The following is a 115,343-nucleotide window of genomic DNA, read 5'->3' on the forward strand; positions in this document are numbered from 1 at the left end:
GCGGGAGGCCGGGCGGGCCCTCGCGGTGGTCAAGAAGCAGCTTCGCGGCTCCGTGCCGGCCGACTCGAACAGCCACAACCTGGTCATCGCCTATGAGCCCGTCTGGGCCATCGGTACGGGCCTCACGCCCACCCCTGCGGATGTCGCGGAGGTCCATGCCCTGATCCGCGAGGAACTGCGGAAGCTGGTCGGCAAGGGTGAGCACGCCAAGGTCCGTATCCTCTATGGCGGGTCCGTGAAGCCCTCCAACGCGGCCGAGCTGATGGCCGTCGAGAACGTCGACGGCGCCCTTGTGGGCGGCGCCAGCCTCGTGGCCGCCGACTTCCTGGCCATTGCCGGAGCCTATCTGGGCTGACCGGTCTTCGGCTGTCATTCCGAGCCCCTCGGTGGGAACCGGAATGACAGATCCCTTTTCAAATTCCTTCCGTCGCGGCAAAAGGGGGGCTTGCGGGTCTTTGATCCCGTGCTCACCTATGCTACAGCCCGCGCCAACGAAGAGATACACACGAGCGGCTGACGCCTTTCGGCGCGGCCGCTTGAGGTTTTTGGAACGATGCAAACGGTTCTCATCATTGTTCACCTGATCATAGTCCTCGCCCTGATCGGCGTGGTTCTGCTGCAGCGCTCCGAGGGCGGCGGCATGGGCCTCGGCGGCGGAGGAGGAGGCGGTGTTTCGGGATTCATGACCGGACGCGGGCAGGCCAACGCCCTGACCCGGACGACGGCGATCCTCGGCGCCCTGTTCTTCCTGACGAGCCTCGCCCTGACCATCATGGCAGGCCAGAGCGGCGCGCCCCGTTCGATCATCGACGGCGTCGCCCCGGCGGCTCCGGCCGGACAGGCCCCCGCGGGCGGGCAGGGCGGCAACGTCCTCGAGCAGCTCCAGCGCATGCAGGGAGACCAGCCGGCCAGCCCGGCCCCGGCACCCGCCGCTCCGGCCCCCGCGCCGGCGACACCGCAGGTGCCTCAGTCGCAGTGACGATCAGGGCCGGAGCTTCCGGCCCTCTCTTTTTGTGGATGGCAATCGAGCGGCCGGGTTCGCCCTTGCGAATCGGCGCTCTTTATTGATGGATAGGGGTCCATGACGCGGTACGTATTCATCACCGGCGGCGTGGTGTCTTCGCTCGGCAAGGGCCTGGCTTCAGCCGCCCTCGGGGCGCTTCTCCAGGCTCGTGGTTACAAGGTTCGGCTTCGCAAGCTCGACCCTTATCTCAATGTGGATCCGGGGACGATGAGTCCCTACCAGCACGGCGAGGTCTTCGTCACGGACGACGGCGCCGAGACGGATCTCGACCTGGGCCATTATGAGCGCTTTACCGGGGTGCCGGCCACGAAGGCCGACAACATCACCACGGGCCGAATCTATCTCGACATCATCACCAAGGAACGGCGGGGCGATTATCTCGGCGCCACGATCCAGGTGATTCCCCATGTCACGAACGCCATCAAGGACTTCGTGCTGACCGGCAACGAGGGCTTCGACTTCGTGCTCGTGGAGATCGGCGGCACGGTGGGCGACATCGAGGGCCTTCCGTTCTTCGAGGCGATCCGCCAGCTCGGCAATGACCTCGATCGCGGCCAGGCGATCTATACCCACCTGACCCTGCTGCCCTTCATTCCGTCAGCCGGCGAACTCAAGACCAAGCCGACTCAGCACTCGGTCGCGGAGCTGCGCTCCATCGGCATCCAGCCCGATATCCTGCTCTGCCGTACAGACCGGGAAATTCCGAAGGACGAGCGGCGCAAGCTCGCTTTGTTCTGCAATGTCCGCGAAACGGCCGTGATCGAGGCGCGGGATGCGCCCTCCATCTACGACGTACCGCTCGCCTATCATGAGGCGGGCCTCGACAGCGAGGTGCTCGCGGCCTTCGGGATCGAGAATGCGCCTGCGCCCGATCTCAGCCGCTGGACGCGCATCTCCGGCCGAGTTCACAACCCGGAAGGCGAGGTGAACATTGCGGTCGTCGGCAAGTACACGGGGCTGAAGGACGCCTACAAGTCGCTCATCGAGGCTCTGCACCACGGCGGCATCGCCAACCAGGTGAAGGTGAACCTCAACTGGATCGAGAGCGAGATCTTCGAGCGAGAGGATCCGGCTCCCTTCCTGGAAGGAATCCATGGAATCATGGTGCCGGGCGGCTTCGGCCAGCGCGGGGCGGAGGGCAAGATCCGCGCCGCCCGCTTCGCCCGCGAGCGCAAGGTGCCGTATTTCGGCATCTGCTTCGGCATGCAGATGGCCGTGATCGAAGCGGCCCGGTCGCTGGCCGGCATCGAGAATGCCAGCTCCACCGAATTCGGCCCGACCCCGGAGCCCGTGGTCGGCCTCCTGACAGAGTGGCTGCGCGGCAACGAGCTGGAGAAGCGCGCCGCCGGGGGCGACCTGGGCGGCACCATGCGGCTCGGCGCCTATCAGGCGAGCCTGAAGCCCGGCAGCAAGGTGGCCGAGATCTACGGCGGTACCGAAATCTCCGAACGCCACCGCCACCGCTACGAAGTCAATATGGGCTATCGCGAGCGTCTGGAGTCGAAGGGCCTGCGCTTCTCGGGCGTCTCGCCGGACGGGATTCTGCCGGAGATCGTCGAATACGAGGACCATCCCTGGTTCATCGGCGTCCAGTATCATCCGGAGCTGAAGTCACGTCCTTTCGAGCCGCATCCGCTCTTCAAGAGCTTCATTCACGCGGCCGTGGAGCAGAGCCGGCTGGTGTGATCAAATAATCGCTTGAATCCCGCCGGGCCGGAACGGCTCGGCCCCTCCATCTCGGGAATGCCGAACATGAGCCGCCGTATCGACCATCTCGTGGTTGCCGTCCGCGATCTCGATCAGGCGGCAGCCTTCTACAAACGTCTCGGCTTCCAAGTCGGGGCGCGGAACCGCCATCCCTGGGGCACGGAGAATCGGATCGTCCAGTTCCGGTCGTCCTTCATCGAGCTGATCACGGTCGGGGAGGGGGCGGAGATTGCCCCTCACACGGAGCGCCAGTTCAGCTTCGGTGCCTTCGTGCGCGATTACCTGAAGAGTCGCGAAGGTCTCGCGATGCTGGTCCTCGACAGCCAGGACGCCGAGGCGGACGCGGCGGGCTTCGCCAAGGCGGGAAACGGCGCTTTCGAGCCTTTCCATTTCGAGCGTAAAGGTGCCCGGCCGGACGGCTCTGAGGTGAAAGTGGCCTTCAGCCTCGCATTCGCGTCCATGCCGGATGCAGGCCGGGCCGGCTTTTTCGTCTGCCAGCAGCATTATCCTGAAAATTTCTGGAATCCCGCCTTCCAGGCCCATGACAACCGGGCAGAAGATGTCATCGCCGTTGCCCTGTCAATTCCCGATCCCGATCGGCACAAGGCCTTCCTGTCGGCATTTACGGGCGAGGTGCCGACCCAACCGTCCCTCCATGATCTGTCCTATCGCCTGGCCGGTGGCGGGCATCTGGACGTGATGACGCCGGACGACGCCGGTGAAACCTATGGCTCCGTCGAGGCCGAGATGGACCAACCATCCTTCGTGGCCTTCGCGGTGCGGGTCGACGACGTCTCGCGCCAGGCAAAATGGCTCGATGCGGCCGGGATACCCTTCGCGCATATCGGCACGCGGCTCGTCGTCCCGGCGAGCGCCGGGATGGGCGCCGCCATCGCGTTCGAGGCAACGTAATATAAACCCCGGCCTGTTAGAGGTCCCCCTCAGCCGATACGGATCCAAGGGGGACAGATCGTGGCTTCTTCTCTGGCGGGCTTGCCCGACTTCCTGATTTTCTTCGTCATCGCGACCATCCTGGTCGCGCTCTACCTCGCCATCTACACCCTGGCGACCATGCACAACGAGTTCGCGCTCATCCGGCAGAACGTGATCTCGGCCGCGACCTCCCTAGGCTTCAGCCTCGTTGGATTCGCCCTGCCGCTCGCCAGCGCCATCGTCCATGCCCAGACCATCGTCGATTGCCTGATCTGGGGCCTCGTGGCGCTTGCCGTTCAGATCGTCGTGTACTGGCTCGTGCGCATCGTCATGCCGAACCTGTCCCAGCGGATCGCCTCGGGCGAGATGGCCGCTGCACTGTTCCTGGGCGCTGCTTCGCTCTCTGCCGGCATTATCAACGCGGCCGCGATGACGTTTTGAGCCGCGCCGTCATTCGGGGGCCGCACAACGGAGCCCAGAATGACCCGGGAAGCACCAACATACTCTCCTCCCCCACGGATCTCGGGAACACTCGAGATCCGCTCCCATCAGACGCAAGTCGGGAACACCCGACTTGCGTTGGGGAGGAGTTGGAGGTGGGGGTGCGAGCGCCAACTTGGATTCAGTCCTGCACCGCCACCCCCACCCTTAGTCCCTCCTCACAAGGGGGAGGGAAACAGGTCGCGCCTTGTCTCTGTCTTCTCTTTGCCTCCAGACCCAAAACAGGATAGGGGGACGCGCATGAACAGCACGCCACAAAGCCCCGCAATCGTCGAGGTCGGCTCCGTCCGCTTCGGCAACCATCTCCCGCTCAGCATCATCGCCGGGCCCTGCGCCATGGAGAGCCGCGAGCACGCGCTCGAGATGGCCTCGGCCCTCAAGGAGATTACGACGAAGCTCGGGATCGGCCTCGTCTACAAGTCGTCCTTCGACAAGGCGAACCGGACGTCGATGACGAGCCGCCGGGGCATCGGGCTCGACAAGGCCCTTGCGATCTTCGCCGACGTGAAGGAGGCGCTGGGAATTCCCGTGGTCACGGATGTGCATGAAATCGAGCAATGCGCTCCGGTGGGCGAAGTGGTGGACGTGCTCCAGATCCCGGCCTTCCTCTGCCGGCAGACCGACCTGGTGGTCGCCGCGGCGAAGACCGGCCGGGCCGTCAACGTGAAGAAGGGGCAGTTCCTCGCGCCCTGGGACATGGCGCACGTGGCCGCCAAGGTGACGGGCGCCGGCAACCCGAACGTGATGCTGACCGAACGCGGCGTCTCCTTCGGTTACAATACTCTCGTGTCCGATATGCGCGCCCTGCCGATCATGGCCGAGACAGGCGCGCCGGTGATTTTCGACGCCACCCACTCGGTGCAGCAGCCCGGCGGCAAGGGGGCAACTTCCGGCGGCCAGCGGGAATTCGTGCCGGTCCTCGCCCGGGCGGCGGTCGCGGTCGGCGTCGCGGGTGTCTTTATCGAGACCCATCAGGATCCGGACAAGGCGCCCTCAGACGGCCCCAATATGGTCCCCCTGAAGGAGATGGAAGCGCTTCTCTCCCGCCTGAAGGCCTACGACGCCCTGGCGAAATCCGCCTGAGAGCGAGCTTCGCTCATGCTTTTTGACGAGGGCAGGTGCGCGTTGCCGGCCCTCGGCTCCGGCTTTCGGCCGTGCTAAGGGGACAATCCCTCCTCACGCCGCCCCTCCGAGAGCCATGTCGTCGCGCAACTTGATCCGGATTCTCGCCGTCAGCGGCTTTGCAGGCACATTCTCGTCCCGGGCCGTGGAGCCGATGGTGGGGATCATCGCGCGGGACTTCGCCACCAGCCCGCAGACGATTGCGCTCCTGTCCGCAGCCTTTGCGCTGCCCTACGCCTTCATCCAGCCGATCCTCGGTCCCGTCGGGGACGCGCTTGGCAAGGAGCGGGTGATGAAGGTCGCGCTGGCGCTGCTGTTCCTGGCGCTCGCCGGATCTGTCATGGCCCCCGATGTGACGAGCCTCTTTGGCCTGCGCATCCTGGCAGGTGCGGCCGCAGGGGGCGCCGTTCCCCTCTCCATCGCGCTCATCGGCGACCGGGTCGAGATGGCACAGCGCCAGGTGGCACTCAGCCGCTATCTCGTGGCCATCATCATAGGCCAGCTTGCCGGGTCATCCTTTGCAGGCCTGATCGCCGAGTTCATCGGCTGGCGCGGCGTCTTCTCGCTCTCCACGGGGCTCATGGCGGCCGCGCTTGCGGCCACGATCGTCGGATTTCGGGATGCGCCCGCGGGCGGCCGGTTCGACATGGGCGCCGCGATTTTGCGCTACCGGGACATCCTGTCCAATCCCCGGGCGCTCGCCCTGTTCGGCTTCGTGTTCGTGGAAGCCGTCGCGATCTTCGGGATCTTCCCCTACGTCGCGCCGCTCCTGGAGCAGAGCGGCGGAGGAGGCGCTGCCCAGGCAGGCTTCGCCATCGGCGGTTTCGCCGTGGGTGGCCTCGTCTATTCGCTTTTAGTGACCTGGCTCCTCAGGACGCTCGGCATTCCGCGGCTCCTGGTGGCAGGCGGCATCTGCGCCTGTCTCGCCTTAGTGGCCCTCGGCCACACGGCCGACTGGAAGTTCTATGGCGCCGCCATGATCCTCCTGGGACTTGGCTTCTATATGCTCCACAACACCTTCCAGGCCCAGGTCACCGAGGTGGCGCCCAAGGCCCGGGCCTCGGCGGTGGCGCTCCACGCCTTCTCGTTCTTCGTGGGCCAGGCGATTGGTGTCGTGTTCATGGGCTTCGGCCTGCGCCATGCAGGCCTTGCGGCTTCGACCGGGACGGCCGCCGCGGTGATCCTCGGCGTCGGCGTCACGGCCTCGGTGGTGCTGATGCTGCCCCGGTTTCAGACCCGGGGACGGTAGGGCGCGACGCCCTGATCGGGCAGCCAGAGGTTCTTGGGCATTTCGCCCGTCTGCCAGAAAACGTCGATCGGGATGCCGCCGCGGGGATACCAGTAGCCGCCGATGCGCAGGAAGCGCGGCTCCAGCAGCCCGGCCAGCCGCTTGCCGATCGCAACCGTGCAATCCTCGTGGAAGGCGCCATGGTTGCGGAAGCTGTGCATGTAGAGCTTGAGCGACTTCGATTCGACGAGCCAGGGGCCTGGCACGTAGTCGATCACCAGGATGGCGAAATCGGGCTGGCCGGTCACCGGGCACAAGGAGGTGAACTCCGGCACCGTGAAACGGGCCAGATAATCCGTGTCCTGATGGGGATTCGGAACCCGGTCGAGCTTCGCCTCATCGGGATTGCCGGGGAGGGCGGTTGCATGACCGAGCTGGAGGGTGGGATCCGTCACGGTGTCTGTCCTTGAATGCTGTGTTGAACCGTTGCGCCGTCCTTGCCCACCTGCGCGTTTCGGTCAATAAGCCCAGAGAACGACGTGAGGCCGCACCTTCCGCCTTCTGAGGAGCTTGTTCATGACCGCAATCATCGACGTCCACGCCCGCGAAATCCTCGACAGCCGAGGCAATCCCACCATCGAGGTGGATGTAACCCTCGAAGACGGCTCCATGGGCCGGGCCGCCGTTCCGTCTGGAGCCTCCACGGGCGCGCATGAGGCGGTCGAACTGCGGGATGGCGACAAGAAGCGCTATCTGGGCAAAGGCGTCACGAAAGCTGTCGACGCGGTGAACAACGAGATCCTGGATGCCATCGGCGGTCTCGATGCGGAGGAGCAGGTCCTCATCGACGAGACCATGATCGAGCTCGACGGCACGCCCAACAAGGCGCGCCTTGGCGCCAACGCGATCCTCGGCGTCTCCCTCGCGGTCGCAAAGGCAGCCGCCGACGCCGTGACCCTGCCGCTTTACCGCTATGTGGGCGGCACCCAGGCCCGGGTCCTGCCGGTCCCGATGATGAACATCATCAATGGCGGGGCACATGCGGACAATCCCATCGACTTTCAGGAATTCATGATCCTGCCCGTGGGCGCCCCGACCCTGTCTGAGGCGGTGCGCATGGGTGCCGAGGTGTTCCACACCCTCAAGAAGGCCCTCAAGGACGCCGGCCACAACACCAATGTGGGCGACGAGGGTGGCTTCGCGCCGAACCTTCCGAGCGCCGAGGCGGCCCTGGACTTCGTCATGGCGTCCATCGAGAAGGCCGGCTACAAGCCCGGCAAGGACATGGTCATCGGCCTCGACTGCGCTTCGACCGAATTCTTCAAGAACGGCGCCTATGTCTATGAAGGCGAAGGAAAAAAGCGCTCTCCCCAGGAGCAGGCCGAGTATCTCGCGAAACTCGTGAAGGATTATCCCATCGCGTCCATCGAGGACGGGATGTCCGAGGACGACTGGGAAGGCTGGAAGATCCTGACCGACCTCGTAGGCGCCAAGTGCCAGCTCGTCGGCGACGATCTCTTCGTCACCAACGTGACACGCCTCTCGGACGGCATTCGCAAGGGCGTCGGCAATTCGCTGCTCGTGAAGGTGAACCAGATCGGCACCCTGACCGAGACCCTCGCGGCCGTCGATATGGCCCAGCGCGCCGGCTACACGGCCGTGATGTCTCACCGCTCGGGCGAGACCGAGGACTCGACCATTGCGGATCTCGCCGTCGCGACCAATTGCGGGCAGATCAAGACCGGCTCGCTCGCCCGTTCCGACCGGCTCGCCAAGTACAACCAGCTCATCCGTATCGAGGAGGAGCTCGGCGAGCAGGCACGCTATGCAGGCCGCGCGGCCCTGAAGGCTCTCATGTAAGATAACGGCATTTTGGTAGAAAAGGGCCGCCTCAAGCGGCCCTTTTCTTTTTGGTGCGAACAGTTATATAATGTAACGATAATCCGTGGCATTTTCTATGGGCTGGATATCATCAACAAGCGGGAAGCGTCGTTTGATCCACTCATTGATGAAGATGAACGCTGGCGTATTGCTCGGCGCAAGCCTCTTCCTCTCTCACCCCGCTGAAGCCTGCAACACGGGCTGCAAGGCGCCGGAACTTATCATCGAGCCAGGCAGGCGGGCCGGGCCGATTACAAAAGACACCAGCGAAGCTCAGCTTAAGGCTTCCTTGCGGCCGGGCGAGGTCGTCCGCCTCATGGTTCATATTGAGGAGGACGTCTATCAATGCGGGTCGGCTATCTTTCCAGGATCGCTCGAAATGGCCTTCATTACATGGGGCTCCATGGACAAGGTCTATCGGGGCATGACTCAGGAAGACGTTAAGGAATGTCTGGGCATGCCCAATCCGACCGGACCGCAAAACGTGATTATTCAGCGCGATTTCAGGAAGGAGCCCAACCAGCCGACAGCGTGGCGGTCAACAAAGGGCATTCGACTGGGGATGGACCTGAAGGGGCTTGAGGCGGCCGCAGGAAAGCCGTTCGAATTTTCCGTGTGTCCCTGTGACGCCGCTGGCTTCGTCTTTGGAATGCCCCGGCAGGACATATTCAAAGGCCTCGACCTTTGGCTCGACATCCCCGACTCGCTCGAACATGTCGAAAAGAACATCAAGGCAGTTGAAGATTACGCTCTGAGTTCGTCCAACGTGCCGCCCGACCTAGCGCGGAAAATTCGCTTGAGGAAAATCGTCGTGCATCTGAACGATTGAGTCCTCTCAACCGCTCCTTAACCATGACCGTGTAAGGATAAGCCATGGTCATTCGCAGGCGCGCACGAAGAATTCTGATTCCGCTGGTGCTCTACAGCATCTCGGCGGCGGTCGCGGCTTATTTCGTGCATCATGCCCATAGCGGTGCCCGCGGTTTCGAGGCGCGGGAGCATTATGAGGCTCAGGCGGACGAGCTGACCAAGGAGCTCAACGTCCTCAAGACCGAGAGGACGGATTGGGAGCGGCGCATCGCTTTGCTCCGGAGCGACCAGATCGACCGCGACCTGTTGGACGAACGCGCCAGGATCATCCTTGGACGTGTGCACCGCAACGATCTCGTGATTATGCTCGGAAACGCGGAGTCAAAGCCGTAATTTCCATTTAACTGAATTCAAGTTAATCGAGAATAATTTAACTGTGACAGTAATTTAACCTGTTCACCGTAGTATTGAAACGCGTTTTAGGCCCTCTCGCTTTCCGATACCGTCTGCGCTAGAACTTTCGTCGAGGAAACCCTTCGGAGGACCCGATGGCTGTTGCTGCCCGCAAGGCAGGCCGCGCCGCATCCGGCACGGCCAACAAGTCCACTCCCAAGAGCTCAGCGAAACAGGCTCTTAACTCCCCACAATTCGAAAAGGACCAGGACCTCCTCGCCTATCGCGAGATGCTCCTGATCCGCCGCTTCGAGGAGAAGTCCGGCCAGATGTATGGCATGGGCCTCATCGGCGGCTTCTGCCATCTCTATATCGGCCAGGAAGCTGTCGTCGTCGGCATGCAGATGGCGACGAAGGATGGCGACCAGGTCATCACCGGCTACCGGGACCACGGCCATATGCTGGCCTGCGGCATGGATGCGAAGGGCGTGATGGCCGAACTCACGGGCCGCCGCGGCGGGCTGTCCAAGGGCAAGGGCGGCTCCATGCACATGTTCTCGAAGGAGAAGCACTTCTACGGCGGCCATGGCATCGTCGGTGCTCAGGTGTCCCTCGGGACCGGCATCGCGTTCGCCAACCGCTACCGGGAGAACGACAGCGTCTGCCTCACCTATTTCGGCGACGGTGCCGCCAACCAGGGCCAGGTCTACGAGAGCTTCAACATGGCGGAGCTGTGGAAGCTACCTGTCGTGTACGTGATCGAGAACAACCGCTACGCCATGGGTACGTCCGTGAACCGTGCCTCCGCGCAGACGGATTTCTCCAAGCGCGGCGTGTCCTTCAACATCCCCGGTGAGCAGGTGGATGGGATGGACGTGCGTGCCGTCTATGCGGCCGGCCAGCGTGCGATCGAATACGCCCGCTCGGGCAAGGGCCCCTATATCCTCGAGATGCAGACCTATCGCTATCGCGGCCACTCCATGTCCGATCCGGCGAAGTACCGCACGAAGGACGAGGTGACCCGCATGCGCGAGGAACACGATCCCATCGAGCAGGTGCGCCGCCGTCTCCTGGAGAGCTGGAAGCTGTCCGAGGACGAGCTCAAGTCCATCGACAGCAAGGTGCGCGAGATCGTGAACGAGGCCGCCGAGTTCGCCACGCACGATCCCGAACCCGATCCGTCGGAGCTCTATACCGACATCGTTCTCGAGCCGGCGCGTTAAAGCGCCGGAGCGCTTCGCCTCAGCGACAATCACACAAGAGTCTTCCATGGCGATCGACATTCTCATGCCCGCCCTTTCTCCCACCATGGAGCAGGGCAAGCTGGCCAAGTGGCTGAAAAAAGAGGGCGATTCGGTAAAACCGGGTGACGTTCTCGCGGAAATCGAAACCGACAAGGCGACCATGGAGGTCGAGGCGGTGGACGAAGGTGTCCTGGCCAAGATCCTGGTCTCGGACGGCACCGACAACGTGGCCGTCAACACTCCCATCGCCATTCTGGCGGGCGAGGGTGAGGACGTGTCGGCAGCGGCCGCCAAGGCGCCCGCCCAGCCGAACGGCCCCGCTCCGGCAGGGCAGCAGCCCGCTCCGGTTCCGGACATGCAGGCGGAAGGCATGACCGACCGGCCGGCCCCTGCGGAGCGTCCCCAGCAGGCGCCCCTGTCGACCCCGGCCGCTCCGGCGGTCGTGGCGAACCGTGGCGGCTATGACGCGTCGGCCGAGGTCCCCGAGGGCACCGAGATGGTCACCATGACGGTGCGCGAGGCCTTGCGGGACGCCATGGCCGAAGAGATGCGCCGGGATGGCAACGTCTTCGTCATGGGCGAGGAAGTGGCCGAGTACCAGGGCGCCTATAAGGTCACCCAGGGGCTGCTGCAGGAATTCAGTGCCCGCCGGGTTATCGACACGCCCATCACGGAGCACGGTTTTGCTGGCGTCGGGGTCGGCGCGGCCTTCACGGGTCTGCGTCCGATCGTCGAGTTCATGACCTTCAACTTCGCCATGCAGGCCATCGACCAGATCGTCAACTCGGCGGCCAAGACCCTCTACATGTCGGGCGGACAGCTCGGCTGTCCCATCGTGTTCCGCGGCCCCAACGGCGCAGCGGCTCGCGTCGCGGCCCAACACAGCCAGGACTACGCGGCGTGGTATTCGGCGATCCCCGGCCTCAAGGTCGTGGTGCCCTATACGGCCGCCGACGCCAAGGGTCTCCTCAAGAGCGCGATCCGCGATCCGAACCCGGTGATCTTCCTGGAGAACGAGATTCTCTACGGGCAGTCCTTCCCGGTGCCGAAGCTGGACGACTTCACGGTCCCGATCGGCAAGGCGCGCATCCATCGCGAGGGCAAGGACGTGACCATCGTGTCCTTCGGGATCGGTATGACCTACGCGCTCAAGGCTGCTCAGGAGCTGGAAGCGGAAGGCATCCAGGCCGAGGTGGTGGACCTGCGCACCATCCGTCCCATGGACACCGAGACCATCGTGGCTTCCGTGATGAAGACCGGCCGCTGCGTGACGGTGGAAGAGGGCTATCCGCAATCCGGCGTCGGCGCCGAAATCGCCGCGCGGATCATGGAGCAGGCCTTCGACTATCTCGATGCTCCGGTCGTGCGCATCACCGGCAAGGACGTGCCGATGCCTTACGCGGCCAACCTCGAGAAGCTGGCGCTCCCGTCGGTGGCCGAGGTCGTCCAGGCCGTGAAGGCCGTCTGCTACAGGTGATGTCATGGCTGAACGGAAGTTCGAAGCTCTCAACGTTCCGCCCGATGTCCTCGAAAAGGGCGGCGTCGAAATCCTGAGGGCTTCGGTGTCGGAGGGGGCGGTCAGCATTGCGCTGCGCCGCGCCTTCGACGATCCGTTCACCTGGGGCGTGCTCCTCGTGGACCTCGCCCGCCATGCGGCCCGGATCTACGCCATGGAAACCGACCTCTCGGAGGACGAGGCCATGCGGGAGATCGTCGCCGGCATCCAGGCCGAGCTGGAGGATCCTTCGGATCCCGGCTCGTCCCAGGCCATCAACTAACCGGTGCCGGAGGCGAATACCCGCTCTCCGGCACGACAACGTGGTTCAACGACCCTCTTTTCGATCAGGATCCTCAAACGCCATGCCCATCAATGTCCTGATGCCTGCGCTTTCGCCCACCATGGAAAAGGGCAACCTTGCCAAGTGGCTGAAGAAGGAAGGCGACACGGTGAAGTCCGGCGACGTGATCGCCGAAATCGAGACCGACAAGGCCACCATGGAAGTGGAGGCAGTGGACGAGGGCGTTCTCGCCCGGATCCTGGTGCCCGAGGGCACGGCCGATGTGCCGGTGAACCAGCCCATCGCGCTCATCGCCGGCGAGGGCGAGGACCCGAAGAGCGTCACGGCCCCGGCCGCGAATGCGCCAGCACCCGCCGCAAAGGCAGAGGCCGCCCCGGCGCCTCAACCTGCACCCGCACCCGCACCGCAGCCTGCTCCAGCCGCTCCGCCGGCCCAGATGGCGGATGCCCGCGTGAATCAGGCACCTGCGGGTCCGGCGCGGCCTGACGGGGCCGCGGAGGGCGGCCGCGTTTTCGCGTCTCCGCTCGCCCGGCGGATCGCCAAGGAGGCTGGCCTCGACATCGCGTCGGTCCAGGGCTCCGGCCCGCATGGCCGTGTCGTCGAGAAAGACGTGCGCGCAGCGATCTCCGGCGGCACCGCGAAACCGGCCGCAGCTCCCGCGCAAGCGCCTGCAGAAAAGCCCGCCGCGCCGCAACTCGCACCGAGCATGGGCGCCGACCAAGTGAAGGCGATGTTCGAGGCCGGCACCTATGAGGAGGTGCCCCTCGACGGAATGCGCAAGACCATCGCCAAGCGTCTCGTCGAGTCGAAGCAGACGGTGCCGCATTTCTACCTGTCGCTCGATTGCGAGCTCGATGCGCTCATGGCGCTGCGCGAGCAGATCAACGCCGCCGCGACCAAGGACAAGGACGGCAAGCCCGCCTACAAGCTCTCGGTGAACGACTTCGTCATCAAGGCGCTCGCCATCGCGCTCCAGCGTGTGCCGAACGCCAATGCCGTTTGGGCGGAAGACCGTATCCTGAAGATGAAGCACTCGGATGTGGGTGTCGCGGTTGCCATCGAGGGCGGCCTGTTCACACCCGTCATCCGCAAGGCCGAACAGAAGACGCTCACGGCCATCTCGGCCGAGATGAAAGACCTCGCGGGGCGTGCCCGCACACGGCGGCTGAAGCCGGAAGAGTATTCCGGCGGCTCTACGGCGGTGTCCAACCTCGGCATGTTCGGCATCAAGAACTTCCAGGCCGTCATCAACCCGCCGCAGGGCACGATCCTCGCCGTTGGCGCGGGCGAGCAGCGGGTCGTTGTGAAGAACGGCGCGCCGGCTGTGGTGCAGGCCATGACCGTGACGCTCTCCTGCGACCACCGCGTCGTGGACGGTGCGCTCGGCGCAGAACTGCTCGCGGCCTTCAAGGTGCTCATCGAGAACCCGATGGGGATGCTGGTTTAAGAAGAGGTTATCCCGGTCGAAGCGTCAGCGCAGAGCCGGGATCGCGCGACGAGATTAGCGCCTTTTCCTGACAAAGATCCCGGCTATCGCTGCGCGAAGCCGGGATAACGACTGGGGACATCATGGCAAATCAATACGACATCATCGTCATCGGCGGCGGGCCGGGCGGCTATGTGGCGGCAATCCGGGCGGCGCAGCTCGGGTTCAAAACGGCCGTCGTGGAGCGCGAGCATCTCGGCGGCATCTGCCTCAACTGGGGCTGCATCCCGACAAAGGCGCTGCTGCGCTCGGCCGAGATCTATCACTATTTCCAGCATGCCAAGGATTACGGTCTTTCGGCCGAGAAGATCGGTTTCGACGCGGGAGCTGTGGTGCAGCGCTCCCGCGGCGTTTCGGGTCGCCTCAACGGCGGCGTCGGCATGCTGCTCAAGAAGAACAAGGTCGACGTGATCTGGGGCGAGGCCTCGATCTCCAAGCCCGGCGAGGTCGTCGTGACGGCGCCGAAGAAGCCCGCCATGCAGCCGCAGACTCCGGCTCCGAAGGGTATTCTCGAGCCCGGCACCTATCAGGCCAAGCATATCATCGTGGCCACCGGCGCACGCCCGCGCGTACTGCCCGGCATCGAGCCGGACGGCAAGCTGATCTGGACCTATTTCGAGGCCATGGTGCCGAAGGAGATGCCGAAATCGCTCCTCGTCATGGGCTCGGGAGCCATCGGCATCGAATTCGCCTCCTTCTACCGCACCATGGGCGTCGAGGTGACCGTGGTCGAGGTCATGCCGCAGATCCTGCCCGTAGAGGATGCGGAGATCGCGGCGCTCGCCCGTAAGCGCTTCGAGAAGCAGGGCATCAAGATACTTGTCGGCGCCAAGGTCGCCAAGGTCGAGAAGGGCGCCAATTCCGTCACGGCTACCATCGAGGACGGCAAGGGCACACAGACCATCACGGCCGAGCGGATGATCTCAGCCGTCGGGGTCGTCGGCAATATCGAGAATCTCGGCCTCGAGAAGATCGGCGTGAAGATCGAGCGCGGCACCGTGGTGACCGACGGGCTCGGCCGCACTAACGTGCCCGGCATCTATGCCATCGGTGATGTCGCCGGCCCGCCCATGCTCGCCCATAAGGCGGAGCACGAGGGTGTGATATGCGTCGAGACGATCAAGGGCCTCCACACTCATCCCATGGACAAGGGCAAGATCCCAGGCTGCACCTATTGCAACCCGCAGATCGCCTCCGTTGGGCTCACGGAAGCCAAGGCGAAGGAGCAGGGCTACGACATCCGCGTGGGCCGCTTCCCCTTCGTAGGCAACGGCAAGGCCATTGCGCTCGGCGAGCCGGACGGTCTCGTGAAGACGATCTTCGACAAGAAGACCGGCCAGCTTCTCGGCGCCCATATGGTTGGCGCGGAGGTGACCGAGCTGATCCAGGGCTTCGTGATTGCCATGAACCTGGAGACCACCGAGGAAGAACTGATCCACGCGGTCTTCCCGCATCCGACCCTCTCCGAGACCATGCACGAGAGCGTTCTGGACGCTTATGGTCGCGTGATCCACGTGTAAGGGGAGGCCTCGCGCCTCACCGCATTCCTGCGGAGGCGAGGGGCGGCCGCTCAACATCCTGCAGAGCTTCAGGGCCGGACATTGTCCGGCCCTCGCCGTTTCCGGTCGGGAATGCGGTGTTCAGACCGCCGTGCCGTGCAGGTCGTACTCGTCAGAGCGCTCGATCTTGACGGTCACGATATCTCCGGCCCGCAGGGGGCGGCGGGAGGCGACATAGACATTGCCGTCGATCTCGGGCGCGTCGTATTTCGTGCGCCCCTTGGCGACGGTGGCGCCGGGCTCATCGATGATGACCGGCAGGCGCTTGCCCACCTTGGCCTTCTGCAGGCGGGCACTGACCTCGCGCTGAGTCTTCATGAACCGATGCCAGCGCTCGTCCTTCACCTCTTGGGGGACAGCTCCGGCCAGTTCGTTCGCCGGTGCGCCCTGGACGGGCTCGTAGCGGAAGCAGCCGACCCGGTCGAGCTTGGCCTCCTTCAGCCAGTCGAGCACAAAATCCACGTCCTCATCCGTCTCGCCGGGGAAACCGACGATGAAGGTGGAGCGGATGGCGAGATCCGGGCAGATTTCCCGCCACTTGCGGATCCGGTCGAGGGTCTTCTCCTGGTGGGCCGGGCGGCGCATGGCCTTCAGGACCGTCGGCGAGGCGTGCTGGAAAGGGATGTCGAGGTAAGGAAGGATCTTGCCTTCCGCCATGAGCGGAATGACCTCGTCCACGTGCGGATAGGGATAGACGTAGTGCATCCGCGTCCACAGGCCCATTTCGCCGAGTTCCCGGGCGAGGTCGTAGAAGCGCGTGCGCACCTCTCGGTCCTGCCAAAGGCTGGGCTGGTACTTGATGTCGAGGCCGTAGGCGCTCGTATCCTGGGAGATGACGAGGATCTCCTTGACGCCGGCCTTGGCCAGCTTCTCGGCCTCGCGCAGCACGTCCCCGATGGGGCGGCTGACCAGGTCGCCGCGCAGCTTCGGGATGATGCAGAAGGAGCAGCGGTTGTTGCAGCCCTCGGAAATCTTCAGATAGGCGTAGTGCCGCGGCGTCAGCTTGACGCCCTGGGGCGGCACCAGATCCACGAAGGGATCGTGGGCCGGAGGCGCGGCCTGATGCACGGCGCCGACGACGCTCTCGTATTGCTGTGGTCCCGTGATGGCGAGGACGTTCGGGAAGCGGTCCCGGATCTGCTCCGGCTCGGCGCCCATGCAGCCGGTGACGATCACCTTGCCATTCTCGGCCATGGCCGAGCCGATGGCCTCGAGGGATTCCGCCTTTGCGCTGTCGAGGAAGCCGCAGGTGTTGACGATCACCACGTCCGCACCGTCATGACGCTTGGTCAGCTCGTAGCCCTGGGCCCGGAGCTGCGTGATGATCCGTTCCGAATCGACAAGCGCCTTCGGGCAGCCGAGGGATACAAACGAGACTTTAGGTGCGGGAGCATTCATCCGCGGAAATCCATTTTCGAGGCTTTGGAGGCCGGAGACGCCCGCCTAGGACCGCATCGGTGCGAAAACATGGCAGGGCTGTCTGAAGAGCCGGGGCGGTGGATACCACGACAACGGGTCGGAGCGCCAGCGCGGCCGAAGCGCCCAGGGGAGTGCCCGAAATCCCGCGTCCTTCCGGGTGAGTATCCTTCCGGGTGCTGGCGCGGGAACGGGAATGCGGCCAAATAGTTAGCGTTGCGTTAACCATTTGTTCCGGGCACCCTCATGGCATTTGTCGGACCGACGACATCCAGTCCCAAGCGTACCGAGCTTCGTAGCGCCAAGCGTCGCCGTGTCCGCCAACCGGCCAAGATCGTCATCGGCTCCGAGACCATGATCCATTGTGAGGTCCACGAGATCTCGGAGGCCGGCGCCCGCATTGCCGTTCGCGAGCATTGGGACCTGCCCGACACATTCCAGCTCTACGTGATTGCCCATGTTCTTCAGGTCTTCACGGCGCGCCTGTGCTGGCGGCGGGGCAATTTTGCCGGTGTATCCTTCCGGGACGAAGAGATAGACGCGGAGTATCCTGCGCTGCCCAGCTCCGAGGCGCCGGGGATCGGACCTGTGGGAGATGTCCCGCTTGACGGACAGCCGAGCCTGCAACCCCGCCCTGCTGCCGCAACGGTCCGGCTTGGCCGCTTCGGCTCAGCCCGACGACGTCGGGCCGTGCGCTGACCTAGCGGGCCCATCGCCGGATGCAATGAAGGCAGGCATTTCTTGAAAAGCGATATTGAAACGAGCCTGGGCTGAGGCCTGTCAGGCGTGCCCGCAATGGCGGAGGGGGTGGGATTCGAACCCACGGTACGGTTGCCCGCACGGCGGTTTTCAAGACCGCTGCCTTAAACCACTCGGCCACCCCTCCACAGGTCAGAGCCGGCAGCGGAGCCGGATCCTTTCTGGGATATTGGCTGTCTAAGGCGGCAGCCCTGCCGACGTCAACTCACGCCGCTGGAAAACGATAAGAGGCGAAAAGAATCCGCCATGTGCAACGATGATCTCTTTCGTTAGGGGAGTGCCGATTCAGGCTTTCCTGAAGCGGTGGAGTTGTTTACGAAATGTGGCCGAAGGTTGAAGATTGTTTGAAGGTAATTTTGCAAGCCCTTGAATAGATTGAATATTTTGTAATCTTAACAATGTTCCCATTATGGCGACTTGGCCATTGACAAGCGCGTCGTTTAACCTTTTTTTAGCAGGTCAAAATGCACTTACTAAGGTTCGGGCAACCGGACCGCCGCACAAGCGGACAAGGGGATGCGAGGCGATATGGATTGTGATCGCGCTGAAAAGGCTGCCGCGCAAGGCTACGCAGTTGCCTTCAATCATCGGACTGTCCTCCGCATTGCAGGCGTTGCGGCAATTGCTCTGACCGCCGCCAATTGCTCCAACCGGAGCGGCATCGACCCCAAATATGGCGTAGCTCCGAGCCCACGCGTCGTAGCCGATGGCCAGCCCGTTCCAAAGGGCGGGGGACAGAAGATGGTCGGCAAGCCCTATGTGGTGGCCGGCCGCACCTATGTGCCGCGCGAAAATCCGAATTATTCCGGCGTCGGTCTCGCATCCTGGTACGGGTCGAATTTCCATGGAAGGAAAACGGCAAACGGCGAGGTCTTCGACCGGGTGTCGGTGGCCGCTGCCCACACGACCATGCCTCTTCCGAGCTATGCGCGGGTGACGAATCTCCAGAACGGGCATTCCATGATCGTCCGCGTGAACGATCGCGGACCGTTCCACGGCAACCGCATTATCGACGTGTCTGAGCGTGCCGCTCTCGCCCTCGGGTTCAAGCGGGCCGGCACCGCCCGGGTTCAGGTCGATTATGTCGGCCCTGCCTCCACCAATGGCAGCGACGACCGGATTCTCCTGGCGAGCCTGCGGACCGACGGGATTCCTGCCTCCCTGAACCGCGCCGGCCCGACGATGATTGCATCGGCAACGCCGCGTCCGGCCGCTCCTGTCGAGCCCGTGGCACTGCGTAATCCTGCGCCGTCCGACGGTGTCGCAACGGCCTTCGCATCCGCGACCGAGGAGCCGGTGGCCGTGGCCTCCGCCGGCATGCCGGCTCGTGGCATCCCGCTCCCGCCCGAGCGGCCGTTCGACCTCGGAACCATTCCGGGCGCTGCAACTCCGATTGCGGTCAGCTCGCTCTCGTCGAAGGTCCTCCCGCCGACGAGGCCGGTGGTGGCCGGGCTTTATTATGCGCCGGAGAACAATCGCTCCTCCGGCTTCCAGAAGAGCGAAGGCTTCCGGCCGCTCGATCAGAGCCGTTTCCTCCGCTGACGGGCCAGGACCGGCCCGGAATTGGGGCGGTGCTGAGGATCGGTCCTCGAGGTCGTTTCGGAGCACGAGCGTACCGCTCAGCTAGCCTGAGCGTTCTCGCTTTGCCTTATGCGGCCTAGGTGTGACTGTCAGAAATAGGGCTCTGGGCCGAGGGGATGTACCCTTGCGGTGGCTTTTCGCCGCCAAGCCTTGCCATTGATTTGGCGAAACCGTGCTACAAATTCAGCTCTCCTAAAGGAAGAGTTGAATCATGGCCTTCGCTGCGCGCGCGGTTTTCGGAATGCGCTTCTATCTCCTTGCGATCCTGGGCTTTTTGCCGTTGCTCTGCAGTTTCGGCCCAGGCGCGTCGGCGGCTCCCTTCCAGACCACTGCACCTACGGCGATTCTCCTGGACGCGGATTCCGAGGCAGTCCTTTTCGAAAAGAACGCCGACGATCCGGTCGCGCCCGCCAGCATGGCAAAGATCATGACCGCCGAAATCGTCTTCAATGAGTTGAAGAACGGCCGCCTGACCATGGATTCCGAGTTCGGGATTTCCGAACATGCCTGGCGGACCGGGGGCGCACGTTCGGGTGGCTCATCCATGTTCGCGAAGGTCAACTCGAGCGTCCGTGTTGAGGACCTCCTGCGTGGACTGATCGTCCAGTCCGGTAACGATGCCGCCATAGCAATCGCCGAGGGCATCTCAGGCACCGAGGAGAACTTTGCGCGGCGCATGAACCAGCGGGCGAAGGACCTCGGTCTTACGAAATCCACCTTCCGCAACCCTACCGGCTACCCCGACCCGGAGCAGAAGGTGACCGTCCGTGAGCTGGCGAAGCTCGCTCTCCATATCATCCGGACCTATCCGGACCTCTACAAGATGTTCGGGGAGCAGGAGTTCACCTGGAACAAGATCCGGCAGCGCAACCGGAACCCACTATTCGCCTTCAACATGGGAGCCGATGGGCTCAAGACCGGCTACATCGAAGAATCGGGCTATGGTCTCGTAGGGTCCGCCGTTCAGAACGACCAGAGGCTTATCGTGGTGGTGAACGGCCTCAAGACCGCGAAGGATCGGGCCGGCGAATCCCGCAAGCTCCTGGATTGGGGCTTCCGGGCGTTCGAGCCTCGCCAGCTCTTCCAGGAGGGGCAGGTGGTGGGCGAGGCTCAGGTGTTCGGCGGGGATCAGCGCTCTCTGCCGCTTGTATCCAAGCGCCCCGTTCGTGTACTCGTGCCTCGTGGCGAGGCGGAACGGGTGACTGCCCGTATCGTCTATACCGGTCCGCTCCGGGCCCCGGTGGCAAAGGGGGCGGAAGTGGCCAAGCTTGAAATCAGCCGGGGCGACATGAAGGCCGTCGAGGTCCCGCTCTATGCCAATGAGGACGTCCAGGTGGGTACGTTGAGCCAGCGCGCGCTGGACGGATTGATGGAATTCAGCACGGGCTGGGCGCGCCGCGCCTTCTCGAGCCTTCTCGAACGCATTTAATGACGGGCCGTTTCATCACTTTCGAGGGAGGCGAGGGCGCAGGGAAATCGACCCAGATCGGCCGCCTCCGACAGCGTCTCGAGGCAGTTCCGCTGGAAGTTCTCGCCACCCGTGAGCCTGGAGGCTCGGTTCGAGCCGAAAAGATTCGTGCGTTCATCCTTGAAGGCAAGGCGAAGCATCTGGGGCCGTTCGCAGAGGCCGTGCTGTTTACGGCCGCCCGCATCGATCATGTCGACAGGACCATTTTGCCGGCGCTCCAAAGGGGCGTTCACGTGCTCTGCGACCGTTTCGCGGATTCCACCAGGGCCTATCAGGGCGCTTCAGGTCAGGTGGATCCAGAACTGATCGGAAGCCTGGAGCGGATCGCCCTCAAGGGGCTGCGCCCGGATGTCACCTTCATACTCGATCTTCCAGCGGAGGTCGGTCTCTCCCGCGTCGGGCGCCGCCAGGCGGACCTTGGAGAGGGCACGGACAGGTTCGAGCAGGAAGGGATCGGCTTCCACCAGGCCTTGCGCGAAGCGTTTCTGGCCATCGCGGAAGCCGATCCTGAGCGGTGCGTTGTCATTGATGCGGATCGCGATCCAGATGCGATCGAGGAGGCGATCTGGTCCGCCCTGCGGGAACGGTTGCCCGAACTGACCGGCGAGACGAGGGCCGCCCATGTCGCGTGAGCGCCAGGCTCAGGGGCAGTCCGAGACGGACGAGCCCGACCGCTTCGAAGGTGCTCCGCATCCCCGGGAGCAGTTCGCCTTCTTCGGCCATGAGGGAGGGGAGGCGGCCTTTCTGGAGGGGCTTCGCAACGGGCGCCTGCATCATGCCTGGCTGATCGGTGGGCCACAGGGGATTGGCAAGGCGACCTTGGCCTATCGGGTGGCCAGAACCATCCTCGATCCGACCCGCTCCGGCGGTGCGGAAAGCCTCGACGTCGCCCCTCAGGCTAACGTCGCCCGGCAAATCATCGCCCTCTCACATCCCAATCTGGCTGTCCTGCGGCGTGCGCCCTCTACGGACAAGAAGGCTGCGTCCGCGACGATTCCCGTGGATGCCGTCAGGCGCGCTCTGGCCACCTTCGCGTCGACCGCGGCCGATGGCGGCTATCGCGTCTGCATCGTCGACAGCGCCGAAGACCTGACCATCGCGAGCGCCAATGCGCTCCTGAAGGTCATCGAGGAGCCGCCGCCCCGCTCGCTGTTTCTCATCGTCAGCCATGCGCCGCAGCGGGTTCTTCCGACGATCCGCTCGCGCTGTCGGCGCCTACTGCTGCGTCCCCTCGAAGATGCTGCCGTGAAAGCGGCCATTGCTTCCCTGGGCGCTCCCTGGGCCGATATGCCGGCGGATGTCGTCGACCAGGCGCTGCGACTGGGAGAGGGATCGGTGCGACGGACCCTCGAACTCCTCGATGCCGATAAGGTCGCCTTCATCGGGCAGGTCACGAGCCTTCTTGACCGACTGCCCCGGGCCGAGACGCGGCAGGTGCTCTCGCTCGCCGAGGCCCTTGCCCGGAAGGACGCGGATGAGAGCTATGATCTCATGCTCGAGACCGTGCAGCGCTGGGTCACGGCACAGCTGCATGCGAAGGCGAGCCTTGGGCCGCAGCGCCTTGCGCCTTTGGTGGAGGTATGTGAGAAGATCGCCCGCTCGGCGCGAGAGATCGATGTCTTCAACCTTGACCGCCGGCCCTTCATCCTGATGCTGTTCGATGACCTTGCCGATGCGGTTCGGCGGGCGGCCTAGAACGTCGTCGGGACGCATCGTTCGAGCAAGGATCTGCCATGGCCGAGAAAGAAAAATTCTACATCACGACGGCCATCTCGTACCCGAATGGGGCTCCCCATATCGGTCATGCCTACGAGATCGTCGCCTCCGACGCGATTGCGCGGTTCAAGCGCATCGACGGCTTCGACGTGTTCTTCATGACGGGCACGGACGAGCACGGGCTCAAGATCCAGCAGACCGCGGACCGCAACGGCACCACGCCGAAGGCCTTCGTCGACGAGATGGCCGGCAAGTTCCGAGCGATGGCCGATCGCTTGAACTGCTCCTACGACCGATTCATCCGCACCACTGATGCCGACCACCTGCCGTCGACGCACGAACTCTGGCGCCGGATGCAGGAGAATAGCGACATCTATCTCTCCAAATATGCCGGCTGGTACTCGGTGCGCGACGAGGCCTATTACGACGAAAGCGAGCTGACGAAACAGCCCGACGGGAGCTGGCGCGCGCCCACGGGGACGCCCGTAGAGTGGATCGAGGAGGAGAGCTATTTCTTCCGCCTCTCTGCTTACCAGGATCGGCTCCTGGCGTTTTACGAGGCGAATCCCGACTTCGTCAGCCCCGAGACGCGTCGGAACGAGATCGTCAGCTTCGTCCGGGCAGGCCTGCAGGACCTTTCGATCAGCCGTACGACGTTCAAATGGGGGCTGCCGGTTCAGGGAGATCCGAAGCACGTCATGTATGTGTGGGTTGATGCCCTCAACAACTACCTGACGGGCTGCGGCTTCCCGGACGAAAACAATCCCCGCTGGCACTACTGGCCCGCCGATGTCCATATCATCGGCAAGGACATCGTCCGGTTCCATACGGTCTATTGGCCGGCCTTCCTGATGTCCGCGGGCATTCCGTTGCCCAAGCGCGTCTTCGGCCACGGCTTCCTGTTCAATCGCGGCGAGAAGATGTCGAAGTCGGTCGGCAATGTGATCGACCCCTTCGAACTGGCCGACACATATGGTGTGGACCAGCTGCGGTACTTCTTCCTAAGGGAAGTGCCATTCGGACAGGACGGCAATTATTCCCATGAAGCCATCGTCAACCGCATCAATGCGGACTTGGCGAACGATCTCGGAAACCTTGCCCAGCGCTCCCTGTCGATGATCGCCAAGAATTGCGGGGCGGCCGTTCCGGAGCCAGGAGCCTTCACCCAGGCAGATCAGGACATGCTCTGGCAGGCAGACGCTCTACCGGGCAAGGCACGGGCGGCACTGAAGGACTTTGCGCTTCACACGGCCTTGAGCGAGATCTGGGCGGTCGTGGCGGAGGCGAACCGCTACTTTGCCTCCCAGGAGCCCTGGGTGCTTCGTAAGCAGGACCCGGCGCGTATGGCGACCGTGCTGTACGTGACCGCGGAAGTTCTGCGAGCGGTTGGTATCCTGGCCCAGCCTTTCGTGCCTGTAGCAGCGAGCAAGCTCTTGAATCTCCTGGCGATTCCGGAATCGGACCGTGGCTTGGCGCAGATCGACCCCTCCCATCGCTTGAAGCCTGGGACTGCCCTTCCGCAACCTGAGCCGATCTTCCCGCGTTATGTGGAGGCGGAGGCCGTCTGACGCTTCCGCTTCAGATGGCCTCCTGGGCCTCAGCGGAAGTCTCGATGTACACGACCTTCATGTTTGCCACCGGGATCGAAAACAGCATCCCGACCATCAACAATGGCCGCACCCGCATCGACGAGATGGAGAAATGCGGCCATTACGAGCACTGGAGGACGGATTTCGATCTGCTCCGGGAGCTCGAGATCGACGTCCTGCGCTATGGACCGCCGCTTCATCTGACCTTTTTGGGGCCAGGACGGTACGATTGGTCCTTTGCGGATATGACCTTCGGAGAAATCGAGCGGCGGGACCTGATCCCGATCGTCGATCTATGCCACTTCGGCGTACCGGACTGGATCGGGAACTTCCAGAACCCGGACTTTCCTGAGCTTTTCTCCATTTATGCCCGTGATTTTGCCAGGCGCTATCCGTGGGTGCAGCTCTATACCCCCATCAACGAGATGTTTATCTGCGCCCTGTTCTCGGCGGCCTACGGCTGGTGGAATGAGCAGTTGACCTCCGATGAGGGCTTCGTGACGGCTCTCAAACACATCGTGAAGGCGAATGTCCTCGCCATGGAGCAGATCCTGAAGGTCCGGCCCGACGCGATCTTCATTCAGAGCGAGTCGACGGAATATTTCCATGCGGAGAATCCCGCGGCCATCAAGCCGGCCGAGGTCATGAACTCCAAGAGGTTCCTGTCGCTCGACCTCAATTATGGAAGGCGTGTCGACTCCGAGATGTACGAATACCTGATGGATAGCGGCATGACGCGGGAGGAATACCATTTCTTCCTCAATCGCTCGGCCCTTCGCCATCACTGCATCATGGGCAATGATTATTACATCACCAACGAGCATCGGGTTCAGGAAAACGGCCACACCCGCTCTGCCGGAGATGTGTTCGGATATGACGAGATCACCCGGCAGTACTATGACCGCTACAAGCTGCCGGTTATGCATACCGAGACGAACATCATGGAGGGCCCGTGCGGCGACGAGGCCGTCAACTGGCTGTGGAAGCAATGGGCCAACGTCCTGCGCATCCGCAACACGGGCGTGCCGATCGTAGGCTTCACCTGGTATTCCCTGACGGACCAGATGGACTGGGACGTGGCCCTCCGCAAGGAGAACAATCGGCCTACGCCGGTCGGGCTTTATGATCTCGACCGAAATATCCGGCCTGTAGGGCGCGCCTACCGGCAGTTGATCCGCGACTGGCGCGACGTGCTGCCGGCCCAAAGCGTCTGCCTCAAGGTCCCGGTTTCCCTTCCGAGCGAATACGACGAGGGTCCGGTGCGGCGGCACCGGGAGGTCACGCGGGTCATGCGCCAGAACGAGGAGGAGGAAGAGGCTCTCCAGCAGGCCGCCCAGTGAGCCGCCGCCGTCTTCCTGCATAGGCGGTCTGGACGAACGTCACCCTATCCGCTTTATGGGAGCCTTACGGGACCGCCGGAAGAGGAGGGGCCTTTCCGCATGTTGATCGATAGCCACTGCCATCTGGACTTTCCGGATCTACGGGACCGTTTGCCGGACGTTCTGGCTGCTGCCGACGCGGCGGGCGTCAAGCGCATGGTCACGATCTCCACCCTTGTCGGCCGCTACGAGACCTACCGTGGCTTGGCGGAGGCGCACGAGGCCGTCTTCTTCTCTGTGGGAACCCATCCGCACAATGCCGCAACAGAGCCGGACGTGCCCGTGGAGCGGATCGTCGAGCTTTCCCGGCATCCCCGCTGCATTGCCATCGGTGAGGCAGGCCTCGATTACTTCTATGACAAGAGCCCCCGCGACGTGCAGCAGCAGGTGTTCCGAACCCACATCGCGGCCGCCCGCGGGACGGGCCTGCCCCTCGTTATCCATGCCCGTGACGCTGACGAGGACATGATCGCCATCCTGACCGACGAGATGGAACGAGGGCCGTTCAAGGCTGTTCTCCACTGCTTCTCCTCAGGCGAGAAGCTGGCGTCCGTAGGTGTGGAACTGGGTCTCTATGTATCCTTTTCGGGTATCCTGACCTTCAGAAACTCGGAGGAGATCCGCCGGATCGCCGGCCTCGTTCCCCGTGACAGGCTCCTGGTCGAGACGGACGCTCCCTACCTGGCGCCCATTCCCTACAGGGGAAAGACGAACGAGCCCGCCTATGTGGCCCATACGGCCCGCGTCCTGGCGGACGTCATCGGCGTTCCGGAGGCCGAGGTTGCCGCGATCACGACGGCGAACTTCTACCGGCTTTTCTCCAAGGCTGCGGAGGCGAATGGGCGGTGACATGAGTTTCGTCCTGACGATCCTCGGCTGCGGGTCCTCCGGCGGTGTTCCGCGCGTGGCGGTCGGGTGGGGCGCCTGCAACCCCGAGAATCCGCGCAATCGGCGGCGGCGCTGCTCCGTCCTAGTGGAGAAGAGAGGGTCTGCCGGCACCACGAGCGTGCTTGTGGACACCTCGCCTGACCTCCGGGAGCAACTCCTGAGCGCCGGCGTCACGCGCCTCGACGCAGTGCTGATCACTCATGAGCATGCGGACCACACCCACGGCATCGACGACCTTCGTCCTATCGTGATCGCCATGCGCCGCCGAATTCCGACTTACGCGGGCCGGGTCACGGGCGAATTGCTGATGAGCCGCTTCGGTTATTGCTTCGAGACACCGCCCGGGAGCGGATACCCACCGATCCTGGAGGCGAGACGGCTCCAGGATGGGCGTCCGGTGGTCATCGGTGGGCCGGGCGGCGAGATCGAAGCTTTGCCGTTCCGGATGGTCCACGGTGATATCGATGCGCTCGGTTTCCGCTTCGGCGACATTGCCTATGCGCCGGACGTCAGCATGATGCCCGAGGCGGCCGTGGAGCGTCTCTACGATCTCGACGTGCTGATCCTTGATGCCTTGCGCTATACACCGCACCCGACCCATTTCTCGGTGCCCGAAGCGCTCGAGTTCATCGAACGCGTCCGCCCGAAACGGGCCATTCTGACCAATCTTCATACGGATCTGGACTACGACGACTTGCACCGCATGCTGCCCCCGCATGTGGAGCCAGCCTATGACGGCCTTCGGATCGAGGCTGCCTGAAGCGTCGGATGGGAAAGATATCAGTTGGGAAAAGCCGGGGAGCTCGGGTCCCCGGTGGAAGTCGCCCCGACTCACGCTAGTTTAGCCGGGTTCCTATCTTCCTCCCTCCCGCAGGAGCCGTAAGGTCGCCCTTATGAGCGTCGCAGACACCGAAACATCGTCAAGCCGTGCATCGCCTCTGGCGCCGTTTCGCCATAAGGTCTTCCGCGCGGTCTGGATCGCGAGCCTCGCGTCGAATTTCGGGGGCCTTATCCAATCCGTGGGTGCGGCCTGGCTGATGACATCCATCGGCGGCTCCGCGGCCCTCGTCGCCATGGTGCAGGCCTCGACCACGCTCCCGGTTATGCTGTTCTCTCTCGCGGCGGGCGCGATTGCCGACAATTCGGACCGGCGGAATTTGATGCTGATCTCGCAGCTCTTCCTGTTCTCGGTGTCGATTGCTCTGACGATTTTCAGCTATTTGGGTCTCATGACTCCCTGGCTGCTGCTGGGTTTCACGTTTCTCGTCGGCTGCGGTACGGCCTTCAACGGCCCGGCCTGGCAATCGCTCGTGGGCGAAATGGTGCCGCGCTCGGATCTGCCCTCCGCCATCGCGCTGAACAGCATGGGGTTCAATATCGCGCGGAGCGTGGGGCCGGCCATCGGCGGGATGATCGTCGCGGCTGCCGGTGCCTTCGCGGCCTTCGCGGTCAATGCGGTGAGCTATATCGGCCTGCTCCTGGTCTTGTTCCGATGGCATCCCCCAATGCCTCGCCGCACCTTGCCTCCCGAGAGCCTGGGGGCGGCCATGGCGGCCGGGATCCGGTATGTAGCCATGTCGCCGCATATCGGATCCGTCCTGTTGCGTGGAGCCGTATTCGGGCTGGCGGCCATTGCTATTCAAGCGTTGATGCCTCTCATCGCGCGCGACCTGGTTCAGGGTGGGCCTCTCACATACGGACTTCTGCTTGGCGCCTTCGGTGCCGGTGCCGTGGCCGGAGCGGCCATAAGCGCGCGCATGCGCCAGGTGATGTCCATGGAGGCGCTCGTGCGGATGTCCTTCATCGGGTTTGCAGGAGGGGCGGCCATCGCCGGGCTGAGCTCCAACACGGTCCTGACCATGGCGGGAACGGCTGTCGCCGGCGCCTGCTGGGTGCTGGCTCTGTCGAGCTTTAATGCAACCGTCCAGCTCTCATCGCCTCGGTGGGTCGTCGGGCGAGCCCTGGCGCTCTACCAGATGGCGACCTTTGGAGGCATGGCGCTCGGGAGCTGGGTCTGGGGTGCGCTGGCTGAGAGCTTCGGCACAGGGGAAGCGCTCTTGATCTCGGCGGCCGTTCTGGTTGCCGGGGCGGGGCTGGGCCTGCGTTTCGCCCTACCGGAATCGAAGTCGCTCAACCTCGATCCCCTGGACCGCTGGACGGAGCCCAAGATTGCGCTCAACATCCTCCCACGTAGCGGTCCTATCGTCATTACCATCGAGTGGATCATCCACGAGAAGGACGTGATGACCTTCCTGTCGACCATGGCGGAGCGGAAGCGGATCCGCCGCCGGGACGGGGCGCGCCACTGGACCCTTCTGCGCGATCTGGAAAATCCGGACATTTGGGTTGAGCGCTATCATAGCCCGACCTGGCTGGACTACATCAGGCAGAACCAGCGGATGACTCAGGCAGATGTCGAAGTGCTGGAGCGCCTGAGAGCGCTCCACCAGGGGCCAGAGCGGCCACGCGTACATCGCATGATCGAACGGCAGACGGGAGGCGTACCGCCCGATGCCACGCATCGTGGCACCACATTTTAGAAGGGCGGAGGGGCGCGGGAGGTTGCGTCGCCCCCCTTTCTTCCTCAGAGAGCTGCAGTGACGGATTCTACAGCCGACTTCGTGGCAGATACGATCTTGTCGGCCTCTTCCTTCGTCAGGCAGAGGGGAGGCGCGAAGCCCAGGATGTCACCCTGCGGCATGGCGCGCCCGATCACGCCTCTTTCAAGAAGCGCTGCCGTGATGCGCGGCCCGACTTTCTCCGAGGCCTCGAAGAAGACCCGATCGTCGCGGTCGCGCACGAATTCGACGGCAGCCATCAGACCCTCGCCGCGGACCTCGCCGACGAAGCGATGGTCGCCGACAGCGTCCACAAGGGACTTCTTGAAATAGGCTCCCATCTCGCGGGCATTGGCCACAAGATCGAGTTCGTCCAGCACCTCCAGGTTGGCGACGCCAGCGGCGGCGCAGAGCGGGTGGGACGAATAGGTCCAACCGTGGCCGATGGGACCGAAAGTATCCGAACCCTGCTCGAGAATGCGCCAGAGCTTCTCGGACACGATGACGCCGGAGAGCGGCGCATAGGCCGAAGTGAGTCCCTTGGCGATGGTGATGAGGTCCGGCTTCATGCCGTAATGGTCCGAGCCGAACATCGTGCCGAGGCGGCCGAAGCCTGTAATCACCTCGTCGGCGATAAGCAGGATGTCGTATTTAGCCAGCACCGCCTGGATTTTGTCCCAATATCCTTTCGGCGGCGGAACAATGCCGCCCGTTCCCAGCACCGGCTCACCGATGAAGGCCGCAACGGTCTCCGGCCCCTCGGCCAGGATCATCTCCTCGAGCTTGTCGGCGCAATATTGCGAGAACTGCTCCTCATCCATGGAGCGGTCGGGGCGACGGAAATAATAGGGCGCTTCCGTGTGCAGGATCGGCGGCCTGGGCAGGTCGAAGAGGTTGTGGAAGGCTGCGAGCCCTGTGAGGCTGCCGCTCATCAGGCCGGAGCCATGATAGCCGCGCCACCGCGAGATGACCTTCTTCTTCTCCGGGCGACCCAGGACGTTGCTGATGTACCAGACGAGCTTGAGATTGGTCTCGTTGGCGTCGGACCCCGAGAGGCCGAAGAACACCCGGCTCATGTTTTTCGGGGCACGGTCGATGATCATCTTGGCAAGGCGGATCGAAGGCTCGGAACCATGGCCCACATAGGCATGGTAATAGGGCAGGGCTGCCGCCTGGGCCGCAATGGCATCGGTGATCTTGGTGCGGCCGTAGCCGACATTCACGCAATAAAGGCCCGCAAACGCATCCAGGCTGCGCTTGCCCTGCCGGTCAACAATGTAGACGCCCTCGCCGCCGGCGATGATGCGGTTCGGGGTTTCGCCGCGCGCGTGCTGGGCCATGTGTGTGGAGGGATGGAAGAAATGGTCCCGGTCCCAGGCATTGAGTTCGTTGTCGAGAGTGTCGGTTTCGTTCAGCATGGCTGGCTCCGGATCAGTTAAGGTCGAGACAAATGTATTTCAGGTCCGTGAAGGCCTCGAGGCCGTGACGTGAGCCTTCACGCCCGAGACCGGACTGCTTCATGCCGCCGAACGGAATGGGAGCACCGGTAATCTTCACACGGTTCACGGCAACCATTCCGTATTCGAGCGCCCGGCCGAGCCGCAGTGCCCTTGCGCCATTCTCGGTCACCACATAGGCGACGAGGCCGTATTCAGTTGCATTGGCCCGGGCGACGACTTCGTCCTCGGTGTCGAAGGCCGTGACGGCCGCAACGGGAGCGAAGGTTTCCTCGCTCATAATCAGCGCATCGTCGGGGACATCTGCGAGCAAGGTCGGCGTGATGTAGAGCGGGCCCGCAGCTGGCCGATCTCCGGTTAGCATCCGTGCCCCGTGGACAAGAGCGTCGTCAATCTGAGCCTGGGCTTTCGACACGGCATTGGCGTGCATCAGCGGTCCGATCTCGGTATCAGGCTCCAGGCCGGGGCCGACCTTCAGTCCTTCGATGCGCCGTGCAAACTCTTTGCAAAAAGCCTCATATACCGAGCGCTGGACGTAGATGCGGTTCGCCGCAAGGCAATCCTGGCCCGACGTGGCGAACTTCGCCCCCATGGCAATCGTGACGGCCTTGTCCAGGTCGGCGTCCTCGAACACAATCAACGGCGCATGGCCGCCGAGTTCCATCACGAGGCGCTTCATGGTGCCGGCGCAGCGGGCCGCAATCTTGCGACCGATCTCCGTCGACCCCGTAAAGCTCACCACACGGACACGCGCATCGTCGCAGAAGCGGTTGGCGATGGGCTCCGCGTCACCCGTCACGATGTTGAAAACACCCGCCGGAAAGCCGGCGCGCTCAGCCAGTTCCGCCAGGGCCAGGGCCGAAAGAGGCGTGTAGGAGGAAGAATGCGCCACCACGGTGCAGCCCGCTGCCAGAGCTGCGGCGGCTTTACGCGTCAGCATGGCAGAGGGAAAGTTCCATGGGGTCAGAAGGGCTGCGACGCCAAGAGCTTCCCGCCGAACCACCATCTCGGCTCCAGGCAGGTGGCTCGTGACGCCCTCCACGTTCAGGCGCTTCGCCTCCTCGGCGAACCACTCCACGAAGGAGGCAGCATAATCGATCTCGCCGAGGGACTCGGAGAGCGGCTTACCCTGCTCCAGGGTCATGATGAGGGCCAGGTCCCCGCGAGCCTCGATGATGAGTTCGTACCAGGCTCGCAGAAGTGCGGCGCGCTTCTGTGGCAAAAGGTTCTTCCAGTCCGGCAGCGCGTCGGCGGCGGCGGCAACGGCTTGTGCAGCGTCGTTCGCACCAAGACGGGACACGCGGGCCACGGTCAGTCCCGAGGCCGGGTCGCGGACCTCGAAGCGCGCATCCGATTGCGCCCCGGTCCAGCGTCCACCGATATAGGCCATCTCGCGCAAGAGACGGGGGTCTTTCAGTCGGGATAATGCGGGATGAGTGTCCATTGTCGCCGGGATGGATGCGGTCGGGTGTGTCATCGCGTTCATGCGGTGCTCTCCTGGAAACCGATGCCTCGCATTCTACTGGGTGTCGGAGCGAGACAGTTTCGGTTTTCCGCCGAGGCGGCAGAGAGACTCTCGGTTTTCGTTACGCGGTACCGAGACTCTGCCGGAGATCAGCCGGCGAGAATGGAGCTTAGGAACTCCCTCGTGCGCGGCTGCTCAGGATTGCTGAAGAAGCGGTCAGGTTCGCCTTGCTCGACGATCCGCCCCTTGTCGAAGAAGCAGACGCGATCCGACACCTCCCGGGCAAAGCGCATCTCATGGGTGACGAGAAGCATGGTGAGGTCATGTTCGTGAGCAAGCCCACGAATGACCGCGAGGACCTCGCCGACGAGCTGAGGATCGAGCGCCGAGGTTGGCTCATCGAACAGGAGAACACGTGGGCGCATGGCGAGCGCCCGCGCGATGGCGACACGCTGCTGCTGTCCGCCCGACAGTTGGCTCGGGTACTGATCCTTCTTGTCGAGAAGTCCCACCATGCGCAGGAGCTCGATCGCCCGGGCTTCCGCCTCGTCGCGACGCATCTTCAAGACGGCGACCGGTGCCTCGACGATGTTCCGCAGGACGGTCATATGCGGAAACAGGTTGAAACTCTGAAACACCATGCCGACATTGCTGCGGATCTTATGGAGATGCTTGTCGCTGGCTTTGAACGGACCGCGTCCGTTGAGCTCATGATAGCTGATCCCGGCCAGTTCCAGCTTCCCTTCCTGGAAAGGCTCCAGCGTCATCAGAATGCGCAGGACCGTAGATTTTCCGGAGCCCGATGGGCCGATCAGGGTAACCTTCTCCCCCTGGCGGACATCGAAGTTGAAGTTATCCAGGACCGTCAGGGCCCCGAAGCGCTTGGTCACATTCTGGAAACGGATGATGGATGTCATCGTAGGGGAATCCCGGCCTTAGGCAGAATTCTCTCAATGAAATGTATGAGAGCCGAGCAGGTGAGGGTGAGGGGGAGAAAAATCAGGCCGACCATGGAGAGCGGCACGAGATAGTCGAAGGTCCGCTCGCCGATCATGTTGGCGAGACCGAGCATGTCGAGTACCGTGACGACCGAGAGGACTGGCGTCTCTTTCAGCATCGATACCAGGTAATTGCCCAATGAAGGGACGATGCGAGGGATCATCTGAGGAATGACGATATCCCGATAGAGTTGGAGCCGCGTCAGGTTGAGGGCGGTCGCCGCCTCCCACTGACCGCGCGGGATCGCATTGATGCCGCCCCGATAAACTTCCGACGTATAGGCCGAGTATTGCAGGCCGAGAGCCAGGGCACCCGTCATGAAGGCAGGCAGGACGATGCCGAAATCCGGCAGGACGTAATAGAGAAAGAAGAGCTGGACGAGGAGTGGCGTGTCGCGCACGAATTCGGTGAAACAGGCCACCGCCCATGAAACGGCCTTGACCCGACTGCGGCGCAGGAGCGCCAGGACAAGTCCGAGCACGAGCGCGATGGCATAGCCTACGGCGGCCGCCTTCAGCGTGACGATAAGGCCGATCCCAAGGATTGGTAGGATCGACGTCGCGAAGGCGAGGGTCGAGGAGGTGTCCCATTCATAGCCGTACATCATGAGTGGGCATCCCTGGGAAAGGCAGCGCCGCGCCGCAGTTTCATCTCGATGAAGCGCATGATGAACATCAGGAACAGCGCGATGATGAAATAACCCAGCAGCGTGAGAGTATAGACCGTTGCGCTGTCGAGAGTGATGTTGCGCAGGGACTGGGCCTGGAAGGTAAGATCCGCAATCGAGATGAGCGAGACGAGGGCCGTGTCCTTGAGGTTCTGGATCGCCAGATTGCCGAAGGCCGGCATCATCTCGATGATCGCCTGCGGCATACTGATGTGCCACAAAGTATAGGATTTGCTGAAGTTCAGCGCTCTCGCGGCCTCATGTTGGGCCGGCGGGACGGCAAGGAGGGCCCCGCGCACCACCTCGGCCCCGAAGGCTCCGGTCAGGAGGGAGAGTGTCATGATGCCGGTAGTGATCGGATCGAACGATATCCCAATCAGGGGAAGCGCATAATAGAACCAGAAGAGCTGCACGAGCAGTGGCGTTCCGCGAAAGAGCGCGATGTAAGTAAACGCAATTCCGGAGAGGATCGGGTTGCTCGAAATCCTTGCAATGCCAGCAACGAAGGCGATGATCCCGCCTAGTGCAATCGACGCCAGCGAGATCACGATGGTGATCTGTGCCCCTTTCATTAGAGGTGCCAGGTATTGTATCCACGTCATCGTCGAGATCTCCTCACGAGCGTGTCCCCCGGCCAAGGCTCGACGGCCATAGCCGGAGGAACTGGATCTTGTCGGCGCAGGACTACTTGCCGGCGCAGAGATCGGCGACGTTCTTGGCCGCAGCGGCCTTGATGCTCTCCTCGCTCAGGCCGTAGGATGTGAGGATCTTCTTGTAGTCGTCCGTTTTCCGGAACTCGACGAGGGCTTTGTTGAAGGCATCATAAAGATCCTTGTCCTCCGGGCGGAACGCGAACCCACCATAATTACGAACCGGCTTTCCATTGACGACCGGATCCGTGAAGGGCTTCACCTGCTCCACATCCTTGCCACCTTCGGCAAGCTTGGAGACGGTCAGCTCCGTTGCCGCGTAGGCATCAGCCCGCGTCTGAACCGTCGAAAGGGCATCGGCATTGGCCTGAATGATGATGATCTGATTGTCCTTCACGCCAACGGCGCGCAGGAAGTCGATGTTGTTCGCGCCTGAGACGACGGCCACCTTCAGGGACGGGTCCTTCGCGATGTCGGCGTAAGTGGTCAGTTTCTTCGGGTTCCCTTTCTTTACGAGAAGGCCTTCGCCGTAGCTGGAATTCGGCTCCGTAAAGGTGACCTGCTTGCACCGCTCCGGCGAAATGTTCTGTTCGGCCGCCGCAAAGGCGAAGCGACGGGCCTTCAGGCCAGGAATAAGGGTGCCGAATGGGGTCACTGTCCAGTTGACCTCGTTGATGCCCATTCGCTTGAAGACCGCGATGGCGACATCCGGCCCGATGCCAGCCGCCGTACCGTCCTCTTTCATATAGCCGTAGGGCACTTCGTTGGCTGTCGCGCCCTGAACATATCCCGCGCTCTTGACCTCATCGAGCGTCAGGGCACTGGCTCCTCCCATGCCGACCGCAAGGGCGAGAGCAGCGATACCGTAACAAAGGGTCTTATGCATGTAGTCTTCTCCTCTGGTATAAGGGTCCGCGTGCCGGTTAGCCCGGCTTGCAGCGTCGATGCTGGCGGGTTGGGTTCAGATTGCGTCCTCCATGGTTGCGACGACCGCCAGGCAGTCGCCCATCTTGACGAGGCCGGGGAAGTGACGGGCGGCGAGCACACCGTCGAGTTTCGCCTGGTATTCGGCCGGAGCTTGTCCCGTGCGTCCAATAGGATGGACACGGGCGATGACATCGCCAGCCCGGATTGGGTCACCGAGGTCGACATAGGGCTCGAGGAGACCATCGTCCTGTGCGAAGACGAAGCAGTCGTCCGACGGCATGTCGAGCCAGCGAGTTCGACTGCGATCAGGCGCGCCCGAAACGATCCCTGCGTGTTTGAGGACGTTCATGACGCCACGCTTGGCAATCCCGGCGGTCTTCGCCGACGCCGTGCCGCCGCCCGACAACTCGGTGGTGACGAAGACCTTGCCCATCTCCTCGGCCGCTGTGTCGTACATGCCGACAGCGTCAATCTCGACCATTCTCATGGAGTAGGGAGCCGCAAAGGCCGCAACTGCTTCGAAGCAACGGCGCTCCTGCTCCTTGTCGGGCAACGCGTGGGCGGCCGCATAGGGGAGAAAATCGAGGGTCCGCCCGCCTGAATGGAAGTCTAGAACGATATCCGCCATTGGCAGCAGAATGCGCTGAAAATAATCCGCAATCTTCTCGGTGACCGTCCCGTCCGGGCGACCCGGGAAGCTGCGATTCATGTTCCCGCGATCGATCGGGGAGGTCCGGGTGCCCGCCCGAAAGGCAGGGTAGTTCATCGCAGGCACGATGATGACGCGACCCTGGATGTCTTCCGCCTTAAGCGTTCGCGCGAGGTCGAACAGGGCGATGGGGCCTTCATATTCGTCCCCGTGATTGCCGCCAGTCAGCAAAGCCGTCGGCCCGTCGCCCCGCTTGACGACAGTGATCGGAACCATCACCGAGCCCCATGCGGAATCATCCCGGCTATAAGGGAGCCGGAGATGACCATGCTGCACGCCGTCGACCTCAAAGCTGACATTCGCCGCAATCGGGGAGGGGCGCTGGACGAGCTTCATGATCTCAGGCTTTCACGAAAAGCTGGCGGGGTACATTCGAAAGGCATTCGACCCCGGTGTCGGTGATGACGATGCTCTCGGTGATCTCCAGGCCCATGTTCTCCAGCCATAGGCCGGTCATGAAATGGAAGGTCATGCCAGGCTCGAGTACCGTTCGGTCGCCGGGGCGCAGGCTCATGGTACGCTCGCCCCAGTCCGGCGGGTAGCTCAGCCCGATCGGGTATCCGGTCCGATTGTCTTTAACGATGCCGTAACGGGCCAGAACGGCGAAGAATGCATTGGCGATATCCTCGCACACATTCCCGGGTTTGGCGGCTGCGAGACCAGCTTCCATGCCCTCCAGCACGGCCTTCTCGGCATCGATAAAGGCTTGCGTGGGCTTTCCGAGAAAAACCGTGCGCGACAGAGGGCAATGGTAGCGCTTGTAGCAGCCCGCAATTTCGAAGAACGTGCCTTCGCCGTTCCGCATGGGGCGGTCGTCCCAGGTCAGGTGCGGGGCAGAGGCTTCTTCGCCTGAGGGAAGCAGCGGAACGATGGCCGCGTAATCACCACCATATCCATCCACACCTCGCAGGCCCGCGTCGTAGATTTCAGCCACAAGGTCGTTCTTGCGTAGCCCCGGTTCGACCTTCTCGAGGATACGTCGATGCATGGCCTCGACGATGCGTCCCGCCTTCTTCATATAGGCGATTTCCGTTGGACTCTTGACGGCACGCTGCCAGTTCACAAGCGACAGGGCATCCTTGAAGCGGGCATTCGGCAGGTGCTTGGTGAGCGAGAGATAGGCTGCAGCCGAGAAATAGTAATTGTCCATCTCGACCGCGATGGTGCCCTTGTCCCATCCGCGATCCGTGATGATGCTGGACAGGAAGTCCATGGGATGGCGCTCGGTCGACTGAACGTAGTGATCCGGGTAGCCGATGATGTTGTCGTGCTTCAGATAGGCGGTCCGCTTCGCGCCATTGGCATCCTGGCCGCGTCCGTACCAGATCGGCTCTCCATCCGGCGGTACGAGCACGCATTGATGCACGTAAAAGGACCAGCCATCATAACCTGTCAGCCAGTGCATGTTGGACGGATCGGTGACGATCAGGAGGTCGATCCCGGCCTTCTCCATGGCCCTACGGGTTTTTGCGAGCCGCTCGGCATATTCCTCTCGGCTGAAATTGAGATTAGGCGCGCTCACAGGCTTCCTCCGGTTGGTTCTTGTGTGTCGATCGGGCGGCCCGCCCCGGCTTCGGCGGCGCGGCTGCGGGCGAGGGTCGCGATGGCAGTGTCCTGCACGCCCGTTCCGGTCAGGTCGCACAGAGTGATGGCATCCCTGTCCTCGCGCCCGGGAACTTGTCCCGCAATGACCTTGCCCAACTCGGGGAAGGTCCGGTCCTCCGCGATCAGGCCAGCACGAATTGCGTGGTGCAACTCGCCGAGCCGCCGCGTTTGAGCAACGCTGTCGGCAAAATAAGACACGCGGAGGAGGATTTCGGGCGCGACCTCGTTCTTGTGCTCGGAATCCGAGCCCATCGCGGTGATGTGCTGCCCGGGTCGAAGCCATTCGGCCTTCAGGATCGGATGTTCGGCAGGAGTCGTCGTGACGATGATATCGGCTTGATTGCAGGCTTGTTCGGGGGTCGAGCCAGCTTCGACCGGGATACCGAGCTGCCTTGCCATGTCCCGCGCGGTCGAGGCAGCCTTGTCTGGATCCCGGGCCCAGATCGAGGCCCTTTCGATTGGACGGACGAGCATGAGAGCCTGCAGTTGCAGGCGAGCCTGCAGCCCTGCTCCGAAGATGGCGGCGCTCCGCGCGTCGGGCCGTGCCAAGTGCTTGGCCGCGACAGCACCGGCGGCAGCCGTGCGGATGTCCGTAAGATATCCATTGTCCAGCAGAAGCGCCTCCACGAGGCCAGTCTTCGTGCTGAGGAGGATCATGAGGCCGTTGAGGCTGGGTAAGCCAAGCTTGGGATTATCGAAGAATCCAGGGCTGACCTTAATTGCAAAGCCGTCCAGCCCCGGCACGTAGGCGGTCTTCACGTCGACTTCGCCGCGGTGTTCCGCGATGTCGAGCCGGAGAATAGGAGGCATGACGACCGGTTTGGTCGCCAAAGACCTGAAAGCATCTTCAATGCAGGACACGGCGCTGGCATCGAGCTGAACGACCCGGCGCAGATCGGGTTCCGTAAGAACCAGCATACGGGCCATCAGATCCGCCCTCCCGACAGAGACACCTTGCCGAAGCCCGCATCGATAATCTGGCGATGTCGCGCCTCGTCGATATTGCGCCCTGAAACGACGATGGCCGTAGGACCGGATGGCGTGACCTTGCCGGCGAGCAGCGCCGCAATGCCGACCGCTCCAGCTCCCTCCACGACCTCGCCCTCGTGCGCAAAAGCGTGGCGAATACCTTCGGCAATTTCATCCTCTGTCAGCAGGATGACATCGTCGAGCAGGTCGCGGCACATCGCGAAGGTGTAGCGGTTATCAAGTCCGATCCCCCCGCCGAGGGAGTCGGCCAGGGTATCCAGCTCCTCAACCGGAACAGGCTGCCCAGCACGCAGGCTCTCATACATGGCGGCGCCGCGGGCCATTGAGACACCGACGACGTGGACATTTGGCAGGGCGCCTTTAAGCGCCGCGGCGACGCCTGCGGCCAGGCCGCCGCCGGAGAGTGGCACAAGGACGAGCTCGACCTCAGGCCTGTCCTCGGCGATTTCGAGGCCAATCGTTCCCTGTCCGGCAATGATAGCAGCGTGATCGAAAGGAGGAACCGCCGTGAGGCCTTGCTCTCGCACGAGACGATCTACCTCCTTCTGGGCGTCGTCTTGCGAGCGGCCGACGATCCGGACATCGGCTCCGAGCGCACGAACGGCCTCGACCTTGTTACCAGGCACCAGGGCGGACATGCATACGACAGCACGCGTGCCGGCGGCCTGTGCGGCGGTGGCCAGTGCACGGCCATGATTTCCGGTTGAAGCTGTGACGAGGCCGCGTTTCCTAGCCTCGTCATCCAGAGAAAGCACGGCATTTGTCGCACCGCGCAGCTTGAAGCTGCCTGTCGACTGCCGAGTCTCGAGTTTGAGATGGATCGGAACGCCGCAGCGGGCCGAGAGACTTGAGGAGGAGACAAGGGGCGTGCGCAGGACACGGCTCTCAATCCTCTTCCTTGCCTCTCTGATTTGTTCGAGCGCAATCGCTGTCATGCGCTGCAATCCGATGAGCCGCCAAGACAGCGAGACGAGAAAGCTATGGAAAGCCGCCGCCCATGTTTGGACAGGACGGCCCAAGGTGTTTCAAAGCAAAACGTGGCGGCAGGCATTGATTGCATCCGTCATCTCTCGCCAGGACAAAGCGATGGTGTGATGCGCTCAAGTTCATGTCAATCCTTACATTGTCATGAAACAATTTCTCTTGAGATCTAGGCAATAGAGCTGACGTCGAAGACGGGTGGCAATTGGTCGAAGGTACGCCTGATCGTTTGAAGCGCATCTGCCAGTGCCCCATGAGACAGGCGCCCGCCGAGGCATATCCGGATACCACCCATGGCTCCGCCTCCGGCCATGAATGGATCGGACGGCGTCACTGCCACACGATTCTGGGTCAAAGCACGAACCAACCCCTCCTCGGTCCAGCGAGGCGGCACCTTGAGCCATGCGCAGAGAGAGATCGGATGCGTCTGGGCAATATGGTTGCCGAGGATCTCGCTCACGATGGTTTGGCGGGCTTGGGCCTCGTGTCGCTGAATCTTTACCAGTTCCTCTGCTGTCCCGTCCGCAATCCACTGCGCTGCAATTTCGGCCGGAAGGTTGGTCGCGCTCCAGGTTGTCACACGCATGATGCTGGCCACCCGGATGCTGTATTGAGGTGGAACGACCAGGTATCCGACCCGCAATCCCGTCAGCACCGACTTGGTAAAGCTGGTAACGAAGAAGCCGAGCTCAGGGAGAAGTTCGGTTATCGCCGGGAGTGGCTCCTCAAGGAGCGGCTTATAGACCTCATCCTCCACGACGAATACGCCGTAACGGCGCGCCACGTCGGCGACAGCCTGCCTCCGCTGAGCGCTCATGACGTGGCTCGTCGGGTTCCCCAGGGTTGGCACAAGCACGAGGGCCGCGACCCCGCCGGCCGCGCAGGCTTCCTCAAATGCCTCGACGAGGATGCCCTCGCGGTCGGTGGGAAGACCGCGGAGGGTAAATCCCAGCACGTTAGCCAAGCCGATAATTCCGTGGTCGGTCAGGCACTCGGTCAATACGACCTCGCCGGGCTGGACGACAGCCGCAACAGCCAGAAACAGCCCGTGAGCCGCCCCGTTTGTGATGAGAATTCGGTCCTTATCCGCCTCGACGCCAAGTCTTCTTAGCCAAATCTGCGCGGCTTCCCTATGCTGATCCAGTCCCGCAATCGGGCGGCAGGGCCGCATGAATGTGCTGTTGTCGAGCCCTGCGAGCTTCTGCATAACGGCGCGGGAGGCATGCTCATGAGCCTCCGTATAGACCGCACGGACGATGGAAAGGTCCATCGTCTCGCTCACATTACGGTCAAGCATGAAGCGGTCGGCCTTCTCGGTCACGCGGCTGCGGACGAAGGTTCCCCGGCCGACCTCTCCACGCAAATAACCCCGCCGTTCCGCCTCCTTGTAACTGAGGCTGACGGTCTGCACGGATACGCCGAGTTGGCGCGCAAGATCGCGATGCGTTGGCATGCGCGCATGGGGCAGCAAAATCTCCGCGTCGATGTCGGCGATGATCCGCTCAGTCAGAAGCTTATGCTTGGTGGCGCCTTTTCTCTTGACCAAGGTCGGGCGCCAATCCGCCGGAAAGGCTGCCTCTTGGCCCGGGAGTGGGAGGGAGTTCAACGCGGGGGAGGGGGCGCGCATGGGATTGTCTCGAAAAATTGATATGCAATAATCATTACATTGGCCTGGAAATCTGGATAGCCATGAAACTCGATAAAATCGACATGAAAATCTTAGCGGCTCTTCAGGAAGATGGCCGAATGACCAAGCTCCGGCTCGCTGAAGCAGTCAATCTTTCCCCTACGGCGTGCTGGGAGCGCCTGAGTAGACTGGAGAAGGGGGGCGTCATTGCCGGTTACACGGCACGCATCAATACCGACCGTTTCATGCGCCTGACAACCGTCCTGGTAGAAATCACCTTAAGAAGCCATCAACAGAGCGATTTCCAGCGCTTCGAAGCTGCCATCCTCAAGGAGCCGATGGTGGTTGCCTGCGACGCGACCGGTGGCGGAATAGATTATATTCTTAAGGTTGTTTCAGTCGATATCGATGCTTACCAAAGGCTGATAGACAGGCTTTTGAAGCTCGACCTCGGGATTGAGCGCTACTTCACCTATGTCGTCACCAAGAACGTCAAGAACTCCGATCCGGCTCGCAGCCTACTTTCACTCGAATTATCGGATTGATGTCCAACGTCCCACGTCACTGACGGCCGCTTAAGGGCGGCCGCATGCTTTATGCCTGAGCCGTGAGCGTACCCGCTTCGGCAATTTCGAGCAGGCGGCGCATGAATGCCTCGCCTTTGGCGACCTCACTGAGTTCAATGTACTCATTGGGATTGTGAGCCTGATCGATGTTGCCGGGGCCGCAGACGACGGAGGGAATGCCGCCCGATTTCTGGAACAGGCTCGCCTCTGTCGCAAAGGCAACCTTGGAGTGACCATTTTGCCCGGCAAGCGCCTTGGCCAAGGTGACTACCTCGTCATCCGGCGCCGTATCGAGGCCCGGCGTCGAGGAAAGCTCGTGCCATGAGAATCCGGCCTCCGGAGCGACGGCCTTCATCTCCGGCTCTAACGTTTCATGAGCATATCGCTGCACTTGGGCAAGGAGTGCCGCAGGATCCTCTTCCGGAAGGTAGCGGAACTCGAAATCGAATTCACAAACGGACGGGACAATGTTCAGCGCGGTGCCCCCACGGAACACCCCCGTGTGAACGGTCGTGTGAGGAATATCAAAACCGGGGTCGAACGGCCCCTCAGAAGCAAAGCGGCGTGCCATCCCGCGCAGGTGGGCGACCACCTCCGCCGCATACTCAACGGCGTTGACGCCACGTGGCGCAAGGGAAGAGTGGCAGGATCTGCCCTCGACCCGGCAGCGCATTCCGAGCTTCCCCTTGTGAGCGCAGATAATCTGCATCTCGGTCGGCTCGCCTATGATGGCCATACGAGGTTGAACAGCCAGCGCCCCGATGTGGGCAATCAGCGGGCGAACCCCGATGCAGCCGACCTCTTCGTCGTATGAGAAGGCGTAATGGATCGGTGTCTTCAGATCTGCCGCCGCGAATGCGGGTGCATAGGAGAGCGCAATGGCCACAAAGCTCTTCATGTCGGCTGTGCCGCGGCCATAGAGGCGGCCCTCCCGCTCCGTCAGCGTGAATGGGTCGCTGCTCCAGATTTGATTGTCCACCGGCACGGTGTCTGTATGGCCGGATAGAAGGATGCCGCCACGATCCTGTGGCCCGATCGTAGCGTAGAGACTGGCCTTCTGGCCCGTTGCATCCGGGACGAGCGTGCTCTCGATTCCCAGTCGCGCCAGGTAGTCGCGGATATAGCCAATCAGCTCCAGGTTGGAGTGCCTGCTCGTCGTATCGAAGCCGACCAGATCCCGGATCAGGTCAAGGCTGACGAGGTCGCCGGTATTCATAATTTCTCCAGTTCTCATTCTTGTCGCAACGGGCTGTGGTCAAAATATGCACATCTGCAAATGAGGCGTCAGATCCACGGGGTCGTCGGCCCTGCCGTGTTCGACCCTATGCAATGTCGTTCAGATGACATGCCGATATTCTTCCTGGGGCAATCTCACGAAGTACGGGCCGTTCCTCTTTGCAGCGCGCGAAGGCATGGGGACAACGTGGGTGGAAGGCGCAGCCGCTGGGCGGGTTGAGCGGCGAGGGAATCTCGCCCTTGATTGGCGCAAAAGTCCGCTTGCGGGTATCGACCCGCGGCGCCTCGTTAAGAAGCGCTCGGCTATAGGGGTGGTTCGGCTGGGCAAAAAGCTCGTCGCTCGGCGCACTTTCCACCACCCGGCCGAGATACATGATGACCGTGCGGTCAGCGATATGTTCGACGACGCCGAGATCGTGACTGATGAACAGATAGGTCAGGCCGAGATCACGACGCAGCTCCATGAACAAGTTAATGATCTGCGCCTGAATGGAGACATCGAGTGCAGCGACGGATTCATCGCATACAAGAAACTCAGGCTGAACCGCGAGGGCGCGCGCGATACCGATGCGCTGCCGTTGCCCGCCCGAGAACTGATGCGGAAAACGCGCTGCATAGGCCGGATCGAGTCCGACCTTGCGCATGATCGTTGCGACATACTCGGCCTTCTCGCTTCGTGAAACCAGGCCGTGCACACGCGGCGCTTCCCCGATGATCTCGCTGACCCGCAGGCGAGGATTGAGGGACGCCATAGGATCCTGAAAGACCATCTGAATTTTCAGCTTGGCCTTACGCGCCTCTTCCGAAGACAATTCCCCAATTGGTCGGCCGCGATACAGCAGTCGGCCGGAACTCGGCGGCGTGATACCGGCGACCATACGGCCGAGAGTGGTCTTGCCGCAACCCGACTCGCCGACGAGGCCGACCACCTCGCCAGGAGCGATGGCGAGACTGACATCATCAACCGCGTGGACATCATATTCCTGGACGTTGGCGCCAAGCCGCTTGGCCAGGCGTTCGGCAAAGTCGAGCCTTGTCGAAAATCGTTTCGTCAGTCGATCCAGCTCGATCATCGGCGCAGAGCTTGCCGGCTGCCGCTCCTGAGAAGGGGCAGAGCCCACCGGGAGGGTGATAGCGGTCATGCGGCGACCCCTTCTTGAGGGTGGAAGCAGCGCCAGCCATGATCTTCGCCTCCGGACAGGGATGGCAGCACAAGGCAGGCATCGGATGCGTGACGGCAACGCGGACGGAAGCTACAGCCTTCGGGCAGGCTCAGCAGGGAAGGCGTCATTCCAGGGATCTGCGCCAGAGGCTGGCCGCGCTGGTTGCGGCTCGGCACCGAGCCGAGCAGGCCGTGCGTGTAGGGATGGCGTGCGCGGTTGATGACTTCCTCGGTCACTCCGGTCTCAACGATGCGTCCGGCATACATGACGGCGATCCGGTCTGCGAGGCCTGAAACCACAGCCAGATCATGGGTGATCCAGACCAGGGCCGTTCCGGTCTCCCGGCACAATTTCTGGACCTCGAATAGGATCTGTGCCTGGATCGTCACGTCCAGTGCCGTGGTCGGCTCGTCCGCTATGATCACATCGGGCCGGTGGAGAAGGGCGATCGCGATGGCGACGCGCTGGCGCATGCCGCCGGAGAACTGGTGCGGATAGGCTGCAAGCCTCTCGTCCGGCGACGGAATACCGACCCGGACCAGAGCCTCCCGGGCTCGTTCGCGGGCTTGCTGGCGGGAGACTTTCTCGTGGGCCAGAACGGTTTCGACCATCTGAGTTTCGACGCTGAGCACCGGGTTCAGTGTCATCATCGGGTCCTGAAAGATCATGGCGATCCGGTCGCCCCGAAGCTGGCGCAGGCGCCGCTCGCTGGCGGTTGCAAGATTCTCGCCCCGATAGCGGACAGTGCCTCCGACGATCCGGCCAGGTGGATCGATGAGTCCGAGGATCGACATCCCGGTCACCGACTTGCCAGAACCGGATTCGCCAACCAGTCCCAGGATTTCCCCACGATGAAGTGCAAAGCTCACGCCATCGACCGCTTTGGCGATGCCCGCACGGGTGAAGAAATGGGTCCGCAGATCCTCGACTTCGAGCACAGGGTCGTGTTGCGTCAATGCCGCCTCCTCAATGCTGCAGGCGGGGGTTAAGGACATCGCGCATTTGATCGCCAACCAAATTGATGCTGACGATGGTGATCAGCAAGGCAAGGCCAGGAAATACGCTGAGCCAGAATTCCCCGCTCAGCATGAAGCCGAAGCCGGACGCGATCAGCATGCCCAGCGAGGGCTGGGTTACCGGGACACCGACACCGAGGAAGGAGAGCGTCGCTTCCAGCGTAATCGCGTGAGCAACCTGCACAGTTGCAACGACAATCAGGGGCGGCAGACAGTTTGGAAGCAGGTGGCGCATCACCACACGGCTTTTAGGGAGAGCCAGGCACTGTGCGGCCTCGACATATTCCTTGCGTCGCTCAACCAAGGCGGCACTACGTACCGTGCGGGCGTAATAGGCCCACTGCACGGCCGTGAGTGCTACGATCACCTTGTCCACGCCCTTGCCGAGAACGGCCAGCAGGATCAACGCAATCAGGATCGCCGGGAAGGACAGCTGGATATCGACAAGTCGCATGATGGCCGCGTCGATCGTCCCGCCCGCGTACGCAGCGACCATGCCGACCACCAGCCCGATGGCGAGTGCTATGGCGGTTGATGAAAAACCGACCAACAGACTCGTCCGCAGGCCGTAAAGAATTGCACTCAGGATGTCCCGGCCCTGCTCGTCCGAGCCGAGCCAGAAGATGTTGCCGTCAAGGTCGGCGCCTCCTGGAGGCAACATACCGCTCATGATGTCGAGTTTGCTCAGGTCGTAAGGATCCTGTGGAGCAACCCAGGGGGCAAAGAGCGCCGCCGAGACGACCAGCACCAACAGGATCAAGCCGAAGACGGCGACCGGATTGCCAACGAACTCGGCAAGGAAGCGCCTCAGGGGCGTCTGCACTTTTGGTGCAGCGGCGGGAGTTACAATGGTCATGCCTTGGCACCCCCCAGGCGAATGCGTGGATCGAGCAGGGAATAAAGGACGTCGACCACGAGGTTGATGATGATGAAGAGGAGCACGGTGACCAGCAGGTATGCCACCACCACGGGCCGGTCGAGGAGCAGAATGCTGTCGATCAGAAGTTTGCCCATCCCCGGCCAGGAGAACACCGATTCCGTAACAACCGAAAAAGCGATCACGGACCCGAATTCGAGACCGAGAACGGTCACAACCGGAATCATGATATTTTTCAGGATATGAACACCTACAATTCTGACCGGCGACAGTCCTTTGGCCCGGGCGAAGCGAACGTAATCCTGCAGGGCTACTTCCCGGGTCCCGGCACGGGCCAGACGGATCACCAGGGATTTCTTGAACAATGCGAGGTTCATGGCAGGCAGGATCATGTGCTTAAGACCGTCGGCAGTTAGAAAACTGAACGGGATACCGAACAGGTCTACCGTTTGGCCGCGGCCACTGGCGGGCAGCCAGCCAAGCCAGACCGCAAAGGTCATGATCAGGAGCATGCCGACCCAGAAGGTCGGGAGGCTGAACCCCAAGATCGATCCTGCCATAATCGTACGGCCAGCCGCGGAGCCGGGTCGCAGGCCTGCCCAGATCCCGAGCGGGATCCCAAACAGCACGGCGATGAGCATGGCGAAGAGCGCCAGTTCGAGCGTGGCCGGGAAGCGCTCGAGAACCAAACGGACGGCCGGCGTGCCATGAACGAAGGATGTCCCGAGATCACCCGAGATTGCATTGCCTGCAAATGAAAGGAACTGCTCGTACATCGGACGATCGAGGCCCAGCCGCGCGATAGCCGCAGTGCGCTCGATCTCATCAGCTTCAGGGCTGATCAGCACGTCGATGGGGTTGCCGATCGCGAAGATGCCGGCGAACACAAGGACGGACATGATTGCGACGACGATCGCGCTTTGGGCAATGCGTCGGATCAGGAAAACCAGCATGTCAAATCCCCGGTGGGAGAGGGCCCGGGACGACAATCGTCGCCCCGGGACACGGTCTTATTTGGCCGTGCGAACGGCTGCCGCGAGCGTGTACTGGTCGGCGCGCGGCTCGTAGGTCAGCCCCTTACGCATGCCCCACGAGGCAGCCTCGTAATGCAGAGGCAGGATGGCCACGTCATCACTGACGACCTTCATGGCCTCTGCCAGGAGCTTCTCGCGGGCAGTATCATCAACTGTGGCAAGAGCCTGCGTCAGGAGATCGTCGAGCTTTGGATTGGAATATCCGGTGTAGTTCGTCGGACCGAAGCCCTTCTCCTTGATGCGCGTTGCGACGAGTGACTTGAGCGGCGAGGAAGCTTCACCCGTCGCCGCACTCCAACCGGCCAGGAAGACACTGAACTCACCTTTGTTGCGACGTGAGAAGAAGACGTTGACCGTGGCGGCATCGACCTGGGTCTTGATGCCGATGCGGCTGAACATCTGAGCCGCCGCTTGGGCGATCTTCTCGTCGTTGATGTAGCGATCGTTCGGCGTGCCGATGGTCAGCTCGAAACCATTCGGGTAGCCGGCATCTGCCAGCAGCTTCTTTGCCCTTTCGGCGTCATAGGCCACCTTCAGGTCCGGGTTTGTGCCGAACAGGCCGGGAGCCAGGAGCTGGGCCGCGGGCTCGGCGGTGTTGTTCATAATGCGCTTTACAATGGCGGCGCGGTCGATCGCCAGCGATAGCGCCTGACGGACACGAATGTCTCGCAGGGGGTTCTTGCCGTCGGTACCCTTAATGGTCGGCGTCTTCTCGGCCTGATCCAGAGCGAGGTAAACGACCCGGTTCGACATAGTCTCTACGACCGACACCTTCGGATCCTTGCGCAGTCGCTCGAGATCCTGCAGCGGCGGCTCGTCGACCATGTCGACATCGCCCGCAAGCAGTGCCGCGACACGGGGTCCTTCGCTGGTGATCGGCCGGAAAGTTACCTTATCCCACTCGGGCTTCGTACCCCAGTAATTGTCGTTGCGGGCGAGCACAATCCGTTCGCCCTTGCGGTATTCAACAAGCTTGAAGGGGCCGGTGCCGATGGTCAGCGTGCCGTCGTTGAAGGCCTGCGTGGAGGGCCAGCTGTCCGCCTTGCAGCCTGCCTTATCGAACTTTACCGCTTCGCCTCCGGCCGCTTTGGCCGAGATGATGCCGAAGGTCGTCATTTCGACGGGCAGCAGCGGGTAAGGCGAGGCCGTCTTGATGATGATGGTGTAGGGATCCGGCACTTCGATGGTGTCGATACCCTTTGTGTAGAGCGTGAATGACGACGGGCTGTTGGCGACGTTCGGAATGCGGCAGACCGTATAGACGAAATCCTGCGCGGTGAATTCGGTCCCATCGTGGAATTTCACGCCTTTGCGCAGCTTGAATTCCCAGGTCTTGTCATCAAGGGTCCGCCACGATTCCGCCAGTGCCGGGATCAGACGCTGCTTCGCATCCTGATCGACCAGCGATTCAAAGATGTGCCGGCGCACCGTGTTGTTTGGAGTAAGGTTATGATAGTGCGGATCGAGCGAGCTGGGCTCGGAAGCGGTACCGATCCGAAGATCTGCGGCCGAGGCGTGGCCTGCGAGAAATATGGCGGCAAGGACGCCGGCTAAGACTGGGAGTTGCTGTTTCATGACCTCTCTCTGGTACTTGGCTTCTGGGTTTGAAAACGCCGAGATATGTTATTATGTGGAAATTGTTTATCGCATTGCGATAAGAATGTAGCGCAACGCGATTATCTCAGATATTATCGCTGAGCTTGTCAAGGCAGCCTTAGGTGCAAGGCGGGGCGAGTCCGCAGGAGGTAGGTCGGTTATGGATTCGCAGGGGGAGGCGGCTGCGCCGGATCCGATGGAAGAGGATATGGTTGTTATGAAGAAGGGCGCGGGCGCAGCTGCGCGTGAGGATGCCCTGTTCATCAACTCGCTCGCGAAAGGCCTCAGCGTTCTCAAGGCATTTGACGGTGACTGGGATGCACTCGGCCTAAGCGAAATCGCTGGGCGCTCGGGCATCAGCATGGGTGCCGCCCAGCGGATTACGCATACGTTGGTCCGCCTTGGATACCTCCGCAAGGACGACAGGACGCGCCGTTACCGGCTCAGCGCTCGCACCCTCGACTTTGCCTATCACTACCTTCACGCAAGTCCGCTTTACGAAGTATCGATTCCCTTCGTTGCGTCGGCGCGAGACGAGTGCCGGGAAACCGTCAATGTTGCCGAGCTCGATGGCCCAGAGGTCGTGGCTGTCATTCGCATGCCGAGCCAACGCTACATGAATCCAACGTCGACGATCGGCCGCAGATTGCCGGCCTTTTGCACGGCGGGCGGTCGGGCCCAGCTCGCCTGGTTGCCGCCCGCAGAAGCCGCAAACATCCTCGATCGCACGGAGTTCCTGCCACGGACACCGCATACGTTGACCGATCGAGCAGATGTGGAGAAGCGTCTGGAACTGGCCCAGCGCGAGGGCTATGCGATGGTGGTCGAGGAGGTGAATCAGGGCGAAATCGCACTCGCAGCCCCTATTCTGGATGGCAATGGCCGTCCCTTGGCGGCTGTTGGCGTCTCTACGTCGACGGCCGACTGGACTGCCGATAGTGCGCGCGAGCGCCTTGCCCCGGTAGTGATGCAGACGGCGCGCCTGATCTCGCGTTCTCTGAAAGGCTGGAAGCCATTCTAGATCGCTTATGAAATTGATCCGTATCCTACGAGCCGTTTCGTCAGACCCGACATTCGCTTAGAGTCCTCAGGCCTGCGGTAATTTCACCAAGGATTCTCTATGACGACCGCCGATATTCGTTTCGCCACGCTTGAGGATGCTGAGACCGTGGCAAAGCTGATCCGCCATATGGATCGACACTATCGACCTGACGAGGAGCTTCGGCCGGAGGCGGACTATCGGCAGATGACGGAGCAAACTATCGCAAACCGTGAGGGAACCCGCTTTGTGATCGCTCGAGACGAGGAGGGGCGGGGAGTTGGTCTCGCCTGCGTCGCAGTTCTACGTCCCGGCCGTGATCTGCAAGGACTGATTTATCTTAAAGATCTCTATGTGTCCGAACCGGCACGGGGGTGCGGCCTTGGCACTCAGATCATCAGCTTCCTGTCTGCCTACGCAGTCGAGAATTATATCGGGCGCATGGACTTTACGACCGATACCGACAATGTCGGAGCGCAGCGTCTCTACGATTCACTTGGCGGCATCAGAAAGGAGAAGGTATATTACACGCTTCCCATCGAGGCCCTCAAGGCCGTTGCGGCACGCGCGAACCGGGCTGTTGAGCGGACCTATTCCGTTCAGGACTAGGAAAGAGGAAATCTATTCCATTGCAAATTGACGACAGGCTGGCAGCATCGGCCCCACGCAAGGAGAAACTCGTCCATGCCGACCGATTCCGCGCCCCGGCCTGCCAACCTCGCTCCTCCGGCACCTGAATTTCCATGGCCAGGCGGTAAGAAATGCGTCCTTTTCCCTGGCTTTGATGTCGACGCGGAATCCGTCTGGCTTGGCATGGATCGTCGCAATGTAGATCGCCTGGTCACCATGTCCTATGGGGGCTATGAAGCCCGCGTGGGAATTCCCAAGCTGTTGGAGTTACTGGCCCGCTACGATGTTAAAGCGACGTTCTTCATCACGGGCTGGACAGTGGAGGCTCATCCCGCCTCTTGCGAGGCCATCCTAAAGGCAGGGCACGAAATCGGCCATCATGGCTACTGGCACCTGAGGCCCGAGCCTGGCGACCTCGCCACAATGGTCGAGGAGGTTGATCGCGGCTTTGACGCTCTCAAGAGAGTTCTTGGCGTGACGCCAGTCGGGTATCGGGCGCCGTCGGGCGAGAACTTCACCGAGCTGCTTGCTTTGCTGCGCGATCGGGGAATCCGCTATTCGAGTTCCTGGCGTGACGATATCCGTCCCTATCGCCATGTGCTTCCGGACGGACCCGGCCCTGTCGAGATTCCAGTCAACTACAGTTTCGACGACTGGAACTACGGGATTACCCATCGGATGAGCGCCCGCTCCCTCTTCGGTCGCGAGGAGGTACTTTCAATCTGGCGAGACGAGTTCGACCAGACGCGAGAATGGGGTGGGGTTGCCACCATGATCATGCATCCGCAGGTGTCAGGTCGACCGATGCGCTACCGCATCCTTGAGGATTTTCTGCAGTACGTCCGGCGTTATGACGACGTATGGTGGGCAACGGGTCGTGAGATCGTAGATCATTATGAGGCTTGTGAGGCCAGCACGAAGTGAGTCCCTAAACCGCAGCGGGTTGTTTCAAAGAGCTGGCGTCGGCTCGGAGCGGGCGGCTTCCCGCAGCACCCATTCCCGCAGAGTCGCGAGCTCACGAGTGAGGGGGCGGTCCTTCGGTGTCGTGAACCAGTAGCAATTGCGGCTTTCGAAGCCAAGTCCGAGAGGGTTGGCCAGTTGTCCGTTGGCAAGTTCGTCGGAAATCAGGCTGCGCGGGACAAGTGCAAGCCCCTGGCCACCTATGGCGGCGCGAATGACGAGAGAGTAATATCCAAAGCGGATATGGCGTGTAGGGGTAAAATCCACAAGATCCCAGGCCTGCACGAAGTCGTTCCAGCGGAGTGGCGTCTGGCTATGCTCCAGCGCCGGGAAATGGCGGATATCCTCTATAGAAGAAATCCCCCCGGCGCGTGCAATCATCTGAGGCGCTCCGACAAGGACCACATCGCGCCCGAGAACATAATCCGCGTTCCAGCCGGGCCATTCACCTTCACCAAAGCGGAAGACCGCGTCTGCCTTCTCGAGAGTGTCGCTGGGGGCAAAAGTAGTGAACTGTACATCGATGTCCGGATGGAGTTCCGCAAAGCGCGAGTAGCGCGGCATGAACCATCGATCGCCAAGAATCGGGAGAACGTGTAGACGGATCGCCGGTGGGGAGGTGCATAATGCCGCCACACGCACTGCTGCCGTCTCGAGCGCTCCAAGAGCGATCCGGGCCTGTTCGATGTAGATCAATCCGGCCTCGGTCGGCGAAAGCCCACGACTCGTCCGATGAAAAAGGGGAGTGCCAGCCAGCTCCTCGATGCTCTTGAGCTGCTTGCTGACGGCACTTTGCGTCAGATGCAGCGCCTGCGCGGCCGAGGAAACCGTTCCGTATTGCGCGAGTGCTGCGACGACGCGCAATGCGACAGTATTCGGTAAGTGGCTTCTGGTCATTCCTGCGTGCTTCCCACGGACTGCCGGAGCAGCTATTCCATTTTGGACTACCCTCGCGGAAATCATTTCAATTGTCTACTTTTAGGGTGGGTGCAAGCATCCCCTCGATCAGGAGGGATGCCAATGACCGAACCCGTTCGACTTTGGGGAGCAAGGTTCCGGACGCCGCCATCTGCGGCTCTGATGCGCCTCTCACGCGCGCCTGAGAATTACTTCCGGCTCGTGCCAGAGGATTTAAGATCCTCTATTGCCCATGCACGCGAACTTGTGCGGGCTGGTATTCTCACTCAGGACGAGGGCGACAGGATCAGTGTCACTCTGTCGGAAATTGGCAGGGATTTCGCGGCCGGAAAAGTTACACCATCTCACGCCGACGAGGACGTCCACACTTTCCTTGAGCGTCTCCTGGTGGAGCGACTCGGGCCTGTGGGCGGCAAGCTACGGGCTGGCCGTTCACGCAACGACCAGGCGGCCAACGATCTCAAGCTCCATCTGCGCAGTGCCGCAAAGCGGATTGCGAGCGAATTGCTGGCGCTTCAGGACGCCTTAGTTGGGCAGGCGAACGAGCACCAGTCCACTCTCGCACCCGGCTTCACTCATCTGCAACCGGCCCAGCCGGTCACTTTCGCGCACCAGCTCCTTGCTCATGCCCAAGGCTTCTCGCGGGATATCGAACGCTTGCAGGACTGGGACCGCAGGTCGTCTCGTTCACCGCTCGGCGCCGCGGCACTCGCCGGCTCCGCCATTGCGCTCCATCCGGAGCTCTCGGCAACGGAGCTGGGCTACGATGCCCCCTGCGAAAACTCCATCGATGCGGTCGGCAGTCGCGATCATGTGGCCGAATTCCTATTCGTCTCCGCAATGATCGGCGTCAACCTTTCACGCCTTGCGGAAGAGGTTTTCCTGTGGTCGTCGCGCCAGTTCCGCTGGGTCGTTCTGGATGATGGCTACGCCACCGGTTCCTCAATTATGCCGCAGAAGAAGAATGCGGACATTGCCGAACTTACACGTGGCCGTGCCGCACGGTTGATCGGTGCGCTGAACACGATGCTCACGGCACTGAAGGGCCTGCCCTTCGCCTATAACCGTGACTTGTCAGAGGATAAATGGGCGGCCTTTGAGGCTATTGATACGCTCGAAGTCGTTCTTCCTGCTATGGCCGGCATGATCGCAACAATGCGGGTCGATACCGCCCGTCTGAGGGCACAATCGACCGAGGGATTCACGCTCGCGACGGAGGTCGCCGATTGGCTAGCCCGTAGCGGCGTACCATTTAGCGAGGCGCATGAGATCACCGGTGCTCTCGTGCGCTATTGCGAAGAGAAGAATCTTGAACTCTCTGACCTGTCACCCGCAGATCTCGGTGCTGTCGACCAGCGCCTCGGAGCAGAGCTTCTTAAAGCTCTGACACCGGATGCCGCAGTGGCTGCACGCGCCGGCTATGGTGGGACCGCTCCGGCCCGTGTCGCCGAGCAGATTCAGCGCCTGAAGGAGGTGATCACACGTCAGCGCCACTGGGCAGAAGCTTAATCGAGGCCGGCGTGGAGGAAGCGCGCCGGCTTTGAGATCTCTTGAACAAGAGCAACGAGCCGCGGAGCTAACTGCGGCCTTGATCCAACCAAGGGAACATAGAGCAATGAGCACACTTAAACCGGCGATCCGGATCCTACACGCTGTCGCGTTCGGTACGGCATTGGCAATTCTGCTGCCGATGGGAGCCTCTGCACAGAACATCACCCTCCCAGAAAAGCTCAAGTCCGCAGGTACCATTGTGGTGGGCATCGAATCGACCTACCCGCCGATGGCCTATAAGGATCCGAAAACCAACGAACGCATCGGCGTGAATATCGACCTTGTCGAGAGCATCGCGAGGGAGCTTAGTGTAAAAGTGAAATGGGAGGAGATGAGCTTCGAACAGCTCATGACCTCTCTTACGACTGGTCGCATCGACATGATCGGGACCGCTATCAGCGACCTGCCTTCACGCCGTGAGAAGCTGACCTTCGTCGACTATCTTGTCACCGGAGCCCAGCCTTTCACGACTGTCGCCAAGAAGGACACGATCAAGTCCGAGGCCGACCTCTGCGGCAAGACCATCGGCGCGCCGCGCACCACTAATTACTACCCCATCGCACAGGCCTGGAGCGAGAAGAACTGTGTCGCGGCGGGAAAGCCCGCTGCGACGATCAACGGCACTGCGGGTGCGACGGCGACGCGCCTCGATCTCAAACAGGGGCGCCTTGATGCGGCGGTCCTAGGTCCGGAATTCGTCGCGCATCTTATGGCCGATGAGCCCAATACCTATGCGCTTGCCGGCGAACCTCTGACCAGGACACTCTTCGGTTTTGCTTTTAATAAGGGCGAGACAGGCCTGCGTGATGCCGTTGCTGCAGCCCTCACCGCGATCATAAAGAGTGGAGCTTACGGGAAGACGCTTCAGAAGTTCGGTCTTGAGCGTCAGGCGATGAACGACGTGAAGATCGACGCCGGGACCTGATCGGGGCCGCTGCGGGGACAATCATGCGCGCTGTCATTCTGCCTCATACAGGTGGTCCGGAAGCTTTGGTCCTGGCCGAAGTTCCAGATCCGAGCCCTGCCGCAGGTGAAGTTATCGTCGACGTTCATGCAACAGCCTTGAACTTCGCCGATCTTCTCCAACGGAGAGGGACCTACGGAACACCTGCAGCCTTGCCCGGCATTCTCGGAATCGAGTGTTCGGGCCTGGTTGCGTCCCTCGGCGACGGTGTCGAGGGCTGGGCCGTAGGTGATGAGGTCTGTGCGCTGGTGTCCGGCGGAGCCTATGCGGAGCGGGTGGCGGTTCCCGCCACCCAGCTCCTTAGGCGCCCGCTCAATGTCGACCTCACCATAGCTGCCGCTTTGCCTGAGGCAGCCTGCACCGTTTGGTCCAATCTCATCGACATATCGGGGCTCGCTGCCGACGATGTCCTTCTTGTCCATGGCGGCGGAGGAGGGATAGGAACCTTCGCTATCCAGACAGGCCGCTCGATCGGATCTCGAGTCTTCGCGACGGCGGGCAGTGCTGAGAAGCTGCAACGTTGCGTCGAACTGGGCTCAGAGCGGGCAATTTCCTATCGGCATGAGGACTTCGTCGCCGTCGTCAAGGATGAAACCGGGGGATACGGTGCGGACGTCATCCTCGACAATATGGGCGCCGCCTATCTTGGCCGGAACATCGACGCCCTCGCGCCTGATGGCAGAATTGCGATGATTGGTCTCCAGAGTGGGCGTGACGCGGAAATTCCGCTTGGCCGCATGATGGCTAAGCGCAGTTCTCTCTTCACCACATCCTTGCGGGACCGCCCGCTTGCAGCGAAGGCCAGGATTGTAGAAGGGGTAAGACGTGATCTATGGCCTCGTATAGAAGGCGGCGATATTCTGCCGGTTGTTGACCGGATTTTCCCATTTGCCGGAATGGCAGCGGCGCATCGGTATATGGAAGATGGAAAACATGTCGGAAAAATCGTCGTCAGCATAAGAGAGAGCTAGGTGTGAATAAAAGCACAGAAGAAAGAACCACCTCATGACCGATACAGTCTATCAAGTCAGCCACCTAACGCTTGTTCCTCGCCGCCATTACGGGCGAATGGTAGCCGCAGTACTGGTTATCGCGGTGCTGGCGGTCATCGCCCACGCGTTTGCGGTAGGGCAGATCGAATGGAGCTACGTAGGTGAGTTCCTGACCGTGCCGGTGATCATGATGGGGCTCGTGAACACTATAGTCATGGCCATTCTAGCCATGGTGGTCGGCATCGTTTTCGGTGTGGTCTTTGCGATCATGCGCCTTTCGGAAAATCCGGTCCTTTCAAAGACTGCACTGGCCTACGTCTGGTTTTTCCGGGCCATCCCGGCGCTGCTGCAATTATTGCTTTGGTTCAATCTTGCGCTGGTCTTTCCGACCATTGGCATCCCGGGCATGTTTTCAGTCAATACCGTCGACGTGATGACGCCTTTTGTGGCGGCGCTTCTTGGGCTCGGTATTCAGCAAGGCGCGTTCACGGCTGAAGTTGTCCGAGCTGGGCTCCTCTCCGTTGATCGTGGCCAATATGAAGCGGCTCAGACCATTGGCATGACACGGCTCCAAATGCTGCGGCGGATCGTCATGCCTCAGGCCATGCGTGTGATCGTGCCACCTGTCGGGAATGAATTCATCGGCATGGTGAAGCTGACATCTCTCGCCAGCGTGATCCAGTATGCGGAAATTCTCCACAGTGCCCAGAATATCTACTATGCCAATTCCCGCGTGATCGAGCTCCTGATCGTGGCCGCAATCTGGTATCTCGTGGTTGTCACGATCCTCAGTCTCATTCAGGGGCGGATCGAGAAGTACTTCTCGCGAGGCGTCATGTCCTCCAACGGCGTGAAGTAGGAAGAACGGATATGGATATACAAAATCTCTCTTCCGACGCTCCGCTCGTGGTCGCAGCCGATGTTCGGAAGCATTTCGGGCCTCTCGAAGTCCTGAAAGGCATCGACGTCAAAGTTCAAAAGGGCGAGGTTCTCTGTATTATCGGCCCATCTGGGTCGGGCAAGAGTACCTTTCTGCGCTGTATCAACCAGCTTGAGCGCATCGACGGCGGCGCCATCTGGGTCGGCGGAGAACTAGTTGGCTACAGGCGCGAAGGAAACAATCTCTATGAGCTCGACGACGTGCAAATTGCGCGGCAGCGTCGTTCCATTGGGATGGTATTCCAGCGGTTCAATCTGTTTCCGCACCTTACGGTGACCGAAAACATTATCGAAGGACCAGTTCAGGTCCTGCGCGAGAAACCGAGCGAGGCAAGGGAGCGCGCCCACGCGTTGCTTGAGCGTGTCGGTTTGATTGACAAGAAGGACGTCTACCCGGCGCACCTTTCCGGCGGACAGCAGCAGCGGGTTGCGATTGCCCGTGCGCTCGCCATGCGTCCGCAGCTGCTGCTCTTCGATGAGCCAACCTCTGCGCTCGATCCGGAACTCGTAGGTGACGTCCTGAACGTGATGCGGGATCTGGCCAGAACGGGGATGACCATGATTGTCGTGACGCACGAACTCGGCTTCGCGCGCGAAGTCAGTCATCGCACAGCCTTTATGGACCAAGGTCAGCTCGTAGAAATCGGGGATTCGCGGTCCATACTGTCGAGTCCGCAGCAGGCGCGCACCCGGGAGTTCATCTCGGCCGTGCATAAATAAGACGGGCATCAGCCCTCCCAACCAAAAGGAAACTCACCCATGAAAGCAAAAACGCTTCTCTGTTCGTTCGCGGCCCTGCTGGCGGCGGGCGGTATCGCAATGGCGCAGCAGCTGCCGGAGCGTATCGCCTCGAAGAAGGTGATCGTCGTCGCAAACGTGCCGAACTATCCGCCGCTCGAGTTCAAGGATCCAAAGACCAACACGCTGACGGGCCTCGACATCGATCTTGGTAACGCCCTTGCCAAAAAGCTCGGCGTCGAGATTAAGTGGGAGGAGATCAGCTTCGAGCAGATGGTTAGCGCACTGACCACCGGCCGGGCCGACATGATCCTCTCGGGCATGAGCGACCTTCCAACCCGCCGTGATACGCTCGACTTCGTCGATTACCTGGATTCCGGCGCACAGTTCTACACAACTGCCGACCGCAAGGACGAGTTCAAGACTCTGACCGACTTGTGCGGAAAGACTGTGGGCGCCAGCCGCCGCACGTCCTTCCCCAAAGAAATGGAAACCTGGAGCAAGACTGCTTGCGAGGGCGCCGGTAAGCCCGCGTTGAAGATCGTCGGAACGGAAGGTTCCGCGGATGCGCGGACGCAGCTGCGCCAGAAGCGCCTTGATGCCGCCGTGCAGGGCTCCGAGACTCTGCCTTACCTTCTGAACCTCGAGCCCAACACCTACACGATCGTCGGTGAGCCGTTCACCTCGGTCTATCAGGGCATGGGCTTTTCGAAAAAGGACACGGAGCTCCGCGACGCGGTTGCGAAGGCTTTTGCCGAAATGATGAAGGACGGCACCTATGAGGCGGTGCTCAAGAAGTGGGAGCTGACCTCCGCGAAGGTGGACAAGCTCATGATCAACGGCGAGCCGGCCAAGACCCAGTAATACGGCCGCGAGCGCCGCGAACGTCCTGAGACGTTCGCGGCGCTGTACAAAAATTCTCCCCCTCATACTCCTAACAGGATTGTTCTCGCCCATGAGCATTCAGGCCGGGGCATCGCGCGTCGCTGCGCTCGCCCAGTTCGTCGCTTCAGCGACGCCGTCGGACCTCCCTCCGGCAATCCGCACAAAGGCAGCACGCCATACCCTCGATACCCTGGCCTGCGGAATAGCAGGAGCTGCCTCGCAGGAAGCGCAGGCCGCGCTTGACTTGCTTCTCGCTACCGAGCACCGGGGCGATGTGGCTGTGTGGGGCACCAATGAGGCGCTTTCAGCCCGGTCTGCAACGCTCGTCAACGGCATTGCCTGCCATGCGTTCGAGTTGGATGACACTGGCGGCTGTGACCATTCGGGGGCCGTTGTTCTCCCCGCGGCCTTGGCGGCGGTCGCCATGGCAGGGTGGCCGGTCAGCGGCAAGGAATTCCTGCTTGCGGTGACACTCGGCTATGACATTGGGCGTCGTGTTCTCGAAGCCTGTGGAGGTTATGAGCCTCATAACGAAGCGGGCTGGCACTCCACGGCCACATGCGGAACCTTTGGCGCCGCAGCCGCAGCGGCACGGCTCCTGAAACTTGATTCGACAGGCATTGCCCATGCGCTTGGCCATGCGGCAAGTTTCAGCGGAGGATTGTGGGCCTTCATCCACGACGGCAGCCAGACCAAGCGCATCCATGCAGGCAGAGCAGCCGAAGGGGGCCTCCTGGCTGCACTCCTGGCACGCTCCGGCATCAGCGGCCCATTCAATATCTTTGAGAATGTGTGGGGCGGTTTTCTTGCGACCTTTGCGGCGGAAACCGCGCAACCGGACGCATTGACTAAAGGGCTCGGCGAAGGCTGGCGCCTCGAACGAGTGTCTTTGAAACCCTATGCCTCCTGTCGGGGTACCCACTCGTCAGTCGACGCCCTGGGAGTGCTTCTCGATCGTCATAATCTCGCGAGAGAGGACGTGGAAGGGATTGAGGTCAGGCTCAGCCCGTTCCTGTCCGACATGTGCGGCGGACGGGACGTCGCAACCCTTCCGTTCGCGCAAATGAGTCTGCCTTATGCGCTTGCAGCACGGCTTGCCCTCGGACATGCCGGTCTTTCGGCCTATTCAGAAAAAGAGCGCAACAATCCAAGCCTGATATCCGCGATGCAGCGTGTGTCCCTGATTGTCGACCCGTCCATCGGTGCTGATGAAGAGCCTTTTGTGCGTGTCCTGGCGCGGGATGGCCGCGCGGACGAAATGCGCGTGGAGAGGGCACTTGGCTCGCCGGCGAATCCTGTCACTGACGAGGCTTATTTCGCCAAGATCAGGAGCCTCGGAACGATGGCTATCGACGGATCCGGCGTTCGACACCTGATCGAAGGTGTCCTTGGAATGTGGGAGCAGGACGACATGCGCTGGTTGAACGATACTTTGCAAGCCACAACCCGTCCGGCTCTCTTCCGCTAAGCGTGCGACATCTCGGAGACCCTTGATATGGACCGGAATAAACTTGAAGCCTTACGCACTCGCTACCTCGGGGCGACCGGAGGCGATATCGACGATCCGGATTTTCGCAAAGCTGCAAGCCTGCAGTTTTCAGAAAGCGACCGTCGCAAGTGGCCCTTTGCCGATCCAGCAACTTTTCTCGATGCTCCGTTCCGACCGGATGTGATCGACATGCCTGATTTCGGCAAGCTCGATATTGCACTGATCGGCGTGCCGATGGATCTGGGCGTCACCAATAGGGCAGGGGCCCGCCTTGGGCCCCGCGCGGTTCGGGCGATCGAGCGCATCGGCCCTTATGAGCATGTCCTGCGTATGACGCCTATGGCCGACGCGAAGGTAGCCGATATCGGCGACGTGCCTTTCCGGAGCCGCTTCAGCCTTGAATCCTGTCACGCCGATATCGAGGACTTCTTTAGAAAAGTTGTCGGCGCGGGTGTTCTTCCGCTAGCCGTGGGAGGCGACCACTCGATCACACGAGCCATTCTCGCGGCCGTCGGAAAGGATCGGCCTGTGGGTATGATCCATATCGATGCGCATTGCGATACCGGTGGTGCTTATGAAGGATCAAAATTCCACCATGGCGGGCCATTCCGGCAGGCTGTTTTGGAGGGAACGCTTGACCCTGAGCGCGTCATCCAGATCGGCATTCGCGGCGGCGCTGAGTATCTGTGGGAATTCTCCTACGTTTCAGGCATGACCGTCATCCATGCGGAGGAAGTTCCGCGTATGGGCGTTGCGGCAATCATCGAGAAGGCCCGCGCTGTCGTCGGCGACGGGCCGACTTATGTCTCCTTCGACATTGACAGCCTTGACCCAGGCTTTGCCCCAGGGACCGGGACACCCGAAGTGGGAGGCCTTCAGCCGCGTGAGGTACTGGAGATTCTGCGTGGTCTTATGGGTATAGATATTGTGGGCGGCGATGTCGTAGAGGTCGCGCCTCAATATGATGCAACGAGCAATACGGCCCAGGCCGGAGCTCAGGTGCTTTTCGAGCTTCTCTGCCTCGCAGCCAGGAAAATTGACCTTCTGAAAAAGTGAAGCTCAGGTGTATCCGGCTGGTGTCTCAAGCTTAGATGGGGATGTTAAGTTAACTTCACATTCCCTTAAATCGTGAGGATGTAATAAAGCAGATAATCGTGAATTTTTAGTGAGAAGATTTATGGCGCGATTTTGGCAGGTGCATTCGCCAACCGCATAAGTCTCATGCTGCGTAGCAATAGATTTTTGAGTCGCACTAAAGAACTTTGTCGCCACGGGATCGTTGATCAGGCTCCCGAGAGGGATAGTGAGAGGAGATTTCGACGATGGCTAACAACAACGGCTCTTCCAATCGCGGTTTCGCTTCCATGGATAAGGACAAGCAGCACGAGATTGCCAAGAAGGGCGGCGAGGCCAGTGGCGGCAACTTCAAGAACAATCCTCAACGGGCTTCGGAGGCTGGTCGCAAAGGTGGCGAGCAGTCCCACGGTGGTGGAAACGACCGCTAATCCGTAGAGCTGATGAATTCCACCTGGTGAGTAGTCATCGGCTTCTCACCAGGTGGCCCTTTCCTTCGCGCAGACAGTTCAGCTGTCGCGCGAAAATTTATAACTCGTTAAAGCAAGGTTCCTCGAAGGATGATAGAGGCAACCCCGAAGTAGATAACGAGCCCTGTTACGTCCACCAGAGTGGCCACGAAAGGCGCCGACGCACTTGCCGGGTCGAAGCCGATCCCGCGCAGGATGAAGGGAAGCAAGGATCCCGCCATAGAGCCAAACGTAACGATACCGACCAGCGCTGCCGCGACCGTCAAGCCGATGAGCATCCAGTGCTCACCATAATCATAGAAGCCGAGTTGCTGCCAAAGCGTAATCCGTAGGAAGCCGATGGCCCCCAACGTCGTTCCGAGTACGAGACCTGTCGGAAGCTCCCGAACAGCAACGCGCCACCAATCACGGAGACGCAGCTCACCGAGCGCCAAGGCGCGAATAAGCAGAGATGTCGCCTGAGAGCCGGAATTACCGCCTGAACTCATAATCAGCGGAATAAAGAGCGTGAGAACGATGGCCTTCTCCAGCTCTGCCTCAAAAGTCTGCATCGCCGAAGCAGTCAGCATTTCGGATAAAAAGAGGACGCAAAGCCATCCCGCGCGTTTGCGGATCATCTCCCAAAAACGAATACGAAGATAAGGTTCCTCGAGCGCTTCAACGCCGCCGAACCTCTGCACTTCCTCGGTCGAACGGCGCACAATCGTGTCGATCACGTCGTCTACCGTCACAATCCCAAGAACATGGCCTTTCGGATCCACGACAGGGACGGCCAAGAGATTGTATTTCGCAATCAGACGCGTGGCCTCGTCACGGCTCGCTAGGGGAGAGATCGCGACTGGCTTGCGTTTGGGCGCGACAGTCAGGACATTCGCATGAGGGTCGCCAGCGATCAGGCGCCGGAGGGAGACTGCATCAATGAGCGTGTGCCGGATTGGGTCGAGCACGTACACGGCATAGACGGTCTCTCGTGTCCGCTCGACCATGCGGATATGATGGAGAACCTCGGCGATGGTCCACGTTGCCGGGACGCTGACAAATTCGGTCGTCATGATGGCGCCGGCAGTGTCTTCTGGGTAAGCCAGAAGGCGGCGCAGCATATCGCGTGCCTCCGGCTCAAGAACCGCGAGCAGGTTGGATCGATCAGGTTCTTCGAGTTCCCGCAATGCGTCCGCTGCACGATCTGCGGACATGCCGGTCAGAAGGGCTGCCGTGCTGTCAGGCTTAACAGCGGCCAGGATCTCGGGAGCGTTGTCGAGCTCCGGCTGGTCTAGGATCTCAATGGCCCGGTCGAGAGGGAGATGCTCGAGAACCCGTGCGGCGAAAGCGGGATCCTGTCCTTTGAGAATTTCGGCGATGTCCGGTGCACGCTCGTTCAGCAGGCTGTCGGCGGCCGCCGCAGGATCGAGGGATGCCACGATGTTTGGGGCGATGTCAGTATCGTTCATGGCTCACCTTTCAGGTCGATCCGCCGTCAGCGGACGAACCGGATGAGCCGATCCCTAAGCGATCAGGTCCGGAGCGCCGATGACGGCCTCGAAGATCGACTGTGACTGTCGCTGGGCATGGGGTCCAAATTCCTATGAGCCGCGCTGCTGCTGAAAGCCTTGAGCGCGGGGACTATGGCAATGCGCCCGTCCGTAATTGGCGTCAAGGGAAATGTCTTATGAGCGATGGATTGCCAATCGATCTGCATTCCCCACCCATAGCAGGCTGATAACCGGCAATGTTTCTTTGTTTGAAGAGCCGGACGAGCGGCAAAGGTTTATCGTTACAGGCGTGACGGTGCGCCACCCGCCGATTGGACCGATAGAGCGCCCGCCTCAACGCCTGCTGTCAGGCTTTTCTCCAAATTGCGGGTTTCGAGCCAGGAATGCAGGAAGCCCGCGTTGAACGCGTCGCCCGCACCTGTCGTATCAATGACGTTAACTGGAAGCGCCTCGGCCGAGACACAGGTCTGTCCGTTTGATGCCATTGCGCCATGTTCGCCTCGCTTCAATACTACGATAGGAAACTGCCCCTTCAGTTGGCGCAGAATATCTTCCGGCGACTCGTTGCCCGTCAGGGCCCTGCCTTCCTCGGCATTCGGCAGAAAAACATCGATTCCCGCGCAGATTTCGAAGAAGTTGGTGTCCTGGCGGATCAACTGGTCGTCCCAGCTTGGATCAAGCGAGACCGTAAGGCCTCGGTCTCGCGCCATGGCAATGACGTCGGGATTGTCCTTCAGGGTAGCGAACTCTGCAATGTGCAAATGGGCGACATCGCGAGCCGTGAGGGCTTGCTCCAGGGTTGCCGGCCGGGATGACCCGGCGCGTCGAGACACGAACGCACGCTCGCCGTCCTTGACGAGGGCGACCGTTGGCTGGGGGCCGGCATCGCCTGAGCGTTCGATGAACGATAAATCGACACCGCTGGCATCGAGTTCAGGATTCAGGCCGCACGATAGGGGATCGGCTCCAAGGCGGGTAAGGAGCGCTGCCGGCCGGCCGAGCGATACTAGATGGGCAGCCGTAATGTAGGCGCCGCCACCCACGGTGATTGCGACATCCTCGGCAAAGCGCTCGCGGCCGAGCACCGGCATGTCGTGGAGGCCCGTGAAAATGATGTCGCAATAGGTCCGCCCAAGGCACAAAACCTTGTTCCGCTCGGTGGACGTCTGGATCATTGGGCTGCCAGTGCTTTCTCTGTCGCCTTGTCGAAATAATAGAGTCTCTCGGTCGGCGCATGGAGCGTCATTACCTCGCCGACCCGCGGGATCTGCCTGCCCGGAGCGGATCCGACAATGGTCTCACCGCCACTTTCAATATGAACGAGCGTTTCGGAGCCGAGTGTTTCCACGAGGGCGACCGGGCCCGAGACGGTCAGGCCCCCTGTGGGAGCGGAGGCCGGGACAAGATCCTGTGGGCGGACACCAACCAGGATGGCAGCCGTCGTTGCGGGCGCAGCTGGTGGCGGAACCGAGCCGCCCGTCGCCAGATCCGTGCCGCTCTCCCGAAGAGTGGCCGACAGCAGGTTCATGGTTGGGCTGCCGATGAAGCGCGCCGTGAAAATATCGACCGGCTTCTCGTAGAGCTCCAGCGGGGTGCCGACCTGTAGGATTCGACCGTCGCGCATCACGACGATCCGGTCCGCCATGGTCATGGCTTCCACTTGGTCATGGGTGACGAAAACCGACGTGGTGCCAAGCCGATGATGAAGCCGCTTGATCTCGATACGCATCTGGGTGCGCAATTGGGCATCAAGATTCGAGAGAGGCTCGTCGAAGAGGAAGGCCGCTGGGTCACGAACCATTGCCCGTCCGATGGCAACGCGCTGGCGCTGCCCGCCTGAAAGGGCGGAGGGACGCCGCTCCAGGAGATGCGAGAGTCCTAGTGTTTCTGCGGCCTGTTCCACCCGCACGCGCTTCTCGTTCTTCGATAGCTTGGACCGGTAGAGGCCAAAGGCGATGTTCTCGGCCACGGACATATGCGGGTAGATGGCATAGTTCTGGAACACCATGGCGATGTTCCGGTCTTTGGGCTGAAGGTCATTAACGACCTGCCCACCAATTCGAATGTGGCCCTCGCTGATCTCCTCCAGGCCCGCGATCATCCTGAGGGTCGTCGATTTACCGCAGCCTGATGGGCCGACCAGAACAACGAATTCGCCATCCTGGATCGATAGATCGATCCCATGGACGACGGTCGACTGTCCATAGCGCTTGACGAGGCGATCGAGATCAATGGTCGCCATTAGCGAGCTCCGAGAAGTGCGGTGAAGCGGGCTTGGAGATCTTTTGCAGACGCTTCAGCGCGGCGTGTCGCCTCCTGCATCCGTCCACGGATCTCCACGATTTCTTGATTATATCCGGCAATGGCACTGGACAGTGCCTGCGGTGCAGGTCCGCCTAGCCGATCGCGAACCGCGACAAAGGTTTCCGGAGAGACGATTTCGGCAAAGAGAGCCTTTTCGATGGCCGTTTGGCGCTGCGTGCAGCCCGCAAAGGCTTCCCGGAAGGCCTCGTAGCCATCGGTTGCGATGTCCCCGCCTATGGCAACCACGGCGCGGGAGACCTCCGCAGCGATCTCATGTGCCTCACGGAATGACAAGCCTTCCCGACGCACAAGGCTGTCGGCGAGTTCGGTGACCGTGATGCAGCTGCGGCGGATATTCTGGCGAACCCGGTCGGGGTTGATGCGCAGGGCCGGAACTAGCGCCGCGAGGAGGTCTAGGACGCGCCCGCCGCTTTCGAAGGCGCCATAGCCGAAGCCCTGACTTTCTCCCTCGCTGTCGTTCATGTCCGTGAAGGGCGTGTTGTGCATGATCGTGAGCATGGCCTGCGCACGCCCGACGGTCTGGGATGCCAAGTGGCGCATATGCTCGATAGGCACGGGATTGCGCTTCTGCGGCATGATCGAGCTGATCTGCACGAAGGCGTTGGGGACATAGACCTGACCGACCTCGAAGCTGGTCCAGAACTGCAGATCCTGGATGAACCGTCCGAGATGAAGGAAGGTCAATGCAATCGCCGAATAGGTCGAAGTGATGTAGTCGACGGACGCGATGCATCCGTAGGAATTCTGAAGGGGGCGGCTGAAGCCGAGGAGATGCGACATCAGCTCCCGATCAATCGGGAAGCCGCTTGTCGTGATGGCAGCCGCTCCCATGGGGCTGCGGTCTACGATGTCGCGAGCGGCCTCGAGGCGAGCGATGTCGCGCAGCAGAGTCTCCAGAACGGCGGACAGGTAATGGCCGAATACAGTCGGCTGTGCCGGCTGACCGTGCGTGTACGCGACGATGAGCGTGCCACTTTCCCGCTCTGCCACGGATGCCAGCGTTTCGGCCAGCGCGACCAGACGCTCCAGAAGAGGATCAATCCGGTGCTTGAGGCCGAGCTTGAACAGGGTGTGATCAATGTCGTTGCGGGAACGTGCCGTGTGGAGGCGTCCCGCAAGGTCCGGTCCTAGGCGTGTGCGGAGTTCCTTCTCGATCAGGAAGAAAAAATCCTCGACCTCACCCGTGTAAGTCAAGGAACCAACGTCGATCTCACGATCGATGGCCTCAAGGGCCTGGGCGATGGGGCTGGCCTGTTCAATGGTCAGGATGCCGGTCTCGTACAGCATGACGAGATGGGCGCGGTCTATCAGCCGGAACCCTTCGACGTGGTGGTTCTTCGCCCCATCAAAGAGCGGACGAAGGACGGTGTCCTTGTAGACGGGATCTGGGAAGACGGAGGTGTCTGAGGTCATGGGCTTCAGCCTTTAAGTCCGGCCAGCATCACGCCTCGGACGATGTAGCGCTGGAGAAGGAGAAAGATGACGAGGGTGGGGAGGGTCGCGATGCTCGCGCCCGTCATGATCTTTTCCCACTGGATGGATTGTTCGACCGCGAAGCTCGAGAGGCCGACCGGAAGGGTGTAGAGGTCAGCGCTCGTGGTCACGATGAGCGGCCAGAAAAAGGCCGTCCAGTTGCCGAGAAATGTGAAGATCGCAAGCGCCGATAGGGCAGGGGTGACGAGCGGCATGGCGATCTTCCACCAGATGGTGAATTCGTTCAGCCCGTCGATCCTGGCGGCCTCCAGGAAGTCGTCCGGAACTCCCTCGAAGAACTGCTTCATCAGGAAGGTGCCGAACGCCGTCATCATGCCCGGGAACATGATGCCCCAATAGCTGTCCAGCCAGCCGAACTGGCTTGCCATGAGGTACCAGGGCAGAACCAGCATCTCGGTCGGGATCATCAGCGTGGACAGGATCGCAATGAAGACGATGTACCTGCCCCGGAAGCGGAATTTCGCCAGCGTGTAACCGACTAAGCTGTCGAAGAAGACGTTCGAAACCGTAACGATCACCGCTACGATCATCGAATTGACGAACCAGCGCGTGAAGCGTCCGTCGCTCAGGATTTCGAAGTAATTGTCGAGCGTTGGCGCCTGTGGGATCACGCGCAGGTCGTAAACCTGAGAAGCGTCCTTGAGGGAGGTCGAAAGCATGAAAAGGAGGGGCGTGACCATGACGACGCCGCCGAGGAACAGGAGCGTCCAGGCGATGATCCGTCCGGGTCGGATCCGTGACATAGGCAGACCATGGGAAGATGCAGCAGCACTCATCAGCGGTCTCTCATGAGGCGCAGTTGGACAAGGGAGATCACGAGCAGGATCAGGAAAAGAACGACAGTCTGAGCGGCCGCATATCCCATCTCGTAGGAGCTGAAGGCCGTCTGGTAGATCATCAGCACGAGAGGCTTCGTGGAATTCAGCGGCCCACCGGGATCGTTCGTGTTGATATTGTAGACCTGATCGAAGATGCGCAGGAACCCGATCGACGAGAACACGACCAGGAAGACCAGGGTTGGCTTGAGCAGCGGAAGCGTGATTTTCCGCAGGATCGCACCTTCCGAAAGGCCGTCGATGCGGGCGGCCTCATAATAGGTCACGGGGATCGCCCGCAGCCCGGCGAGGAAGATGATGATCTGGAAGCCGAGGCCCGCCCAGACCGCTGGCGCAAGTACGGCCGGCAGCGCTTGCGTGGTCGAGCGCAGGAAGGGCTGCTGCGGTATGCCGAAGCTCGCAAGCATGTCGTTGATCACGCCGATGGGAACCGGCTGGTAAAACCAGCGCCACACCCAGGCCATGGCCGCCGCGGTGGTAAGAAACGGCAGAAAATACAGGGCACGGATGAACGAGTGCATGAACCGCACCCGGTCCAGATAATAGGCAACCGTGAACGATATCAGCAGGCTGATCGGCGTGCCGAGGATCAGATACATGAAGGTGTTGCGGAACACCTGCCAGAAGAGGGGATCCGCAAACAGCCTCTTATAGTTCTCCAATCCGATGAAGGAGGCAGGCCGCGTGATGCTCCAGTCCGTGACCGAGAGATAAAAGGCCTGGAAAGTCGGCCAGAAGCGGATCACCGCATAGAAGGCGAGCGGAACCGCGAGGAACCCCCAAGCCCATATCACCTGCTTCTGGCCGAGGCTCATCCTTGACCAGAGGCCGCCTGGGGCGGCCTCTCGATGTGTGACAGCGGACATCGGTACGATCCTCGCGGGCTTGTCTTAGCGCTTGGCGCGATCGATGATCGCCTGCTCGTCTTGAGCGGCCTTGGCAAGAGACGCCTTCGGGTCGTCACCATTGATCAGGACGCGATTGACCATGTCGATGGCGACCTGCCGCTGGGCGGCCTCGTCCTTGAACAGCGTAGTGTGGGCATAGTCCAGGCCCTTGAGGAACGGACCATAGATTGGGTGCCCGGTGTTCTCAGGCGTCAGAGCAGCAGCACGGCGCGCCGGCAGTTCGCCCACAACCTCCAACCAGATCTTCATGGCTTCGGGCGAGGAAACATAGGCGAGGAACTTCTCAGCGGCAGCGAGCTTCTCGCCCTCGGCCTTCGTGGTGATCGCGTTGGCAAAGTAGCTGGCGTAGTTGCTGCGCAGGCCCTCGGCATTTGCCGGAAGCTCTGTCACGCCCCACTCGAAGCCCTTAATCGTGTTGAACGAGCCAAGGCGGAAGGTTCCGTCGATGGTCATGGCCGCGAGGCCAGCGCGGAAGGCAGCCTGCCCTTCATCCATGAAGCCGACTTGGCCGACCTTATGCTTCTTCTGGAGGTCCGTATAGAAGGTGAGCGCCTTCAGGCCAGCATCGTCGTTATAGGTGACCTTTGTATCCTCATCCGTGTAGGGCGTGCCGCCGAACTGGCGAACGAGCACCTCGCGCCACCATTGGTGATCCTGTCCGGCCATGTCGAGGGTGATGCCGGCCGAAACGATGTTGCCGCTGCCATCGCGCTTGGTCGTTTTTTCGGCTGCGGCGACGAGTTCGTCGAGGTTCTTGGGCGGGTTGTTAGGATCGAGACCCGCATCCTTGAAGGCTTTCTTGTTGTAGAAGAGAGCCAGGGAACGCACGGCGGTCGGAAGGCCGTAATAGTCGTTCCCGCGCTTCATTGCCTTCACGATCGGGAAGAAATCGCGCTCGATATCTGCCGCCGGGAACGCCTCTGCGCGCAGAGGCCGGATCATCTTTCCGGCTATGAAGTTGTCGGTCCATCCGTAGAAGAGCTGCACCACGTCCGGGCCCTGGCCAGCCAGGATCGCGGCGGCCACCTTCGTCTGGTAGTCCGCGTAAGGGAAGGTGGTCTGCTTGACCTTGATATCCGGATTGGCCTCCTGGAACTTGGCGATCAGCTGGTTCATCGCCTTGACGCGGGTGTCGAAAACGTACTGCCAGTACTCGATTTCGACGGCCTTGGCGCCGGTCGTGGCCAGTGTAGCGAAGCCGATGGCGACGCTCGCAAGCAGGTGACGAAAACGCATATCCCTCTCCCTTATTCTGGCGCGAGGCGCCGAATTTTCACGGATGGCGGCCTTCAGGACCGTTCCGGCCCCAAGGCTTCCCCAGAGTTAAGCGTCTGTCAATAAGATAATCCACTTGAGTTATTCATTGCGTCGGGTCATCGTTGCAAAGTGGGGTGTTGGAGATGCCGACGAAATCCAAGTCCGGAGCACGGTCGACCATTGGAAGCAATCCGGAGCGCAACCGGTCCCATAACCGGCGTGTGGTGCTGGATGTCGTGCGCCAGCTCGGGCCCTTGGGACGCATGGAGATTTCGCGTCACGCCCATTTGAGCACGCAGGCGGTCTCCAACATCGTCGAGGAGCTCGTTGCCGACGGGCTGCTCATCCGAACCGGCCGGCTAAGGGCAGGGCGCGGCCAGCCGCCGATCCAGTTCGCCGTCAACCCAGATGGCGGCATGACGGCAGGGGTCGAGATTGCTGCGGACCACATCTCCACGCTTCTGGTGGATATTGGAGGTCGCGTCCGCGCACAGCGGACGGTGCCGCTTCAGAGAAATGATCCCGACGCTGTGCTCCCTGTCATCAGGGCCGAGATCGAAGCCGCGCAGGCGCAGCTCAAGCCTTCCGCGCCGCAGCTCCTTGGTATCGGCGTCGTGATGCCAGGCCCGTTCAATGTCGAGGGAATGACGTCTGTTGGGCCGACGACGCTGTCGGGATGGCTCGATTTCGACGCGGCCTCCCGAATCGGGCACATGTTGGGAGCGCCCGTCACCATCGAGAATGACGCTACGGCCGCAGCGGTAGGCGAGCGCCTTCACGGCGCGGCCAAAGATTTGAAGAACTTCTGCCTGATCTATTTCGGCCAGGGGCTGGGCCTGGGCATTATGATCGATGGACGCCCCTATCGCGGGGCGAATGGCAATGCTGGCGAAATCGGCCACGTGCTGGTCGAGAAGGGCGGACGCCTCTGCTCGTGCGGCCAGCACGGTTGCCTCGAGGCCTATGCGTCTGTCCATGCTCTCGACGAGAGGTTGTCCGAGGCGGGAGTCGAGGCTCCCGATTACGTGCGCCTCGAACAGCTTCACCGCGAGGGGCATCCCGTCATCGAGGCGTGGATTCAGGAAGCGGCCGGATATCTGGCCCCCCAGGTCGCCATGTTGGAAAATCTCTTCGATCCCGAAGCCGTCGTGCTCGGTGGTGCCCTTCCGCCGGGGCTTCTCGACGATCTGACCCAAGCGATGCAGCCCTTGCCCCTGTCGGTCGCGCGCCGCCGAAACCGGAACGAGGCACGCCTGATCCACGGGCGGACGGGGCGGCTTACGGCTGCACTCGGTGCCGCTGCCTTGCCGATCCTGGAAGCAATGACGCCTCGTCTCGACACCGCCCAAGCGGCCCAGCGGGACCTGTCGCAGGAGGAAACCTCCCTTGTTGGATGACCACACCCGTCTTGCCCGAGCCGTCCACCAGCCGGCACTTGTCCGCCTGCATCGTGCGTTAAGCCGTCTGTCATCCGTCCTGACTGTTATGAACACGGGAGCGCACCCGGATGACGAGGCCAACGGCCTGCTCGCAGCCTTGAGGTTCGCCTATGGGATGCGCATCGTCGTGGCGTGCTCCACACGAGGGGAGGGCGGCCAGAACGCCCTCGGCCCGGAGCGGGGAGGGGCCCTCGGCGTGCTCAGGACCGCCGAAATGGAGGAGGCGGCGCGACGGATTGATGCCGATGTGGCGTGGCTCGGTCATGGGCCGGACGATCCAGTCCACGATTTCGGCTTCTCGAAAGGCGGGGACGACACGCTCCGGCGATGGGGTGAAGAGCGCATCGTCGAGCGGCTTGTCCGGGCCTATCGGCAGTACCGGCCCGACATCGTCATTCCGACCTTCCTGGATGTGCCGGGGCAACATGGCCACCACCGCGCGATGACACGAGCGGCCGAGAGAGCCTTCATGCTGGCCGCTGATCCCTCGGCGTTTCCGGAGCACGGCGCGTTGGGCCTTCGACCCTGGCACGTTTCAAAATTCTACCTTCCGGCATGGTCGGGAGCAGGCTACGCCTATGACGACGAGGTGCCGCCACCGCCCGTCACCCTTCGCATCGAGACAGATGGGCGCGATGAAGTGACGGGCCTGGCGTATCGGCAGCTCGGTGAGTGGTCTCGCGCCGCGCATGCCTCCCAAGGCATGGGGCTATGGCGCGACGATCCGAGCGACCAGTGGGAGCTTCACCTGAAGCTCCGGGCGAGTGGTTCTTCCGAACGCGAGAAGGATATCCGGGAGCATCTTCCTGCAACCCTGGCCGACCTTGCCGAGTTGGGCGTGGCCGCGGATGTGGCAGCAGCCCTGCGGGAGGCGCAGGAACATATTGATACTGCCAGATCGGACTTTCCGGACCGTAGGAAGATCAGCGGGAGCCTTATTCAGGCCGCCGGGCGGATCGAGGATGCGAAGAATGGCTTGGACCTACACGCTTTCGAACGGTTCGGCCACCGCCTGGATCGCAAGCTGCGGGAGATCGATGCGGCTCTCTTCGAAGCGAAAGCCGACAGGGTGCGAGCCGTTTTCACAGGGTCTTCCCATCCGGGCGCGGAGGTGACCCTGGACGTTCATATGAATGAGCCTGGCCTTGTGGACGCCACAGTCAAGCCACGCCTTCAAGAGGGAATGGATTGCTCGGTCCTCACCGAAAAAGCCGGGCACGTCCAGTATGCGATCAGAATTCCAGCCTCGGCACCCCATACGGGCAACTACGCCGAGGCCTTCAATTCCTTGGGCGGCAACGGACCCGTTGGACTTCGTGTTTCGGGGAGGGCAGGGGACCGCTCCATCGCGGTCGACATAGATCCCGAGGTCCCTCTGGCGATAGGTCCTGCGCAGTCTCTGACGCTCGAACCTGCCATGGCGATCATCCGTTCAGGCGAGGCCTCCACAGGAATCCAGGTTCGGGCCGTTGGGGCAGGTCCGACCGGGTGGCTGCCGCCGGAGGGGTGGGAAGTCCAACCGGGGGAAAAAGGCAACTGGATCGTCACGCCGCCTCCACAGGCTCCGACCGGGATTTCGACGCTCGTTCCGATCATTGACGGTAGACCGGCAAGCCGTGTCGAGATCGTGTCGTATCCTCATATCCGGCCGGCGCCTTTCATTGCCCCGACGGAGCTTAAGATCCTGACGCTCGATGTGGCTTTGCCCGCCAATGCCCGCATCGGCTATGTGGGAGGCGGAAGCGACAATGTCGGTGCTCATATGCGCCGCCTCGGCCTCAATGTGACGGATCTCGGAGAGGCCGAGCTGAAGACGGGTTCTCTCTCGGAATTCACGACCATCGTCATCGGTCTCTTCGCCTTCGGGCTCAGGCGCGATCTTCAGGCCGCGACGGAGCGCTTGCATCGGTTCGTGGAGGAGGGCGGCCATCTGGTGACTCTCTATCACCGCCCGACCGACGGCTGGGATCCCGACCATACGCCGCCACGCCACCTGAAAATCGGATCGCCGTCTCTTCGGTGGCGCGTGACCGACCCCGCGGCACCGGTAACGGTGCTAAAGCCGGATCATCCTCTGCTTCGATATCCCAACCAAATCGCGGCTGCGGATTGGGATGGCTGGGACAAGGAGAGGGGACTTTATTTCGCTGCGGACTATGACCCTGCCTATGAGGAGTTGATCGCCTTGAACGACCCGGGCGAGAATCCGCTCAAAGGCGCGCTGCTCTCGGCCCCGATCGGGCGGGGCCGCCATACCCACGTGGCGCTCGTGCTGCATCACCAACTGGACAAACTGGTTCCGGGCGCATTCCGCCTCCTGGCGAACCTGGTTCAGCCCGCCTCAAAAGAGCATGTCAGCTGAGCTAGACGCCGCTCGATCTCAGTCTCCTGTGCCTCTCTGGAAAAGCACAGGATGGCTTCTGCTGGATATGGTCCTGGTCACGACGATGCAGGCCATCGTCAAGGCCGAGGGTGAAACCTATCCGGCCGTCCAGCTCGTATTTCTACGCTCGATTGTCGGCTTCGTCTCGGTCGCGCCGCTCGTTTGGCGTCACCGTGCCAAGCTGACGAACCTGTCGAATATTCGCGGCCACCTGGCACGGATCGGGTTCAATTCAATCGCCCTGACGTTCAACTTTGCCGCCTTTGCGGCTCTGCCTCTGGCGCTGGTAACGGCAATCGGTTTCACCCGGCCCCTCGTGCTGCTGGCGATGGCCGCGCTCATGCTCGGTGAGAGCGTCAGCCGGGTGCGCTATGTGCTTGCGGCGCTTGGTTTTGCCGGCGTCGTCATCATGGTGCGCCCAGATGCGATTCCCTGGAATTTAGGGCTGGTCGCAGCCTTCGGATCGGTGTTCTTCGGCTCGCTTGCCGTCGTCCAGACCAGGCGCCTTGCCGGGGAGAATACCGTAGTGCTCATGCTGTTCTATACGGTCGGCCTGACCATCTTGACCTCGATCCCGGCCGCTATTGTCTGGAGACCGATACCCTGGACCGAAGCACCGAACATCGTCCTCGTCGGCGTCCTGGCGCAGCTGGGGCAATATTGCTGGCTCCAGGCGTACCAGAAGCAGGAGGCGCGGCTCCTGGCCCCCATAGGATACCTGTCGATCATCTTCTCAGGCTTCGCAGGCTGGCTGTACTTCGGAGAAGTTCCGTCGCTATCTCTCTGCCTCGGCGCGGCCATCGTGGTTCTGACGACCGTAGTCGCGGGACCGGCCGAACGATGGCTCAGGGCCAGGACCTGGATCAGGTAACGATCTGCCTACGCCCGCCTCTCAATTTAAGTTCCATAATATATCTTATGCGAATTTGATATTCGGGGAACCGCGCTCCCCTGCGAATTTCGATTCAAACAGCGCTGGGTTTTCGCTTAAACCAATCCATGCAAGGCGAAAATGAGTTTAAGTGCCCTGCTCTTTGCCTAAGCGGCAAACCGCATTCGCCCATCGTCAGGCTCGTCTCTTTGTCATCCAAAGCCTGCGCCCAACCGGGTCTGTGTTATCCGGGCTGCGCAAGCCGAGCAGCGCCTGCAGGACAACCCGCGGGGCTCCCCGATCCCGCATGTGGGCTATGAAGGCTTCGCGGAGATCAAGGAGACGGACAGGAAATCCAATGCCGAGGGCCCACGTTCGTCTCTCCAGTGATGCCTTCAGGACCGCCGTGTCTCTGAGCGGCTCGCCCGCCCGGGTCGGAAACAATGGCGCATTTGGTGGAAGGTCGGGCCAATCCGTCAGGTATTCCTCTAGAAAGGCGACCAGCAGCGGAAATAGAGGCACGATCCGCGTCCGTTTATTGCGAGTGTTGCGTAATTGGATGGTGGGCTCAGGCTCTCTCACGTAATCGGATCGGATGGCGCAAAGCAACTCGGAGGGACTTGCTCCCACGCCGTACATCAACGCAAACATCGCCGTATCCCGTTTGTCCGTTATCCGCTCGAGTTTGGGGATCCAACCAAGGATTTTCTCGGCATCCTCAACCGACAGGATGTTCCTGGCTTTTTGGCCACGCCGTGGACGTTTGAGCGTCTCCAAGCCCAAAGCGGTCACGCCACGAGCTTCATAAAGGCTGCGGGCCAGTTTTCTCAAACCGTCGATCAGGGATGATTTCTGCCCTTCCTCAAGGCCCGTTGCTTCGCAAAACCGTTCAACCTCGGCTTGGTCGATGGCCCTTATCCGGGCGAGGTCAAGGGGGTGGCCCTGCTTGCAAGCAAGCCATGCGAGGAACGATCGGACCCTCAGGGTCAGGACCTTAGGGGCCGCCAAGTCGACGGCGTGGAAAGCCTCGAAAGCGTCGGCGGCAAGGAAATTATCGAGACTGCGGTGTTGCTGACGCGGCATCCTACACCAAAACCCATTGTGGATTGACATCAGGATTGAACCCTCAATCCGTCGGGCCGTGCCAGCCAGCGTCGATCGACAGGGCAAAGCGACAGAGCATGACTGAGGAGCAACTGGTCGAAACGTACCTCGCAAGCCTTACGCAGGCTAGTGCCGCCAATGCGGTTTATGTCCTGCGGCCGCTTCGGCGATTCCTGGCGGCCCGCGATGTGGCGCTTCTTCACGCCAGCACGACCGATCTCGTGGATTTTCGGCACTATTCGCTGACAACCCGGAAGACAAAGAGGCAAGTCGACCACGTTATGTGGCGCGTTCGCCGTTTCTACGAGTGGTGCCGGGCACAAGGGTACTTGGATCGAAACCCGGCGACCTCCTTCAAAATCACAACGTTGACGAGGATACCGCCGCCCACACAAGCCGAGCTTGAGCGCTTGAAGGACGCGGCCGCAGCGTCTGTCGTGGAAACGCGGCGATATCCGATCTACCATCGCGCCGCCTGCCGACTTCAGCTGATCATCGATCTCGCCTCGGACGCAGGTGTTCGGCCGACGGAATTATTGAACCTCACCCTCGCCGACTTTGACCCTGCGACCTGTTCCGTTCACGTTGGCCATGGCACCGCCGATGAGCGCACCCTGCCCTTAAGCCCGGACACTTGGCGGCATTTCCTCCTCTACCTGGAGGTGACCGGCCGCCGCCATCCGGGTGGCCCTGGCTATCTGTTTCATCAGCGCACGGACATCAACAAACCTCTGACCCGGGTCGACATCGCATCATCGCGGCTCACAAAAAAGCTCATGCGCCGGGCGGGCCTGCGAGGCGAGTTGACGATTGCAGCCCTTGGCCGCAACGTCGCACGAGAGATCGGTGAGGTCGCCGATCTCGATGTTGCCAGGGCCGCCAGCGGGCGCGCCAAGCTGGAGGCCGTGGCCGTCGTCCCGGTGAGCGTCTCTATGGCGGACCGTCGGGCCACTCTCGAGCAATGTCACCCTTTAAGGGGTCGAACACCGGCCGATTTGCGCCGTTTGTCGGTGCCAAAATAGCGTGCCGCGGCTGTCACAGAGAGACCAAGCTGACGGGCCACGGCTTCAACCGACTGCCCTTCAGCCTTCATCCGCTCAGCCAGAGCATGTCGGACGGCGCGAACCGTCAGCTGCTCCCGGAGGCCAGCGACCCCGCGAATGTCCTGCAGGCTGAGCTGGACTAACCTTGGCTTGAGGCGGTCGCCTCGGGCTCCCATGAACAGCGGATCGCCGGGTTGGGGAGTGCCCGGACGGGCCTCAAGATAGCGACCCAAGGCCTGAATCGTCGTCTCGGACACGGCAAGATCGCGTTTGGCGAGATGGGTTTTCCGGATCGGGATGATCGGCCGCTCGGGGGTAGGGCGGTCGGACAGATCGAGGGCGACGATCTCGCCCGTCGTCATGCCGGTCTCGGACTGCAGAAGCACGAGCGCCAAATCCCGCAAATCGGTCCAGGTGGGATTGGGCCCCCTCCCCGGCTGTAGGTCAACAAGACGCCGGAAGGCCGTGCTGCCACAGCCGGTTCCAGCGGCTTTCTCCGCCTGTGGCAGCACGGCCGCCAAAATTCCTTTCCCATCGGCAAGGCCGGCATCGGTGACATACCGAGCAAAACTGCGAAGGGCCGACAGACGCCGGAGGATCGTCGAGGTGGTCGCCCCACCACCTCGCCAAGCTGCCACTAGGCCATCGATCTCAGGCTGACCGAGTCGCGCCAAATCACCGAGGGCAAGGCGTTGGTCGGCAACAACGGCGAGTTCGTTGAGGGTATACCAAATATCGCGTCCATAAGCGGCGAGCGTATTCTCAGCCTTGCCCTGTTCGGCCAAGCCGTTGAGCCAAGCCCGCGCTTCGACGGCCAAATCTGCGGAGACTGTCCGGGTCGGGAAAACCGTCGCCGGGCGGCCGCCTCCGGGACAAGCTATAGTGGGCGCAAGGAGTCTCGACATCGTGACACACTCAAGTACGTGTCAGAACAAAACACGAACAAGCGTGGCCGTAAAGAGGGGGCCTCTTCGGTACCGGAGCGAGATCCAGCCCAAATCCAATTTACCAACAGCCTGTTGGCAAATTAGGATGGTGCCGTTCTCACCTGGAGCGCCCCTGCCCTTTGTAAATGTCCCACAAGCTGTGGGACATTCTGGCGTGATCTGGGAGGGTGGCTGCGTCTTGCGATCAACGAAGAAGGGCGTTGAGCCGATCGAACAGGGCCTGGAAGCGATCGAGGGATCGCTCGACCGCCTCGTCCTTCTTCTCAAGAAGGGCAGGATTGCGGATCAGCCAAGCCGACGGCGTGAAATGGCTGAACTCGGGCAAGGACGGACGCAACCTGAAATGCTCCTCGGTAGGGGCAAGGATCCGGACGGGTGCTCCCTCGGGAGTCAGGGCCTTCGCTTTGAGCGCATCGGCACCTTTCAGCCCGTAGGTCCCGTTTACGATGTCGGCCCAGACGGGTTCCTCGAAGAAATCTTCGATATCGGATTCGGGCTTTGATACGAACTCAGCGACCGTCATCACGTTGCTTGCCGCTAGAAGGCTGGAGTTGCGAAGCCGGTCGATGTTCTTCTTCGTCCCTTGAGCCACGTCGGTGAGGACTGCCACGTGGAGGTGCTTGCCTGCAAACAGGGACACGAAGGGCCAAACCTTATCGACCCCGCCGGACGGGCAAATCGTCCAGCGGTCGCTCAGCCCGGCATTCCCCCTCTTCTTCAGCGCCTCCGAAGCCGCCTGCAAGTAGAGGATGTCCGAAGGCCCCTCGACCAGCAGGGTGTCCTTGCCAACGAAGAGAGTCTGCGTGATCTCGTACCCGAGGGCGGCTTGCAGCGGAAAAACCGCATCCGCATCGGAGCTCAGGAACTGCTCTGACACTTTGGTGCCAAGCACCTTGGGACGGAAGGTGCCAACGCCTTCGACCTTATCCTCCACGATCCGCACGGACTCGAGCTTGTCGGCCGGAACCATGAACGGCGAATGGGTGCTGTAGATGACCTGATGGTTCGGGCGCAGCTTCTCATCGATAAACCGGAGCAAGTCGGCTTGGGCCTTGCCGTGGAGCCCGTGGCCCGGCTCGTCGAGCAGGATAATGACGTTACCGTGCTTCTTCTTGACCTGCGCAAAGGCGACCAGGAAGGAGAAGAACCAGACAAAGCCCGCTGACCGCTCATTGAACGGAACCGTGACCTTGTGCAGATCATTGTAGACGCGAGCACGGACAATCGTGCCGCTGTTGAAGGGGGCAGGATCTTCCGGACGCGCCTGATCGACCGCAACCCGGATCGCCAGATACTGGTTCTGGGACCAGTAGTCGAAGACCCGGTCTGTGATCTTGTTGGAGGCCGACTCCAGGCGGGCGGTCAGCTCCTCATACTTCTTTGCTTCCTGTAGTTCCTTGAGGGATGTGCCCGCATACTCCAGGAACTGCTCGAAGAGGAGTTCGCCCTCGGACAGCGGTTCGGCCGGATTGCGCCCCGCCCGCTTGGCGTTCAGAGCATCGATCGCAACGTCGCCGGCCATCCTCGAATAGTTGGCGAAGTACAGGAACTCAGGGCATCTTTCTGCCAGGACGTCGATAGCTGCAAGAAGCGGTCTATGGTCACGAAAGGCCTTAATCCGGCGCAGGACGTCATCTTGAGCCGGTGTTCTTTCGGTCAGCCCATCCAAGTAGGCGAGAAGATCGCTCACCCGGGAATATGGATGCTCAGTGGCTCCTCCGCCGGCCGCTTGCCAAAGGTTTTCTGCGACCTTGGCTTCGTCCAAAGGCACCGTCCAATTTTTACTAGTCTGTTCGTAGGATTTCTCAGTCGTCACCTCTTTGGACTTAAGGCACCCGGGCCCGAGAAGCGCCTCAACTGCGGCGACATCGTTATCATCAAGCAGCCATTTCGCAACGATGACTGTGGCCTCGCCGTCAGAGTGCCGCTCGTCGTACTCCGACCAGTGCCGACGGGGATAATCCTGCAGTTTGTTGTAGACTTTCCGCTCGGTGTCGACTGGGTTCAGGCGCTCGATCGCTTGTAGAACAGTCGTCTTGCCGGACTCGTTCTTGCCGACCAAGCATGTGACGTCACCAATCGCAAATTCGCCTGTGTCCTCGATGCTGCGGAAATTCGTGACCTGAACCTTGGTCAATTTCATGGGCGCCCCCTGTTCTGGTTTTGATCTGGCTGTCATTTGATCTCACAGATAGGAATTTTAAACAGCGCGGCTGCTTCTTGAACAAGGATTTGAGGCTCAAAAGCTAGGAAAGTGGAATAATCCTTGGGTCGACACGAGCAGGCAGCTCGTGCTCTCGGTGATCCCGATTTCAACGGCTTGATCGATTTCTGACGCCATCACCCGACTACCCCTTTTGGGAGTCGCAGAATCCGAAACTTGGCTGTTGACTCGGTTCCTATTTTGTTCTCTCCTTAAGCCATGAACACGACGCGGCACAAACGAGAACGGATGGACGGCCTGGAACGGCCGGCGGTGGGTCGCGCCCGCAAACGGACCCGCTTCATCCAACCTTAAGTCACGGCGCACTCGGCCTGAGGCGCCCTGTATGAGTGGTGCCATGGTCCTGCTTTCGAGTACCGTTACCGGACAACAATCCCCCCGCCGACGCCTTCCCTTCAAGCTGACCAAGGCCCCCGGTCCCCTTGATGCGAAGACGGCCCTGCACGTCGACTTCCTGATGGTCTGCGAGTTCGATCCGCGGGTGGTCGCGGTGGCCGAGGCGGACAGCTCGATCGCTCTGTGGGACAGCCTGCAACACACGCCGGATTACCGGGTCGATACGGATGAGGGCCGATCTCTCGTCGACATCGTCATCTCGACTTACCCGCCAACCCTGGAGCATTTGGCCCACGTCGAGCGAGCGGCGGCGGAGCAGGGGATTGCGTACCGCGTCGAGACCGCCAGCACCCTTCGATCCGGCCTGCCCTTCTTGGCTGCCCGCCTGATCCATGACTGCCGCCGCCGGCTCGTCCCGGCCGGCGACCGGGTCCGCATCCTGCATGTCCTCGACGAAGTCGGCTCTCTGCCGCTGGTCGAGGCGGCGGGCCTCGCAACGGCCTCCGTGGATGGCGTGGCCGCCGTGCTCGCTCTGGTCTGCGAAGGCCTGATCGAAGTCGAGATTGCCAACGGCATCGTCCCTGAAGCTCCCGTGCGCCGGCGAAAGCGCACCTGCCCGGAATGACACTCCCCCATGGAATGCCACGAACCCACCCTGCCCTGTTTCCCGCCCACGAAGCGACGCCGTTGAGATAACCGGCGTGGATCGCTCGCGGGCTGCCGCGAGACGATCCATGACCGACAATGCCCCTGCCGATATTTCCGATATTCCCTTCGATGATGCTCCGGATGACCCGTCATCATCCGCACTGCGTGCCGATCTCGTCACGGTTGAGCTCTGCCTCGACGCCGTGTTGCCGGATGGGCTGATCGACGCCCTTGCCCGCCGCAAGCCCGCCGCGGTGGCGATCACGGTGCCTTCGGAATCCTGGTGTGATCCGGTTCAGGATCGCATCACCGCGTTGGTGTCGGCGGCTCGCTTCGAGATCGCGGGCTCACCCGTCCGACCTCGCGACATTGAGCCTGCCTTTATCGTTCGCCGAGCCAGCCCGACGTCCAAGCTCCGTCGAGAGGATCAGGCACGAGCCGCAGAGGCGCTCTCGAGGAGCCATGGTCTGGTCGGCATCAGTGTCGGGTCTGCCAGCGCCCTGCCGGAGATCCTCGCCCATACCCCCGACTACCAGGTTGTCGTGGCCCGTCCCACGGAGCAGTTGCTGCAACAGGTCATCGCATGCGTGACCGGTCAGCAGCCGGATCCCGGCTCTTTGGCGGGATTGGGCGGCTTCGATCTTGACGATCTGGCCACCTGTATCCGTCGGGGTTCCTCACCCGCCGACTGCATCCTGCGCCTCAGAGAGATCCGGCGGGCCCGTTCAGCTGCCCCAGGCGATGATGTGCCTCCGCTCGATCGGATGCACGGCTACGGTGCGGCCCAGGATTGGGGGCTGGCGCTCGCCCGCGACATCGACCGGCTCCGGTCCGGTCACCCTGACATCACGCTCGCGAGCCTGCCACGGGGCATTCTGCTCTCCGGGCCACCGGGGGTCGGCAAGAGCATCTATTGCCGAAGCCTTGCCAAGACCGCGGGCGTGCCTCTCGTGATCACGAGCGTCGGCGAGTGGCTGTCCTCGGGCGACGGCCATCTCGACGACGTCCTCAACGCGGCCCGTGCCAGCGCCGCTGCGCTCAAGGAGCGACCCGGCATCCTGATGTGGGACGAGGTCGACAGCATCGTCGACCGACGGATTGGCGACAGGAACAGCAGGGCGTGGTGGACGAGCTTCGTGAACGGAGTTCTCACCCTTGTCGACTGCCTGCCGGCCGGCACGATCCTGATCGGCGCCTGCAATCACCCCGAGATCGTGGATCCCGCGCTCAAGCGTTCGGGGCGGCTGGATACGGCCGTCACCATTTCACTTCCCGACGCTGCAAGCCGGGAGGGCATCCTGCGGGCTCATCTCCGCGGTGACCTGGCCGACGCCGATCTCACAAGGATTGTGCACGCAATTCATGGCCAGACGGGTGCCGACATCGCCCGCTACGTCCGCGATGCCCGGCAACAGGCACGGGACAAGGGCGGTCCGCTGACTCTTGCCGATCTGGAGTTCGTGATCCTTCCGCCCGAGACCCGTTCGCCGGATGTGCTGGCCCGCTGTGCCATTCACGAGGCAGCCCACGCCGTCGTCGCCACCGCCCTTGGTCTCGAGGTCGAGGCCGTCACTCTGCACGCAATGGGATCAACCGGCGGATCAACATCTGTCGTCGCCAGCCGGGATCCGATCCCCACACGGGCGACATTGGAGCTGGAGGTCATCGGTGCCCTTGCGGGCCGGGCAGCGGATCTGGCCGGATCTGGCGCCAATGCGGGGGCTGGTGGCTGCTGGTCGTCAGATCTCGGTTTCGCAACGCAGATACTCGCCAAGATTCACGGGTCCCTGGGCCTTGGTCCGTCTCTTGTCTTCCGCGGCTCGCCGGATGAGGTGGCGCAGGCTCTCGCTCACGATGCCGACCTGCGGGACGTCGTTGAGGCCGACCTGGTGCGTCTGCTCAATCGGGCGATGACCTTGGTCGAACACCACGCCAACGCGATCGCCGCTGTCGCCGACGCCCTGATCCAGGAGCGCCTGCTCACCGGCGATGACGTGCTCGCGCTCATGGCGGCCCATCCGCCTTGGAAGCGGGCCCGCCGTGCACGACCCGCAATGGACTTTGGCAAGGCGCGAAATCGGGCCGCGAAACTCCGGGAGATCTGAAATGGCAAACCAATCCTTTGGACGGCCACAAATATTTTCAGCCTGCCCAATGCTGATGTGCCGCTCAAAACATGGCGCTCATGATGTTCTTGCCGTTGGCGTTTCTGCGCTCGTTCCTAGTCGCATAACACCAAAAAATAGGAAACGTCACAAGACAGCGCGGCAACGATCTCGGCTTGTTGTCAGTTGGATTGGCAGCCGAATCCTCCGACCCGAATCTCTGCATTCTTGGGGCCGCGAAGGATTTCCGAACAAGGAGATGGCTGTGACCGCAGGGCTTATTCGAGCGCCGCCGAGACCTTAGACAAACGAAACGCGCGGACCTGGCCGGGACCGCGCGCTCGAAGAGATCCGTGCCACTGCCCCGAAATTTTCCAAACCCGGCAGGGCACTTCCAGAACCAACCAAAGGACCGGCTCCGTGGAGGGGGCCAGCGTCTGTTGGACCGGGCGACTATTGCCGCCTGCGATACCAACATCGCAGGTCGCATCTGGTTCCCTTGGAACCGGACCCCGTCTCTTCGTGCCCCCTCCACCGGCCATCCCCTGTAAACGCGCAAGTCCGCTTGTGCGAACGATATTGCATGCCCTTGTGGGCGGGACTGAAAGCCATGAAGCGGGTGATCGACCTGGACAAACTGAACGCGACCTGCATCCCGCGGGAGCTGGCGCCGGACGTCACCCAGTGGGTGCATCCGGACGGCCGCCCAGTCCGCGACGTCATGAAACCCAATGCCCTGAACCGCACCGTGCGGGCGCCCTGCGTCAAGGCAGGCCGGGATCTGCATGTCGAGGGTCCGGACAACGAAGCCTTGGCCGTGATGTGGTACGACATCAACCCGAGCGTGCTCGATGTCATCGAGCAGCCGGAGGTGATCGAGTTCAAGCGTGAGGACGGACGCGAGACGTTCTTTGTTCCCGACTTCCTCGTCCGCCGCGTCGGCGATCTCTATCGCCGGGAGGAGGTCAAGAGCGCCCTCGCCTTCGTCAAGGATCCTGACCTTCAAGCGAAGCTGGACCGGAACAAGGCCATCTATGCCCGCGGCGGCCTGGAGTACCGGCTGCTGGTCGTGAACCGCATCGACCACCGATCCTTCTGGGACAACGTCCGGATCGTCGCGTCGAAGCGTGGCTATACGCCCGACGAGGGCGATGTCGAGCGCGTTCGCCTTCACCTTGCGGCCAAGGGCGGCGTCTCGACGCTCGGCGCCTGCATCAAGCACGTGAAGCACGACCCGGTCGATCCGTTCGACACCGTGCTGGCGATGATGCCCCGCCGCCTGGTTCGCATTCAGTTGAAAGAACCCTTGGGCCTGCACAGCCGTGTGGAGCTCGTCCTGTCATGACCGCGTACGCCCGGCCCTGTTCAGCCCGCGGCCCGCCGTGAGCGCTGCCTGATCCGCCCACCGGCCGCTTCCATCCCAACCCGCCGCAGATCGATCCCGATCTGTGAACGGCCTCGCTTTGCCAAAGCGGTCTTCCCTTCCCGTCCGAAGGTCCAAGGAGACCGGACATGAATCTCAATGCATCCACCAACCTGACACCGATCGGCGCCGCCGTTGCTCTGGGGCGCAAGAACCGACCCACCAAGACTATCGCCCAGCACAAGATCCGCAAGCGGATCACCTTGAGCGCCGGCGTCGATCTCGAGGCGGGCCAGCTCGTCCGCCTCGACGGCAGTCACTTCATCTTCGAGCACGCAACCACCGATGACGAGATCGTGCTGAAGCACGAGCGAACCGGCAAGGTTTTTCCGCTGTCGCTCGACGAGTTCTCCGGGCTGCATGCGGACAACCGGCTGTTCGTCCTGGCCCGCTGCGAGGTGACGCTGCCGAAGAACAAGGTGGCGCTCCTGACGATGCCGCTCAGTGCCTTCGAGCCGAAGACCCGCGCCGAGGCCATGCGAAAGGCCCGGTTCTGTATCGAGCTCGACAAGGCCCGTGACAGCGGCGAGGTGAAGTCGCTCGTTTTCGAGGAGTTGGAGCCGTTCATCAAGAAGGTCGCCGAGGAGCGTGGCCTCAAGACAACATCTGTCGCATCGCTGATCCGGTGGTACGGCTGGTGGCGGGCCGGCCACCGGCGGCTCTCCGTCATGTGTCATGCCCGTGCCAAGCGGCGGGCGACTGCCCGCATGAACGAGGCCGTTCTGGCTCACCTCCTCGATGCCATCGAGGGCCTCTACGCCCAGGTCTCCGGAACCACCCTGGAGGACATTCGGCAGGCGGTTCGCAAGGCGCTCGAGACGGAGGATGAGCAGGATGGCCCGGATCGACTGGAGCTGAAGCCCCCGGCCCTGTCGACGATCGCCCGCTACGTGAAGAACTACAACGAGTACCAGATCACGGCCGGTCGCGAGGGCACCTACGAGGCAAACGCGATCTTCGAGGCTCGCGGCAAGATGCAGATCCCGACCGTGCCGAATGCGCTGTGGGAGATCGACCACACCCGCATTCCGATTGAGGTGTGCTTCAAGGGGCGAGACCGCAACGGGAATGAGGTCGAGATCATCATCGGCCATCCCTGGTTCACTGCGGTGATCGACATCCACACGCGGGTCATCGTGGCGTGGGAGTTGTCGATGGAGCCGGCCTCGTCGCTGCGGACCATGCGGGTGCTCAAGAAGGCGATGTTGCCCAAGCACGAGTTGCACCAAACCTATCCGGAGCTCGAGAACCGCTGCGACTTCTTCGGGATCACCGCCCGGGTACGGGCCGACCGTGGCCGTGATTTCTTCGCCGATGCCGTAGCCGAGGCGTTGATGGACCTCGTGGTCGAGCTCGACCAGACCCATGCCTACACCCCAACCGAGAAGCCCTTCATCGAGCGGTTCTTCTGGTCCCTGAAGCGGATGCTCCTGCGCAAGATCCCGGGCTATGTGCCCAAGGCCGCCAAGCGTAAGCCGGGGCGGAAGAAGAAGGTCGCCAAGCATCTGACCATCGAGCAGCTCGACTGGGCGATCACGCGCTGGATCGTCGACGTGTACCACCAGCGGCCGCATGCGGGCCTTGGGGGTATTTCGCCGGCCGAGGCCTGGGAGCGCGGGATGGAGCGGGTCGCCCTGATGCGGAAGAAGAACCCACAGCTGCAGGTCCGCTCGAGCTTCGAGCGCAGCCAGGAGGAGTTCGACCTGGCCTTCACCATCCGCCGCACCCGCCGGCTCCGTAACGACGGCGTCCGGATCTTCGGCTTCCAGTACCACTCCCGGGAGTTGGCTCAACTGGTGTCGGCCATCGGTGTAGACGCGCTGGTTGAGGTGCGGGCTGATCCGGCGAACATCTCCAGCGTCCGTGTGTTCGACCCGCGACCGGACCACATGCGCTTCATCACGGCGGACTGCACCGAGGTCGAGTATACCGCGAACCTGCCCCTGTGGTCGCACAATCAGCTCAAGGGTCCCCTCGCAAAGCGGCTCGGCCGCAAGCCTCGCAAGGGCGACTGGGGTCGCGCCTCGATCACGCTGGTGAGCGAAATTCTGGGACTCCTGGATGCCGGCCCGAAGGCCAGCCGGCGCGATTTGGCTAAAGCCGCCCGACACCTCGGCGGCAGGCTCGATCTCGGGCTGTTGGCGGCCAAGCTCTCCTACGAGGCCGACAAGACGGGCCAACCCATGCTCGAGGTCGCCTACGACGACCTCGAGGCCGACGATCAGGCCGAGGCCGTCACGCCCGCCACGCCGGTGAAGGCCGCCCCGACGGCTCCGCAGGGCCGCTCGCGGGACCCCTTCACCGAACTCGACCGCTGATCCTTGCCCTCCTCCCCACCGGGACGCCATGCGCCCCGGTGGATTTTGCCATTGGGAGACCATCGTGACCGAGCCTGTTCCAAGCCCATTCGCCGATCTCGCCGCCGGCGCCTTTGGTCGCCGTAACCAAGCAAAGCCGTCCCGCCAAACCGCCCCCACAACCAGTGGCGGCGGGACAACTCCACGAGCTCCAACCGTGCGCTCTACCTTCCAGCCACCCTTGCTGTCTTTCACGGCACCAAAGCTCGTCTGGGATGAAGAGGAGCGTGACCACTCATACCGCGAGCTTTCGGTTGATGAGCGTCTGGATCGTGCCGACAAGATCTTCGTCTTCGATGATCAGGCCTACAACGCCGTCATGACCCTAGACAGCTTTCGCAAGGACTGCCGGACGAGCGGCAATCTGGTGGTGATGGCGGGCCCGAGCGGGACCGGAAAGAAGAAGCTGACTGAGCGCTATGCCGCTCGGTTCGAGGTCAAGCGAACACCTCGCTATGACACGCTGACGGTCGCCCGCGCGGATCTCTTCGGCCAAACCGATGGACGGAACCTTCTGTTCGCCATTCTCAAAAGTCTCGAGCACCCGGCGTTCGTGAAGTCGTCCAATCCGTACGAGGCATTGCGCCTGATCGGCGAATGGGTGAAGGCCCGTCAGACCGAAATGATCGTGGTTCTTGCCGCCGAACAGCTGTGCCCGAACGGCCGCATGCCCGATGAAGTGGTCAATCTCATCGGCAGGATCCTCCAGCGCCGTCTAATCGGGACCTTGGTTCTGGTTGGAGACCCCGTCTTGCTCACGGCAGTCGACGCCACCCGGAAGCTCGATACTCACATCCGAGCCCGCTTGCCTCTGACGGATCTCGCCTTTGAGGACGAAGCTGAGGCCAAGGTTCTTCGGGAGCGCGGGCTCCCGCTCCAACGCGACGCAGCCGTGGAGTTTCTGACTGCCGTGGCCTGGGACTTGCCGTTCGATCCTAACGGTCTCAACTCCGAGATGATGGCGGAGCGATTCCATGTCGCCGACGGCGGCAACCGCGGGATCAGGATGAATCTGATCTACGGTGCGGCTCAAGTGGCCCTGAAAGCTAATCCGAAGACGATGGTCTTTGGCTCGGAGCACTTGGCCGTCGCCTTCGCCCGACTCTGGCCGGACCGGGTCAACCCCTTCTTGACCGTGTTGCCGCCCCGCAAGGGCGTGCCGGTCGAGATCCTCGAGGGCTTGTTGAAGAAGGCCCAAGATCTGGCGGCACTGAACCGATGACTACGCCCCGTACATCGTGGCACGACTTGCCGGTCTCGCCGTGGCGGGCGCCCTTGCAGCCTGGCGAGACGCTGCCCAGCGTGGCCGTTCGGTTCGGGTCCATCTTCGGCGATGGTCGGGCCTTCGTTCCCCAACTGCTCGACATGCCCGGAGACCATCTGGCCGCCATCGCGGTGCGGGAGGAGGCCGCCCGTGCCTTCGCCCGTGTGAACGGGATCCCCGACGGGGCGTTGCAGACCGTCTTGATGCGCCCTGTCCCCGGCGAGCCCCTGGGGCGGGTGCATTATCATGGCCTGATTCTCGACCGGGATCAGGTTGAGACGGCCGCCATGCGGATTGCACCCAACCGGCTGGCGCAGGATCTCGCCGCGGGCCATGAGCCCTGGCAGCGGTATCTGTGGTCGATCCGATGCCTCCCCGCTGATTCGGAGACGGGTGAGGTCCTGCACGACCGCTGCCCGGAGTGCGGATGTCCCTTCTGGTGGCGCGACATCCATGAGATCACGCGCTGCCCCAATCTGTCCTGCGGCCTGCGGCTGGCGAGCATTCCCGCTCGCCGGCTCAGAGGGGCCAACCTGCTGAGCTTGCAGTCCCTGGCTAATCTGTTCCGGCCTCAGCGGGATGCCGGGGTCTGGAAGCGACTGCCAGAAGCCGTTTCGGAGTGGCCGGTCGCTGACGTCCTTGATCTGATCGACTGGTTAGCCCGTCTGGAAGGCCGTGTGCGAGGCTGGTCCGACGCTGGCCTTGGCCTGCGGGAGCGCTCAAAAGGCCTTGCCCTGCTGGAAGAGTGGCCGGTCTCAATCGAGCATCATCTTGAGCGATACTGGCGCGTTCGCGGCTCGAAGGGCCGCTTGGGCCGTGTTCTCGTGGCGGGCGAACTGGAGACGATCCTGCAAAACCTTCGCTCGGAGCGAGCCCGTGAATTCGTCGGGCCCGTTCTGCGTCGGGTGCGCCGGTGAACCCAGCGCCCCCCTTCCCCATTGCCCGGGGCCACATCCGCCCTGGGGACAGCTTGAACCTTGCTGAGAAAGATCGACCGGCAGCAAGGGTGGCACAGGCCCAACCACCTTTGCGCAGTCTAGCGGCCAACCTTCAGCGGCCTCACGATTTCGTACACGACCGGAAACCCTTGGTAGCGGTCGGGTCGCCGCCCGGCCGGCAGGAGGACGGGTGTGGTCATCCGAACGACCAGGATATCGCTCTCTGGCGTCCGCCGCCGGGCGACCGTCGCGGTCCCCGGCGGCAAGCCGAGATCGTTGAGCAACGCCTTGCGGGTTTGAAGGCTCGCCTTTCGGGCAGAGGGGACGGGATGCTGCGAAGGAGACATGAAATGAATGTGGCGCCACCATGCCCGTCGTACAGGGGATGCCGGGTCGCTTCTGGCCAAGGGTGAGGATAGTCTGAGCTATGGGCGCTGGCACCCACAGGCGGGTCTCGCTGATTGAAGAGGCTGTCGTTCGCCAGATCGGTGCAGCCAAAGCCTGTGAGGCTGTTTGGCCATCGCTCGTGAGTGACTCCGCGGAGAAGCGGACCTTCGAAGGTGCTGCCTGGCGGCCCGAACCCTCCACGGCCTCCGGAGAACGGCCTTTGATATCCCGTTGGCGGTGACGGGTCAGATCCTGCTGCGTGTCACCACCATGCGGGGTTCAGTTGCCTGCCAGAAGGCAACCGACGTGAAGATTCTATAAATATCGTTAGCAAATTGCCCTATTAGACTCAAAATCCAATTGTGACTTATAAGTCAAATACGCGATCGCTAGCCCGAACTGGTAGAAATATTAAGTTATTCGCATTGGTCAATAAGAAATAAACCTTGCTTAGAACTCGGAACTTGCAATGCGAAAAGACGTTTTACCTTCGGTAGCGGGTTGTTGCAAGCGAGAGTGCCAGCAGAGACGTTTTGCGCATCATCTTGGGTCTCACGGTGGCGAACACAGCCGCTCCACTCCCAGTGATCCTATCGAGAGGGCTTACGGGCGCCTCTCGGGATACACGGGCGATGACCTGCAGCCGCCCCACCTGGATGTGGTCAGACGGTCTTGTTTTTGAAGGAGGATTGTTATGCCTGCTAATCACGACAACACGGAGCGGATTGATCAAACCGCGAATGCCTTTCGGAACACGGAAGACAAGGTCGCTCGTATGCGCCGCAGAGCCAATCCTGCGCGAGATACATTTCAGTCCGACGCGACCGGAAGGAAGGGTCAAAGCGCCACTGATCGGCTAGCCCAGGGGTTTGTCCTGCGCGGCCTCATGGCGGAAGAATTGGCTTACCGGACGACCCAGACTACGGCGGCCGTTTCGCAAGCCGCCATGGTATTAGCAAAGGGAGCACATGAGGTCTCGCAGCAGTGGTTCAGCCTGGCCCAGAAACGGCTGACGAACAACCTTGAGGCCTTAACTCGCTTGGTCGGCTGCCGCTCTTGGCAGGATTTCACTGAGGTTCAGAATGATATTGCCTGGGAGCGTCTCAGTTTGGCCGTTGAGAGCAGTCGCCTCATAGCGCAGGGCTCGGTTCGAGTAGCCGATGACGCTGCGGCGATCATTCAAAACCAAATCGAATCAAACGATAGAGAGTCGGAGCGGAAGGCGCAGCCTGTTCGTCAGGCGGCATAGTATGCCATTGCTTTCTTGACGCCGCACACCCCCCGAGCCCGTTGAACGGACTGGATGGGGGCTATGCCGCTATGCTCGGGCAGGAATGACCGATCCGGCAAGAATCCTGATCCTTTCGGCCCACTTTCCAGTCTGTTTCAAGTTTTCGTTCTGACGAAGGAACACGCACACATGACTATTTTAAATCAGCGCAGGGACGCTTTTGAGGGAAAGTTCGCACACGATGAAGAGATGCTCTTCAAGGCCATCGCTCGCCGAAACAAGCTGCTAGGGCTCTGGGCTGCTCGGAGGCTCGGCAAAGCAGGGGCAGAAGCGGATGCCTACGCTGACACGGTCGTGTTTGCAGATCTCGAGGAGGCGGGAGATGGCGATGTGCTCCGCAAAATTGCCGGCGACTTCAATGCTGCGGGCATCCCGGTTGACGATGCGCAGATACGTCGTCAACTCGAAGAGTTGATGCCGCGTGCCATCAACGAGATCAAAACGGGTGGCTAAGCGACGTCGAACGGATCCGATAGGGTGGACGCTCCCCAACGGCCTCAGTGTGCCACAGTGCAGGTGTTGGGCACCACGTGAGCGCGGCGTCCATGGGAGGAATTAGCACCGTTGACCGACCGCTCCGATCTCGAACAGACGACCTATGAGTGCTACCGTAGAATCGACCTCAGCGTCGAGAAGGTGGTCCCCGGCACCTATGCCGAGAGAGCTTGACAGTGGCTATCTGATGCGATGCCCAACCGGAGAGATGCTGTGCTGCCCATGACACCCCCTGATCGGGGCGGGAGGGATCGGGTTGGGCATTTAACCCTCTCGCTCGGGGATCGCAGGATTCCCTGTTTCTCATTGCTACGCTTGATCGAGCGGACCAGCAATCCACCTATGGGAGGGCAAAAGCCCAGGCGACAGGCCCAAACCACCACAGCGAGGAGAGGAGATCGCGATGAAAGCTGGCGACGTGATGACGACGGGAGCGGCAACGGTCAAGCCGAGCGCCTCGCTCGCCGAGGCGGCCCGCCTCATGATCGAGCACCGCATCAGCGGCCTTCCCGTCGTGGATGAGGACGGAAAGCTGGTTGGCATCGTGTCGGAAGGCGATTTCCTACGGCGCAAGGGAGGCGACCGCATGCGCTGGATCGAGGCCTTCCTCGACAGCGGATCCGGTGCTGGTGATCTGAGCAGCCGCCGCGTCGAGGACATCATGTCGAAGGATCCCGTCTCGGCCGGCGTCGAAACACCTCTGACCGAGATCGTCGATGCGATGGAGCGGCACAACGTGAAGCGGATTCCGATCGTCGACAACGGCCGTGTCGTGGGGATCGTCAGCCGCGCGAACCTGCTGCTGGCCCTCCTGCGCAGGGCGGACCATCCGCAAGGGACTGCCACGTAGGGCGCGGAGACCTTCTCGGCAGGTGGGCATCGCCATCGCGACCTCCAGCAAGAACGGAGCGGCTCTCAGGCGCCCGCACTCGTTTGACCGCGTCTGATCTCTTCGTAGAGGCGCTCCACATCGGCCCGCCGGCACAGTTCCGTGCCCGCCGTCAAAACCGCGGCGGTTCCGGCTGCCATGCCCAAGGTGAAGGCCTCTTCCACCGGCCTGCCTTGGGCAAGACCGAGCGTCATCGCGCCGAGGAAGCTGTCGCCGGCGCCGACGGCGCTCTTCGGCGTGACCTTCACCCCCTCAATCCGCAGGAGCGTGTCGCCGGTTGCCAGCACGGCCCCATCGCGCCCCAGGGTCAGAGCGATGATCTCCGCAGTGCCGGCGGCGATGAGATCCCGCACGGCGGAGTCCTGGTCCTGTGGCGTGGGGAGCGTGCGGCCGACCAGATCCTCCAGTTCGCCGAGGCTCGGCTTGATTAGGAAGAGCCCCTTGCCGGCCGCCTGCCGGAGCGCGTCGCCCGACGTGTCGAGCACGAACCTCATGCCCCGGCGGGCTGCAAGAGCCGCGACCTGCCCGTAGAAATCGTTGGGAACACCGCGCGGAAGGCTTCCGCTCGCCAGCAGATAGTCGCCGTCAATGTCTTCGAGCGCCGCTAGGCAGGCCTGCCACTCCTCCCGTGTCACACTCGGCCCTCCGGGAACGAAGCGGAATTCCAACCCTGACGAGGTCTCGTGGACGGTGTGGCTGATGCGGGTGTGGCCGGCGATGGGAATCCGCCGGCTCTCGATCCCGGCGGCCTGAACCAACGCATCGAGGATCGGGCCTGTCGTCCCGCCCGAAAGGTAGATCGCGAGCGCCGATCCTCCCAATTCCTCGATCACTCGTGCCGCATTGATGCCGCCGCCGCCGGGATCGTAGCGTTCGGCCCAGGTCCTGATCTTGCGAATGGGCCGAACCTGCTCGGCCTCCTCCGCTCCGTCGATGGCAGGATTGAGGGTCAAGGTCACAATCCGTTTCATCGTTCCTCCTTGGCACTTGACGAGACCTCCGCAGGCAAAGGGATGACCACCTCAAGTCCGGAGGAGTTGTTCAGGGGCTCATATCTATCCCCGCCTGAACCCAGAAGGGTCCCATGCCCACGATCGGGGTCGGCTTATCGCATCGGCAGCCTGGCCAAGGACTCGATCATTCGCAAGCTCACCTTGGAACACCCTGAGTTCGCCGAGACCCGGATTAAGGACCGGCCGCTCAGCCCCCCTGGATCATGCTCCTGATCCGCGCCGCCAGCGCGTCGACCGCGAACGGTTTGGTGACGAGGTCCATCCCCGGTTTCAGGAAGCCGTTCGCCAACGCCGCGTTCTCGGCATATCCGGTGATGAACAGGACCTTCACGTCGGGCCGGGCTTGCTGTGCCCCCTCGGCAAGATCGCGCCCGTTGATCCCGGGCAGTCCCAGGTCCGTGACCAGCAGGTCGATGCGCCCCTGGTGAGATCGCAGGATTTTGAGGGCAGCCCGTCCGTCCACGGCGGCGAGGGTTCGGTAGCCGAGGTCCTGAAGCACCTCGGTGATCAGATCCCGGATCAGCGGCTCGTCCTCGACGATCAGCACGGTTTCCCCCGCCCCGGTCCTCACGGCCTGCTGGGCGGCGATCGTGGCCGATACTTCCTCAACGGCGGCGCCATGGTGCCGCGGCAGGTAGAGCCTGATCGTTGTGCCCTTGCTGACCTCGGACTCGATCCTGAGATGCCCTTCGCTCTGCTTGGCAAAGCCGTACACCATCGCAAGTCCCAGCCCCGTCCCCTGCCCTTCAGGCTTGGTGGTGAAGAACGGCTCGAAGACATGGGCGATTACCTCCGGCGGCATGCCGGTGCCGGTGTCGGCGACGGAGACTGCCACGTACTGCCCTGGGGTGATCCCGAGGGAGGCCGCAGAGGCGCCGTCGATCTCCGCGTTCGCGGTCTCGATGGTCAGCTGGCCGCCATCCGGCATGGCGTCCCGGGCGTTGATGGCGAGGTTGAGGAGAGCGGTTTCGAGCTGGTTGGGATCGCACCGGGTCGTCCACAGCCCATCCGCCCGGACGATCTCCAGGGCATGGAGCGGACCGAGTGTCCGGCGCAGCAGTTCCTCCATCGACGCAACGCGATCGTTGGCGTCAACCGGCTTCGGAGCGAGCGGCTGGCGGCGCGAGAAGGCGAGCAGGCGGTGGGTCAGCGCGGCGGCGCGCTGGGCGGAGTCCATCGCCGCATTCGCATAACGCCCGACCGTCTCCATCCGACCCTGGCTGATGCGGGTCTGCATCAGGTCGAGCGCGCCGATGATGCCGGTGAGCAGGTTGTTGAAGTCATGGGCGATGCCGCCGGTGAGCTGGCCCACCGCCTCCATCTTCTGCGCCTGGCGCAGGGCGTCCTCGGTCTGACGCAAGGCCTGGGCCTGGGCAGCCTCGGCCCGCTTGCGGTCGCTGATGTCCCGGTAGAAGGCGGCGACGCCGCCCGGGATCGGATAGAATCGCAGCGCTAGCCAGAGGTCCAGTCCCTTTGCCTGGTTCACATAGCGATGCTCGAGCTCGACCGGCACGCGCTCGCTCATTGCACGCCGGTAGGCAGCCTCGATCGGGGTACCGACTGTGGCAGGGAAGACCTCCCAGTAGGTGCGCCCGAGGATCTCTCGAGCAGGACGGCCATCGAGCCGCAACCCTTCGGCATTGATCTCGGTGATACGGAAGTCCTGGTCGAGGATGACGAAGCCCTCGCTCATGGCCGCCAGCATGCTCGTGTAGCGGGCGTTGCTTGCCGCGAGGGCAGCCTGGGCCTGATGAGTCTCGGTAACGTCATGGCCCTCGACGAAGATGCCGGTTACCCGGCCGGCCTCGTCGGTCACCGGTTCGTAGATGAAGTTAAGGAACCGGATCTCCGGCATCGCACCGGCCGATCGGTGCAGACGGACGGGAACATCGTGGGCCACGACCCGCTCGCCGCTGGCATAGACCTGGTCGAGCCATTCGAGAAAGGCCTGGCCAGTGGCCTCTGGAAACACTTCCAGGGCAGTTTTGCCGACGAGCTTGCGATTGCCGGACAGGCGCATATAAGCCTGGTTGGCGAACTCGAACACGTGCTCGGGTCCGCTCAGGATGGCGATGAAGCCGGGGGCCTGCTCGAACAGGCGCCGCTGCCGCTCGGTCTCGGCCGCCAGCCGCCGCTCGGCTATGACCTGGCTGGTGATCTCGGTGCAGAGGCAGAAGAACCCGGCGACGGCTCCGGTTTCCTCGCGCACGGGCGTGTAGGAGAACGAAAAGTGCGCTTCCTCCGGATAGCCCCGCCGCTCCAGGGTGAGGGCGAGGTCCTCGATGTGAACCGGCTCGCCCGCATAGGCCCGCTCGATGAGCGGCAGGAGGTGGTCTCGGATCTCAGACCATGCCTCCAGGACTGGCCTCCCCAGGGCAGCGGGGTGCTTGCGTGCGAGAATTTCAGCAAAACCATCGTTATAGAGCAGGGTGTGCCCAGGCCCCCAGACGATGTACATGGGTTGCCTGGAGCCCAGCATGACCCCGACGAGCGCCTTGAGTTCCTTCGGCCAGCCGGCGGGGCTTCCGAGGGGCGTTGCCGGCCAGTCGTGCGCCCGCATGAGGGCGCCCATCGATCCGCCTTCCGAGAGGAGGCCCTGTACTTCGCCTGAATCCCGGCAGTGATGCATTTTTGCCCTTTCGTTGTTTGTTGTCTGGAACCTCGGCCCGCCTTCCGGCTCTGCCACAGAACATCTGACGACAGCTTCATTCGGCTGCCTTCGCCCGCCCCGTCTGGGTCCGGTCGGCTTCGCAATATTGGCCGACGCCAATCTGGTCGACTTCCAGGGGCTCGCTTTATGTCATCAAGATGATGCTCGATCCCTTGTCACATAAACGTTACCTGCCCCACGCCGGGAGCCTCCAAGCGAGCTCGTAACCTGGCCCAAACTCGCTGAGTCATTCTGGCGGTGTCCAGCGTCTGCCGGGCAAGGATCCGAATCTTTGTCGGTGTTGAGCACCAGCCCACCATCCCGCGGATGGCCTGATGACCGTGACGCGTCGATCCGTCAAACTGCCCCACCGCGGACGGCAAAGAAGACGCATGGGAGCAGGTCATGGCAAACATTGGCACGACGCACGAGGCCGATCCCACGGCCCTTGCGGATGACCTGCAGCTGCAACACGTGGCCGACATCGTCGAGACCTTAAATGGAACGCCGCTGCCGGTCGCATGCCGCATCCTGGCTCGCCTGCCTCTCGAGCAGGCGGCGGAGATCCTCGATGAGCCACAGCTGCGTGCCTCGGATGAGCTCGTCAAATCGCTGCCAGCTCCGAAGGCTGTGGCGCTGCTCCAGGCCCTATCGGCTGACCGCGCCGCCGCGATCCTGCGTGTCCTGGAGGCGCCGGCACGCCTGCATTGGCTGGGGCAGCTCGACCCGGCAGCCAAGGCTTTGCTCGAGCAACTCCTCGCCTATCCTCCGGATACAGCGGGAAGTCTGATGACCAGCGCGTTCGTGAGCGTCCCCGCAACCTTCACGGTTGAAGAAACGCTCCAGCACATCCGCGCGGTGGAGCCGACCCGCGAGACGGTCTACGCCACCTATATTCTGGATCCTGACACCGAGAAGCTCCTGCGGGTCGCGAGCCTGCGCGAACTGATCGCCGGCGAGCCGCAGGCCTCGATCCTCTCCGTCGCCCCCGCTCGCAGCCCGATCGTGGCCGACCCGATGATGGACCGCGAGGATGTGGCCCGCCTTATTGCCAAGTACAACCTGATCGCGATCCCTGTCGTGGATGAGGCCGGCCACGTGCTCGGCATCGTGACCGTCGACGACGTCATCGACGCCATGATCGCAGAGGGCACTGAGGACGTGCAGAAGCTCGGTGGCATGCAGGCCATGCCCCAGCCGTACCTGGATATCGGGTTTGCCGAGATGATCCGGAAACGCGGGGGCTGGCTCGTCGCCCTCTTTCTCGGTGAGATGCTGACCGCCAGCGCCATGCAGTACTATGAGGCCGACCTCGCCAGGGCTGTCGTCCTGACGTTGTTCATTCCTCTGATCATGAGCTCCGGAGGCAATTCCGGGTCACAGGCCACCTCGCTGATCATTCGCGCCCTGGCGGTCCAGGCGTTGCGGCTGCCCGACTGGTGGCGCGTCGCCCTGCGCGAGTTGCCGACGGGCCTCATTCTCGGGGCACTGCTCGGCCTCATTGGCATGGGCCGGATCGCCTTGTGGCAGGTTGCGGGCTTCTACGACTACGGCGAGCATTGGCCGCTCGTGGCGCTCACCGTTGGCGCAGCCCTGATCGGAATCGTGACGTTCGGCTCCCTTGTCGGCTCGCTGCTCCCCTTCCTGATGCAGGCCATCAGGCTCGATCCCGCGACCTCCTCCGCTCCGTTTGTCGCGACCCTCGTCGACGTGATGGGCATCGTGATTTACTTCAGCATCGCGATTTTTATCCTGCGTGGCACGCTCCTCTAACGTAACTCCAACAAGATACCTCGTCTGATACAGATGTGGCCTCAGCCCTACTCGAGTTAGGCAGCAAGCAGACCGCCGTCATCCGATCTGGTCGATGACAATCTTCCGAATTTCCGCAGGGGTCAGCGGGTTTGGTTGGGGTGCCCACGCCGGCACCGCGACCATCTTCGACTTCGTCGGCTCGAACGCCTTTGATCTCTTCGTTGAGAGGATTTTTCTTTCAGCCTTCATTTTAGTCTCCATTCCAGCTTTCAGCGTGCTTCGGCGTCTGTTGCAGATTTCAGGCGCTGAGGCCGGCCATGCGCTCGGGCTGGAAGTGCACCCGCCGCACGGTCAGCCCACGCCATCCGCCCATTGGACCCTGCCACTTGATCGACTGCCCCTCCCGCAGGCCGATGAGCGCCGCACCGATGTAGGTCAGGATCGAAATCCGGTCCGCATCCAGATCCTCCTCATCCGGATACACCAGAGTCATGCGGCGGATCTGACCGGTCACGTCGTCCTGGTATTCGACTTCCGAATGCATGGTGACGACGTCCGGACGGATCGCCTCGGGAGGCACGATTTCGGCGCGCCTGAGTTCGTCCGTCAGCATCCCGGCGGCCTTGTGGCGTTGGCTTTGACCACCCGCGTTCGCGATCCACGACAGCCGGTCATAATCGATCGCAGAGATGGCGATGAGAGGTCGGTTCACCTGCTCCATTGTCTCCTCCAAGATATCACTGCGTCCAGCCGCGCGAAGGCGGCGATCATGTTGGTTCTTCGTGTCAGGACCGTCGGCAGATGATGACCGAGACTGGGTCGCTGGCCGGGAACGTCTCCATCAGGGCATCGTCAAGCCGGCGCTCCAGGTCGTCCCGCGAGTTGTCGTGCTCGTTGCCTGATTGATCCGACGTCGTTCGGGTAGGCTCCTCCTCATCCGGCAGAAGCCTGAACTGAACATCCTCCACTACGACCTCGTGCACGGGCCCGTTCGGGCCCGTCCGGAACGGCATGCGGTCGCCCACGCGCAGACCGAGGAGGGCGGTCCCCAAGGGCGTCGTCACGGACAGTTCCGCACCCGGCCAGAGCAGGTCCTCTGGATAGACTAGAACGTGTGCCATCGGCGTTCCCCGGCCGTTGATACGGTACGTGACCTTCGCGTTGGTCGAGACCACGTCGTCAGGCAAAGCGTCGGGATGGCAGAGCGAAGCCCGCCGCAACTCCGACATCAGGAAGTCGTGGTGCGGTCCGCGGTGGCGGCGCTTCAGGGCGGTCGCCGAGATGAGGCGGTTGTAGTCGTCCGTCGCGATGGTGATCTGCGGCAATGGCATGTGGGTGTGCATAAGTTCCTCCTATGCAATGCCGATCAGGGCCTGAGAGCGGACCGAATGGGCGCAAACGGCGGCGCTCGCCCGTGATCAGGCGTGTTGAATGTGAAGATCTGTAACGTCTGTCATGACCCGAACGACGGCGGCGCAAGGCGCTCGGCCGAGTTCGGGATTAGCGGCCTGCGAAGAGGCAGCCTCCGTAGAGGAGAAAAATATGACGCGACGTAATCATGACAGTTTCAATATAAATATTAAAATTTATTAGTCAATAATTTTTAGGCAACATTATCAATATTGTTAGAGATTTATGCCATGTCTCGGGCGCTGAACATAAAAATTCCCCTGAGTTCATGCTATCCAATTAACTTGCGACTATTCATCAACTGTATTTTTGATCGATGTTCACTTGGTGGATCCACTCTTCGATCTCGGTGGATGCGCCTGACCTTTCTAGCGCGCCCTCGATTTCTTGACGATCATTCAACCCGCTTTCGACGAACAGACCCTATGGTCAGGTCGTCTGCCAGGGCGCGACTGTGGCGGTTCCGTTTGGCGATACCGGATCGGCCATGTCTTGCTCTCCCCTTCTCGTCCCTGCCCCGCTCATCACCTGGTGGGCGGGACGGTGAGGATATCGACGTCGAGCGATCGCAACACTTCTTCGGCCACGCTCCCCAAGAGCATTTTGGCGATACCGGATCGGCCATGGGTCCCCATCACAAGGAGGTCGGGGCTCAACCGCTTCACGGTGCTGGAAATCACCTCGAACGGAGCGCCTTCCTCGATGTGCTTGGACTGCCCAACATCGCTGAGGCCATTCGCGTCCAGGAACGTGATCAGCTCCTGGGTCGCTCGGAGCCGTTCGCCCGCAACGTACTCATCGATGTTATCCTTGCTGACCCCGGCATAGGACAGTTTCCCCTTTGCCAGCGGGAAAAACGCATGGACCAGCGTGAGCCTGAGGGTCCGGAGTAATCCCAGGGTCATGCTGGTTTTGATGGCGTTTGCGGACGGCTCCGACAGGTCGACAGCCGCTAAGGCTGTCCGGTAGGGCCTCTCCACCTCGTCGTTGACCATCAGAACCGGGTGAGGTCCGGTTCGGATCACGCGCTCGATCGTCGTACCAATGAAGACATCCCGCAAAAGCTGCTTGCGGTGCGCCCCCATGACGATCAGGTCTGCCTGAACCGTCGTCGCCGTTCGCAGGATCCCGTCGAATGGATCGCCGGCAACCGCCATCGGACGGCATCGGAGACTCTGAAGCTCGGCCATTGCACCGATCTGCTCGGCGAGGATGCGTTCGGCCTCGCGTGTCTCGATCGCGACCAGATTCGGCGGCTGATCATCGTCGACGACATGGACGAGGGAGAGCTCGGCGCCGCAAGCCTTTGCCAGCAAGCCGGCTCGCCGCAATGCCCGGTATGATCGGGTCGAGAAATCGGTCGCTGCGAGAATTTGCATCCGCTCATCTCCTGGTCTGGATGGGGCCTGTGGCCGGAAGAGCCGACCTCTCAAGGGAAATAGAGCCTACGGCGCCAGAGGCCAAAACAATGGAATCAGGATGCAGGCCGCAATCCACATGATCGCGCTCAGGGGAACGCCGACCCGGAGGAAGTCCGTGAACTTGTAGCCGCCCGCACCATAGACAAACGTGTTGGTCTGATACCCGATCGGCGTCGCGAAGCTGGCGCTCGCTGCAAAGACCACTGCGATGACGAACGGCCGTGGGTCGACCCCAAGTTGCTCCGCCAGGGCGATGGCGATGGGCGTGACCAGGAGAGCCGTCGCGTTGTTGCTCATGAACTCGGTCAGAATCGAGGTGAACAGGTAAAGAAGAGCGAGAATGGCGACGGGGCTCAATCCGGAGGCCACGGTCGCGACTTCCCGAACCAGCACGTCCGCGGCTCCCGTCTTCTCGAATGCGATGCCGAGCCCGAGCATGCCGAAGATGAGGAAGAGGATGCGCCACTGGATGGCCTCGTACGCCTCATCGGGCCTCAGGCAGCCAAGCGCCACCACCGCGGTCGCACCGATAAGCGCCAGCATCTCGATCGGCAAGACGTCGAACGCGCCGAGAACCGCGACGGCAGCCACTGCACTGATGGCGATCGGAGCCTTGTCCGGGCGCAGCGGACGGTCGCTCGGCTCCGTCAGGTTGACCAGCTCTCCGCGGTCGAAGAGACGCCGCAGGCCGTCTGTCGTTCCCTCCAACAGCAGGATGTCTCCGGAGGCGAGCGTCAACTCGTCGAAGTTGCCGTGGAGCTCAGCGCCCCGACGGTGGACAGCGAGAATGTAGACGCCATACAGCCGGAGGTTCAGGTCAGCAATCGGATGGCTGATCATCCGGGAGTGGGGACCGACAACCCCCTCCATCAGCACCCCAGGTTCCTCGCGGACCGGCTCGACGAGGTGCCGATCACGGGCGCCGAAATCGAGTCGCCCGGTTTCGTGCAATCCCAACAGCCCACCGGCGTGGGTTTCAAGGACGATCCGGGAGCCGGGCTCGAGGACGATGTCGTCGATGGCGTATCGGAAAGATTGTTCACCCTTGATGACCTCAAGAACCCGGACAGCCTCGCCGCTCCGTAGGCCGGCTTGCGCCAGGGTGCGGCCAACGAGCGGAGAGTCTGACGGGATGAGGACCTCCGACAGGAACAAGCGCTCCGGCTGCTCCACAACCGGCGACCGCCGATCCGGCAGCAGCCAGCGCCCGAACACAGCCAGGTAGGTGATGCCAAGCACGGCCATGACGACACCCGGCGCTGTGATCTCGAACATCGAAATCGGTGGGAGCCCATGGCTGACGGCCACGCCGCTCACCAGAAGGTTCGTCGAGCTGCCGAGCAGGGTCGTCGTGCCGCCAAAGATACTGGCGTACGAGAGGGGGATCAGAAGCCTGGACGGGGCAACCTGAAGCGTTCGGGCCATGAGAATGGCCACGGGCGTCAGGATCACCACGACCGGCGTATTGTTGATGAACGCGGAGACCGTCAGGACGACGACGCCCATCCCGATGAGCGCGAGGCGCGGCGACCGACCGGCCGCCTTGATGGCAATTCCGCCCAGCCTGTCGACGACACCAGTCCTTTCCAAGGCGGCGCTGAGGATGAACATACAGGCCACCGTGATCGGGCCGCTGTTGCTGAACACGCTCAATGCCTCATCGCTGGTCAGGATGCCGGTCGCGATCAGGGCGCTGAACGCCAGCATCGCGATGACATCCGGGGCGAGGCGCTCGCGAACAAAGCCGACAAGAACCAGCGCCATCAGCATCAGGACGATGGGGATCTGAAATGACTCCCAGGGCATCTCCGCTCATCGGTCAAGGTCGCGGCGACTCGGGCGTCAAAGCATTGCTTTGATCCAGAGCCTGAGCGGCTGGAATCTCATTAGCCTCCCGTGCTCCCGGTGTAGGAGGCCGGATCGCTTGCCGGGAAGGACTGGATCGAGCCCTCGTCCACCGTCCCGTCAGGGTCGCCTATCGGAAGTGGATGGGGCTTCGGGGCGGGCGCAGCAACGTGTTCCGAGCGCTCTCCAAGGAGCTGGCGCAGAACGTATTGCAGGATGCCCCCGTGGCGAACGTAGAGCACCTCTTGCGGCGTTTCGATGCGGGCGCTCACCTCGAATTCGGTCGCACTGCCATCCTCCCGCCGTGCCCGCACGGTAAGCCGGCGCGACTGTGCAAAACCGCTCGCCACCCCGGCGGTGATCCCAGTGATGTCGCACACCTCGCGTCCGGTCAGGCCAAGGCTTTGAACCGAGGCGCCGTCCACGAATTGCAGCGGTAAGATACCCATGCCGACGAGGTTCGACCGGTGAATCCGCTCGAAGCTTTCGGCGATCACCGCGCGCACGCCCTGCAGGTATGGGCCCTTGGCGGCCCAGTCCCTGCTGGAGCCGGATCCATAATCCTTTCCAGCGAGGACAAGCAGCGGCACACCGTCCTGCATATAACGCTGGCTTGCCTCATAGATGGTGGTGACGTCGCCAGTCGGCAGATGGCTGGTGTATCCGCCTTCGGTACCGGACGCGAGCTGGTTGCGGATGCGCACATTAGCGAAGGTGCCCCGCACCATCACCTCGTGATTGCCGCGCCGCGCCCCATACGAGTTGAAGTCCCTGGGCGCGACGCCCTGCGCCACGAGATACACTCCAGCGGGGGATTTTTCCTGGATCGTTCCGGCCGGCGAGATGTGGTCGGTGGTGATGCTGTCGCCAAACACCGCAATGACGCGCGCTCCCTCGATCTCCGGGACTGCCGCCGGGGTCTCGCGCGTCATTGTCGAGAAGAAGGGCGGACTGCGCACGTAGGTGGAGTGTGGGTCCCACTGATAGATGTGCCCGGAGGGCGCCTCGAGCGCCCGCCATTCCTCGTCACCGGTGAAGATCTCGCGGTAGTTCTCGAGGTAGAGCTCCGAACCCGTCGCCTCGCGAATGGTCCGCTGGATCTCGTCCTGGCTCGGCCAGAGATCGCGCAGAAAGACGGGGGTTCCGTGCGGATCGTGCGCGAGCGGCTCGCTTTCAAGATCGATCGTGATGCGTCCGGCGAGCGCGAAGGCCACGACGAGCGGCGGGGACATCAGGTAATTCGCGCGGACCTCCGAGTGAATGCGTCCCTCGAAGTTGCGGTTTCCCGACAGCGCCGCCGCGACCACGAGTCCCCTGCGGTGGATCTCCTGGGAGATCTCCGCCGGAAGCGGCCCGGAATTGCCAATGCAGGTGGTGCAGCCGTAGCCGACGAGGTTGAAGCCCAGCCGTTCGAGATAGGGCGTGAGGCCGGCCCGCTCGTAATAGGCCGTGACCACGCGCGATCCGGGTGCGAGGGTGGTCTTCACCCAGGGCCGACGATCAAGCCCGCGTTCCACCGCGCGCTTGGCGAGCAGCCCGGCCGCCAGCATAACGGAGGGGTTCGACGTGTTGGTACAGCTGGTGATCGCCGCGATCACGACGGAGCCGTGGCCCAAGGCTTCGGCCCCGCCTGTGGGCGGCCCGGAAGAGGGATCGTCGCTGGCCGATTCACCCCAGACGTTGAGGCGCTCGTCTGACGAGGTGCGGGCATCCGCCCCCTTCTGCGACCGGCGTGGCTCGGGCGGGAGAAGCAATGGCAGAGAGGCCGCGAAGGCCTCCTTGACCCGGGGCAGCGGAATGCGATCCTGCGGCCGGCCAGGACCGGCGATGCTCGGTTCGACCTCGCCCAGGTCAAGCTCGAGCGTGTCGCTGAACACCGGCTCCGACGCGCGACTGTGGTGGAACAGGCCCTGCTCCTTCATGTAGGCCTCGACAAGGGCGATCCGCGCCTCCGGGCGGCCGGTCAGGCGCAGATAGTCGAGGGTGAGGTGATCGACCGGGAAGATCGCACAGGTCGATCCGTATTCAGGTGACATGTTGCCGATCGTGGCGCGGTCCACGACGGGCACGTTCTCGATGCCCGGGCCGTAGAACTCCACGAACTTGCCGACAACGCCCTTCTTGCGCAGCATCTGCGTCACGGTGAGGACAAGATCGGTGGCGGTCACGCCCTCGCGCAAATGACCGGTGAGCTTGAACCCCACCACCTCCGGGATGAGCATGGAGACCGGCTGGCCGAGCATCGCGGCCTCGGCCTCGATGCCGCCGACCCCCCAGCCGAGCACACCGAGCCCGTTCACCATCGGCGTATGCGAGTCCGTTCCCACCAGCGTGTCCGGATAGGCCAGCGGGAGCGTACGGCTGTTTCCACGGTCGTTTGAGCCCTCTTCCGCCCCGAAGACCACACGGGCGAGGTATTCGATGTTGACCTGGTGGCAGATGCCACTGTTGGGCGGCGCGACGCGGAACTTCTCGAAGGCTTGCTGGCCCCATTTGAGGAAGGCATAGCGCTCGCCGTTGCGGCGGTAGTCGAGCCGCTGGTTGATCCGCATGGCCTCCGGAACCCCGAAGGCGTCGGCCTGGATCGAATGGTCGATCACCAGTTCCACCGGCTGCAGCGGATTGATTTTGGACGGATCGCCACCGAGCCGGACCATGGCGTCGCGCATCGCCGCGAGATCGACGATTGCAGGAACCCCAGTGAAATCCTGCAGCAAAACGCGGGCGGGCTGAAACGCGATCTCGGTGCGGTCGGTCGAACCCGGTTTCCACCCCGCAAGCGCCTCGATGTCGTCCCGGGTCACCGAGGAGCCGTTCTCGTTCCTGAGCAGGTTCTCGAGCAGGATCCGAAGGGAGTAAGGCAGGCGCTGGATATCGATCCCATGCTGTTGTAACGCATCGAGGCGGTGGATCGCATAGGTGAGATCTCCCACCTTCAGTTCTGACGTGGCTCCGAAGCTGTCCATGTGGCCCTCCGATCCATCCGGCCGCCTGCCATCTTCGCCGCAGCCGATCGCAAGCGTTTTGAGATTTGGATCAGTTTTTCGTCACTCTCCAGATCGTATTCGACATGTCGTCAGCGACGATCAGGGCGCCGCGGGGATCCACCGTCACCCCGACCGGCCGTCCCCGCGTGTTGCCGTCGTTGACCAGGAACCCGGACACGAAGTCGATCGGTTCTCCGGCGGGTTTCCCGTCGCGGAACGGCACGAAGATGACCCGGTAGCCGACCGGCACGCTGCGGTTCCAGCTGCCGTGCTCGCCCACAAACACCCCGTCGGCGAAGTCCGCGCCCATGGCCGGGTTCGAGAAGGACACGCCGAGCGCCGCCACGTGCGACCCCAGACTGTAGTCCGGGCGGATCGCGGCGGCGACCATCTCCGGATCCTGCGGCTGGGCCCGCGGGTCGACGTTCTGACCCCAATAGCTGTAGGGCCACCCGTAGAAGGCGCCCTCCCGCACGGAGGTGAGATAGTCCGGCACGAGATTGGGGCCGATCTCGTCCCGTTCGTTCACCACCGCCCAGAGCTGGCCCGTTCCCGGCTGGATGGCGAGGGCCGTGGGGTTGCGAAGTCCGGTGGCGTAGGGTCTGTGCATTCCCGTCTGGACGTCGATCTGCCAGACCATCGCCCGGTCCTCCTCGGCATCCATCCCGCGCTCGGTGATGTTGCTGTTGGAGCCGATGCCGACATAGAGGAAGCGCCCGTCGGCGCTGGCGGCCATCGACTTCGTCCAGTGGTGGTTGATCACCGCAGGCAGGTCCGTGACCTTCGTCGGCGGCCCGCTCGCCTGGGTCTGGCCGTCACGGTAGTCGAAGCGCACCAGCGCATCCTGGTTGGCGACGTAGATGGCGCCGTTGACCAACGCGAGGCCATAGGGTGCGTTGAGCTTGTCGGCGAAGACGCCCTGCATCTCGTAGGTGCCGTCGCCGTCGCCGTCACGCAGCAGCGTCAGCCGGTCGCCGCCCTTGACCGAACTCTTGCCGAGGCTCTTGATGTAGCCCGCGATCAGGTCCTTGGGACGTAAGGTCGGCGCGTAGCCGCCCGATCCCTCCGCGACCAGAATGTCGCCGTTCGGGAGGACCAGGGTCTGGCGCGGGATCCTGAGGTCGGTGGCGATGGGTTGGATCCTGTAGCCCTGCGGCACCTTCGGGAGGTCGGTTCCCCAATTGGCCGGCCTCGGGATCTTCATGGAGGGCAACAAGCCACGCTGCGGTTCGGGCAGGTCCGGGTTGGAGCCGTATTGCACCGGCCTGGGTTCGTCGTTGCAGGCGGATAGGGCAATGCCAAGGGCACCGATCAGGAGGAAGGGGCGGATCATGTCACTTCTCCGGTGCGGAATCCGGAATAGCCGATCCAGGCGGCCACGAGGGCCAGCAGCGTCGCGATCACCGAAAGATAGAGGCTCTCTGGCATGGTCGCCCAGGCGTCTTTCGCGTGGACGAGGGCGTTGACGAAGCCGAGGACCCACATGGCTAGCAGCACAAGGAAATAAACCGCCAATCGCCCCTTGCTGGCCGTTCCGCGGCGAAAGAGATTGACCAGGGCCCAGAGCGCGGCGAAGCCACCGCCAACGAGTCCGCCGGCGATGAGCCAGGACGAGAAATTCGCCCACTGCACATGGAAGGTCGACCGGTAAGCGAGATCGCTGAGCAGTGCGCCCAGGAACAAGGGAAGCGGAAAGGCGAGCAGGATGGCGTGAAGGGGGTGAAGCGGCCTCAGAGCCCCCGGGCTGGATAGGGCAACCACAGTGTCTCCTCTCGTTTCTGAACCCGATCGCGTGACCGGCATTCGGCGAAGGGGTCGATGGATCAATGCATCGGCAGTCGGTAAGTTTCGGAAGCAATCCACGGCCTCGTGGCTGTGCCCATACAGCTAGTCTCTTCTCTAGTGCCGGGTATCAACGACCCTCGGCAGGGTCTCGAACTGGTGGTACGGAGGCGGAGAGGACAGGGTCCATTCCAGGGTCGTCGCACCCTCACCCCACGGATTGTCGGCGGCCTTCTCCTTGCGGACGAAGGCGTAGACCACGCCGAAGATGAAGACGAACAGACCGGCGAAGAAGATGTAGGAACCGATCGAGGAGACCAGGTTCCAGCCCGCGAAGGCGTCCGGATAATCCGCGTAGCGGCGCGGCATGCCGGACAGGCCGAGGAAGTGCTGCGGGAAGAACAGCAGGTTGGCGCCGATGAAGGCGATCCAGAAATGCAGCCTGCCGACCCAGTCGGGCATCACGTAGCCGGTGATCTTCGGGAACCAGTAGTAGATGCCCGCGAAGATGATGAAGACGGCGCCGAGCGACAGCACGTAGTGAAAGTGGGCCACCACGTAGTAGGTGTCGTGCATGTAGCGGTCGACAGGAGCGTTCGCCAGCACGACGCCGGTGACCCCGCCGACGGTGAAGACGAAAATGAAGCCGATGGACCAGCACATCGCCGCCGTGAAGCGGATGGAGCCACCCCACATCGTGGCGATCCATGAGAAGATCTTCACGCCGGTGGGCACCGCGATCACCATGCTTGAGAACACGAAGTAGGCCTGCGTCTGGAGCGACAGGCCGACCGTGAACATGTGGTGCGCCCACACGACGAAGCCGACCACGCCGATCGCCACCATGGCGTAGGCCATGCCGAGATAGCCGAAGATCGGCTTCTTGGAGAAGGTGGAGATGATGTGGGACACGATGCCGAAGGCCGGCAGGATCATGATGTACACTTCGGGATGGCCGAAGAACCAGAACAGGTGCTGGTACAGAATCGGGTCGCCGCCGCCCGACGGGTCGAAGAAGGTCGTGCCGAAGTTGCGGTCGGTCAGCAGCATCGTGATCGCCCCCGCGAGAACCGGGAGCGATATGAGCAGCAGGAACGCGGTGACGAGCATGGCCCAGGCAAATAGCGGCATCTTGTGCAGCGTCATGCCCGGAGCGCGCATGTTGAGGATCGTGGTGATGAAGTTAATCGCACCCAGGATCGAAGATGCGCCCGAAAGATGAATAGCGAAGATCGCAAAATCAAAGGCTGGGCCGGGGTGGCCGACCACGGAGAGCGGTGGGTACGCCGTCCAGCCGCCGCCGAAGCCGGTCGAGCCCGGCGCGCCCTCGGTAAACAGCGAGCAGAGCATCAAGGCAAACGCCGCCACGAGCAGCCAGAACGAGATGTTGTTCATCCGCGGGAACGCCATGTCCGGCGCGCCGATCATCAGCGGCACGAACCAGTTGCCGAAGCCGCCGATGAGGGTGGGCATGACAACAAAGAAGATCATGATGAGGCCGTGGCCAGTCACGAAGACATTGTAGGCCTGCGGATTGGAGAAGTACTGGAGGCCGGGCTCCTGGAGTTCCAGGCGCATGCCGATCGAGAGCAGACCGCCGATGATGCCGGCCGTGAAGCCGAACATCAGGTAGAGACTGCCGATGTCCTTATGGTTCGTGGAGTAGAACCACCGGCGCCAAAACGAGGGAATCCCATGGGTCTCGGCGTGAACTGCGAGCGGCTGAACTCTATCGGGCATGAAGAGGCACTCTCGAACCATGACCACGTTTGAGCATCACTATCAGTCTGGCAAATAAATTCTTTTGCTGAATAAATGCAAAAATATTGTTAGCTGCCGGATCAGCTCGGGATTGCTGTCCCGGCTGCAAGCAGATCTGTGAAGATGCAGAAATTCCGCGCGGAACATTCAAAAGAATTCGTTTGCCACATAGCCTCGTTGGGACGAGCTTTGCTGATGTTGTCGAAGGGACCAAGTCGCATCTTAGGCCCACCGGCTGGTCCACCCTCGCGCTTGAGGGGGGTCGCGACAACGGGAGGTTGGCCATGCGAACCTACAACTTGTTCCGCCGCGCGGATCGGGATGAACTCATCTGCGCTGTTCCGGAAGATCGACCGGTGCCATCGTTCATCACCGGCCCGCCATGGGAGTTCGTCGGACGGGTCAACGAGAGTGCCATCGGCCCCTTGAGCTTCAACCACGAAGCGGCGGAAGCAAGTGTTCAGTGGAACGGCTTCTATCTCTTCCAACTCATCAACGTGGCAGACCTTCACCTGAAGGCCCGCCGAGGCAGTGCGACAGCGTCTGTCGAAGGCGTGCCCGCCAGCGACAAGGATCCTCGCCGGAAGGCGCCGGCGCACCCGTCCGAGATCCGACTTATTCCCGTTCAGGTGAAACTGGAGCTTGAGGTCGGAACGCCTCATGGCCGGGCATCGTCCCTGTCCGTCCCGATCGACGACGCCGGCTTCCGTTTCGTGAGGAAATGACCATGACCGCCACACTATACCCGCAGCCGTCTCCTGAGGCAGCCCGCAAACGCCGGGACCTCGCGCCCGACACGCAGGCTGCATTCCAGGCCTTCGGACGCCAGGTGTTCGCGGATGGTGCTCTGGACGCCAAGACAAAGCAGTTGATTGCCGTCGCCGTCGCACACGTCACTCAATGTCCCTACTGCATCGTGGGGCACACCAAAGCGGCCCAGCGTGCGGGCGCGACCGCGCAGGAGCTCATGGAGGCGGTCTGGGTCGCGGCGGAGATGCGGGCCGGAGCGGCCTACGCCCATGCCGCCATCATGATCGCCTCTCTGTCCGAGGATCGGTAGGGAATGCGCGATGAGACGGCCATGGTGCGCCCTGCCGCTGATCTCTGGCCTGGAGCATTCCAATGAGCGTAAGGGTTCCGGAAAACAACGTGCAACTGAAGCGGGCTTATGAGCCGCCGTCGCCCGACGACGGTGCCCGCATTCTCGTCGACCGGCTCTGGCCGCGTGCGATCTCCAAAGAGGCCCTTGCTCTCGACGATTGGATGAAAGACATCGCGCCCAGCACCGAGTTGCGCCGCTGGTTTGGCCATGACCCCGACCGATGGCACGAGTTCTGCCGCCGCTATGCTGCCGAGATACATGACCATCAAGATCTGGTGGAGGAGTTGCGGGCCCGCGCCCGCAAGGGCCGGATCACCCTGGTGTTCTCCGCCCATGACGAGGTGCACAACGATGCCGTTGTCCTCAGGAACGTCATTCTGCACGACGGGACAAACCGAAAAGCAGCCAAGGAGCAAAAAAAGTGATTTGAAGCGGCAAAGCTATTCGTTTGCCACATACCCTGACCAAGCGTACCTTTTGCCTGTGGACCGATGGCGCCGATGACCGGCATACCTTCACAAGCCTCTCGTCAGCGCAGACCAAGAGGAGGCAGGCATGCTCACCGCCGCAGATGTGATGACGAGAGCGGTCGTTACGGTCAGGCCCGAGACGTCAATCCATGAGATCGCCAAGTTGCTCTGCGACCATCACATCAGCGGGGTTCCGGTGGTCGACGACGAGGAGCAACTGCTCGGCATTGTCAGCGAAGGCGACCTGATCGGGCATGCCCAATTGGTCGGTGAACAGCGCCGCTCCTGGTGGCAGACTTTTCTGAACGGTCCCACCGTGCTGGCTCAGCACTACGCCAAATCACATGGTCGGAGGGCCAGCGACATCATGACGATAGACGTGGTCACGGTCCTGGAGACCACGTCGGTCGCCGACACAGCCCGCGCTCTGGAGCAACACCGGATCAAGCGCGTTCCGGTGCTGCGGGACGGGAGGCTCGTCGGCATCGTGACCAGAAGCAACCTGCTTCAGGTCCTGGCGACCACCGACCTGTCGAAGCCGATGAACGTTGCCGACCGCATCATCCGGGAGCGGCTGAACGAGGAACTCGAAGGACAGCCCTGGGCCTATCTCCTGTCGAAGAACATCGTGGTTGAGGATGGCGTCGTTCACCTGTTCGGCATTGTCCAGTCGGACGAGGAACGGCACGCCATTCGCCTCGCTGCGGAGAACCAGGCCGGCGTGAGGGCTGTGGAGGATCACCTCTCGATAGTACCGCCCGCCTCCTACGTCTTCTGAGTGCGCGAAGGCTTGTCCTCCCTGCTGCTCGACACAGTCGGGTTCGTCCCAAGGACTTCAGTGCGGCGGGAACCTTTTGATCGGCCCACCATCCAATGCTTTGCGTAACCCGCGTTTTCAGCTGTCCCCATGGAGGATCTCATGCTTGCCCGCGTTGCCGCCATCGCTCTCACTGCTGCACTCGCCATGCCGGCCTTGGCCGCCGACCAAGTCGAGAAGGTGCCGCCTTCGGGCGCTTACAAGAAGGTGAGCGACCTCGTGAAGCTGCCGGACTTCCTGCCGGGACTCGGCCAGCTCTATGTCGACCCCAAGACTCTGCCAGCCGGGCCTTTCCTGGCCTATGACCGTGACGGACGGCTCGTCAGCACCGTCTACATGCTGCCCATCGAGGACCTGTCGAACAAGGACAAACGCTTCGATGATCTCGCCGCGCCTGGCGGCAAGGTCGATCATGTCGATGTCTATTTCAACGCCGGCCATCCGGGCGTGGAGAAGCCCCACGTCCACGTCGTGCTCTGGCATGTTCCCAAGGCCGACGAGCAGCGGGTGGCCGGAAAGTGATCATCTCGCGCAGAAGCGTCCTGCAGATCGGCGGGGGACTCCTCGCCGGTCTGGCATGGCCCCGGCTTTCGCGGGCTGGCGAACCAGTCGAGATCCGGATGCAGGGCAACACCGATGGCTCGCAGGTGTGGTTCGATCCAATCGGCTTGCGCATCGCGCCCGGACAAACGGTCCGCTGGATCAACCTGGATCCCGGCAACTCCCACACGGCCACGGCCTATCATCCGACGAACTTCGAACATCCGCGGCGCATCCCTGAAGGGGCGGAGCCCTGGAATTCGGACTACCTGCTGCCGAACGAGAGTTTCTCGGTCACGCTGACTGTCGAAGGCGTGTATGACTTCTTCTGCATCCCACACGAGCATGCTGGCATGGTGGGGCGGATCATCGTCGGTCAACCCGGCCCGCCTCCGGCAGCCAGCGTGTCGGCGCAGGCGGCGGGTGGGGAACCCATCCCTGACATCGCGCTCCAAGCCTTTCCGGCCGTCGATGACATCATGCGCCGCGGCATCGTCAGGCGCACGTAAGGACTGAACCGACATCGGCGGGAACCTTCCTGGTTTCTTCCGATCCAATGGTTAGCCATTAAAGTCCTACCAGGCACTGAGGAGGGCGCCATGATCCGCTCGGTTGCCTACTCGAAGGCGGTTCTCGCCGGCATGGCAGGTGCTGTTGCCTGGGAAGCCATCGCCCGGGTGCTGATCTGGGCAGGTGTACCGTTCTTTGACCTTGTCATGACGCTCGGGACCTTGGTCCTCCCCCACGCGCCGGCATGGGAGGCTTGGCTGGCCGGCATGGCGGTTCACCTGCTCGTCGGCGCGATCTGGGCCGTGTTCTACGCCTACTTCTTCTGGTCCGTCCTGCCGCTCCGCCCTGCCCTGCAAGGTCTTGTGTTCGCCTTCGTGCCGATGCCGCTGGCGATCTTCATCATGCACCCGCAGTTCGACCTCATGCACCCGCTCGTCCAAAGCGGCCAGTTCTCTTCCTCCGGCCTGTTCGGGCTGAGCGGCGGCGTGCACGAACCGCTCTCCATCGCGGCTGGCCACCTGATCTGGGGCACGGTGCTGGGCCTGCTCTACACCCGGCCAGTTGGCTTTCCGTCGAACCGGCCGCCACTCCTGGTTCGCCAGCTCGGCAACTCGCGTCCGTCCTCCGATGCGGCTCCCAAGATAGCCGAACATCGGTTCATGTTCGCGACCGGCATCGAGTGCAGCTATCCCACCCTTGAGGGTGGGCGCTGGCGCATGGACCAGATGGCGGCCTGCGGCCATTATCGCCACTGGCGCACCGACCTTCGGCTCGTGCGGGATCTCGGCCTGCGCTATCTGCGCTACGGCCCTCCCCTGCATCTGATCCATCGGGGTCGAGGCCAATATGATTGGGCATTCCTGGACGAGGTGGGCACCGAGATGCAACGGCTCGGGATCGTGCCGATCATGGACCTGTGCCACTTCGGCCTGCCCGACTGGCTGCAAAACTTTCAGAACCCGGAGGTGCCGCAAGCGCTCGCCGACTATGCCCGGGCCTTCGCCCGGCGCTATCCGTGGGTGCGGTTCTACACGCCCGTGAACGAGATGTATGTGTGCGCCAAACTCAGCGCGTTGGATGGCCTCTGGAACGAGCAGTGCCGGGACGAGCGTGCCTTCGTCACGGCGGTGCGCCATCTGGCAAGAGCCAGCGTGCTGATGATGCAGGCGATTGCAGCCGAGCGCCCCGATGCCGTGTTCATCAACAGCGAGAGCGGCGAGTTCTACCAGCCCTGCTGTCCCGATCCAGAGATCCGCCGCATCGCCGCCTTCGAGAACGAACGGCGGTTCCTGCCGTTGGATCTCCTCTACGCCCGTCCGGTGCACGAGGACACGCGCGCCTACCTCCTCCAGCACGGCATGCCATCTGAGGAGTATGCGTGGTTCATGCAGCAGGACGTGCGCCAGAGGTCGATCCTCGGTGTTGACTACTACGAGTGGAACGAGAAGCTCATCGACAGCAATGGCCGGGCGCAGGCGCTGGGTGAGCTGTTCGGGTGGTATGCCATCGCCGGCCAATACTATCAGCGCTATCGCCGGCCGATGATGCACACCGAGACCAACCGCATGGATGCCCGCGACGGGCCGCGTTGGCTCTGGCGCCAGTGGCACAACGTGCAGCTCATCCGTCAAACCGGCGTGCCGGTGGTTGGCTTCACCTGGTACTCGCTCACGGATCAGGTCGACTGGGACATCGCCCTGCGGGAGCAGCTCGGCAACGTCAATCCGGTCGGCCTGTTCGACCTCAACCGCGATCCGCGAACCGTCGGCCTTGCTTACCAGCACCTCGTACGCCTCTTCGGCGCCGACCTCGCCAGGGCCCCAACCATCGGGACCGTGCTGGAAGAGGCCGCGGAAGCCGCAACTTGGGAGACAAGAAGAATCCATGCTTAGGATGCTGCAAGCCCATGGCCTCGATGCCGGCCCGACGCAGCGACCACTCTTGACCGGCGCTATCGCAGGCGTGACCGCCACTGTTCCAGCGTTAGCGATCCTCGCCGGGTTCCAGGCACTCGACGCGCCTGCCCGGGCAGCCGGCACATCGGTGTTCGCGGCCGCTCTCGCCTACGTTGCCCTGATGCTTCTCGGCGGGATCCTATACGGCTGGTTGTTCCAGCGCGCGGCCAATGACCCGCGCGGTGGCTGGCTGTTCGGGATGGCGTTCGGTTTTGTCCTCTGGATGCTTGGGCCGGTTCCGCTGCTGCAATGGCTTCCGGACCACCCCATCCTGCACGGCTACCCCGCCGCTGGGCTGCTGTTGGCTCAATTGCTCTGGGGGCTGGGGATGGGGGTGGTGTTCCCCCTCATCCACCGCCATCTCCGTGCGAGCTTGGTGAGCCAATCAGGCTCCGCATCAAAACGCACGGGACCGGAGGCGGTGGCTCAATCTCAGCTGCTTCGTCCGCTGCCGTCATCGAAGGGCTCATCACCGTGATCGGACGCTCCAGCCGAACAAGCCGTTCCAAGTACCTCTACCACGTGGCCCGCAGCGTACTCAACGACGATGCCGAGGCGGAGGACGTGGTCCAAAAGGCCTATGTTCGCGCCTTCTCAACCTGCGACGCCGTCCGATCAAAGGGACCACTTTGAAACTTCCCGCTGAACGAGGAGAACGCCATGCGAGCCGAGAACCCTGTACGAGACCGCAATCCCCAGAGCACAGCGCAGATCGCCGGACATCCGCTGCACCCGATGCTGATCCCCTTCCCGATCGCCTTTCTCGTGGCCACCCTCGTGTGCGACCTGCTCTTCTGGAACACGGGCAACAGCGCCTGGAGCACGGCCTCGCTGTATCTCCTGGGCGCTGCGCTCATCATGGCGGCCCTTGCGGCCCTTGCCGGCCTGACCGACTTCATGGGGGACCGGCGTATCCGCGGCCTGTCGGCGGCCTGGCACCACATGATCGGCAACGTCGTTGTGGTCCTTCTCTCCTTGTGGAACTGGTATCGCCGCTACGAGGCCGGCGATGCCGCCGTGCTGCCGACCGGGCTTCTCATCTCGCTCGTCGTGGTTCTCCTCCTGCTCTACACAGGTTGGCGCGGGTGGGAGATGGTCTACCGTCACCGGGTCGCCGTCTCGGATCAAGGAAGCTGATCCGAACGCTCGGCGCCGTGCCACCAACTGACGGCCGCCGAGGTCGCCGGTCATGCAGCGTACCCTGCAGTCCACGAGTAATGACGCGCGGCGGCCTCGAACTGCTGGCGACCTATGCAAATGAGGTGCAATCCCTCGTCCTCTATAGATGAACAAGGGCAGCACCGCTCTGGCTGGCAACGTTGGATTGCGGTCCGCTTAGACCTCTTCCGCGATAGTCACCAATGATACTGCTTCAAAGCGGCAAACAAATTCGTTTGTCACTTGAAGTGAACAGGCCGATGGTGATCATCGGGTTCAATGCGCTGCTGTCGAAGACCACATTGGGTTGATTGACACCCGGGCCGGACTTCGCCGAGGGCAGGAAGAGCTTGCCTGACGAAAGTTAATCTGATGAGCGGCGCCAATCCTCTTACAGGCGCCTGCACGCTGATAACCGAGCGCATGCTCGCGTTTTGGGTGTACGCCCGAGAGTTCGG

104 protein-coding genes and 1 tRNA gene (2 of these 105 running past the window's edge) are annotated in these 115,343 nt (G+C 62.2%); 63 read left to right on the forward strand and 42 right to left on the reverse strand.

Annotation, left to right across the window (positions count from 1 at the left end):
* From tpiA to C4E04_RS09960, 7 genes are all read left to right on the forward strand, one after another.
* Positions 1–355: the 3' portion of a triose-phosphate isomerase gene (tpiA, locus tag C4E04_RS09930; RefSeq protein ID WP_109597246.1), read on the forward strand. The gene continues 413 nt to the left of window position 1, outside the view; 355 of the gene's 768 nt are visible here — the last part of the coding sequence; its start codon lies off the left edge, out of view; its stop codon occupies positions 353–355.
* A gap of 198 nt (positions 356–553) precedes the next feature.
* Positions 554–979 carry a preprotein translocase subunit SecG gene (gene secG, locus C4E04_RS09935; protein ID WP_109597248.1) on the forward strand — a complete coding sequence of 142 codons (426 nt, stop codon included), beginning with the start codon at positions 554–556 and terminating at the stop codon, positions 977–979.
* A 102-nt stretch (positions 980–1,081) separates the two neighbouring features.
* Positions 1,082–2,710 carry a CTP synthase gene (locus tag C4E04_RS09940; RefSeq protein ID WP_109597249.1) on the forward strand — a complete coding sequence of 543 codons (1,629 nt, stop codon included), beginning with the start codon at positions 1,082–1,084 and terminating at the stop codon, positions 2,708–2,710.
* Between the two features lie 66 nt (positions 2,711–2,776).
* Positions 2,777–3,643, forward strand: a complete 867-nt coding sequence (locus tag C4E04_RS09945) for a VOC family protein (protein WP_109600982.1) — start codon at positions 2,777–2,779, stop codon at positions 3,641–3,643.
* A 57-nt stretch (positions 3,644–3,700) separates the two neighbouring features.
* Positions 3,701–4,105, forward strand: a complete 405-nt coding sequence (locus C4E04_RS09950; protein ID WP_109597251.1) for a DUF350 domain-containing protein — start codon at positions 3,701–3,703, stop codon at positions 4,103–4,105.
* A 300-nt stretch (positions 4,106–4,405) separates the two neighbouring features.
* Entirely contained in the window at positions 4,406–5,248 is an 843-nt protein-coding gene (gene kdsA, locus C4E04_RS09955; protein ID WP_109597253.1) for a 3-deoxy-8-phosphooctulonate synthase, read from the forward strand.
* Positions 5,249–5,363: 115 nt separating this feature from the next.
* The gene (locus tag C4E04_RS09960; RefSeq protein ID WP_109597254.1) at positions 5,364–6,536 is read left to right on the forward strand and encodes an MFS transporter; all 1,173 of its coding nucleotides are present in this window, start codon (positions 5,364–5,366) and stop codon (positions 6,534–6,536) included.
* Here C4E04_RS09960 and queF read toward each other — a convergent pair.
* Positions 6,518–6,970, reverse strand: a complete 453-nt coding sequence (gene queF / locus C4E04_RS09965; RefSeq protein WP_109597256.1) for a preQ(1) synthase — start codon at positions 6,968–6,970, stop codon at positions 6,518–6,520. The two genes, C4E04_RS09960 and queF, sit on opposite strands and share 19 nt — an antisense overlap.
* Before the next feature lie 121 nt (positions 6,971–7,091).
* Here queF and eno point away from each other — a divergent pair, with 121 nt between their 5' ends.
* From eno to lpdA, 8 genes are all read left to right on the forward strand, one after another.
* The gene (gene eno, locus C4E04_RS09970; RefSeq protein ID WP_109597257.1) at positions 7,092–8,375 is read left to right on the forward strand and encodes a phosphopyruvate hydratase; all 1,284 of its coding nucleotides are present in this window, start codon (positions 7,092–7,094) and stop codon (positions 8,373–8,375) included.
* A gap of 148 nt (positions 8,376–8,523) precedes the next feature.
* Positions 8,524–9,225: a hypothetical protein gene (locus C4E04_RS09975; protein WP_162559345.1), complete on the forward strand. Its 702-nt coding sequence runs from the start codon at positions 8,524–8,526 to the stop codon at positions 9,223–9,225.
* A 44-nt stretch (positions 9,226–9,269) separates the two neighbouring features.
* Positions 9,270–9,599 (forward strand): septum formation initiator family protein, encoded by a 330-nt coding sequence (locus C4E04_RS09980; RefSeq protein WP_109597261.1) that lies wholly within the window; start codon positions 9,270–9,272, stop codon positions 9,597–9,599.
* Positions 9,600–9,754: 155 nt separating this feature from the next.
* Positions 9,755–10,822, forward strand: coding sequence for a pyruvate dehydrogenase (acetyl-transferring) E1 component subunit alpha (pdhA, locus tag C4E04_RS09985; protein ID WP_109597262.1), 1,068 nt, complete (start codon positions 9,755–9,757; stop codon positions 10,820–10,822).
* A 46-nt stretch (positions 10,823–10,868) separates the two neighbouring features.
* Entirely contained in the window at positions 10,869–12,320 is a 1,452-nt protein-coding gene (locus C4E04_RS09990) for a pyruvate dehydrogenase complex E1 component subunit beta (RefSeq protein WP_109597263.1), read from the forward strand.
* A gap of 4 nt (positions 12,321–12,324) precedes the next feature.
* On the forward strand, positions 12,325–12,621 hold the full coding sequence (locus tag C4E04_RS09995; protein WP_109597265.1) for a DUF5076 domain-containing protein: 297 nt from the start codon (positions 12,325–12,327) through the stop codon (positions 12,619–12,621).
* Positions 12,622–12,703: 82 nt separating this feature from the next.
* A complete protein-coding gene (locus C4E04_RS10000) occupies positions 12,704–14,089 on the forward strand; it encodes a pyruvate dehydrogenase complex dihydrolipoamide acetyltransferase (protein ID WP_109597266.1) in 1,386 nt (461 codons plus the stop codon).
* Positions 14,090–14,211: 122 nt separating this feature from the next.
* Positions 14,212–15,648: a dihydrolipoyl dehydrogenase gene (lpdA, locus tag C4E04_RS10005; RefSeq protein ID WP_109597268.1), complete on the forward strand. Its 1,437-nt coding sequence runs from the start codon at positions 14,212–14,214 to the stop codon at positions 15,646–15,648.
* 120 nt (positions 15,649–15,768) lie between these two features.
* Here the strand turns inward: lpdA and rimO are convergent, their stop codons facing one another.
* Positions 15,769–17,085 (reverse strand): 30S ribosomal protein S12 methylthiotransferase RimO, encoded by a 1,317-nt coding sequence (gene rimO, locus C4E04_RS10010; protein WP_109597269.1) that lies wholly within the window; start codon positions 17,083–17,085, stop codon positions 15,769–15,771.
* A gap of 264 nt (positions 17,086–17,349) precedes the next feature.
* On the opposite strand from rimO, the gene C4E04_RS10015 reads away from it, so the two are divergent.
* Positions 17,350–17,802 carry a PilZ domain-containing protein gene (locus C4E04_RS10015; RefSeq protein ID WP_109597271.1) on the forward strand — a complete coding sequence of 151 codons (453 nt, stop codon included), beginning with the start codon at positions 17,350–17,352 and terminating at the stop codon, positions 17,800–17,802.
* A gap of 97 nt (positions 17,803–17,899) precedes the next feature.
* On the opposite strand, the gene C4E04_RS10020 is transcribed toward C4E04_RS10015, so the two are convergent.
* A tRNA-Ser gene (locus C4E04_RS10020) sits at positions 17,900–17,989 on the reverse strand.
* 401 nt (positions 17,990–18,390) lie between these two features.
* On the opposite strand from C4E04_RS10020, the gene C4E04_RS10025 reads away from it, so the two are divergent.
* The 9 genes from C4E04_RS10025 to C4E04_RS10065 all read left to right on the forward strand — a co-directional run bounded on the left by C4E04_RS10025 (position 18,391) and on the right by C4E04_RS10065 (position 29,023).
* A complete protein-coding gene (locus C4E04_RS10025; protein ID WP_109600984.1) occupies positions 18,391–19,404 on the forward strand; it encodes a septal ring lytic transglycosylase RlpA family protein in 1,014 nt (337 codons plus the stop codon).
* 250 nt (positions 19,405–19,654) lie between these two features.
* On the forward strand, positions 19,655–20,872 hold the full coding sequence (locus C4E04_RS10030; protein WP_109597273.1) for a D-alanyl-D-alanine carboxypeptidase family protein: 1,218 nt from the start codon (positions 19,655–19,657) through the stop codon (positions 20,870–20,872).
* Entirely contained in the window at positions 20,872–21,543 is a 672-nt protein-coding gene (gene tmk, locus C4E04_RS10035) for a dTMP kinase (protein ID WP_109597275.1), read from the forward strand. Before C4E04_RS10030 ends, tmk begins: the two co-directional genes overlap by 1 nt.
* Complete coding sequence (locus C4E04_RS10040) at positions 21,533–22,606, forward strand: DNA polymerase III subunit delta' (RefSeq protein WP_109597277.1); 1,074 nt, start codon at positions 21,533–21,535, stop codon at positions 22,604–22,606. The genes tmk and C4E04_RS10040 overlap by 11 nt, the downstream gene beginning before the upstream one ends.
* Positions 22,607–22,644: 38 nt before the next feature.
* Positions 22,645–24,195, forward strand: coding sequence for a methionine--tRNA ligase (gene metG, locus C4E04_RS10045; RefSeq protein ID WP_109597280.1), 1,551 nt, complete (start codon positions 22,645–22,647; stop codon positions 24,193–24,195).
* A 44-nt stretch (positions 24,196–24,239) separates the two neighbouring features.
* Positions 24,240–25,556: a family 1 glycosylhydrolase gene (locus C4E04_RS10050; RefSeq protein WP_109597283.1), complete on the forward strand. Its 1,317-nt coding sequence runs from the start codon at positions 24,240–24,242 to the stop codon at positions 25,554–25,556.
* Positions 25,557–25,655: 99 nt separating this feature from the next.
* The gene (locus tag C4E04_RS10055; RefSeq protein WP_109597284.1) at positions 25,656–26,444 is read left to right on the forward strand and encodes a TatD family hydrolase; all 789 of its coding nucleotides are present in this window, start codon (positions 25,656–25,658) and stop codon (positions 26,442–26,444) included.
* A gap of 1 nt (position 26,445) precedes the next feature.
* Positions 26,446–27,243: an MBL fold metallo-hydrolase gene (locus tag C4E04_RS10060; protein ID WP_109600986.1), complete on the forward strand. Its 798-nt coding sequence runs from the start codon at positions 26,446–26,448 to the stop codon at positions 27,241–27,243.
* A 133-nt stretch (positions 27,244–27,376) separates the two neighbouring features.
* Positions 27,377–29,023 (forward strand): MFS transporter, encoded by a 1,647-nt coding sequence (locus C4E04_RS10065; RefSeq protein WP_109597285.1) that lies wholly within the window; start codon positions 27,377–27,379, stop codon positions 29,021–29,023.
* A gap of 44 nt (positions 29,024–29,067) precedes the next feature.
* Here the strand turns inward: C4E04_RS10065 and C4E04_RS10070 are convergent, their stop codons facing one another.
* The 11 genes from C4E04_RS10070 to C4E04_RS10120 all read right to left on the reverse strand — a co-directional run bounded on the left by C4E04_RS10070 (position 29,068) and on the right by C4E04_RS10120 (position 41,118).
* Entirely contained in the window at positions 29,068–30,459 is a 1,392-nt protein-coding gene (locus tag C4E04_RS10070) for an aspartate aminotransferase family protein (RefSeq protein WP_109597287.1), read from the reverse strand.
* 13 nt (positions 30,460–30,472) lie between these two features.
* Entirely contained in the window at positions 30,473–31,975 is a 1,503-nt protein-coding gene (locus C4E04_RS10075; RefSeq protein WP_371682061.1) for an NAD-dependent succinate-semialdehyde dehydrogenase, read from the reverse strand.
* A gap of 137 nt (positions 31,976–32,112) precedes the next feature.
* Positions 32,113–32,880, reverse strand: a complete 768-nt coding sequence (gene ehuA, locus C4E04_RS10080) for an ectoine/hydroxyectoine ABC transporter ATP-binding protein EhuA (RefSeq protein ID WP_109597289.1) — start codon at positions 32,878–32,880, stop codon at positions 32,113–32,115.
* The gene (gene ehuD, locus C4E04_RS10085; RefSeq protein WP_109597290.1) at positions 32,877–33,569 is read right to left on the reverse strand and encodes an ectoine/hydroxyectoine ABC transporter permease subunit EhuD; all 693 of its coding nucleotides are present in this window, start codon (positions 33,567–33,569) and stop codon (positions 32,877–32,879) included. The genes ehuA and ehuD overlap by 4 nt, the downstream gene beginning before the upstream one ends.
* A complete protein-coding gene (ehuC, locus tag C4E04_RS10090) occupies positions 33,566–34,231 on the reverse strand; it encodes an ectoine/hydroxyectoine ABC transporter permease subunit EhuC (RefSeq protein ID WP_109597292.1) in 666 nt (221 codons plus the stop codon). The genes ehuD and ehuC overlap by 4 nt, the downstream gene beginning before the upstream one ends.
* An 82-nt stretch (positions 34,232–34,313) precedes the next feature.
* Complete coding sequence (ehuB, locus tag C4E04_RS10095) at positions 34,314–35,165, reverse strand: ectoine/hydroxyectoine ABC transporter substrate-binding protein EhuB (protein ID WP_109597293.1); 852 nt, start codon at positions 35,163–35,165, stop codon at positions 34,314–34,316.
* 75 nt (positions 35,166–35,240) lie between these two features.
* Positions 35,241–36,251, reverse strand: a complete 1,011-nt coding sequence (gene doeB, locus C4E04_RS10100) for a N(2)-acetyl-L-2,4-diaminobutanoate deacetylase DoeB (protein ID WP_109597294.1) — start codon at positions 36,249–36,251, stop codon at positions 35,241–35,243.
* Positions 36,252–36,255: 4 nt separating this feature from the next.
* Positions 36,256–37,437, reverse strand: a complete 1,182-nt coding sequence (gene doeA / locus C4E04_RS10105; RefSeq protein ID WP_109597296.1) for an ectoine hydrolase DoeA — start codon at positions 37,435–37,437, stop codon at positions 36,256–36,258.
* Positions 37,434–38,447 carry an ectoine utilization protein EutC gene (gene eutC, locus C4E04_RS10110; protein WP_109597297.1) on the reverse strand — a complete coding sequence of 338 codons (1,014 nt, stop codon included), beginning with the start codon at positions 38,445–38,447 and terminating at the stop codon, positions 37,434–37,436. The genes doeA and eutC overlap by 4 nt, the downstream gene beginning before the upstream one ends.
* Positions 38,447–39,445: a hydroxyectoine utilization dehydratase EutB gene (eutB, locus tag C4E04_RS10115; RefSeq protein WP_109600989.1), complete on the reverse strand. Its 999-nt coding sequence runs from the start codon at positions 39,443–39,445 to the stop codon at positions 38,447–38,449. Before eutB ends, eutC begins: the two co-directional genes overlap by 1 nt.
* Positions 39,446–39,660: 215 nt before the next feature.
* Positions 39,661–41,118 (reverse strand): PLP-dependent aminotransferase family protein, encoded by a 1,458-nt coding sequence (locus C4E04_RS10120; protein ID WP_109597298.1) that lies wholly within the window; start codon positions 41,116–41,118, stop codon positions 39,661–39,663.
* 62 nt (positions 41,119–41,180) lie between these two features.
* On the opposite strand from C4E04_RS10120, the gene C4E04_RS10125 reads away from it, so the two are divergent.
* A complete protein-coding gene (locus tag C4E04_RS10125) occupies positions 41,181–41,663 on the forward strand; it encodes an Lrp/AsnC family transcriptional regulator (protein ID WP_109597300.1) in 483 nt (160 codons plus the stop codon).
* Between the two features lie 49 nt (positions 41,664–41,712).
* Here C4E04_RS10125 and argE read toward each other — a convergent pair whose 3' ends face one another.
* From argE to C4E04_RS10155, 6 genes are all read right to left on the reverse strand, one after another.
* Positions 41,713–42,900 (reverse strand): acetylornithine deacetylase, encoded by a 1,188-nt coding sequence (gene argE / locus C4E04_RS10130; protein ID WP_210204617.1) that lies wholly within the window; start codon positions 42,898–42,900, stop codon positions 41,713–41,715.
* A gap of 106 nt (positions 42,901–43,006) precedes the next feature.
* A complete protein-coding gene (locus C4E04_RS10135) occupies positions 43,007–44,062 on the reverse strand; it encodes an ABC transporter ATP-binding protein (protein WP_109597302.1) in 1,056 nt (351 codons plus the stop codon).
* Positions 44,059–45,078, reverse strand: coding sequence for an ABC transporter ATP-binding protein (locus tag C4E04_RS10140; protein WP_109597304.1), 1,020 nt, complete (start codon positions 45,076–45,078; stop codon positions 44,059–44,061). The genes C4E04_RS10135 and C4E04_RS10140 overlap by 4 nt, the downstream gene beginning before the upstream one ends.
* The gene (locus C4E04_RS10145; RefSeq protein ID WP_109597306.1) at positions 45,050–45,955 is read right to left on the reverse strand and encodes an ABC transporter permease; all 906 of its coding nucleotides are present in this window, start codon (positions 45,953–45,955) and stop codon (positions 45,050–45,052) included. The genes C4E04_RS10140 and C4E04_RS10145 overlap by 29 nt, the downstream gene beginning before the upstream one ends.
* Complete coding sequence (locus tag C4E04_RS10150) at positions 45,952–46,929, reverse strand: ABC transporter permease (RefSeq protein WP_109597308.1); 978 nt, start codon at positions 46,927–46,929, stop codon at positions 45,952–45,954. Before C4E04_RS10150 ends, C4E04_RS10145 begins: the two co-directional genes overlap by 4 nt.
* Before the next feature lie 57 nt (positions 46,930–46,986).
* Positions 46,987–48,585 (reverse strand): ABC transporter substrate-binding protein, encoded by a 1,599-nt coding sequence (locus tag C4E04_RS10155; protein ID WP_109597310.1) that lies wholly within the window; start codon positions 48,583–48,585, stop codon positions 46,987–46,989.
* Positions 48,586–48,766: 181 nt separating this feature from the next.
* Here C4E04_RS10155 and C4E04_RS10160 point away from each other — a divergent pair, with 181 nt between their 5' ends.
* The 3 genes from C4E04_RS10160 (at position 48,767) to C4E04_RS10170 (ending at position 51,199) form a co-directional block, all read left to right on the forward strand.
* Entirely contained in the window at positions 48,767–49,627 is an 861-nt protein-coding gene (locus C4E04_RS10160; RefSeq protein ID WP_109597312.1) for an IclR family transcriptional regulator, read from the forward strand.
* A 99-nt stretch (positions 49,628–49,726) separates the two neighbouring features.
* On the forward strand, positions 49,727–50,254 hold the full coding sequence (locus tag C4E04_RS10165; RefSeq protein WP_109597314.1) for a GNAT family N-acetyltransferase: 528 nt from the start codon (positions 49,727–49,729) through the stop codon (positions 50,252–50,254).
* A gap of 75 nt (positions 50,255–50,329) precedes the next feature.
* Positions 50,330–51,199 carry a polysaccharide deacetylase gene (locus C4E04_RS10170; RefSeq protein WP_109597315.1) on the forward strand — a complete coding sequence of 290 codons (870 nt, stop codon included), beginning with the start codon at positions 50,330–50,332 and terminating at the stop codon, positions 51,197–51,199.
* A gap of 24 nt (positions 51,200–51,223) precedes the next feature.
* Here C4E04_RS10170 and C4E04_RS10175 read toward each other — a convergent pair whose 3' ends face one another.
* Entirely contained in the window at positions 51,224–52,132 is a 909-nt protein-coding gene (locus C4E04_RS10175) for a LysR substrate-binding domain-containing protein (RefSeq protein ID WP_109597316.1), read from the reverse strand.
* A 123-nt stretch (positions 52,133–52,255) separates the two neighbouring features.
* On the opposite strand from C4E04_RS10175, the gene argH (C4E04_RS10180) reads away from it, so the two are divergent.
* The 9 genes from argH (C4E04_RS10180) (at position 52,256) to C4E04_RS10220 (ending at position 61,216) form a co-directional block, all read left to right on the forward strand.
* Positions 52,256–53,662, forward strand: coding sequence for an argininosuccinate lyase (gene argH, locus C4E04_RS10180; RefSeq protein WP_109597318.1), 1,407 nt, complete (start codon positions 52,256–52,258; stop codon positions 53,660–53,662).
* 106 nt (positions 53,663–53,768) lie between these two features.
* Positions 53,769–54,629 carry an ABC transporter substrate-binding protein gene (locus C4E04_RS10185; RefSeq protein WP_109597319.1) on the forward strand — a complete coding sequence of 287 codons (861 nt, stop codon included), beginning with the start codon at positions 53,769–53,771 and terminating at the stop codon, positions 54,627–54,629.
* Positions 54,630–54,652: 23 nt separating this feature from the next.
* The gene (locus C4E04_RS10190) at positions 54,653–55,639 is read left to right on the forward strand and encodes an NAD(P)H-quinone oxidoreductase (RefSeq protein WP_109597320.1); all 987 of its coding nucleotides are present in this window, start codon (positions 54,653–54,655) and stop codon (positions 55,637–55,639) included.
* Between the two features lie 34 nt (positions 55,640–55,673).
* Entirely contained in the window at positions 55,674–56,519 is an 846-nt protein-coding gene (locus C4E04_RS10195) for an amino acid ABC transporter permease (protein WP_109597321.1), read from the forward strand.
* An 11-nt stretch (positions 56,520–56,530) separates the two neighbouring features.
* Positions 56,531–57,319, forward strand: coding sequence for an amino acid ABC transporter ATP-binding protein (locus C4E04_RS10200; protein ID WP_109597323.1), 789 nt, complete (start codon positions 56,531–56,533; stop codon positions 57,317–57,319).
* A 39-nt stretch (positions 57,320–57,358) separates the two neighbouring features.
* A complete protein-coding gene (locus tag C4E04_RS10205; RefSeq protein WP_109597324.1) occupies positions 57,359–58,201 on the forward strand; it encodes an ABC transporter substrate-binding protein in 843 nt (280 codons plus the stop codon).
* Between the two features lie 91 nt (positions 58,202–58,292).
* Complete coding sequence (locus tag C4E04_RS10210) at positions 58,293–59,690, forward strand: MmgE/PrpD family protein (RefSeq protein ID WP_109597325.1); 1,398 nt, start codon at positions 58,293–58,295, stop codon at positions 59,688–59,690.
* 27 nt (positions 59,691–59,717) lie between these two features.
* Entirely contained in the window at positions 59,718–60,767 is a 1,050-nt protein-coding gene (speB, locus tag C4E04_RS10215; RefSeq protein WP_109597327.1) for an agmatinase, read from the forward strand.
* Between the two features lie 266 nt (positions 60,768–61,033).
* Positions 61,034–61,216 carry a general stress protein gene (locus tag C4E04_RS10220; protein ID WP_109597329.1) on the forward strand — a complete coding sequence of 61 codons (183 nt, stop codon included), beginning with the start codon at positions 61,034–61,036 and terminating at the stop codon, positions 61,214–61,216.
* Between the two features lie 107 nt (positions 61,217–61,323).
* Here the strand turns inward: C4E04_RS10220 and mgtE (C4E04_RS10225) are convergent, their stop codons facing one another.
* From mgtE (C4E04_RS10225) to C4E04_RS10255, 7 genes are all read right to left on the reverse strand, one after another.
* Positions 61,324–62,703: a magnesium transporter gene (gene mgtE / locus C4E04_RS10225; RefSeq protein WP_109597331.1), complete on the reverse strand. Its 1,380-nt coding sequence runs from the start codon at positions 62,701–62,703 to the stop codon at positions 61,324–61,326.
* Between the two features lie 323 nt (positions 62,704–63,026).
* A complete protein-coding gene (locus C4E04_RS10230) occupies positions 63,027–63,920 on the reverse strand; it encodes a carbohydrate kinase family protein (RefSeq protein WP_109597333.1) in 894 nt (297 codons plus the stop codon).
* Complete coding sequence (locus tag C4E04_RS10235; RefSeq protein ID WP_109597335.1) at positions 63,917–64,987, reverse strand: ABC transporter ATP-binding protein; 1,071 nt, start codon at positions 64,985–64,987, stop codon at positions 63,917–63,919. Before C4E04_RS10235 ends, C4E04_RS10230 begins: the two co-directional genes overlap by 4 nt.
* A complete protein-coding gene (gene argH / locus C4E04_RS10240) occupies positions 64,987–66,483 on the reverse strand; it encodes an argininosuccinate lyase (protein WP_109597336.1) in 1,497 nt (498 codons plus the stop codon). The genes C4E04_RS10235 and argH (C4E04_RS10240) overlap by 1 nt, the downstream gene beginning before the upstream one ends.
* Before the next feature lie 5 nt (positions 66,484–66,488).
* Positions 66,489–67,340, reverse strand: a complete 852-nt coding sequence (locus C4E04_RS10245; protein ID WP_109597337.1) for a carbohydrate ABC transporter permease — start codon at positions 67,338–67,340, stop codon at positions 66,489–66,491.
* Positions 67,340–68,266 carry a carbohydrate ABC transporter permease gene (locus tag C4E04_RS10250; RefSeq protein ID WP_109597339.1) on the reverse strand — a complete coding sequence of 309 codons (927 nt, stop codon included), beginning with the start codon at positions 68,264–68,266 and terminating at the stop codon, positions 67,340–67,342. Before C4E04_RS10250 ends, C4E04_RS10245 begins: the two co-directional genes overlap by 1 nt.
* Positions 68,267–68,290: 24 nt before the next feature.
* Entirely contained in the window at positions 68,291–69,544 is a 1,254-nt protein-coding gene (locus tag C4E04_RS10255; RefSeq protein ID WP_109597340.1) for an extracellular solute-binding protein, read from the reverse strand.
* 164 nt (positions 69,545–69,708) lie between these two features.
* Here C4E04_RS10255 and C4E04_RS10260 point away from each other — a divergent pair, with 164 nt between their 5' ends.
* The 3 genes from C4E04_RS10260 to C4E04_RS10270 all read left to right on the forward strand — a co-directional run bounded on the left by C4E04_RS10260 (position 69,709) and on the right by C4E04_RS10270 (position 74,258).
* Entirely contained in the window at positions 69,709–70,962 is a 1,254-nt protein-coding gene (locus tag C4E04_RS10260; RefSeq protein ID WP_109600991.1) for an ROK family transcriptional regulator, read from the forward strand.
* Positions 70,952–73,366 carry a PIG-L family deacetylase gene (locus C4E04_RS10265; RefSeq protein ID WP_109597341.1) on the forward strand — a complete coding sequence of 805 codons (2,415 nt, stop codon included), beginning with the start codon at positions 70,952–70,954 and terminating at the stop codon, positions 73,364–73,366. The genes C4E04_RS10260 and C4E04_RS10265 overlap by 11 nt, the downstream gene beginning before the upstream one ends.
* A gap of 67 nt (positions 73,367–73,433) precedes the next feature.
* Entirely contained in the window at positions 73,434–74,258 is an 825-nt protein-coding gene (locus tag C4E04_RS10270; RefSeq protein ID WP_245416284.1) for a DMT family transporter, read from the forward strand.
* A 195-nt stretch (positions 74,259–74,453) separates the two neighbouring features.
* On the opposite strand, the gene C4E04_RS10275 is transcribed toward C4E04_RS10270, so the two are convergent.
* Entirely contained in the window at positions 74,454–75,341 is an 888-nt protein-coding gene (locus C4E04_RS10275) for a site-specific integrase (protein WP_162559346.1), read from the reverse strand.
* A gap of 98 nt (positions 75,342–75,439) precedes the next feature.
* On the opposite strand from C4E04_RS10275, the gene C4E04_RS10280 reads away from it, so the two are divergent.
* Positions 75,440–76,384: a site-specific integrase gene (locus tag C4E04_RS10280; RefSeq protein ID WP_109597345.1), complete on the forward strand. Its 945-nt coding sequence runs from the start codon at positions 75,440–75,442 to the stop codon at positions 76,382–76,384.
* On the opposite strand, the gene C4E04_RS10285 is transcribed toward C4E04_RS10280, so the two are convergent.
* Both C4E04_RS10285 and C4E04_RS10290 read right to left on the reverse strand, forming a co-directional pair.
* Complete coding sequence (locus C4E04_RS10285; RefSeq protein ID WP_162559347.1) at positions 76,327–77,223, reverse strand: tyrosine-type recombinase/integrase; 897 nt, start codon at positions 77,221–77,223, stop codon at positions 76,327–76,329. The two genes, C4E04_RS10280 and C4E04_RS10285, sit on opposite strands and share 58 nt — an antisense overlap.
* A 313-nt stretch (positions 77,224–77,536) precedes the next feature.
* Positions 77,537–79,495 (reverse strand): ATP-dependent endonuclease, encoded by a 1,959-nt coding sequence (locus tag C4E04_RS10290; protein WP_109597348.1) that lies wholly within the window; start codon positions 79,493–79,495, stop codon positions 77,537–77,539.
* A 418-nt stretch (positions 79,496–79,913) separates the two neighbouring features.
* Between C4E04_RS10290 and C4E04_RS10295 the strand changes: the two genes are divergently transcribed.
* The 9 genes from C4E04_RS10295 (at position 79,914) to C4E04_RS10340 (ending at position 91,670) form a co-directional block, all read left to right on the forward strand.
* Positions 79,914–80,537: a hypothetical protein gene (locus C4E04_RS10295; protein ID WP_109597349.1), complete on the forward strand. Its 624-nt coding sequence runs from the start codon at positions 79,914–79,916 to the stop codon at positions 80,535–80,537.
* A gap of 109 nt (positions 80,538–80,646) precedes the next feature.
* Positions 80,647–82,665, forward strand: coding sequence for an AAA family ATPase (locus C4E04_RS10300; protein WP_109597350.1), 2,019 nt, complete (start codon positions 80,647–80,649; stop codon positions 82,663–82,665).
* A 583-nt stretch (positions 82,666–83,248) separates the two neighbouring features.
* Positions 83,249–84,010 (forward strand): TnsA endonuclease N-terminal domain-containing protein, encoded by a 762-nt coding sequence (locus tag C4E04_RS10305; RefSeq protein WP_162559348.1) that lies wholly within the window; start codon positions 83,249–83,251, stop codon positions 84,008–84,010.
* A 167-nt stretch (positions 84,011–84,177) separates the two neighbouring features.
* Positions 84,178–86,406: a Mu transposase C-terminal domain-containing protein gene (locus tag C4E04_RS10310; RefSeq protein ID WP_109597353.1), complete on the forward strand. Its 2,229-nt coding sequence runs from the start codon at positions 84,178–84,180 to the stop codon at positions 86,404–86,406.
* 64 nt (positions 86,407–86,470) lie between these two features.
* Positions 86,471–87,667 carry an ATP-binding protein gene (locus tag C4E04_RS10315; RefSeq protein WP_162559349.1) on the forward strand — a complete coding sequence of 399 codons (1,197 nt, stop codon included), beginning with the start codon at positions 86,471–86,473 and terminating at the stop codon, positions 87,665–87,667.
* Positions 87,664–88,626, forward strand: a complete 963-nt coding sequence (locus C4E04_RS10320; RefSeq protein ID WP_162559350.1) for a hypothetical protein — start codon at positions 87,664–87,666, stop codon at positions 88,624–88,626. The genes C4E04_RS10315 and C4E04_RS10320 overlap by 4 nt, the downstream gene beginning before the upstream one ends.
* Before the next feature lie 1,102 nt (positions 88,627–89,728).
* Positions 89,729–90,283, forward strand: a complete 555-nt coding sequence (locus tag C4E04_RS10330; protein WP_109597359.1) for a phasin family protein — start codon at positions 89,729–89,731, stop codon at positions 90,281–90,283.
* A 171-nt stretch (positions 90,284–90,454) separates the two neighbouring features.
* On the forward strand, positions 90,455–90,778 hold the full coding sequence (locus tag C4E04_RS10335; protein ID WP_109597361.1) for a DUF1476 domain-containing protein: 324 nt from the start codon (positions 90,455–90,457) through the stop codon (positions 90,776–90,778).
* A 445-nt stretch (positions 90,779–91,223) separates the two neighbouring features.
* The gene (locus C4E04_RS10340; protein WP_109597363.1) at positions 91,224–91,670 is read left to right on the forward strand and encodes a CBS domain-containing protein; all 447 of its coding nucleotides are present in this window, start codon (positions 91,224–91,226) and stop codon (positions 91,668–91,670) included.
* 65 nt (positions 91,671–91,735) lie between these two features.
* On the opposite strand, the gene C4E04_RS10345 is transcribed toward C4E04_RS10340, so the two are convergent.
* Positions 91,736–92,680, reverse strand: coding sequence for a 1-phosphofructokinase family hexose kinase (locus C4E04_RS10345; protein WP_109597365.1), 945 nt, complete (start codon positions 92,678–92,680; stop codon positions 91,736–91,738).
* Between the two features lie 229 nt (positions 92,681–92,909).
* Positions 92,910–95,294, reverse strand: a complete 2,385-nt coding sequence (locus C4E04_RS10350) for a PAS domain-containing protein (RefSeq protein ID WP_109600993.1) — start codon at positions 95,292–95,294, stop codon at positions 92,910–92,912.
* A gap of 483 nt (positions 95,295–95,777) precedes the next feature.
* On the opposite strand from C4E04_RS10350, the gene mgtE (C4E04_RS10355) reads away from it, so the two are divergent.
* Positions 95,778–97,145 (forward strand): magnesium transporter, encoded by a 1,368-nt coding sequence (mgtE, locus tag C4E04_RS10355; RefSeq protein WP_109597367.1) that lies wholly within the window; start codon positions 95,778–95,780, stop codon positions 97,143–97,145.
* A 78-nt stretch (positions 97,146–97,223) separates the two neighbouring features.
* Here the strand turns inward: mgtE (C4E04_RS10355) and C4E04_RS20875 are convergent, their stop codons facing one another.
* The 9 genes from C4E04_RS20875 to ctaD all read right to left on the reverse strand — a co-directional run bounded on the left by C4E04_RS20875 (position 97,224) and on the right by ctaD (position 108,312).
* The gene (locus tag C4E04_RS20875) at positions 97,224–97,376 is read right to left on the reverse strand and encodes a hypothetical protein (RefSeq protein WP_162559351.1); all 153 of its coding nucleotides are present in this window, start codon (positions 97,374–97,376) and stop codon (positions 97,224–97,226) included.
* Between the two features lie 49 nt (positions 97,377–97,425).
* Entirely contained in the window at positions 97,426–97,848 is a 423-nt protein-coding gene (rnk, locus tag C4E04_RS10360; RefSeq protein WP_109597368.1) for a nucleoside diphosphate kinase regulator, read from the reverse strand.
* Between the two features lie 64 nt (positions 97,849–97,912).
* Positions 97,913–98,470 carry a GreA/GreB family elongation factor gene (locus tag C4E04_RS10365; RefSeq protein ID WP_109597369.1) on the reverse strand — a complete coding sequence of 186 codons (558 nt, stop codon included), beginning with the start codon at positions 98,468–98,470 and terminating at the stop codon, positions 97,913–97,915.
* Positions 98,471–99,061: 591 nt separating this feature from the next.
* On the reverse strand, positions 99,062–99,916 hold the full coding sequence (locus C4E04_RS10370; protein WP_109597371.1) for a universal stress protein: 855 nt from the start codon (positions 99,914–99,916) through the stop codon (positions 99,062–99,064).
* A gap of 66 nt (positions 99,917–99,982) precedes the next feature.
* Positions 99,983–101,764, reverse strand: coding sequence for an SLC13 family permease (locus C4E04_RS10375; RefSeq protein WP_109597372.1), 1,782 nt, complete (start codon positions 101,762–101,764; stop codon positions 99,983–99,985).
* Between the two features lie 80 nt (positions 101,765–101,844).
* Positions 101,845–104,769 carry an aconitate hydratase AcnA gene (gene acnA, locus C4E04_RS10380; RefSeq protein ID WP_109597373.1) on the reverse strand — a complete coding sequence of 975 codons (2,925 nt, stop codon included), beginning with the start codon at positions 104,767–104,769 and terminating at the stop codon, positions 101,845–101,847.
* Positions 104,770–104,839: 70 nt separating this feature from the next.
* The gene (locus C4E04_RS10385) at positions 104,840–106,123 is read right to left on the reverse strand and encodes a sorbosone dehydrogenase family protein (RefSeq protein ID WP_109597375.1); all 1,284 of its coding nucleotides are present in this window, start codon (positions 106,121–106,123) and stop codon (positions 104,840–104,842) included.
* Positions 106,120–106,551, reverse strand: coding sequence for a DUF2231 domain-containing protein (locus C4E04_RS10390; RefSeq protein ID WP_109597377.1), 432 nt, complete (start codon positions 106,549–106,551; stop codon positions 106,120–106,122). The genes C4E04_RS10385 and C4E04_RS10390 overlap by 4 nt, the downstream gene beginning before the upstream one ends.
* A 138-nt stretch (positions 106,552–106,689) precedes the next feature.
* The gene (gene ctaD, locus C4E04_RS10395) at positions 106,690–108,312 is read right to left on the reverse strand and encodes a cytochrome c oxidase subunit I (protein ID WP_109597379.1); all 1,623 of its coding nucleotides are present in this window, start codon (positions 108,310–108,312) and stop codon (positions 106,690–106,692) included.
* A gap of 305 nt (positions 108,313–108,617) precedes the next feature.
* On the opposite strand from ctaD, the gene C4E04_RS21395 reads away from it, so the two are divergent.
* The 11 genes from C4E04_RS21395 to C4E04_RS10450 all read left to right on the forward strand — a co-directional run.
* Entirely contained in the window at positions 108,618–109,058 is a 441-nt protein-coding gene (locus C4E04_RS21395; RefSeq protein WP_245416285.1) for a hypothetical protein, read from the forward strand.
* A gap of 2 nt (positions 109,059–109,060) precedes the next feature.
* The gene (locus C4E04_RS10405) at positions 109,061–109,393 is read left to right on the forward strand and encodes a carboxymuconolactone decarboxylase family protein (RefSeq protein WP_109597381.1); all 333 of its coding nucleotides are present in this window, start codon (positions 109,061–109,063) and stop codon (positions 109,391–109,393) included.
* Between the two features lie 62 nt (positions 109,394–109,455).
* Positions 109,456–109,860, forward strand: coding sequence for a DUF488 domain-containing protein (locus tag C4E04_RS10410; RefSeq protein ID WP_109597383.1), 405 nt, complete (start codon positions 109,456–109,458; stop codon positions 109,858–109,860).
* A gap of 130 nt (positions 109,861–109,990) precedes the next feature.
* The gene (locus C4E04_RS10415; protein WP_109597385.1) at positions 109,991–110,683 is read left to right on the forward strand and encodes a CBS domain-containing protein; all 693 of its coding nucleotides are present in this window, start codon (positions 109,991–109,993) and stop codon (positions 110,681–110,683) included.
* Between the two features lie 141 nt (positions 110,684–110,824).
* A complete protein-coding gene (locus C4E04_RS10420; protein ID WP_109597387.1) occupies positions 110,825–111,244 on the forward strand; it encodes a DUF5602 domain-containing protein in 420 nt (139 codons plus the stop codon).
* The gene (locus C4E04_RS10425; protein WP_371681987.1) at positions 111,241–111,771 is read left to right on the forward strand and encodes a plastocyanin/azurin family copper-binding protein; all 531 of its coding nucleotides are present in this window, start codon (positions 111,241–111,243) and stop codon (positions 111,769–111,771) included. The genes C4E04_RS10420 and C4E04_RS10425 overlap by 4 nt, the downstream gene beginning before the upstream one ends.
* A 90-nt stretch (positions 111,772–111,861) precedes the next feature.
* Entirely contained in the window at positions 111,862–113,664 is a 1,803-nt protein-coding gene (locus C4E04_RS10430) for a family 1 glycosylhydrolase (RefSeq protein ID WP_245416072.1), read from the forward strand.
* A complete protein-coding gene (locus C4E04_RS10435) occupies positions 113,657–114,205 on the forward strand; it encodes a hypothetical protein (RefSeq protein WP_109597388.1) in 549 nt (182 codons plus the stop codon). Before C4E04_RS10430 ends, C4E04_RS10435 begins: the two co-directional genes overlap by 8 nt.
* Before the next feature lie 44 nt (positions 114,206–114,249).
* Entirely contained in the window at positions 114,250–114,360 is a 111-nt protein-coding gene (locus C4E04_RS21730) for a sigma factor (protein ID WP_371682062.1), read from the forward strand.
* A 27-nt stretch (positions 114,361–114,387) separates the two neighbouring features.
* Positions 114,388–114,864, forward strand: coding sequence for a DUF2231 domain-containing protein (locus C4E04_RS10445; protein ID WP_109597389.1), 477 nt, complete (start codon positions 114,388–114,390; stop codon positions 114,862–114,864).
* A gap of 393 nt (positions 114,865–115,257) precedes the next feature.
* Positions 115,258–115,343, forward strand: partial view of an FAD-dependent oxidoreductase gene (locus C4E04_RS10450; protein WP_371681988.1) — the beginning only. The gene runs 1,576 nt beyond the window's last position; 86 of the gene's 1,662 nt are visible here — the first part of the coding sequence; it begins with the start codon at positions 115,258–115,260; its stop codon lies off the right edge, out of view.

The organism is Microvirga sp. 17 mud 1-3, from assembly GCF_003151255.1.
GTDB lineage: Bacteria > Pseudomonadota > Alphaproteobacteria > Rhizobiales > Beijerinckiaceae > Microvirga.

Bases quoted from the DNA above. Each gene is read 5' to 3' on its own strand.
- C4E04_RS10200 (WP_109597323.1), top strand. From the start codon at position 56,531: ATGGATATACAAAATCTCTCTTCCGACGCTCCGCTCGTGGTCGCAGCC.
- C4E04_RS10290 (WP_109597348.1), bottom strand. From the start codon at position 79,495: ATGAAATTGACCAAGGTTCAGGTCACGAATTTCCGCAGCATCGAGGAC.
- C4E04_RS21395 (WP_245416285.1), top strand. From the start codon at position 108,618: ATGCGAACCTACAACTTGTTCCGCCGCGCGGATCGGGATGAACTCATC.
- C4E04_RS10050 (WP_109597283.1), top strand. From the start codon at position 24,240: ATGTACACGACCTTCATGTTTGCCACCGGGATCGAAAACAGCATCCCG.
- C4E04_RS10320 (WP_162559350.1), top strand. From the start codon at position 87,664: ATGACTACGCCCCGTACATCGTGGCACGACTTGCCGGTCTCGCCGTGG.
- kdsA (WP_109597253.1), top strand. From the start codon at position 4,406: ATGAACAGCACGCCACAAAGCCCCGCAATCGTCGAGGTCGGCTCCGTC.
- pdhA (WP_109597262.1), top strand. From the start codon at position 9,755: ATGGCTGTTGCTGCCCGCAAGGCAGGCCGCGCCGCATCCGGCACGGCC.
- C4E04_RS10145 (WP_109597306.1), bottom strand. From the start codon at position 45,955: ATGACCATTGTAACTCCCGCCGCTGCACCAAAAGTGCAGACGCCCCTG.
- C4E04_RS10040 (WP_109597277.1), top strand. From the start codon at position 21,533: ATGTCGCGTGAGCGCCAGGCTCAGGGGCAGTCCGAGACGGACGAGCCC.
- C4E04_RS10125 (WP_109597300.1), top strand. From the start codon at position 41,181: ATGAAACTCGATAAAATCGACATGAAAATCTTAGCGGCTCTTCAGGAA.
- C4E04_RS10025 (WP_109600984.1), top strand. From the start codon at position 18,391: ATGGATTGTGATCGCGCTGAAAAGGCTGCCGCGCAAGGCTACGCAGTT.
- ehuD (WP_109597290.1), bottom strand. From the start codon at position 33,569: ATGATGTACGGCTATGAATGGGACACCTCCTCGACCCTCGCCTTCGCG.
- ehuB (WP_109597293.1), bottom strand. From the start codon at position 35,165: ATGCATAAGACCCTTTGTTACGGTATCGCTGCTCTCGCCCTTGCGGTC.
- C4E04_RS10235 (WP_109597335.1), bottom strand. From the start codon at position 64,987: ATGGCGACCATTGATCTCGATCGCCTCGTCAAGCGCTATGGACAGTCG.
- C4E04_RS10230 (WP_109597333.1), bottom strand. From the start codon at position 63,920: ATGATCCAGACGTCCACCGAGCGGAACAAGGTTTTGTGCCTTGGGCGG.
- argH (WP_109597336.1), bottom strand. From the start codon at position 66,483: ATGACCTCAGACACCTCCGTCTTCCCAGATCCCGTCTACAAGGACACC.
- C4E04_RS09990 (WP_109597263.1), top strand. From the start codon at position 10,869: ATGGCGATCGACATTCTCATGCCCGCCCTTTCTCCCACCATGGAGCAG.
- C4E04_RS10155 (WP_109597310.1), bottom strand. From the start codon at position 48,585: ATGAAACAGCAACTCCCAGTCTTAGCCGGCGTCCTTGCCGCCATATTT.
- argH (WP_109597318.1), top strand. From the start codon at position 52,256: ATGACCGAACCCGTTCGACTTTGGGGAGCAAGGTTCCGGACGCCGCCA.
- C4E04_RS10135 (WP_109597302.1), bottom strand. From the start codon at position 44,062: ATGACCGCTATCACCCTCCCGGTGGGCTCTGCCCCTTCTCAGGAGCGG.
- C4E04_RS10375 (WP_109597372.1), bottom strand. From the start codon at position 101,764: ATGCCCTGGGAGTCATTTCAGATCCCCATCGTCCTGATGCTGATGGCG.
- C4E04_RS10210 (WP_109597325.1), top strand. From the start codon at position 58,293: ATGAGCATTCAGGCCGGGGCATCGCGCGTCGCTGCGCTCGCCCAGTTC.
- C4E04_RS10370 (WP_109597371.1), bottom strand. From the start codon at position 99,916: ATGCAAATTCTCGCAGCGACCGATTTCTCGACCCGATCATACCGGGCA.
- C4E04_RS10165 (WP_109597314.1), top strand. From the start codon at position 49,727: ATGACGACCGCCGATATTCGTTTCGCCACGCTTGAGGATGCTGAGACC.
- C4E04_RS10310 (WP_109597353.1), top strand. From the start codon at position 84,178: ATGAATCTCAATGCATCCACCAACCTGACACCGATCGGCGCCGCCGTT.
- C4E04_RS10170 (WP_109597315.1), top strand. From the start codon at position 50,330: ATGCCGACCGATTCCGCGCCCCGGCCTGCCAACCTCGCTCCTCCGGCA.
- C4E04_RS10075 (WP_371682061.1), bottom strand. From the start codon at position 31,975: ATGACACACCCGACCGCATCCATCCCGGCGACAATGGACACTCATCCC.
- C4E04_RS10305 (WP_162559348.1), top strand. From the start codon at position 83,249: ATGCCCTTGTGGGCGGGACTGAAAGCCATGAAGCGGGTGATCGACCTG.
- metG (WP_109597280.1), top strand. From the start codon at position 22,645: ATGGCCGAGAAAGAAAAATTCTACATCACGACGGCCATCTCGTACCCG.
- argE (WP_210204617.1), bottom strand. From the start codon at position 42,900: ATGAATACCGGCGACCTCGTCAGCCTTGACCTGATCCGGGATCTGGTC.
- C4E04_RS10175 (WP_109597316.1), bottom strand. From the start codon at position 52,132: ATGACCAGAAGCCACTTACCGAATACTGTCGCATTGCGCGTCGTCGCA.
- C4E04_RS10330 (WP_109597359.1), top strand. From the start codon at position 89,729: ATGCCTGCTAATCACGACAACACGGAGCGGATTGATCAAACCGCGAAT.
- C4E04_RS10150 (WP_109597308.1), bottom strand. From the start codon at position 46,929: ATGCTGGTTTTCCTGATCCGACGCATTGCCCAAAGCGCGATCGTCGTC.
- C4E04_RS09980 (WP_109597261.1), top strand. From the start codon at position 9,270: ATGGTCATTCGCAGGCGCGCACGAAGAATTCTGATTCCGCTGGTGCTC.
- ehuA (WP_109597289.1), bottom strand. From the start codon at position 32,880: ATGACATCCATCATCCGTTTCCAGAATGTGACCAAGCGCTTCGGGGCC.
- C4E04_RS10030 (WP_109597273.1), top strand. From the start codon at position 19,655: ATGGCCTTCGCTGCGCGCGCGGTTTTCGGAATGCGCTTCTATCTCCTT.
- doeB (WP_109597294.1), bottom strand. From the start codon at position 36,251: ATGAAGCTCGTCCAGCGCCCCTCCCCGATTGCGGCGAATGTCAGCTTT.
- C4E04_RS10065 (WP_109597285.1), top strand. From the start codon at position 27,377: ATGAGCGTCGCAGACACCGAAACATCGTCAAGCCGTGCATCGCCTCTG.
- C4E04_RS10120 (WP_109597298.1), bottom strand. From the start codon at position 41,118: ATGCGCGCCCCCTCCCCCGCGTTGAACTCCCTCCCACTCCCGGGCCAA.
- C4E04_RS10300 (WP_109597350.1), top strand. From the start codon at position 80,647: ATGACCGACAATGCCCCTGCCGATATTTCCGATATTCCCTTCGATGAT.
- C4E04_RS10430 (WP_245416072.1), top strand. From the start codon at position 111,862: ATGATCCGCTCGGTTGCCTACTCGAAGGCGGTTCTCGCCGGCATGGCA.
- mgtE (WP_109597367.1), top strand. From the start codon at position 95,778: ATGGCAAACATTGGCACGACGCACGAGGCCGATCCCACGGCCCTTGCG.
- C4E04_RS10140 (WP_109597304.1), bottom strand. From the start codon at position 45,078: ATGTCCTTAACCCCCGCCTGCAGCATTGAGGAGGCGGCATTGACGCAA.
- C4E04_RS10260 (WP_109600991.1), top strand. From the start codon at position 69,709: ATGCCGACGAAATCCAAGTCCGGAGCACGGTCGACCATTGGAAGCAAT.
- eno (WP_109597257.1), top strand. From the start codon at position 7,092: ATGACCGCAATCATCGACGTCCACGCCCGCGAAATCCTCGACAGCCGA.
- C4E04_RS10335 (WP_109597361.1), top strand. From the start codon at position 90,455: ATGACTATTTTAAATCAGCGCAGGGACGCTTTTGAGGGAAAGTTCGCA.
- secG (WP_109597248.1), top strand. From the start codon at position 554: ATGCAAACGGTTCTCATCATTGTTCACCTGATCATAGTCCTCGCCCTG.
- C4E04_RS10055 (WP_109597284.1), top strand. From the start codon at position 25,656: ATGTTGATCGATAGCCACTGCCATCTGGACTTTCCGGATCTACGGGAC.
- C4E04_RS10435 (WP_109597388.1), top strand. From the start codon at position 113,657: ATGCTTAGGATGCTGCAAGCCCATGGCCTCGATGCCGGCCCGACGCAG.
- C4E04_RS10195 (WP_109597321.1), top strand. From the start codon at position 55,674: ATGACCGATACAGTCTATCAAGTCAGCCACCTAACGCTTGTTCCTCGC.
- rnk (WP_109597368.1), bottom strand. From the start codon at position 97,848: ATGGAGCAGGTGAACCGACCTCTCATCGCCATCTCTGCGATCGATTAT.
- C4E04_RS10350 (WP_109600993.1), bottom strand. From the start codon at position 95,294: ATGGGCGCCCTCATGCGGGCGCACGACTGGCCGGCAACGCCCCTCGGA.
- mgtE (WP_109597331.1), bottom strand. From the start codon at position 62,703: ATGAACGATACTGACATCGCCCCAAACATCGTGGCATCCCTCGATCCT.
- C4E04_RS10410 (WP_109597383.1), top strand. From the start codon at position 109,456: ATGAGCGTAAGGGTTCCGGAAAACAACGTGCAACTGAAGCGGGCTTAT.
- C4E04_RS10420 (WP_109597387.1), top strand. From the start codon at position 110,825: ATGCTTGCCCGCGTTGCCGCCATCGCTCTCACTGCTGCACTCGCCATG.
- C4E04_RS10340 (WP_109597363.1), top strand. From the start codon at position 91,224: ATGAAAGCTGGCGACGTGATGACGACGGGAGCGGCAACGGTCAAGCCG.
- C4E04_RS09995 (WP_109597265.1), top strand. From the start codon at position 12,325: ATGGCTGAACGGAAGTTCGAAGCTCTCAACGTTCCGCCCGATGTCCTC.
- C4E04_RS10220 (WP_109597329.1), top strand. From the start codon at position 61,034: ATGGCTAACAACAACGGCTCTTCCAATCGCGGTTTCGCTTCCATGGAT.
- ctaD (WP_109597379.1), bottom strand. From the start codon at position 108,312: ATGCCCGATAGAGTTCAGCCGCTCGCAGTTCACGCCGAGACCCATGGG.
- eutC (WP_109597297.1), bottom strand. From the start codon at position 38,447: ATGGCCCGTATGCTGGTTCTTACGGAACCCGATCTGCGCCGGGTCGTT.
- C4E04_RS09945 (WP_109600982.1), top strand. From the start codon at position 2,777: ATGAGCCGCCGTATCGACCATCTCGTGGTTGCCGTCCGCGATCTCGAT.
- C4E04_RS10385 (WP_109597375.1), bottom strand. From the start codon at position 106,123: ATGATCCGCCCCTTCCTCCTGATCGGTGCCCTTGGCATTGCCCTATCC.
- acnA (WP_109597373.1), bottom strand. From the start codon at position 104,769: ATGGACAGCTTCGGAGCCACGTCAGAACTGAAGGTGGGAGATCTCACC.
- C4E04_RS09975 (WP_162559345.1), top strand. From the start codon at position 8,524: ATGAAGATGAACGCTGGCGTATTGCTCGGCGCAAGCCTCTTCCTCTCT.
- C4E04_RS10405 (WP_109597381.1), top strand. From the start codon at position 109,061: ATGACCGCCACACTATACCCGCAGCCGTCTCCTGAGGCAGCCCGCAAA.
- C4E04_RS10365 (WP_109597369.1), bottom strand. From the start codon at position 98,470: ATGCACACCCACATGCCATTGCCGCAGATCACCATCGCGACGGACGAC.
- C4E04_RS10015 (WP_109597271.1), top strand. From the start codon at position 17,350: ATGGCATTTGTCGGACCGACGACATCCAGTCCCAAGCGTACCGAGCTT.
- ehuC (WP_109597292.1), bottom strand. From the start codon at position 34,231: ATGACGTGGATACAATACCTGGCACCTCTAATGAAAGGGGCACAGATC.
- eutB (WP_109600989.1), bottom strand. From the start codon at position 39,445: ATGACAGCGATTGCGCTCGAACAAATCAGAGAGGCAAGGAAGAGGATT.
- C4E04_RS10270 (WP_245416284.1), top strand. From the start codon at position 73,434: ATGGTCCTGGTCACGACGATGCAGGCCATCGTCAAGGCCGAGGGTGAA.
- tmk (WP_109597275.1), top strand. From the start codon at position 20,872: ATGACGGGCCGTTTCATCACTTTCGAGGGAGGCGAGGGCGCAGGGAAA.
- C4E04_RS10070 (WP_109597287.1), bottom strand. From the start codon at position 30,459: ATGCTGAACGAAACCGACACTCTCGACAACGAACTCAATGCCTGGGAC.
- C4E04_RS10000 (WP_109597266.1), top strand. From the start codon at position 12,704: ATGCCCATCAATGTCCTGATGCCTGCGCTTTCGCCCACCATGGAAAAG.
- C4E04_RS10255 (WP_109597340.1), bottom strand. From the start codon at position 69,544: ATGCGTTTTCGTCACCTGCTTGCGAGCGTCGCCATCGGCTTCGCTACA.
- lpdA (WP_109597268.1), top strand. From the start codon at position 14,212: ATGGCAAATCAATACGACATCATCGTCATCGGCGGCGGGCCGGGCGGC.
- C4E04_RS10275 (WP_162559346.1), bottom strand. From the start codon at position 75,341: ATGCCGCGTCAGCAACACCGCAGTCTCGATAATTTCCTTGCCGCCGAC.
- C4E04_RS20875 (WP_162559351.1), bottom strand. From the start codon at position 97,376: ATGAAGGCTGAAAGAAAAATCCTCTCAACGAAGAGATCAAAGGCGTTC.
- C4E04_RS10415 (WP_109597385.1), top strand. From the start codon at position 109,991: ATGCTCACCGCCGCAGATGTGATGACGAGAGCGGTCGTTACGGTCAGG.
- rimO (WP_109597269.1), bottom strand. From the start codon at position 17,085: ATGAATGCTCCCGCACCTAAAGTCTCGTTTGTATCCCTCGGCTGCCCG.
- C4E04_RS09960 (WP_109597254.1), top strand. From the start codon at position 5,364: ATGTCGTCGCGCAACTTGATCCGGATTCTCGCCGTCAGCGGCTTTGCA.
- C4E04_RS10160 (WP_109597312.1), top strand. From the start codon at position 48,767: ATGGATTCGCAGGGGGAGGCGGCTGCGCCGGATCCGATGGAAGAGGAT.
- C4E04_RS10250 (WP_109597339.1), bottom strand. From the start codon at position 68,266: ATGTCCGCTGTCACACATCGAGAGGCCGCCCCAGGCGGCCTCTGGTCA.
- C4E04_RS10295 (WP_109597349.1), top strand. From the start codon at position 79,914: ATGGTCCTGCTTTCGAGTACCGTTACCGGACAACAATCCCCCCGCCGA.
- C4E04_RS10445 (WP_109597389.1), top strand. From the start codon at position 114,388: ATGCGAGCCGAGAACCCTGTACGAGACCGCAATCCCCAGAGCACAGCG.
- C4E04_RS10280 (WP_109597345.1), top strand. From the start codon at position 75,440: ATGACTGAGGAGCAACTGGTCGAAACGTACCTCGCAAGCCTTACGCAG.
- C4E04_RS10345 (WP_109597365.1), bottom strand. From the start codon at position 92,680: ATGAAACGGATTGTGACCTTGACCCTCAATCCTGCCATCGACGGAGCG.
- C4E04_RS10190 (WP_109597320.1), top strand. From the start codon at position 54,653: ATGCGCGCTGTCATTCTGCCTCATACAGGTGGTCCGGAAGCTTTGGTC.
- C4E04_RS10205 (WP_109597324.1), top strand. From the start codon at position 57,359: ATGAAAGCAAAAACGCTTCTCTGTTCGTTCGCGGCCCTGCTGGCGGCG.
- speB (WP_109597327.1), top strand. From the start codon at position 59,718: ATGGACCGGAATAAACTTGAAGCCTTACGCACTCGCTACCTCGGGGCG.
- C4E04_RS10245 (WP_109597337.1), bottom strand. From the start codon at position 67,340: ATGAGTGCTGCTGCATCTTCCCATGGTCTGCCTATGTCACGGATCCGA.
- C4E04_RS09940 (WP_109597249.1), top strand. From the start codon at position 1,082: ATGACGCGGTACGTATTCATCACCGGCGGCGTGGTGTCTTCGCTCGGC.
- C4E04_RS10185 (WP_109597319.1), top strand. From the start codon at position 53,769: ATGAGCACACTTAAACCGGCGATCCGGATCCTACACGCTGTCGCGTTC.
- C4E04_RS10060 (WP_109600986.1), top strand. From the start codon at position 26,446: ATGAGTTTCGTCCTGACGATCCTCGGCTGCGGGTCCTCCGGCGGTGTT.